Raw genomic sequence first — 108,488 nt, forward strand, 5'->3', positions numbered from 1 at the left:
CCAGGTCCGGCCGGGCCAGCGCGAGCTCCTGCGCGACGCGGGCGCCCATCGACGTTCCGATGACATAGGCGGGTCCGCCGAGCAGTTCGATCAGGATGTGGCGCCCCTGGCCGCCACAAAGGCACACCGCGGCCTTGAAAGGATGCATCCATGACTCCACCCCGTGACGATGCCGCCGGTAAGTCCGGACGCCGTGCCGAACTGCTCGCCATCGCAGCCGACCTGTTCGCCTCCCGAGGCGTGCGCGCGACCACAGTCCGTGACATCGCCGATGCGGCGGGCATCCTGTCCGGCAGCCTCTACCACCACTTCGATTCGAAGGAATCGATGGTCGACGAGATCCTCCGCGGGTTCCTCGACGACCTGTTCGGCCGCTACCGCAAGATCGTCGCCGCCGGACTCGACTCCCGCGCGACCCTCGAAGGACTCATCACGGCGTCCTACGAGTCGATCGACCGATCCCACTCGGCGGTCGCGATCTATCAGGACGAGGCCAAGCACCTCGTCGGCAACGAACGCTTCGCGTACATCGCCGAACTGAACACCGAATTCCGCGACCTCTGGGTCGGTGTCATCGAACGCGGCATCGAGGACGGCAGCTTCCGCCCCGAACTCGACGTCGAACTGGTCTTCCGGTTCCTGCGCGACACCGTGTGGGTCGCGGTGCGCTGGTACAGGCCCGGCGGGACCCTCACCGCCGACCGCGTGGCCCAGCAGTACCTCAGCATCGTCCTCGACGGCCTGTCGAGACCCGAATCCTCATAGGAGCAAACATGACCGAGGCATACATCGTCGACGCGGTGCGCACCCCGATCGGCAAGAAGAACGGCAGCCTCGCCGGAGTGCACCCCGCCGACCTGGGCGCCCACGTGATCAAGGCGGTCGTCGAACGCACCGGCATCGACCCCGCCGACGTCGACGACGTCGTGTTCGGCTGCGTCGACGCCATCGGCGGGCAGGCCGGCAACATCGCCCGCACTGCGTGGCTCGCCGCGGGCTACCCGCAGCACGTCCCCGGCGTCACCGTCGACCGCCAGTGCGGCTCGAGCCAGCAGGCGATCCACTTCGGTGCCCAGGCCATCCTGAGCAACACCGCGGACCTGATCATCGCCGGTGGCGTGCAGAACATGTCGCAGATCCCGATCTCGTCGGCGATGACCGCCGGTCAGCAGTACGGGTTCGACACCCCCTTCGGCGGGTCGAAGGGCTGGACCGAGCGCTACGGCAGCGACGAGGTGTCCCAGTTCAAGGGCGCCGAGATGATCGCCGAGAAGTGGGACCTCAGCCGCGAGGAACTCGAGAAGTGGGCGCTGCAGAGCCACGAACGCGCGAAGGCCGCGATCGCCGCCGGCCGCTTCGACAACGAGGTCGTGCCGCTCGGCGACGCGACCGTCGACGAGGGCCCGCGTGAGACCAGCCTCGAGAAGATGGCGGGCCTGCAGCCGCTCGTCGAGGGTGGCCGCCTCACCGCGGCGGTCGCGAGCCAGATCTCCGACGGCGCATCCGCACTACTGCTCGCGTCCGACGAGGCGGTGAAGAAGCACAACCTGAAGCCCCGCGCCCGCATCCATCACCTCAGCGCCCGCGGCGACGACCCGATCTTCATGCTCACCGCCCCGATCCCGGCGACGCAGTACGCCCTCGAGAAGGCCGGTCTGACGATCGACGACATCGACCTGGTCGAGATCAACGAGGCGTTCGCGCCCGTCGTGCTCGCGTGGATCAAGGAGATCGGCGCCGACCCGGCCAAGGTCAACGTCAACGGCGGCGCCATCGCCCTCGGCCACCCGCTCGGCGCGACCGGCACCAAGCTGATGGCGACGCTGCTCAACGAGCTCGAGCGCATCGGCGGCCGCTACGGCCTGCTCACCATCTGCGAGGGCGGCGGCACCGCCAACGTCACCATCATCGAGCGCCTCGAGGCCTGACGCGGAGCAGGTGTCCGTCCCGGCCGACAGGGGGGGCCGGGACGGACACCTGCCCGGTGTTACCGCAGTGTCGGGTCGGTGACGCGGTCGCTGCTGCCGGCGGTGCGGAACACGATGTCGGCGGCATCGGCCAGCGGATCGGCGGGCAGCACGTGGACGATGTTCTGGTAGATGACGCCGCCGTCGGGGCACCACACCAGAACGCGGCGGGGACCGGGCGCGACGTTGTGCGCGACCATCGTGCCGGACGGTTCCAGCGGCAGGCTCTGGGTGTTCCCGTCCGCATCGGGGTCGACCCGGCAGCTTTCCGGATGCACCGGCACCCCGTGCACGGTCACCTTGATCCGGGTGCGTCCCGGGACGACATCCGCCGTCGCCGCGGCACCCGCGACTCCCGGAGTGGTCAGGGCGATCGCCGCGGCGGACAGCACGGCCACGGCGGCGCTCACGCGTCGGACTCTCATTCGGCTCCCTTCCGAAAGTGGTCGGGTCGACCCTACGGGGGATGTGGGGCATACGCCCGTATTTTGCGCGGTGGTGTCGGGCGGCGGTACTACCCTCGGAGCCATGTGCCGGAACATCACCGAACTCCGCGGACTCGAACCTGCTGCCACGGCGGAGGAGATCGAAGCCGCCGCGCGCCAATACGTGCGTAAGGTCAGCGGCATCCACAAGCTGTCCGACGCGACCCGGGAACCGTTCGAACAGGCGGTCGCGGAGGTCGCCGCGACCACCACGCGACTGCTCGCGGCCCTGCCGGAGCGACGGCAACCCCCGGCGAGCGTCCCGCCGTTGCGGCGCCCCGAGGTGCAGGCGCGCATCGCGGCGCGCGGCTGACTCGCCGCTGGCCGGGTAGCGAGCTCAGCGGGCGCGCACCGACACCGTGGGACACAGGTCCCGCGGCATCAGGGTGAGCCGCTCGGCGACCCGCAGCCGATAACTCGGATCGAGGTCGAAATCGAAGCGCCGCAACAGGCTTCCCAGGACCAGGGTGGCCTCGTGCAGGGCGAACTGCCGCCCGATGCAGGCACGCTCGCCCGTGCCGAACGGCTTGTACACGTGCCCCGGCCGGGCTCGAACCCGTTCCGGCAGAAAACGATCCGGATCGAACGTCTCGGCATCGGGGCCCCACACCTCGGGATCGCGGTGCACCGCCGGGAGCAGCACGAGAACCCAGTCGCCCTTGCGCAGCCGGTACCGTCCGCCCAGCGTCGTGTCCTCGCGTGCCTCGCGGGCGTACCCGGGCGCGGTCGGCCACAGCCGCAGTGCCTCGTCGAGCACCCGCCGCACGTACCGCAGCTTCGCGACCTGTTCGAAGGCCGGAACGTCCTCGCCCCACACCGCGTCGACCTCGGCCCGCGCGCGGGCGAACACCTCGGGGTTGCGCATCAGGTAATACAGCGCGAACGACAGTGCACCGGAAGTGGTTTCGTGGCCGGCGACCAGGAAGGTGAGAACCTGGTTGCGGATGTTCTCGTCGTCGATCCGGTTCGGGTCGTTCTCCCGCGCCGCCCGCAGCATGAGTTCGAGCAGATCGTCGTGCCCGGTCTCGCCGGACGCCTGCCTCTCGCGGATCACCTCGTCGACGACCCGATGCAGATACGCGCGATCCAGGAGGTACTGCCGCTTCTGCCGAGGGAACAGGTGCCGCCCGACGACCGGCAACCTCCGTAGGGCGCTGCGCTGCGAGAACGCCAGACCACCGACCATCGCCTCGACGAACGGATGCGGACGGTCGCGCTCGAACGGGGCGAACGAATAGCTGAATCCGGTGCGGCCGATCGTCTCGAGGGTCAGTTTCGTCATGTCGGCGGCCACGTCCACGCGTCCGTCCTCGGCCGCGCGCCGATCCCAGTGCGCGAGCAGATCGGCGGTCACATCCAGCATCGTCGCGTGGTAGGAGCGCATGGCCGACTGCGTGAAGGCGGGGGCGAGCAGGTCGTGCGCGCGGCGCCAGTTTGGTTCGTCGTTGTATGCGGTGAACAGTCCGTCCCCGCCCAGGCTGCGCAGCGCTTCGACTCCGGGTGCCAGGTGTTTGGCGAAGCGGCGGTCGTCGGACAGTTCGGCGGTGAGTTCGCCGGAGCACACGAACACGAACCGCAGGTCGAACGGCCGACGTTCGAAGACCGGGCCGAGCCGGCGGTGCAACTCCATCGAATCCTGCACCGGCGTGCTCACGGACATTCCCAGCACGTCGCCGAGTACGGGCAGGCGCCACGGCGGGTGCGGGATCTCGGTGTCGAACACGTGTGATGTGGCCACGGCCATCTGTTCGTCCCCCGGACAGTTCGAACTCTTATTGAACCGACGTACAGTAGTCACGCTACGCCCGGATCCGGCGCTGTCAAGACGCTAGATTGGCGACGTGGCATCACCACGGCGACGACTGAGCCCCGACCAGCGGCGCACCGAGCTGCTGGACATCGGTGCCCGGTTGTTCTCGCAGCACGCCTACGAGGACGTGCGCATCGAGGAGGTCGCGGAGCTCGCCGGTGTCTCGCGAGGCCTGATGTACCACTACTTTCCGACCAAGCGCGACTTCATGGCGGCGGTCGTGCAACGCGAGTCCGACCGGTTGCTCGCCGTCACCGAACCCGATCCGGCGCTGTCGGTGCACGACCGGATCGCCGCGGGACTCGACGCCTATCTGGAATACATCGAGTCGCACGCGCAGGGTGTGCTGGCGGTCAACCGCGGTGCCGCCTCCGCCGATGCGAGCATCCGCGGCATCGTCGACGCGGAACTGGACGTGCAGCAGCGGCGCATCGTCGACGCGCTCGCGCCGTCCGACGGAGACCGCGAACTCGTCGAACTCGCGGTGCGCGGGTGGATCGCGTTCGTGCGTAGTGTGTGTGTCGACTGGCTGGACCGCCCTGGCGTCACCACCGTGCAAATGCGCGAACTGTGCCTCGCTGCGCTCGCCGGACTGCTCGGCGATCGGCTCGGTTGAGTCGTGACCCGGCTGCCGCCTCAGATCTCCGTGACTCCGTAGGTCTTGAGCTTGCGGTACAACGAGCTTCGCGCCATCCCGAGCATTTCTGCGGCGCGGACGCGGTTTCCGTCGCACTCGCGGAGCGCGGCGACGATCGCGTCCCGTTCGGCAGCCTCGAGCACACTGAGGGTGCGAGTACTCGTCGACCGGCAGTAGCCGGGGAGATCATCGGCCTGGATCTCACCGACCGGACGTTTCAGCACGGCGCTGTGAAGCGCTTCGCGCAGCTGAGTCATGTTCCGTGGCCACGAGTAGGCGCCCAGGACACGCATCGCCTCCGGACTCAGTCGGATCCGGCGCTCGGGGGCGATTTCGCGGAGCGTCCTGTCGACGAGGCGAGGGAAGTCGACGGATCGGAACCGGATCGCGGGGACGGTCACCGACTGGTCGAAGTTCGCCAGGACGTCTTTGCAGGGCAGGTCGGACTCGATGCCGGTGTCCGACAGTGTCGCGGCGACGATGAAGTTTCTCGTATCGAGATCCAGGGAATCGAAGAACTCGTTGAGAACGTCGACGCCGTAGGTGGTGAGCCGGTCGAGATTCCGGACGATCAGCAATGTCGAGGTGGTCGTGTCGACCGCAGTGAGCTCACCCTGCCGCGTCACGCTGTCCGCGTCGATCGCGATGCTCCGGCCGGACGGGTACATCCGATGGAACAGCTCCGCGAGGAGAGTGAACTTCCCTGTCCCGGGTTCGCCGAGGACGAGCAGGTTCTCCCGTCGTCCGAGTGACTCGATGATCGAGTCGCACGCCTGTTTCCATGCCGGACAGCGACTTTCGGTGATCGATGGTGGCGGGTTGTGAAGTCCGGATGCGATGGCGGTGGTTCGGGGGTCCGGTGCGTCGACCGCGGGAAGCGTCCGGTCGACCGCCGGAGTGCCGGCCTTGTCCGGGGTGTTGTCGTCGAGAAGCAGAACCATTCCCGCAACCTCGTCGCCGCACAGGATCCTGGTGGCGCGGATGTGGACGGTCCGGCCCGAAGGCAGCGAAATCGATTCCGCGCTGCGGTCGCGTCGGGTCATGAGGAAACGCGCGTGCTCGTGGATCGCGAGTTGTTCCTCCGGGGTGAACATGTTCTGTGAGCGCCGGTTCATGATCACGGTCTCGCCGATCGCCATGACCGCTTGACGCGGACGCGAATCGGCCTTGACGTACATTTCGAACAACGCCTGCTCCGCCTGGTTCCGGTCGAGGAGCAGATTGCGGCCTATGTCCATGGCTGCGGACTTGACCAGGGCGTGCAGGAGCGGGGACCAGCTCTCGGCGAGCATGCTGACGTCGAGGACGCCTTCGATCCTGCCGGAGATGGGATCCAGAATCGGCGCGCCGGTGCAGGCGAACTGCACCAGTGCGTCGTTGAAATGTTCGGGGCCCACAATGCTGATCGCAGAACCGGATTCGAAGACGGTGCCGATGCCGTTGGTTCCCACACCCTGTTCTGCGTAGCTGAACCCGGGCAGGAAATCGACCCGATCGAGCAGCCTGCCGACGAAATTGGAGCAGTCGCGGCGATCGACGATGCGGGCGTGGGCGTCGGTGAGCGCGATACCGACGGGGACATCCGCGATGTCGGCGGAGAGTCGCTCGAGGACCGGTCGTGCGCACCGTACCAGTCGCGAATCGAAGTCGATGTCGTCGTGATACTCCACGTGGAACGTTGCGTAATCGACGCCGGCGGACTGGCTGCGCTGCCACGAGGCGGCAACGACGTCGGGAACCCCGGCTGCTCCGGCGCTCCCGTATTCGAGGAAGTCCGCTCGCGCCGCGGCAATGCGCAGTCGCTCGCGCTCGTCGACCATGGATGCACCCTTCTTGCGATTCGATTTGTCCGAAAATGAGACCTGCGTCACATCATTATCGGTTCGTTTCCCGAGTCTGGCGACCTCCCGGCTGTCCGATCTTGGGACAGTCCGGCCTGCTGGGACAGCGGAAGCATTGTTCGTAGTCGTGATCCACATCACAGGAAAGGGTCGAACAATGGCTATCAGTACACCAACTGCCCACCGCACCCTGGACGCCCTGATCATCGGCGCGGGGGTGGCCGGCCTCTACCAACTGCACCTGTTGCGGGAACAGGGACTGAACGTCCGCGTGTTCGAGACCGCCGCCGACGTGGGGGGGACGTGGTACTGGAACCGTTACCCCGGTGCGCGCTTCGATTCGGAGGCCTACATCTACCAGTACCTGTTCTCGGAAGAGCTCTACAAGAACTGGAGTTGGAGCCAGCGGTTCCCCGCTCAGCCCGAGATCGAACGGTGGATGCACTACGTGGCCGATGCGCTCGACCTTCGCCGGGACATCTCGTTCTCCACGACCGTCACGAGCGCCGAATACGACGAGAAGTCGGGCCGGTGGACCGTGCGGACCGACAGCGGAGAGGTCGTGGACACGCAGTTCCTCATCACGTGCTGCGGCATGCTCTCGGCGCCGCTGCAGGACCTGTTCCCGGGACAGCAGGACTTCGCGGGGCAGATCTTCCACACCTCGCGCTGGCCGCGTGAGGGAGCCGAGATCGCGGGCAAGCGGGTCGGCGTCATCGGCACCGGTGCCACGGGTATCCAGGTCATCCAGACCATCGTCGACGAGGTCGCGGACCTGACCGTGTTCGTCCGCACGCCGCAGTATGTGCTCCCGATGAAGAACCCGTCGTACAACGCTGACGACGTGGCGGCGTACAAGGCCCGCTTCGAGGAACTCCGCAGCACGCTGCCGCACACCTTCACCGGTTTCGAATACGACTTCCGATACGTGTGGGACGAGCTGACGCCCGAGCAACGACGCGAGGTGCTCGAGGAGATCTACGAGAACGGATCGCTGCAGCTGTGGCTGGCGTCGTTCGCCGAGATGTTCTTCGACGAGGCCGTCAGCGACGAGATCTCCGAGTTCGTGCGGGAGAAGATGCGGGCGCGGCTGGTCGACCCGGAACTGTGCCGGCTCCTGATCCCCGAGGACTACGGGTTCGGCACCCACCGGGTGCCGCTCGAAACCGGCTACCTCGAGGTCTACCACCGACCCCACGTCACGGCGGTGGGCGTGCGCGAGAACCCGATCTCCCGCATCGTGCCCGAAGGGGTGCTGCTCGCCGACGGCACCCTGTACGAGCTTGACGTGATCATCCTGGCCACCGGTTTCGACGCGGGCACCGGCGCCTTGACCCGCATCGACATCCGCGGTGTCGGCGGACGGTCGCTGAAGGACGACTGGTCGCGGGACATCCGCACGACGATGGGGCTGATGGTGCACGGCTACCCGAACATGCTCACCACCGCTGTTCCCCTCGCACCGTCCGCGGCGCTGTGCAACATGACCACCTGCCTGCAGCAGCAGACCGAGTGGATCGACGAGTGCATCCGGTACATGCGGAAGAACGGCTACACCGTGATCGAGGCGACCGAGGAGGGGGAGGCCGCGTGGGTCGCCCACCATGACGAGACCGCCGCCGCGAACCTGATCTCGAAGACGAACTCCTGGTACACCGGCTCGAATGTCGAGGGCAAGCCGCGCCGGGTGCTGTCGTACACCGGCGGTGTCGGCACCTATCGGGAGAAGACGCTCGAGGCCGCCGCTGCCGGCTACAAGGGATTCGAACTGCGATGAGCACCGACACCGTGAAGGGACGACAGATCATGACCGAAGCACTTCGCGCATCCGTCGATGCGATCCTGAACAAGACTGTCACCGCCGAGGCGCCGGTGCCGGGAGTGGTCGCGATGGTGACCGACCGGGAAGGCAACGTCTACGAGGGCGCGGCGGGAAAGCGCCGAATCGACCAGGACGCGGCGATGACGACGGACGATGTCTTCGCGCTCTTCTCGACGACGAAGGCCTTCACCGCGACCGCGGCACTGCAGCTGGTGGAGCAGAACCGCCTCGACCTCGACGCGCCGGCGGGCAAGTACGTTCCGGAGCTGGGAAGCGTCCAGGTCATCGAGGGGTTCGACGACTCCGGCGAACCGGTGCTTCGAGAACCCCGTCGCGACATCACCACTCGCATGTTGCTCACCCACACCGCCGGATTCGGCTACGACTTCTTCAACGAGAAGTACCGGCGCCTGGCGGAGGAGAAGGGACAGCCGAGCGTCATCACCGCCACGAAGCAGGCACTGGACACTCCGCTGTTGTTCGACCCCGGGGATCGTTGGGAGTACGGCAGCAACCTCGACTGGTGCGGCCGGGTGATCGAGGCGATCACCGGGAACCGGCTCGGCGACGTGTTCTCTGCCGGGATCTTCGAGCCGCTCGGCATCGAGAGCATGACCTTCGAACTCGGCGACACGCGCCGTGCCGATCTGGCCGGGATGCACGCCCGCAATTCCGACGGATCGCTTTCCGTGATGGACTTCGAACTGCCGTCCCCGCCGGAAGTGCACATGGGTGGTCACGGCCTGTACGGCACTGTCGGTGACTACATGCGGTTCATCCGGATGTGGCTGAACGACGGAAAGGGTGAACACGGGCAGGTCCTGCGACCGGAGACGGTCGCGATGGCCGTGCAGAATCATCTCGGGGAACTTCCCGTGACACCGCTGCCCGGCGTCATCCCGTCGCTGTCGAACGACGCCGAGTTCTTCCCCGGGATCTCGAAATCGTGGTCGCTGCCGTTCATGATCAACAACGAGCAGGCTCCCACCGGGCGACCCGCCGGTGCACTGGGGTGGGCGGGGCTCGCCAACCTGTTCTACTGGATCGATCGACAGTCCGGATACGGGGGATTCTGGGCGACCCAGATCCTGCCGTTCGGTGATCCCACCTCGTTCGGTGGCTACCTCGAATTCGAATCGGCGCTGTACGCGTCGCTCGGCCGACGGTGAGCCGGGGGGACGCGCTCGGGCTCGGCCCGAGCGCGTCCCTGCGTGTGCCGGTCGGGGAACTACCGCACGATCGGGACGGTGGCGAAGCTCGGCGCGGACGGATCGAGCCGGATGTGCTGCGGCTTCAGACCGCTGTCGTGAAGCATCGGACCCAGTGGCAGCGACCGCGGCACGCTCGACGCGTACACGTCGATCCGGAGCCGGTGACCCGGTTGCAGGATCGCGTCGGTGAGCACCGTCGAGATGTCCAGCGGGGTGGGCACACCGGGCTCGAGGGTCTCCCGCGTGTCGAGCGTCAGGTACGGGACGGCGTGGGCGTAGTCGCCGGCGGGGGTGAAGGTGCTGCGGGAGTCGTCGATCGCGCGCAGCGACGCGACGAGCGAACCGGAGGTCAGGACGGTCGAACGGCCGTCGGGCGCCACGTCGTTCACGGTCACCGACCAGAAGCCGTCGGGGGCGTCGAGGACGGTGTTCAGGTGCACGTTGATCGCGCCGGAGATCTCGGTCGGTTCGGTGACCGGGGCGCCGGTGAACGTCAGACCCTCCGCCTCGTTGAAGCGGGCGTCCTTGGTGCAGTTCGAACCGAGCAGCACCGTGATTCCGGCGGTGCCGACGGCCGATTCGCGCGAGCAGAACCCGCGCAGACCCGGCGCGATCGTCAGATCCTGGGTGCCGGAGGGCGCCTCGGGCGTGAGGCTTCCGTCGAAGGCGGCGTGGCCCGCGGTGCCGCTCGGGGCGCCGGACAGATAGAACTTCTCGAATTCGGCACCGGCACGGGGGAACTGATCGGTGGTGGTCCATCCGCCGCCCTGCTGGAACAGGGTGACCGGCCCGTAGTTCTCGATGCCGTTGTCGATTCCCTTGAGCCAGTGGTCGAACCAGGCGCGCTGCAGGGTGCCGAGCTTCGGCGGGAAGCCCGGCCTGCCGAAGTCGGTACCGGCGACGACGTGGTAGCCGTCGCCCATCATCAGCTGCTTCTCGCCCGGCGCGACCGGGATGCGGTTGTAGATGTCCGGCTCGCTGTTGGCGAAGATGTCGTGCCAGCCCCCGTACACGAAACTGGGCACTTCGATCGACTCGAGATTCGCGGTGCGGTCCTGGTAGAACGGTCCTTCCTGTGCGACCTCGAGTGCGTTGGGGGAGACCCCTTCGACGGTGGGGGCTGTGACCGCCTCGACGAGTTCGGGAAGTTTGGTGGCGGGGTCGGCCATCCGGTCGCGCAGCCACTGCGCGTCGAAGTTGCCCTGCAGCAGCGCCTGCACGTCCGGGATCCACTTGAGCCCGTTGACGAGAGCGAGCCACATCGGCATGAATCCGATACCGAGTGCGCCGCCGGTGCCGACGATGTCGCGCAGCAGGTCGTTACCGGGTTCCACCGCGAAAATCGCGTCGAGCGCGTCCGGTTGCAGACCCGCACCCTGCAACTGGTTGATCGCCGAGTAGGACACGCCGCTGGTGCCGACGCGGCCGTTCGACCACGGCTGCTTCGACACCCAGTCGATGACCTCGACGGTGTCCTGCTGTTCGCGCGGGCCGAGGACCTGCCATTCACCCTGCGAGAATCCGGTGCCGCGGACGTCGACGATGACCTGCGTGTAGCCGTTCTGCACGAGGTCGCGGTTGAGTCCGAAGACCTGCACGAGTCCGCCGCCGGTCGTCTTCGCGAGCTCGGTGACCCCGTCGTACGGGGCCGCGAAGTTCAGCGTGTCGCCGAGTCCCTCGACCAGCGGTGCGAGGGTGGGGTCGTCGCCCACGACGGTCGCCAGGGTCGAGACCAGCTTGGTGTAGGGCGTGAGGTTGAGGACGACAGGGGTGGGCTCCGCGATCGGTGTCCCGTTCGCGTCCGCGGGGCGGAAGACGTTGGCGCGCAGGACGGTGCCGTCGCTCATCGTGATGGGGACGTCCCATTCGACGGCGGTGTTCGGGTACGCGTCGGGTGCGTCGACCGCGGCCTGCCAGGCGGCAGCGTCGGTCCCGCCGGACGGATCGGCGCCGGCAACCGGTGTCGCGGTGATCGCGGCGGCGGCTGTGGTGGCGGCGACGGCCACCGACGCGATCGCCCCGCGCAGGAATCGTCTCTTCACCCGGAACCCCCATGTCGACGGTGTGAAAACCCCGGAGCAACCTATCCCGATCGGTGGGGCGGGTCAACGATCTGCGCACGGGTGTCCGCTGTTGTTCAGCGGAATCCGCCGTCGGACCGGACGATGGTCCCGGTGGTGAAACTCGACGCGTCGCTCGCGAGAAACAATGCAGCGCCCACGATTTCGTGGGGTTCACCGATCCGCTTCAGGTGCACGGCCTCACCCGACTGGCGGATCTGTTCCGGGGTCCAGGCATTGGAGATGTCCGTGCGGTAGGGGCCGGGCATGAGGGTGTTGACGCGCACCTCGGGCGCGAGCAGGTCGGCGAAACCCTCGGTCATGGCGTTGAGACCGCGCTTGGCGGAGGCGTAGTGGATGAACGCGCCGGAAGGGTGCAGCGAGCCGCTGCTGCTCACGTTGATGATCGAGCCGCTGCCCTGCTCCTTCATTCGGGGACCGACGAGCTGGGTGAGCCGGAACGGCCCTTTGAGATTCAGTCCCAGCACGCTGTCCCACAGCGCCTCGGTGACGTCGGCGATGTTCCGGTAGACGGGGGACATACCGGCGTTGTTGACGAGGATGTCGATGCGTCCGAAGGTCGCGTAGGCGGCGTCGACGAGTCCTTCGATCTCGTCCCAGTGGCCCATGTGGCAGGCATAGGCGAGGGCGCGCCGGCCGGTGGTCTCCTCGATCTCGGCGACCACCTTCTCGCAGTTCTCGATCTTGCGGCTCGCGACGACGACGTCGGCGCCGGCCTGTGCGAACGCGAGCGCGATCTCCTTGCCCATGCCGCGGCTGCCGCCGGTTATCAGCGCGACCTTGCCGTCGAGACGGAATCGGTCGAACGGTGCGGGTATCGCGTCGGTCATCGAGCTGCCCTCTCGTCAGGAAATGGTGTTCTCGTTCTCAAGAACGTTATTCTTGACGTTAACGGACGACGGTGGCTCTGGGAAGTACCCCGCACGCCGAAGCGCCGCCCCGCGACGGAAATGCGGGACGGCGCTCGGGTTCTGTGAAGCTCCGGTGCTGCGAATACTCGCGTACTGCGCAATCAGCGCAGCGCAGCCAGTGCGTCGATGCGTTCGACGGCCTCGGCCACGATGCGGTCGATCAGTTCCCGGCAGCTCGGCAGGTCGTCGATCATGCCGACCACCTGACCGGACGCCAGCACCCCGGCTTCGGTGTTGCCCTCGACCAGTCCGGCCTTGAGCAGCATCGGGGTGTTCGCGGCCATGATGATCTGCTGCCACGTCCGGTCGCCGGACCGCTTCATGGCCAGCCCGTCCTTGACGAGCGTCGACCACTTCATGCCGGTCATCGACTTGAACTTCATCGCGTTCTTCGTCGCCGCGACGAGTCCCTTCGCATAGCTGGACTTCTCGAGCGCGTCGACCAGGTCCGTGTTGAGGACCCGATGCGGCATGCCGTCGACCTTCACGGACACCGTGGTGTCCTGCAGCCCGCGCGAAAGGTACTGCTGCTTCACCGAATCCGGCACCGCGGAGTCGCTGGTGAGCAGAAACCGGGTACCCATGGCCACGCCCGCCGCACCGTACGCCAGCGCCGCCGCGAGCCCGCGGCCGTCGAAGAATCCGCCCCCGGCGACCACCGGGATGTCGACGGCGTCGAGCACGGACGGCAGCAGCAGCGTCGTGGCGACACCACCGGTGTGGCCGCCACCCTCGCCGCCCTGGACGATCACCGCGTCGGCGCCCCACGACGCGACCTTCACCGCGTGCTTGGCGGCGCCGATCGACGGGATCACGACGATGCCGTGATCCTTGAGCTTGGCGATCAGATCCTTCTTCGGTGCCAGCGCGAACGAGGCGACCTTGACGTTTTCGCGGATGAGCAGGTCGATGCGCTGCGCGGCGTCCGACGCGTCGGCGCGGATGTTCACGCCGAAAGGCTTGTCCGTCAACGACTTCGTCTTCGCGACGGCGGCCTCGAGCTCGTCGTAGGTCATCGTCGCGGACGCCAGGATGCCGAGCCCGCCGGCATTGCAGGTGGCCGCGGTCAGGCGGGGGCCGGACACCCAGCCCATGCCGGTCTGCACGATCGGATGCTCGATCCCGACCAGCTTCGTCAGCGCCGTCTCGATATGGGGGGTGCTCATGCGGCGACCTCGCGGTCGCGCAGGTTCCTCGGATCCAGGACCTCACGGATGATCCGCAGTTCCTCGGCGGTGGGTTCGCGGGTGACCCCGGCGTCGGCCAGGTCCGCGACCTCGAAGGAGGTGTTGTCCGCGACCTCGTCGGCGGTGACGCCGGGGTGCAGGCTCAGCGCGCGGAAGGTGTGGCCGGGGCCGCCGAAGTCGAAGACGCCGAGGTTGGTGACGACGCGGTACACGTTCAGGTACTTGTATGCCGGGTTCTCCGGATCGACCTTGTCCCAGCCCACACCGGCGACGACGTCGACCTTGTCGCAGAACACGCGCTTGTTGTGCTTGCCGACCCAGTAGCTGGTGGCGTGGTTGATGGTGTTGCCCGGGGCGCCGCGGACGCCGAACATCTGGCGGGTCGGCTGCTGCAGCGGGCCGAACGCAGACAGGTTCTGGTTGCCGTAGCGGTCGATCTGGTTGGCGCCCATGACGACATGGCGCCGGCCGGAGGCGACGACGTCGAACACCTTGCGGAACGGCATCCAGCCCTCGATCGCACCCTTCGCGCCGACCGCGGGGGTGTCGGCGAGAATCAGTGCCTCACCGTCGGTGATGAGCAGGTCGGGCTCGGTGGTCAGACGCGCCAGGCGGGCACCGATCTGCGACATCGTCGACATCGGGCTGGCCATGATCTCGCCGGCGCCGGCGAAGATGTCGGCGCACGCGATCGCGCAGTACTCGGCCCGGGTGACGGTTTCGGTGGAGGTCATGCCTGCTCCCCAGTCTTTTCGGAATCCGCGTGGAATTTCTCGACGGCGGCCTGGTAGTCGTCCTCGGATCCGGACAGGAACCGGTCGACGAACGCCTGCCACGACGCGGGGGTCTTGGCGGCCTCGGCGTAGTGGCGCTGGAACTTCTCGTCGCGGCCGTAGGACTCGCCGGCGAGGGTGAAGTGGGCGCCGTTCGGGGCCTCGACGACACCGTCGACCATCATGCGGTTGAGGATCAGCTGCTGCAGCGGAACCTCTTTGACGAGCTGCTCGGTCTCGACGATCTTCTCCACGGAGACGAAGCGCTTCTCGGCGGCCAGGCAGTACAGGTCGTCGAAGTACGGGTCGACGCCCTGGTAACCCGCATTGCCGTGGGCGTCACCGATGTTCAGGTGCACGAAGGCCGCGTCCAGGTTCAGGGCGGGCATCGCGATCAGGGTCTCGTGCTTGCCGGAGGCGTCCGGGTACGGGGAGGTGACGGTCTGCAGTTCGTCGCCCCAGAAGTTCTGCACGTCCGAACCGAGGCCGGCGCGGATCGGCAGGAACGGCAGGCGCGCGGCGGCGGCTTCGAGACCGCACTTGACCATGCCCTCGTCCATCTCGCGGGCGACGATGGCGCCCTCGGTGCGGGCCTTGGAGAACCACGGATCGTAGAACGGGGCCGAATCGAGCGACACGAAACCGTAGTACGCCTTCTTGACCTTGCCGGCCGAGCACAACAGACCCAGGTCCGGACCGCCGTAGGTGACGACGGTCAGATCCTTCACGTCCGAGCGCAGGATCGCGCGCACGAACGCCATGGGCTTGCGTCGCGAACCCCAGCCGCCGAGTCCGATGGTCATGCCGCTGCGCAGCTGCCCGACGGCGTCGTCGAGAGTAATCCTCTTGTCACGCACTGTTTTTCTCTCCCTACTTGTTCGCGCGCGGCTTGCCGGTCGCGACGAATTCGTCGCGGTGCTCGTCGGCGACGCCGGCGAGGTTCAGCTCGAAGGTGAATCCCTGTTCGAGGCGGTAGGCGTTCTTCACGTCCACCGGGTCGATGCGGTTGATCGCTTCCTTCGCGCGGCGGATCACGCGGGTGTCCTTCGCGGCGATCAGGCCGGCGACCTCGCGGGCGGCGGCGTCGAGTTCGGCGCGCGGCACCACCTTGTAGACGGAGCCGAAGTGGTGCAGCTGCTGCGCGGTGACGTTCTGCGCCGTGTAGTACAGGGTGCGCATCAGGTGCTGCGGGACCAGGCGCGACAGGTGGGTGGCGGCGCCGAGCGCGCCGCGGTCGACCTCGGGAAGCCCGAAGACCGCGTCGTCGGACGCGACGATGACGTCTGCGTTGCCGACCAGGCCGATGCCGCCGCCCACGCAGAAGCCGTTGACGGCGACCACGACCGGGACCTCGCAGTCGTAGACGGCGGAGAACGCGGCGGCGCAGCCGTGGTTGGCGGCGATGAGCGCGTCGTACCCCTCGGTGGCCTGCATTTCCTTGATGTCCACGCCGGCGTTGAAGCCGCGACCCTCGGACCGCAGGATCACGACGTGGGTGTCCGGGTCCTTGCCGGCGGCGAGGACCGCGTCGGCCAGTTCGAACCACCCGGCGGACGGAATGGCGTTCACGGGCGGGTAGTCGACGGTGACCGTGGTGATTCCCGCGCCGTCGGAGGTGGAGGTGATGCCCATGGCATGTTCCTTACGTCGGTACCGAACCAAGCGATTGCTTGGTAAGCTAGCACACGCCCGCTCCGCGGCACAGGGTCCGCCATGTGGTGGTGGAGCCGGACTCAGTGCCCGGACGGGTCTTCCGTCCAGGGGTGACGCCGGACGATCTTGCCGGTTGTGTTGCGCGGCAGAAGATTCCGCGTGATATTCCAGCGGGTGGGCACCTTGAAGTACGCGAGCCGATCGGCGAGATAGGCGGTCAGTTCCTCCTTCGTCGCCTCCCTTCCGGGGGCGAGAACGACGACCGCGCACACCTCCTCGCCCCACTCGGGATGCGGATCGCCGATGACCAGGCATTCCCGCACGGCGGGGTGCGCGCCGAGTACCCGTTCGATCTCCGACGGGTAGATGTCCTCGCCGTTCTGCCGGATAAGATCGGCACGCCTGCCCAGCAGGCGCAGCCGGCCGTTCTCGACCACGCCCAGGTCGCCGGTCCGCAGCCACCGATCGGGGGTGATCGCCGCCGCGGTCGCGGCCTCGTCGCCCCAGTAGCCGAGCATCACGAACGGGCTGCGCACGCACACCTCGCCGACGCGACCGTCCGGCAGCCACCCGCCGTGCTCGTCCCGGATCTCCATGCTCACCGTGATCACCGGTGGACCCACCGTGCCCGGATACCGCTCGAGATCCTGCGCGCTGGCCACCGCGATCGACGTGCTGCACTCGGTCATGCTGTAGCTGTCGACGACCGCGTACCGGCCGAACGGCAGCCGCTCCCGCAGCCGCTGCTTGAACTCGGGGGACGTCGGTTCCGACGACAGGGTGAACCGGGTCAGCGAACCCAGGTCGTACCGGTCCAGGTCGGGGATCTCGAGCATCCGCGCGGCCATCGAGGGGACCGCGTTCCAATGCGTGATCTGCTCGTTCTCGATGATCTCGAGGACGCGGTGTACGTCGAACCATCCCTGGTTCATCACGACGGTGCTGCCGGTCGCGAGCCGCGGGACGATCGTGTTGTGCAGGCTGGTGATGTGGCACAGGGGAGAGGTCAGCAGGTACCGCGCCTCGTGCGGGGCGTCCCGGTCGTACATCTCCCCGCACCAAGTCGTGGAGATCGCATCGGCGAACCGGTGATAGTCCGTGACCGCCAACAGGTTCCGCTGTGAATGCAACGCGCCCTTCGGGTCGCCGCTCGTACCCGAGGTGTAGAGCAGGACGGCCGGATCGTCCTCGTCCACGCGCGGCGGCGGCGGTCGCATCCCGGCGAACTCGGCGATCAGCCGCGGGAGATCACCCTCGACGGTCAGCACGATCGTGCCGTGCGGGCTGCGCCCGGAGAGGGCCTCGGCGCGCGGCTCGTCCGCGAACACCACCCGCGGCGCGGAGTTGCGGATCCCGAAGTCGATCTCGGGTTGCGCCCACCACGCGTTCAATCCGACGGTGATCGCACCGAGCGCCTGCGTCGCCCAGAACGCGGTGACCCACTCGGGCCGGTTCGCCGACAGGATCGCGACGCGGTCGCCGACCCCGACGCCGTACCGCTGCTGCAGGGCCGCCGCGAGCGCGTACGCATCCCGCGCGTGCTCGGCGAACGAGATCCGCCGCGTCGCCGTCACGAGATACTCCCGGTCGCCCCAGGCCTGTGACCGCTCCAGCAGATCCGCGACGGCGGTGTCACGGTTGCGCATGACGGGCATCTCGGTGCCCAGCACGTCGCTCATCACGATCTCGAATGCGCCGCCGCGCCCCGTCAGACGCGAGACCAGCTGGTCGAGGAACTGCTCCGGATCGGGTGGCACGGTCATCGCGGGCCTCCCTTCTCGACCGAACGTCCGGCCGAAGACTCTCACGCCCGTCGCGCCGCCATCCGAACGTACCGGTGAGTGGGACCTGCACAGATGCCCGGGGTGGCCGCGCTCCTAACGTGCTTGCCCGGGCGTCCGCGTGCGGGCGCCGGCAACGATTCGGAGGTGGCAGTGCAGACGTTCGCCGAAGTCGTACGTGCCCGCAAGGGTGACGACAAGGTCGGAGTGCGGTTCGAGGACCGGCAGTGGACCTGGGACGAGGTGGTGCAGCAGAGCGCGGATCGTGCCGCCGCGCTCGTCGCGGCCGTGCCCGCCCCGGCCGGCCGGCAACGCCACATCGGGGTGTTGCTCGAGAACGTGCCGGACTTCGTGTTCTGGATCGGGGCCGGTGCCCTCGCCGGAGCCGTGGTCGTGGGGATCAACGCCAGCCGCAGCGGCCCGGAGCTCGCCGAGGACATCCGCCAGGCCGACGTGGATCTCCTCGTCACCGAATCACGCCTGGCGCACCTCGTCGACGGCACCGGCCACGGACTGCCCGCCGACCGCATCCTCGACATCGATACGCCCGCTTACACGCGGTTCCTCGAACCGCACCGCGGGTCCGCTCTGCCCGACACGGTGCCTGCGGCCGACGACATCGCGCTGCTGCTGTTCAGCTCCGGGTCCACCGGCCGCCCGAAGGCGGTGATCGTCACGCAGGGCCGGCTCGGGCGGCTCGTCGACGTGCTCGTCGAACGCACCCACATGCGCCGCGACTCGGTCGCGTACCTGTGCATGCCGCTGTTCCACGGGAACGCCGTCATGCTCAACCTCGGCACCGCGATGCGGGTCGGCGCGACCGTCGGCCTGATCCGCAAGTTCTCCGCGAGCCGCTTCTCGGAGGACATCCACCGGTTCGGCGCGACCTTCGTCAACTACGTCGGCCGCGCCCTGTCGTACGTGCTGAACCGGCCCGAGGACCCCCGCGACCGCACCGGAACCCTCGAGGTGGCGTTCGGCACCGAAGCATCCGAGGTCGACGTCGCACGGTTCTCCGAGCGGTTCGGCTGCACCGTCATCGAGGGCTACGGCTCGAGCGAGGGCGTCCTGCGCATCAACCGCACCCCCGACACTCCGCCCGGGTCGCTCGGGGTCGCCGCCGGTGGCACCGACGCCCGTATCCTCGACGAGAACACGGGGCTCGAATGCCCCCGGGCTCGGTTCGACGAGACGGGCCGGCTGCTGAACCCGGAGGCGATCGGGCAGATCGTCGCGATCGGTGCGGCGGCCTCGTTCGAGGGCTACTACAAGAACCCGGGTGCCGCCGCGGACCGGATCCGCGGCGACGACTTCTGGACCGGCGACCTCGGTTACCGCGACGCCGACGGCTACTTCTACTTCGCGGGACGGGCTTCGGACTGGCTGCGCGTGGACAGCGAGAACTTCGCCGCCGCGCCCGTCGAACGGATCCTGCAGCGCCTTCCCGGCGTGCTGTCGGCCCCGGTGTTCGCGGTGCCGGACCCGACGACCGGCGATCAGGTGATGTGTGCCGTCGAACTCGACGCCGGTGCCGTGTTCGACCCGGTCGCCTTCGGCCGTGAGCTGGCCGAACAACCGGACATGGGGGACAAGTGGTGGCCGCGGTTCGTGCGGGTCACCGACCGGATTCCGCTGACCGGCAGCAACAAGATCGACAAGGCGCCGTTGCGGGTGGTCGCGTGGTACACCGACGACCCCGTCTACGTGCGTGTCGGGCGCACCCCTGAATACGTTCTGCTCGACGAATCGACCCGCGCCGACATCGAACGCGACTTCGTCGCGAACGGTCGCGCGGCGCTGCTCCCGGCGCCGGTCGCCTGAGCCCGACCCCGGATCCCGGCGAGTGGGACCTGCGATTCCGCCGCTTCCGGACTCACCTACCGTGAGGATCGAAGGAGCACGGAAACCTCAGTAGCACTTTCGATCCCACCGACCATCACTGCCGAAAGGACGGCCAGCCGTGAGCTTGGAAACCACCGGTACTTCCGACATCCGCGAGATCGTCACCGGTACCGCTCCCACCCGCTTCGCCCGCGGTTGGCACTGCCTCGGTCTGGCGGAGAGCTTCCGGGACGGGAAGCCGCACTCCGTCGAGGCGTTCGGCACCAAACTCGTCGTGTGGGCCGACACCGCCGGGGAACTGCAGGTTCTCGACGGGTACTGCCGGCACATGGGCGGCGACCTCAGCCAGGGAACGATCAAGGGCGACGACATCGCCTGCCCGTTCCACGACTGGCGCTGGGGCGGCAAGGGCAAGTGCACCAACATCCCCTACGCCCGCCGGGTCCCGCCGCTCGCGAAGACCCGCGCGTGGCGCACCCTCGACCAGGACGGTCTGTTCTTCGTCTGGCACGACCCCGAGGGCAACCCGCCGCCGGCCGACGTCACGATCCCGCGCATCGAGGGTGCCACCAGCGACGAGTGGACCGACTGGGTCTGGTACACCACCGAGGTCGACACCAACTGCCGCGAGATCATCGACAACATCGTCGACATGGCGCACTTCTTCTACGTGCACTACTCGTTCCCGACGTTCTTCAAGAACATCTTCGAAGGTCACGTCGCGACCCAGGTCATGCACGGCAAGGCACGTGACGACATGCGCCCGAACACCGAGGGGCAGCCGAAGATGCTGGGCAGCCGCTCGGAGGCCTCGTACTTCGGACCGTCGTTCATGATCGACGACCTGAAGTACGAGTACGAGGGCTACGACATCGAGTCGGTTCTGCTCAACTGCCACTACCCGGTCTCGGCCGACAAGTTCGTGCTGATGTACGGCATGATCGTCAAGAAGTCGCCGCAGCTGCCCGACGATGTCGCCCTCGAAACCGCCAGGAAGTTCGGTGATTTCATCGCCCGCGGTTTCGAGCAGGACATCGAGATCTGGAAGAACAAGACCCGCATCGAGAACCCGCTGCTGTGCGAGGAGGACGGCCCGGTCTACCAGCTGCGCCGCTGGTACGAGCAGTTCTACGTCGACGTCGCGGACGTGACCCCGGAGATGACCGACCGGTTCGAGTTCGAGATGGACACCACGCGTCCGGTCGCGGCGTGGATGAAGGAAGTCGAAGCGAACGTCGCCGCCCGGGCGGCCCGCGCGGCGAAGGCGGACACGGATGCAGCCCCTGCGGTGCAGTGAGTGCCAGGCCCAGGTGCTCGTGCGGAAGAACAGCTGGGAGCACACCGAGGTCCAGTGGAACGCGCAGGCGCGCAGCCGCTGTCATGAGCTCGGCAATGCGGCGGGATCGGGTCGCCGGCCGGGTGCACCGGTCCTGACGTGTTCGGCGTTGGAAGCCGGTGTGGCCCGCGCCGCGACCGAGGGGCTGATCGACGTCCTCGACGACGCGCCTATTCCCGGCCCGATCCTCCAGTAGTTCGATCCGATTCGTGTCGGCTCGCGTAACAACGGAATCCGAAGGACAGTGATGAGCGAAACCCTGCAGATCGACAGTGCCCGTTACGGCAGGTGGGCGGTGATCGCCGGTGGCTCCGAGGGAGTCGGCGCTGCCTTTGCCGACGAACTCGGCCGCGCCGGGTTCGATCTGCTGCTGATCGCCCGCAAGCCGGGGCCGCTCGAGGACACCGCCGCCGCGGTGCGCGAGCACGGCGTCGAGGTGCGCACGCTCGCACTGGATCTGCTCGCCGACGACGCCGTCGAGCAGATCCGCACGGCCACCGCGGACCTCGAGGTGGGACTGTTCATCTTCAACGCCGGCGCCAACAGCTACGGCCACGAGTTCGTCACCGGCGACCTCGACGGTTTCCGCGGCGTCATCGATCTGAACGTGCACCGGCAGGTCGAGCTCGCGCACCTGTTCGGGGCGCGCATGAAGGACATGGGTCGCGGCGGGATCATGTTGCTCGGATCCCTTGCCGGGTACATGGGTTCGGAGCACCAGAGCATCTACGCGGCGTCGAAGGCCTTCAGCCGGGTGTTCGCGGAGAGCCTGTGGCTCGAGCTCGCGCCGTACGGCGTCGACGTTCTCGAACTGGTTCTCGGTGTCACCCGTACCCCCGCGATGGAACGTGCCGGGCTGAACTTCGACGTGCCGGGCATGCTCGTGTCCGAGCCGGAGGAGGTCGCCCGCGAAGGTCTCGAGCACCTCGCCGACGGCCCGGTGTGGGTTGCGGGCGGCAACTACAAGGCTGCGGTCAAGCGCAGCGGATTCCCGCGCGACGCACTGGTCCGCGGCGCGGCCGAGGCGATGCGCGCGCTGCTGAACCGCTGACCCCGCCCCCGTGCGCGTTTTCGGTAGTTCCCGCTACCGAAAACGCGCACGAGAAGTTTCGAGGAAGACGCCCACGACATACGTTGGGCGTCTTCCTTTTTTGGTTCCTGCTGAGTGAGACCGCGGAGGCGGCAGGCACATTCGGAGCGGGAAAGTGATGTGGGACACGGCTGTTGCCGTCGTTCCCTCCCCTCTCCCTTCACCCGCGTACCGCAATACGCGGTGCGCCGAAAAGTCTGGAACCGAATCTGTGACTTCCGATGCGACTCGAGTCGAACCTCTGATTCCCGACCCACCGGCCAAGGGGCGCTACGCCCGCCAACGTCCCGTCTGGGTGATCGTGGCGGTGCTGATCGCCGTCGAGATCATCAGCGCCTTCGAAACATCGATGATGTACGCCGCGATCCCCACGCTCATCAAGGATTTCGGCAGCGACGCCACCACGGTCGGCTGGGCCGTCACGGCGTTCCTCCTGGTGGCCGCGGCGTCCGCGGCCGCATGTGGCCGGCTGGGCGACATGTACGGCCGCGAACGCGTGCTGGTCGTCCTGCTCGCCCTCGCAGCCCTCGGCTCGCTCATCAGCGCCCTGGGCGACAGCCTCGGCAGCATCATCGTCGGCCGGACGATCCAGGGCGTGGCCGGCGCGATCCTGCCGCTGTGCATCGGCCTGGCACGTGAGCACCTTCCCCCCGCGCGTGTACCCGTCGCCGTCGCGCTGATCTCGGGCACCGCGGTGACCGCCGGTGCCGCCTCGCTGCTCGTCGCCGGGGTGCTCATCGACTACGCGAGCTGGCACATGATCTTCGTGGTCGCTGCGGCCTACTCGCTGTTCGCATTGTTCCTCGTGCTGTTCGTTCTGCCCTGGCGACCCCCGAAGGGAACGAAGGAGGCGATCGACTACATCGGCGCCGTCCTGTTCGCCGCATCCGTCGCCGCCGTCCTGCTGGGCATCAACAAGGTCGGCGCGTGGGGCTGGTCCGACCCGCGGTTCCTCGCGCTCGTCATCGGTGGCCTCGTAGGGCTCGCGTTGCTCGTGCGGTGGGAACTGAAGGTCCCGAACCCGCTCATCAGCGTGCGCCTGTTCGCCGATCGCAAGTTCTCCCTGACGATGCTCGCGACGCTCGCGATCGCGATGGGTCCGCTGGGCGTGGTGACCATGATCATCCCGATCGTGATGCAGTCCCCGACGACCGGGTCGTTCGGGCTGGGTCTGTCCGCGACGCACGCCGGGTGGCTGTCGTTCATCGGTTCGCTGTTCGGATTCGCGTGCACACCGATCAGCGGCCGGATCGCCGCGGCCGTGGGCGCGCGGATGTCGATGCTGCTCGGCAGCGCGCTGTTCGTCGTCGGTGTCGTCGTGATGCTGACCGCGCACAGTTCGGAACTCGCGATGACCGCGATGGTGGTCGTGGTGTCGGTCGCGACGGCGTTCGCATACACCGCGCTGCCCATCCTCGTCGTCGAGTCCGTGCCGGAACGCAACACCAGCGAGACGACCGGCACCCAGACCGTGCTGCGGATGGCGGGCCAGGGCGTCGGCACGTCGCTCGCGACGATGATCCTGACCGCGACGGTCACGTCGCAGGGTGCGATGACGATCACCGGCCTGAACCTCGTCGGTGCCATGATCGTGATCTGCACGGTCGTGGCCATCGCGCTCACGGTGATGATCCCGAAGCGTACCGCCGCCTGAGTCGAATCCCACTGTCCCGTGCGCGTTTTCGGTAGTTCCGACTACCGAAAACGCGCACGGGCGCGAGGGGTCAGGTCAGGGTGCGCGCGTGCACGCCCTGATCGAACTCGGGGAGAGGACCACCGGCACGCAGGGTCGTGGCGAGTTGCGGATCGGCGAGATGCAGGCGCCCGATCGCGGCGAGATCGAATTCTCCTGCGGCGAGCCGTCGTTCGAGTTCGGGAATGTTGTCGCGGGACGGTGCGGCCACGCCGAGGCGGGTCTCGCGCAACGTGGTCGCGATACCGACGCTGCCGACGGCCATCGACATCGCGCCGGTGAGTTTCTTCGCCCACCCCGCGAGCGACAGGTCGCTGCCCTCGAACGCGGCGACGTCGAAGCGGCGGATGCTCGCGTCGAACACATCCACTCCCGCGTCGGCGAGGGCGCCGAGGATCGTGCCCAGCTCGTCCGGGGTCTCCGCGATGCGCGCGGTGTAGTCCTGCTGCTTGTGCTGCGAGAACCGGAAGAAGATCGGGGCGTCCTCGCCGATCCCGGCGCGGATCGCCGCGACCACCGCGGCCGGGAACCGGGTACGTCGCTGCAGGTCGCCGCCCCACTCGTCGTCGCGACGGTTGGTGCTCGCCCACAGGAAGGCGTCGAGCAGGTAGCCGTGGCCGCCGTGGAGCGCGACCCCGTCGAACCCGACGTCCAGCGCGGCCCGCGCCGCGCGCGCGTAGGCGGAGATGACGTCGGTGATGTCGTCGTCGGTCATCGGCCGGCAGGGCCGCGAGGCCTGCGCGACGTACTCGTCCGAATAGGTCGTGACCCCGGGCTCGCCCCACACACCCGACGGGCGCATCGGCGTCAGAGCCGGGTCGACGTTGCTCGTCATCGCGCCCCACAGCGGCCCGACATGCCACAGCTGCGGGATGATCCGGCCGCCCTCGGCGTGGACGGCGTCGACGACGCGCCGCCACCCGTCGAGGGCGTCGTCGCCGTGCATCCGCGGGACCCGCGGGTTGTCGACGGCCGTCGGGTGGTCGATCGCGACGCCCTCGGTGACGATCAGGCCGGTTCCGCCGGCGGCGCGTCGCCGGTAGTACTCGGCGACGTCGGGCCCCGGCACGCCGCCGGGGGAGTGCGACCGGGTCATCGGCGACATCACGATCCGGTTGGGCAGCTCGAGCGAGCGCACCGTCAGGGGCCGGAAGAGTGGGGACAGGGTTCTCGTCATACGTTATCGGGAGCTTTCGTCGATTTCGGAAGGCGTTTTCGGAGAAGCGGATTCGAATTCGGCTCCGGCTTCGCCGGCGATCTCGCGCAGCGCCGCGAGCTGATCGCAGTAGTGGTCCGCGCCGGTGGCGGCGAAGGTCGCGCTCACGATCGTGGCGCCGATCGCGCGGCGTCGTTCGAGGGCCCGCAGGGTGGCGTCGCGGTCGCCGAGCGGATCGAGCGGGCGACCGGCGTCGAGGACGACGTCGAATCCCTCCGGCGGATCCACCTTGCGCAGCATCTCGGCGATCTGCTGCACGGTGAGACCGAACGGCAGCCAGCCGTCACCGAGCGTGACCGCCCGACGCAGCGACCGACCGGTGCGGCCGCCGATCCAGAACGGCACCCGCGGCTGCACCGCGTGCGGGCGTACCTCGACGTCCTCGTAGTCGTAGTAGGTGCCGTGGAACTCGGGATTCGGGGTCGACAGTCCGGCACGCAGCGCGCGGAGCGCTTCGTCGGCACGGGCGCCGCGGTCCTCGAAGGACGCCCCGAGCAGTGCGAATTCCTCCTCGAGGCTGCCGACGCCCAGGCCGAGGATCAGCCGGCCGCCGCTGACGGCGTCGAGGGTGCCGTACCGCTTGGCGATCTCGAGGGGATGGTGGTAGCCGAGCACGAGTACCCGGGTGTTGAGCCTGATCCGGCGGGTGCGTGCGGCGAGGTATCCGAAGGTCGCCAGCGGGTCCCAGTAGACGCCGCCGCGTTCGGCGGCGATCCGGGTGGGGACGGCGACGTGTTCGCTGCAGGTGAGGTGGTGGTAGCCGAGGCGATCGGCGGTCTCGGCGACGCGCGCGAGTTCGTCGATGCCGGCGTGGCGTTCCCATTCGGCGCGGGAGGCGGGGTGGTCGATGACCACGGGCGATGTGACACCTATGTACATGCGATCGAACCCCTCGTACGCGAACCCGGCGCGCGCCCGGGCGGCGGCCCGGGTGTGAAGCGCGTGATCGTCCTTCCCGACCGTTCTACCGGTCGGGGAACGGGTGGCCGGTGTGCTTCCTGTTCAGTGGGATGTTGTCAATCACGGGCCGATCGGCAATACTTGTTACGTCGGTCACAAGAATGAATTTCAGTCTCTTGGGGTCTCCCTCGGTCCGAGGGGTTGGAGGAGGTTACGTCGATGCCCGAATTCGATGCTGCTGCAGGGGAATACGAGACCACATCGGGGTCGGCCCGGGGATCGTCGGCGCCGCAGCGCGAACTGCCCGCCTCCATGGTCGAGCGCATGACGCTGATCCTCGACGCCTTCGACAACGCCTCCTCCCGGCTCACCCTCGAAGAGGTGGCCTGCCGCACCGGGCTGCCCCGCTCCACCGTCCACCGCATCCTCGACCAGATGGTCCGGCTCGAATGGGTCGACCACGCGTCGTTCGGCTACTGTCTCGGCCGCCGCGCCAAGTCGCTCGGCGCCGGGGACAACGGTCACGGCCGCATCCGCGAGGCGGCGGCCCCGGTGCTCCACGAACTGCACCTGCAGACCGGGATGGTCGCGCATCTCGCGGTCCTCGACCGCAACGAGATCGTCTACCTCGACAAGGTCGGCGGGCAGCTGGCCGCCACCCTGACCTCCCGCGTCGGCGGCCGCGTGTCCGCCCACGCGACCGCGTGCGGCAAGGCCATCCTCGCCGGCCTGCAGCCCGAGCACGTCGACGCGCTGTACAGCGCGGGCCTGCCGCGCCGCACCGACCGCACCATCTCCGACCTCGGGGTGCTGCACCGCGAACTGGGCCGGATCCGGCAGCGACACGGGCTGGCCTTCGAAACCGGTGAGGCGATGGCCGGGATGGCATGCGTCGGCGCGCCCGTCCGCAGCCCCCAGGGCCCGGTCGCGGGCATCTCGCTGTGCGGCCCGACGCGTCCGGGTCACCTCGACCGCATCGCACCCCTCGTCGCCGACGCCGCACGCGACGTCTCGCGCATGCTCTACCCCGAGCTGGGAACGCCGCGCCGCGCGCGCCGACTCGCCGACGATTCCGTGTCCTTCACGGTCCCCGACACGGCCGAGCAGTTCGTCGCCGGTGGAGCCGGAGCATGGGCGTAGCAGCGGGTCCCGTTCACCGGGAGCCTGCGCGCACGGTGCCGGTGTCGCTGGGAATGTACCGGTCATGACGACGGAACTGAGCTACGAGGAGACCGCGCGGTCCATCACGACGGACCGGGGTGTGCTCCGATACCACGAAGCCGGTGACGGACCGCCCCTGCTGTTGCTGCACGGCTCCGGTCCGGGCGTGACCGGGTGGCGCAACTACCGGGGTGTGCTCGCCGACCTTGCCGAGCACTTCCGTTGCCTCGTCCTCGAATTCCCCGGCTTCGGCGTCAGCGACCCGTGCGCGGGGCATCCCATGGTGATGGCACGTCACGCGGTGACCGACTTCCTCGACGCCCTCGGCCTCGACCGTGTCTCGATCATCGGAAACTCGATGGGCGGCATCGTCGGAACCCAGTTCGCCATCGCCGAACCCGACCGGGTGCACAAGCTCGTCACGATCGGCGGTGCCGGCCGGTCGGTGTTCGCGCCGGCGCCCGGTGAGGGCATCCGGCTGCTGATGGAATTCACCGACGACCCGACCCGCGAGAAGCTCGTCCGCTGGCTCCACTCGATGGTGTACGACCCCGCGATCATCACCGACGAATTGATCCAGGAGCGTTGGGAACTCGCCACCGAACCCAAGACCCTCGAGATCGCACGCCGGATGTACAGCACGGCCGCGTTCGAAGCCGGTGCCCGCGCCGCGCTCGCGTCCACCGAAACCCCCTACTGGGCGCAACTCGGCAAGATCACCGCCCCGACCCTCATCACGTGGGGACGCGACGATCGCGTCAGCCCCGTCGACATGGCGATGCTCCCGATGCGCGAGCTGCGCAACGGCGAACTGCACGTGTTCCCGAACTGCGGGCACTGGACGATGATCGAGGCCCGCGACGCGTGGCTCGCCACCGTCCTCGCCTTCCTCAACCGCAAGGACGCGTGAGCGGATACCGCTCACCCCACTCCGATCCCGCTCGGCGGGCGCGACTCCCACGGACGTCCGCCCCGATCACCCGGGCGCCATACAGAAAGCCGGAAGATCATGGGACAGGTTCTCGATTCGCTCATCCCGTTCGCCGACGAGATCCGCGCCGACGGCGCCGAAGGCGACAAGCTGATGCGTCTGACCGACCGCAGCGCCAAGCGCCTGCGCGACTCCGGAGTCATCCGGATGCTCCAGCCCGCCGAGTTCGGCGGCCTCGAAGCGCACCCGCGCGAATTCGCCGAGACGGCAATGGGTCTCGGTGCCATGGACGGGGCGACCGGCTGGGTCTCCGGCATCGTCGGCGTGCATCCCTGGGAGATGGCGTTCTTCGACCCCAAGGCCCAGCAGGAGGTGTGGGGCGAGGATCCCGACACGTGGATCGCCTCGCCGTACGCGCCGATGGGCGTCGCCACCCCCGTCGAGGGCGGGTACATCCTCAACGGCCGCTGGTCCTTCTCCTCCGGCACCGACCACTGCAACTGGGTCATGATCGGCGCCGCGCTCGGCGACAAGGACGGCAACCGGCTGAGCCCGCCGAAGTCCCTGCACGTGCTGGTGCCCCGCTCGGACTACAGCATCGACCACGACAGCTGGAACGTCGTGGGCCTGCGCGGTACCGGGTCGAAGGACCTCGTCATCGAGAACGCCTTCCTGCCCGAGTACCGGACGCTGTCCGCCGAACGCGTCATGGGTGGTGTCGCCTGGAAGGACGCCGGACGTGACGAGACCCTCTACCGGTTCCCGTTCTCGTGCATCTTCCCGCTCGGCATCACCTCGTCGCTCATCGGCATCGCCGAAGGCGCCCTCAACTGCTACATCGAAACGCAGAAGTCGCGGGTGACGGTGTCCGGCACCGCGATCAAGCAGGACCCGTACGTGCTGTCCGCGCTCGGTGACGCGGCCGCCGAGATCGCCGCGTCGCGTGCCGCCATCCTCGAGACCGTCGATCGCTTCTGGGACCTGACCGAGAAGGGCCAGGAGGTCACGTTCGAGATGCGGGCCATCGGCCGGCGCACCCAGACCGCCGCGGCCTGGCGTGCCGTGCGCGCCGTCGACGAGATCTTCGCGCGGGCCGGTGGCGGCGCGCTGCAGCTCACCAATCCGCTGCAGCGGTTCTGGCGTGACGCCCACGCAGGTCTGAGCCACGCCATCCACGTGCCCGGCTCGATCTTCCACGCGGCCACGCTCACCCAGCTGGGCGAGGAGCCGCAGGGCATGATGCGCTCGATGATCTGATCGCCGAATCCAACTGTCACGAAGGAACATCGAACAATGACGGACATCAGGGGCCTGGGATATCTCAGGATCCAGACCACAGACATCGCACGATGGCGTGAACTCGTCGTCGACGGACTCGGCATGGCGATCGGCTCCGGCCCGGAACCGGACGGGCTGTACCTACGGATCGACGAACGTCGCGCACGCCTGATCGTGCTGCCCGGCGAGACCGACAAGGCACTCGCCGTCGGCTGGGAGGTCCGCGACCAGTTCGCGCTCGAACGGGTGCGCGAGGCCGTGGAGAAGGCCGGTATCGCCGTCGAGGTGCTGTCGGAGCAGGAGTCGTTGTATCGCGACGCCGAGCAGGTCATCGCGTTCGACGATCCGGGCGGCACCCGCGTCGAGGTGTTCTTCGGCCCGGTGCTCGACCACAGCCCGGTCGTGACCCCGTTCGCCGGCCGATTCCACACCGGTGAGGAAGGACTCGGGCACGTCGTGCTGCCGTGCTTCCGGTTCGACCGGGTGTACGAGTTCTACACCGAGGTCCTCGGCTTCCTGCCGCGCGGTGCGATGCGCGTCGGCGGTCCGTCGGCACCGCCGCCGGCGCGGCGGGTGCGGTTCCTCGGTGTCAACCGGCGCCACCACAGCCTCGCGTTGTGCCCGGCACCGCCGAGCGAGCAGCCCGGCCTGGTGCACCTGATGCTCGAGGTCGAAACTCTCGACGCGGTCGGCCAGGCTCTGGATCGTGTTCGCGCGCTGGGCTTCCCGATCTCGTCGACGCTCGGTCGCCACACGAACGACAAGATGATCTCGTTCTACGTGCGGGCCCCCGGCGGCTGGGACATCGAGTTCGGCACCGAGGGCATGCTCGTCGACGAGACGTTCTACACCGCCGAGGAGATCACCGCAGACAGCTACTGGGGCCACGACTGGTCCGGTTCCGAACCGCTCGCCGCGTTCGCGCCGCCGAGCGCGCAATCGTAGGGAGTGGCGATGACCGATACGACCACACTCGTCGAGCAACTCGTCCGACGCGTCGAACTGCTCGAGGACACCCTCGCGATCCAGCAGCTCATCACGACCTACGGGCCGGCCGTGGACAGCGGCTCGGCCGAGGCGGTCGGCGCGCTGTGGACCGAGGACGGGGTGTACGAAGTCGATTCGGGTGCGTACCGGGGCCGTGACGCGATCATGGCGATGGTGCGTTCCGAGGCACATCAGGGCTACATCCACGGTGGCTGCGGCCATCTGCTCGATCCGTTGAACATCCGGATCGACGGGGACACCGCGGTCGTCACCTGCCATTCACAGCTGATTCTCAACACGGACAAGGGTTTCCGTGTGAAGCGCGTGACCGCGAACAGGTGGGAGCTGGTGCGTGCGGACGGCCGGTGGCAGGTGAAACTGCGCATCGCGCGCGTTCTCGACGGGCGCGCCGACGCTCGCGACCTCCTCGCCGCGGGCGTGGCCTGACCCGGATTCGCCGGCGGTCGCGGATCCCGAACGCGCCGCGGTAGAACAGCATCGGCCGGGCCGTCGAGGCGTCGGAACTCGACGGCCCGGCCGACCACCATGTCGTGATCCCCGCGACGCGCACGTGATCCGCGGCCGGTTCCCGCTCTGCGGACGCACGTGTTGCCGCGCGCCGGAACGACCGTCCAGGGCCCGCTCGGTGGGACAATCGGTCGCGATCGGAACGGAAAGGGGAGCGACAATGCCCAGGATCGGTGTGGCGCGGGACGGCGCCGAACCGTCTTCGGCGGACCAGCGGGAGCGGCACGTCCGCATTCTGGACGCGGCAGCGCACCTCGCGACCGAACACGACCTCGCGCACGTGCAGATGACCGAGGTCGCCAAGCGGGCCGGCGTGGCGATCGGAACGCTCTACCGATACTTCCCGTCGAAGACGCACCTGTTCGTGGGTGTGATGCTGCACCGACTCGAACGGTTCGCCGGGTACCGCCGGAACCCGGCGCCCGATCGTGGTCTTTCCGCGCAGGACGCGATCTGCGAGGCGCTGATCGAGATGACCCGCGAACTCGTCGCGCACCCGACGCTGGCGTTGGCGATGTTGCAGTCCAACAGCACCGCGGCCGCCGGTGCGGTACCCGACGCGGTCAAGATCGAGGAGCAGTTCCAGAGCATCGTGCTCGACGCCGCCGGCATCACCCATCCCACCGACGCGGACCGCGACGTGGTGCGGCTGCTGTCGATGCTCTGGTACGGCGTCATCATCGCTCACCTCAACGGCCGATCGAGCCTCGAGGAGGCCGAAAGCGACATCAGGCGCAGCTGCCGCCTGCTGTTGGTGAATCTCGCGGCATAGCCGCCCGTGTGCCCTTTTGGCGGTCCTGACCGCCGGAAGTACACACCGGCCTTAACAAACCAAGCGATTGCTTGGTAAGTTCCTGAGTGCGCCCCGCGGAATCTGGGGCACCAATCGGAGTGGAGGCACGGATGGATCTGGGACTCGACGGCGCAGTTGTGCTGATCACCGGAGGTGTACGCGGGGTCGGCGCCGGTATCACCCGGACGTTCCTGCGGGCCGGCGCGACGGTCGTGACGTGCGCGCGGAACCGGCCCGAGCGGGACATCGAAATCGACGGCCGCACCGCAGAATTCCTCGAATGCGACGTGCGTGACCCGGATCGGGTGCGTGAACTCGTCGACACCATCGTGGCCCGCCACGGCAGGCTCGACGTGCTGGTCAACAACGCCGGTGGCTCGCCCTTCGCGCTCGCCGCCGACGCCAGCCCCAAGTTCCACGCCAAGATCGTCGAACTCAACCTGCTCGCGCCGCTGATCGTCGCGCAGGCCGCGAACGCGGTGATGCAGCAGCAGGACAGCGGCGGCTCGATCGTGAACATCTCGAGCGTGAGCGCGCACCGCCCGACACCCGGCACCGCGGCCTACGGTGCCGCGAAGGCGGGCCTCGACAGCCTCTCGACGACACTGGGCGTCGAATGGGCACCGAAGGTGCGGGTCAACTCGGTCGTGGTCGGCATGGTCGACACCGAACAGTCGCACCTGTTCTACGGCGACGAGGAAGGTATCGCCGCCGTCGGCGCGACCGTCCCGGCGGGCCGGCTGGCCACCCCGGACGACATCGGCAACTGCGCCGCATTTCTCGCATCCCCGCTGGCGGCGTACGTCAGCGGATCCACCCTGACCGTCCACGGCGGCGGCGAACGCCCTGCCTATCTGGCAGCGGCCCGAACGAAGGAGGCAAAGTGAGTGGACTGCTGGACGGTCGCGTCGTCATCGTGACAGGCGCCGGGCGGGGGCTCGGCAGGGCGCACGCGCTGGCATTCGCCGCGGAAGGCGCCAAGGTCGTGGTCAACGACATCGGTGTCGGCAGCGACGGGTCGGTGACCGGGGAGACCCCCGGGGAACAGGTCGTCGCGGAGATCCGCGCGGCCGGTGGCGAAGCCGTGGTCAACGGCGACGACGTCGCCGACTGGGACGGCGCCGCGAACCTGATCAAGACCGCGCTCGACAACTTCGGCCGCCTCGACGTCCTCGTCAACAACGCCGGATTCCTCCGCGACCGCATGCTCGCGAACATGAGCGAAGAGGAGTGGGACGCGGTCATCCGCGTGCACCTCAAGGGTCATTTCGCGCCCATGCGGCACGCGATGACCTACTGGCGCAGCGAGTCCAAGGCCGGCAATCCCGTCGACGCCCGCATCATCAACACCAGCTCCGGTGCGGGGCTGATGGGCAGCATCGGCCAGGGCAACTACGCCGCCGCAAAGGCCGGCATCGCCGCCCTGACGATCCAGGCCGCCGCCGAGTTCGGCCGCTACGGTGTCACCGTCAACGCGATCGCGCCGTCCGCGCGGACCCGCATGACCGTCGGTGCCGGCGGGGCGATGGCCGAGATGATGGCCGCGCCCGAGGAAGGCTTCGACGCGATGGCGCCGGAGAACGTCTCCCCGCTGGTCGTGTGGCTCGGCAGCGCCGAATCCAAGGACGTCACCGGCCGCGTCTTCGAGGTCGAGGGCGGCAAGGTGTCCGTGGCCGACGGCTGGCGTCACGGCGAGGTCGTCGACAAGGGCGATCGCTGGGATCCGAAGGAACTCGGTCCGGTCGTCGAGAAGCTCGTCGCCGGGTCTCAACCGCCGACCCCGGTCTACGGCGCCTGAACGACTCGTGCGCGGTTTCGGTGGCGGTGGCTACCGAAACCGCGCACGAGCACGGGCTATGCGGGGGTACGGATGATCAGCGTCGAACCCGGGAAATACGCGGCCAGCTCGGTGCGGGCCTGCTTGAGGGTCGCGGTGCCGTAGCCCTGCTTGCGGAGCTCGGGGCGGACCCAGATGCGGACCTCCACCTCGTGCCCGGTCAGCTCACCGAACGCGAATCCGACCGGCTTGGGCTCGTCCCCGGTCAGATCCTCCGCCACGAGCCACATCGCCGTCTCGTCGTCGATGCGTTCGGCCGCCGCGGCGCGTTCGCTCGCGATCCTTTCGTCGCTGGAGTCGCCGAGCTGCTCGGCGCAACGCTCCTTGAACAGCTCCGTGTCCGCGGTGCTGTCGCCGATCGGCCGCATCCGGAAATGCGCGCCCGTCGCATAGGGCCGCTCGGCCGGGGTCCAGGTGAGCACCGCGTCCAGATCCTCGAGCTCTGCGCGGATCTTCTTGCGCTCGGCCTTCGTCAGCCGCCGGAACGGCAGATTGAGCACGGCCTCCGCACACTGCTCGTTCGTGTCGAGCAGCTGCGCGATCGTGGCGATCGCGTCGGACCGATCATCGCTCTCGACGATGGCATCGAGGACCTCGTGGCGCCGTTCGAGCGCGCGCAGCAGGGCCGCGGCGATCTCGCGACGATCGAGTACCTGATCATGATTGGTGGTTGTCACGGGTGACATCCCTTCTCGAGAGCGGGCAGAACTTCCTCCAGTATTGCCGGTTCGGGCCCAAGGGGAAGAGGCGAAGGTTCAATCACACACGACGACCGGGATCGTGCGCTCCGTCCACGACTGGTACTTGTCGAAATCCGGGTACATCGCAACGAGTCTCGGCCAGTACGCGGCACGCTCCTCCGGTGTCGCGACGCGGGCGCGCATCGTCCGCACCCGCGACCGGATCTGGATCGTCACCTCCGGGTTCGCCTGGATGTTGCGGTACCACAGGGGATGTTTGGGCTGCCCGCCCTGCGAGGCGACGAGCACGACGCGGTCGCCGTCCTCGAGGAACAGCAGCGGCAACGTGCGCGGCTGCCCGGTCTTGCGGCCCGTCGTGGTCAGCAGGCACACCGGCAGGCCCCACGGAAAGGCACTGCCCACCCGCCACTTTCCGCCGATCCTGCCTCCGGTGGCGCGATAGGCCTTCACGTTCGCCCGTGACATCCACTTGATGATCGAGACGGTCCACTTGGAGTCCAGGCCGGGCGGTGCGGCGGGTGTCGTGCTCACCTCAGATCCGCTCGATGATGGTGCCGGTCGCGAGGGCGCCGCCGGCGCACATCGTGACGAGCGCCGTCGACGCGTCGCGTCGCTCGAGCTCGTGCAGCGCGGTCGTGATCAGCCGCGAACCGGTCGAGCCGACCGGGTGGCCGAGCGCGATCGCACCGCCGTTGACGTTCACCTTGTCCATGTCCGGCCCGTGGACCTGCGCCCACGACAGCAGTACCGACGCGAACGCCTCGTTGACCTCGAACAGGTCCAGGTCGCCGATGCTCATCCCGGACTTCTCCAGGACCTTCGCGGTGGCCTGCACGGGACCGTCCAGGTGGAACTCGGGTTCGGCGCCGACGAGGGCCTGCGCGACGATGCGGGCACGCGGCTTCAGGCCGAGTGCCTTCGCCTTCGCCTCGTCCATGAGCAGCACCGCGGCGGCACCGTCGGAGATCTGCGACGACGTGCCGGCGGTGTGCACGCCACCCTCGACGACCGGCTTCAGCTTCGCGAGCGACTCGGCGGTCGTCTCGCGCAGCCCCTGGTCGCGGGTGACGGTCTGCTTCTCGCCGGTGAGGTTGCCTTCCTTGTCGACGACGGGCGCGACGACCTGCAGCACCTCGCGGTCGAAGCGGCCCTCCTCCCACGCCTGCTTGGCCAGTGCCTGCGAGCGGACACCGAGCGCGTCGACGTCCTCGCGGGTGATGCCGCGGCGACGCGCGATCCGCTCGGCGGCGCCGAACTGGTCCGGCATGTCGATGTTCCAGGACGCGGGACGCCGGGGGCCTGCATGCTCACCGACGTTGGCGCCCAACGGGACCTGCGACATGGCCTCGATACCGCAGGCGATGCCGACGTCGATGGCGCCGGTCGCGATGAGGCCGGCGATCATGTGGTTGGCCTGCTGCGCGGAACCGCACTGGCAGTCGACGGTGGTGGCGCCGGTCTGCCAGGGGAGTCCGGCGTGCAGCCACGCGGTGCGGGTGATGTTGTTGGACTGGGCCCCGGCCTGGGTGACGCAGCCGCCGATGACCTGCTCGACGAGCATCGGGTCGATGCCGGCGCGTTCGACGAGTCCGCTCTGCGCGGCCCCGAGGATCTCGGCGGCGTGCAGACCGGCGAGCCATCCGCCGCGCTTGCCGATCGGGGTGCGTGCCGCCTCGACGATGACTGGTGTGCCCACGGCGGGCTCCTTTCTGTCCTGTCTTCGCAAAATAGAACAGGTTCCCTAGGAGGACAAGGCGTGTCCGAGTGACCGGGAGCCACGGATTCCTTGGTCTCGCGGCTCGCCTGTGTTTGAATGGATCTAGAACGTGTTCCACATCACGGGTGTGTGATGTACCGGCCAGGGTAGGAGAGAGTTCAGTGGTGGCGCAGCCCAACATTCCCGAAGACATCGACTTCACCGACCCCGACCTCTACGAAGGGCGCATGCCGTTCGAAGAGTTCGCCGAGCTGCGTCGCACGGCGCCGGTCTGGTGGAACAAGAAGTCCCCCGACAAGGGTGGTTTCCACGACGAGGGCTTCTGGGTCGTTTCCCGGCACGAGGAGGTCCGCGAGGTCTCCCGGCGCAGCGACGTGTTCTCGAACTGGGAGAACACCGCGATCCCGCGCTTCAGCGACGACATGGAGCGCGCCAACATCGAACTGCAGCGCCACGTCCTGCTCAACAAGGACGCCCCGGAACACACCAAGCTCCGCAAGCTCGTCGCCCGCGGCTTCACCCCCCGCGCCATCAACGCGCTGCGTGAGGACCTCGAGCGCCGCGCCCGCACGATCGTCGAAGCCGCTGCCAAGGAAGGCAACGGCGACTTCGTCACCCAGATCGCGGCGGAGCTTCCGCTGCAGGCCATCGCCGACCTGATCGGTGTGCCGCAGGAGGACCGCACCAAGATCTTCGAGTGGTCGAACCAGATGACCGGCTACGACGATCCGGAGAACACCGCCGACCCGGCCATGGCGTCGATGGAAGTTCTCGGCTACGCCTACCAGATGGCTGCTGCCCGTAAGGAATGCCCGGCCGACGACATCGTCACCAAGCTCATCGAGGCCGACATCGACGGCGACGAACTCTCGCCCGAGGAGTTCGGATTCTTCTTCATCGTCCTCGCGGTCGCCGGAAACGAGACCACCCGCAACGCCACCACGCACGGCATGCTCGCGTTCCTCGAGCATCCCGAGCAGTGGGAGATCTTCAAGCGCGATCGCCCGAAGACCGCGGTCGACGAGATCATTCGCTGGGCCACGCCGGTCACCTCGTTCCAGCGCACCGCCCTCGAGGACACCGAACTCGGCGGCCAGAAGATCCGCAAGGGTGACCGTGTCGTGATGCTGTACGCGTCGGCGAACAACGACGAAGAGGTGTTCGAGAACCCGCGGGAGTTCAACATCCTGCGTGATCCCAACCCGCACTTGGCTTTCGGTGGCACCGGCGCGCACTTCTGCCTCGGCGCGAACCTGGCCCGCATGGAGATCGAGATCATCTTCAACGCGATCGCCGACCTCGTCCCGGACATCACCAAGGTCGCCGACCCGAAGCGTCTGCGTTCGGCGTGGCTCAACGGCATCAAGGAATTCCAGGTCGATTACAAGACCCAGGGTGGCTGCCCCGTCAAGCACTGACCCCCGCGGCTCCCGGTGATGGGTGCCTCTCCGTCGTCGAGCGGAGAGGCACCCATCATCCGTTCCGGGGGTCGTCGAGGAGATGCAGGTCCTCTGGAGTGTCGATATCCGCCGCGTCGGCGAGGGACGAGCAGTCGAGACGTCGCACGCGGTCGCGATTGCGTGCCAGGAACGACCGGGCGCCCTCGTCGCCGGTGGCCTGCGCGGCGGCGGCGACCGCGTCGACGCGGTCGAACACGACGGGATGGCCCGGGCGGTCGCCGAACACCGGCAGCGTCACCGTCCCGGGCTCGTGGGCCGACAGCACGGTGCGCACGAGTTCTGCGGTGATTCCGGGGAAGTCCACCACGGTCAACGCCACCGTCGAGTGCCCGGACGACGCATCGACGCCCGCCCGCAACGACGTCGACATCCCTTCCGCCCAAAGCGGATTGCGCACCACGATCACGTTCGGGTCGCACTGGGCGGCGACGTCCTCTCCGTAGGCACCGACGACCACGACGACCTCGTCGCAACCGCCCTGTCGCAGCGCATCGACGACGGTATGCAACAGGGGACGGCCCCGGTGGGGCAGAAGCGCTTTCGCGCGACCACCCAACCGCGAGCCGTCCCCTGCGGCGAGAACGATCCCGGCCACGGTCATGGGCCGAGGATACCGGCTACTCGACGGGACGGGCCGTCTTCATGGCCCGCTCGACCTCCCAGAACGCGCGCAGCGACGCGATCTTGCCGTCGCCGTCGGTCCGGTACACGAACACGCCCTCGGCGTCGATGACGGTGCCGGCCAGCGTGGTGCGGATCGTGCCGATGTTGACGCACTCGTCGCCGCACACCAGCACATCGTCGATGAGGAACTCGAGTTTCTCGGTGTTCGCGATCGTCATGTCGTAGAACGCGGAGATCGCGTCCCGGCCGCGGTGACCCTTGCCCTCCGGATCGAAACCGGACGGGCCGACCGGGTCCTCGACGCAGCCGTCCTCGGCGAACAGCGCCAGCCAATCGTCCTTGCGGCGGGCGCTGGCCGCGGCTTGCGACGCGCGCGCCGCGACCCGGGCGGGATGTTCCTCGCTCATACGGCGTCCCTTCCGTGAATGTATTTGTCGGCGAAGCGATGCAGCGACTCCTTCTTCGCCTCGAGCGGTGAGTCGAAACCGTGGCCGTCGAAGATCCACGGCACCACGATGATGTCGGTGACCCCGGCGTCGGCGAGTTCGGCGTAGCCGGAGGAACCGAACCGGTCGACGGACACCGCCTGGATCTCGAACGGTAGGTCGCTGCGGCCGTACTCGGCGCGCAGCACCCGCAGGCGGTCGATCACGGCGGTCAGCTCGTCGAACTTGATCATCGCCGAGGTCCACCCGTCGCCGACCCGTGCCGCGCGACGCAATGCCGCGTCGGTGTGCCCGCCGATGTAGAACGGCACGGGCTTGCTCGGTGCCGGGCTCATCTGCAACCGGTCGAAGTCGAAGAACTCACCGTGGTGCTCGACCATGCCGCCGCCGAGGATCAGTTTGATGACCTCGATCATCTCGTCGACGCGCTTGCCCCGCTTCGCGTAGGGCGCGCCGCACCACTCGAATTCCTCCGGTGCCCAACCGATTCCGACGCCGAATCCGAAGCGGTTGCCGGTGAGGTTCGCAACCGACCCGACCTGCCGGGCCAGGAGCACCGGGTTCCGGGAACCCAGCTTGAGCACCTGGGTGTAGAACTCGATCGTCGAGGTCACCGCCCCCATCGCGGCGGCGGCGATCAACGGATCGACCCACGGGGTGTCCGGGGTCCACATCCGCGAACCGTCCGGCGTGTACGGATAGTCGACCGTCTGCTTCTCCATGAAGAACAGCGAATCCGGCAGCGCGATCGACGAGAATCCGCACTCCTCGGCGGTTCTCGCGAGTCCCAGGAGCTGGTCCAGCGGCGTCATCGCGACACCGACGGTGAACTTGACCATGACCCGTCCCTTCTAGTGCGTCGGACGTTCGGAGGAGACGACCCACATCGAGAAGTACTGGGAGCCACCACCGTACGCGTGGCCGAGGGCCTTGCGCGCACCGTCGACCTGATGCTCGCCGGCCTTGCCCATCACCTGGATCGCGGCCTCCGCGAACCGGATCATGCCGGACGCGCCGATCGGATTCGACGAGAGCACGCCGCCCGACATGTTCAGCGGGATGCGACCGCCGATCGCGGTCTCGCCGGCCTCGGTGAGCTTCCAGCCGGAGCCCTCCTCGGCGAACCCGAGGTTCTCGAGCCACATCGGCTCGAACCACGAGAACGGCACATAGATTTCGCCGCAGTCGATCTCGGTGATCGGGTCGGTGATGCCCGCGTCCTTCCACAGCGCGGCCGCAGCGACGCGGCCCGCCTCCGGATTCACCTGGTCGCGGCCGGAGTAGGTGGTGGGTTCGGTGCGCATCGCCGTCGCATGGATCCACGCGACCTTGTGCCCGGCGGATTCGCGGGCCGCGGCCGTGTCGGCGTCTCCGATCACGATGGCGCACGCGCCGTCGGAGGACGGGCACGTCTCGTCGTAGCGGATCGGGTCCCACAGCATCTGGGACGCCTGCACCGATTCGAGGGTGATGTCGGGCTGCTTGAGGTGCGCGTAGGGGTTCTTGGCGCCGTTGAGGCGGTCCTTGACCGCGACCATCGCGCCGATGTGCTCGGGGGCGCCGGAACGGCGAATGTACGAACGCACGTGCGGCGCGAAGTAGCCGCCGGCCCCCGCGCCGACGGGCATCGTGAACGGCACGGGCGTCGACAGCGCCCACATCGCGTTCGACTCGGACTGCTTCTCCCAGGCGACGGCCAGTACGCGGCGGTGCACGCCGGACTGCACGAGGCTCGCGGCGACGTTCGCGGTGGAACCACCCACGGAACCGGCGGTGTGCACGCGCAGCATGGGCTTGCCGGTCGCGCCGATCGCGTCGACCATCGCGAGTTCGGGCATCATCGAACCCTCGAACAGGTCCGGTGCCTTGCCGATGACGACGGCGTCGATGTCGTCCCAGCCGACCTGCGCGTCGAGCATCGCGCGGTCGATGGCCTCACGGACCAGGCCGGCCATGGAGACGTCGTGCCGTTTGGCGACGTAGTGGGTCTGTCCCGTACCGAGGACTGCTGCCGGTTGTTTGGCCATGTCAGTTGCGTCCCTCCAGAACGGCTACCAGATTCTGTTGCAGTACAGGCCCACTCGTCGCGTGTGCGAGTGCGCGGCCGGCGCGGCCGTCGATGATCGCCTGCGCGGCGTACCCGATGCGTTCGAGTCCGCCGGAGAACATCGGGTTGCCGGTCAGCGGGCCACCCGACGGGTTGATCACGGTGGAATCGCCCAGGCCGATGGCTTCGCGCAGGATCAGTTCCTGATGGGTGAAGGGCGCGTGCAGTTCCGCGATGTCGAAGGCGGTGTCACCGCCGGTCGCCGCCTGCGCCGCGGCCTGCGCGGACGGTGCGACGGTGAGGTCGCGCGCGCCGAGATTCGGTGAGTCGATGCGGTGTTCGATACCGGTGATCCAGGCCGGGTTCTCGCAGAGTTCGCGGGCGCGGTCGCCGGACGCGAGGACGATCGCGGCGGCACCGTCGGTGACGGGCGCGCAGTCGTGCTTGCGCAGCGGGTCGGCGACGAACGGCTGCGCGAGCAGGTCGTCGACGTCGAAATCGCCGCTGATCTGCGACTTCGGGTTGTCCTTGGCGGCGGCACGGCTGCGCACCGCGATCTCCGCCATCTCGCGTTCGGTCCACTTGCCGGACTCGAGGCCGAAGCGCGCCTGCAGACCGGCGAGGGCGAGCGAGTCGACGCCGAGCGGCGCGACCAGATACGGATCGAGCTGCATGGTCAGGGTGCGGCGCAGGTTGCCCGCGGAGGACTTGCCGAAGCCGTACACGAGCGCCGTGTCGACCTCGCCGGTGATCAGCTTGACCCACGCCTCGTACAGGGCCCAGGCCGCGTCCATCTCGACGTGCGATTCGTTGATCGGCGGCACGGCACCGATCGCGTCGACCGCGGAGATGAAGGAGAACGCTCGTCCGGCAAGGTAATCCGACGAGCCGGAGCACCAGAAACCGATGTCGCTCTTGGTGATTCCGAGGCGCTCGTACAGTTCGTGGAAGCACGGGACGAGCATTTCGACGCCGTTGGTGGTGCCGGTGGTCTCACGCACGTGGGGTGCGTGGGTGAAGCCGACGACTGCGATGTCTGTCATTGATCCCGATGCTCCCTAGAGGTGGTGTTTGAACGTGTCGTAGTCCGCATCGGGTTCGCCCGTGGGACGGAAGTATTCGACGTTGCGCAGGGTGTGCCCCCACTCCTCGCGCGGTCGCCACTTGGCCTGGACGCGCATGCCCATGCGTACATCGGCGGCGTCGCACTCGAGGATCAGATGCAGGAACGGGATGTCCGCGCCGTCGAGCAGCACGTAGGCCGCGACGTAGGGCGGCTTGATCTGCTGCCCCAGGAACGGGACGTTGACGATGCAGAACGTGGTGACCGTGCCCTTGTCGGACAGCTCCACCTGCTCCTTGGTCGGGATGCCGTCGGTCGGGCTCGAGCCGCGGGGCGGAATGTAGACGGGGTCGCCCGGGCCGGTGCGCCCGCCGATGAACTTGCCTTCGGCGAGACCGCGCAGGTAGTAGGACTCCTCGGCGGAGGCGGTGTGCTTGTAGTGCAGGTCGATCGGGGTGACGATCATCGAGACCGGATCGCCCTCACCGGCGGCCGGCGTCTCGGTGGCCTCACCGGGTTCGAACGCCGCGATGTCGTCGATGTGCCCGACGCGCTCGTCGGCCCAGCGGACCCGCACCCGCATGCCGGTCTCGATGTCCTCGGGGGATTCGACGTCCACCGCGTGCAGGATCGAGGAATCGGCGCCGTCGAGCCGGATGAACGCCCACGCGAACGGGCGGTCGAACGGCTGGCCCGGAAGCGGCAGCTCGTTCCACGTCCAGCTGACGACCGTTCCGGCCTGCCCGACCTCGACGAAATCCAGCAGCGGTTCGTGGGTGACCGGGTCGTACTCCGGCGGCGGAACGAGCACCCGGCCGTCGGATGCGCGTGCCCCCACGATCCGTCCGTCGCGCAGACCGGTGACGAAGGCTCCCACGGTCGGTCCGGTGGATCGGGTGTAGTCGAACTTCAGATTCAGTGGTGCGCTCAGCGGTGGCTCGACAACCGCGCTCTTTCCCAGGCTCACAACTTCGAGTAGAACAGGTTCTAGGATTTGAGGCAAGGGTAGCGTCCGACCAGGCCGGTTCCGCACCGGCGACCATCGCGAAAGGTGCCACATGAAACTGGGATTGCAGCTCGGATACTGGGGCGCGCAGCCTCCGGCGAACGCACCGGAACTCGTTGCCGCCGCCGAAGCCGCGGGCTACGACGCCGTCTTCACCGCGGAGTCCTGGGGTTCGGACGCGTACACCCCCCTGGCCTGGTGGGGCGCCGAGACCGAACGCCTCCGCCTGGGCACCTCCGTCGTCCAGTTGTCGGCCCGCACGCCGACCGCCACCGCGATGGCGTCACTGACCCTCGACCACCTCAGCGGCGGCCGGCACATCCTCGGACTCGGCGTGTCCGGCCCGCAGGTCGTCGAGGGCTGGTACGGGCAACCGTTCGCCAAGCCGCTCGCCCGCACCCGCGAATACGTCGAGATCGTCCGGAAGGTCCTGGAACGCAAGGAACCGGTCACCAGCGACGGGCCGCACTACCCGATGCCCTACACCGGTGACGGCGCGAGCGGACTCGGCAAGCCGCTCAAGTCCATCACCCATCCGCTCCGCGCCGACATCCCGATCTGGCTCGGCGCCGAAGGACCGAAGAACGTGGCGCTCACCGCGGAGATCGCCGACGGCTGGCTCGCCATCTACTACTCGCCGCGCCTCGCGCCCATGTACAACAAGTGGCTCGACGAGGGCTTCGCCCGTCCCGGCGCCCGGCGCACCCGCGAGGACTTCGAGATCGCCGCGACCTGCCAGGTCGTCGTCACCGACGACAAGGCCGCGACCCTCGCCGCGCAGAAACCGATCATGGCCCTGTACATCGGCGGAATGGGCGCCCCCGAACTGAACTTCCACGCCCAGGTCTACCGGCGCATGGGCTACGACGCGGTCGTCGAGGAGGTGACCACGTTGTTCCGGTCCGGTCGCAAAGACGAAGCGGCCGCGGTCATTCCGGACGAAATGGTGGCCGAGACGATGATCGTGGGCGACCGGGACGAGGTTCGCGACGGAGTGCGTCGGTGGGAGGACGCGGGGGTGACGATGCTGCTCGTCGCCTGCCGAAACGCCGACCACGTGAGGTCGCTGGCGGACGTCGTGCTGGGCTGACGTCGGGGCGCTCCTGTCCGCCCGCTTGTCCGAGCGAACGTACCGTTCCGCCTCCGGCGGTCCGAGCGAGTGTATCCCTCGTCTCCTTCAATCGACTGGGTGTACCATTCGCTCTGCCGAAGGGGGCGGGGGCCACCCCGAATCGGGGTCGTTGTCCACAGGCGCGCGGTCTATCCACAGATACCGCGGCATCGGCGTCTCGACGTCTCGCGGCCGCCCGGCGGCATCGCATGATCGGCGCATGAGACGAGGAGAATGGGCAGAGGACCCCGAGACGTTGCTCAGGATCGCGAACCACGAAATCATCGCGGATTCGACGTTACGGAGTGTCGGGGTTTCGGGTTCGGCAATCCACGACAGGTGTAGGCCGGGCGGTCCGTGGGAGCGTGTTCTTCCCGGGATCATCCACTTGAAGAACGGGCGGCTGACGGATCACCAACGATCCGTCGCGGCACTGATGTACAGCGGGGAAACGGCCGTCCTGACCGGGCATGCGGCTCTGCGCGAGTACGGATTCGACACCGCCGGATACGAAGCGCACATCCTGCTTCCGGCGGAACAACGCATCCAATCGAAGGGCTTCGTGCTGGTGGAACGTACGCGCCGCATGCCGGATCACGTGGGTCGCCGAGGACTTCGCTGTGCGCCGCTCGTTCGTGCCGTCCTCGATGCGGCTCGCCGCTGCACGACGCTGGACGCGACTCGAGCGCTGATCGCTCAGGTCGTGCAGCGGGGAGCAGTGACGGTGCCCCAGTTGTCGGAGGAACTCGAGGCAGGCAGCGGTCGAGGTTCGGCCTTCCCTCGAAAGGTGCTGCGGGAGGTCGCGGCAAACGTACATTCGGTCCCGGAAGTGCACGCACGGAAGCTCTGGCTGCGCAGTGGGCTACCGGAGATGGTGTTCAACCGGGACGTCGTCGATGCTCACGGCAGGTTCGTCGCGCGTCCCGACGGCTGGATCGACGAGGTCGCGATGGCGTGGGAGATCGACTCGCTCGCATGGCATCTCTCGCCGGCCGACTACAAGAGGACGCTGGAGCGGCGGACGAGAATGCAGGGTCTGGGCATCATCGTTCTGGCGACCGCCCCCAGTGCACTTCGGGACAGCCCGGATCGGGTTCTGGCCGAACTGGTCCGGCACTTCGAGCTGGCGCGGTCGCGTCCACGCCCGAACGTTCGAGTCGTGATTCCCGACGAGGAATCGGGGATCACGGCCCGCCACGCCCTCCCACGCACGTGAGCGAGTGGTACACCCAGTCGATTGAAGGAGACGAGGGATACATTCGCTCGGAAACGGGTGAGCGGGGGAGGGGGAGGCGGGGGAGGCGGGGGAGGGGAGGGAACCGTCAGGCGCCGGTGAACTTCGGCGCCCGCTTCTCGGCGAAGGCGCGGGGGCCTTCCTTCGCGTCCGCGCTCTTGAACACCGCGGCGCCGAGTTCGGCGTCGATTCGGAACGCCTCCTCTTCGTGCATGCCCTCGGTGTCGCGGATCGTCTTGAGGATCGCCTGGACGGCGAGGGGGCCGTTGGCCGCGATGGTGTCGGCGATCTCGAGGGCCTTGTCGAGCGCTTGACCGTCCGGGACGACGTGACCGATCAGTCCGATCTCCTTCGCCTCGGCTGCCTTCAGGTGGCGGCCGGTGAGGAGGATGTCCGCGGCGATCGTGTAGGGGATCTGCCGGACCAGCCGGACCGCGGAACCACCGAGCGGGAACAGTCCCCACTTCGCCTCGGACACACCGAATTTGGCGCTCTCGCCGGCGACGCGGATGTCGGTGCCCTGCAGGATCTCGGTGCCGCCGGCGATCGCGGGGCCCTCGACGGCGGCGATGAGCGGTTTGGTGAGGCGACGGCCCTTGAGCAGGGCGGGCAGCTTCGACAGGTCCCAGCCGCCGCCGGCGAACTTGTCGCCCGGTGCCGACTTGTTCATGTCCTTGAGATCGGCGCCCGCGCAGAACGCGCCGCCCGCGCCGGTGAGGATCGCGACCCGGATCTCGGGATCGTTGTCGACGCGGTCCCACGCCTCGGTCATGATCGCCATCATTTCGCCCGACAGGGCGTTGCGGGCCTCGGGTCGGTTCATCGTCACGATGAGCACATGGCCGCGCTGCTCGACGAGGCAGTGCGGCGCACGATCCGAAATGTCCGAAGTTTCGGGTGTGCCGGAGGGCGCGGTAGTGGACACTGACAACTCCTGAGGTGTTGTGAACTGGATCTCATTCAGGTCTTGTCAGAAACGGTAACACGTTCTACTTTGATGGCGTGGCCCTAAACATCGCAGACCTCGTAGAGCACGCAATCGACCTCGTCCCCGACCGCATCGCGCTCTCGGCGGACGGTCGCGAGATCAGCTACGCGCAACTGGAGGAACGAGCCAACCGGCTCGGCCACTACCTGCTCGAACACGGCGTCCAGCCGGGCGACAAGGTGGGCATCTACTCGCGCAACACCATCGAGGCCATCGAGGCCATGGTCGCGGTGTTCAAGATCCGCGCAGTGATGGTCAACGTCAACTACCGGTACGTCGAGAACGAGTTGCAGTACATCTTCGACAACTCGGACATGGTGGCCCTGGTGTACGAGCGCCGCTACGCCGACAAGGTCGCCAACGTGCTGCCGTCCGTCCCGCAGCTGAAGACCCTGATCGTGGTCGAGGACGGCACCGATCTCGACCACTCTGCCACCGGCGCAGTCGAATACGAGACCGCGCTCGCCCAGGGTTCGGCCGAGCGCGACTTCGGTGAGCGCAGCCCCGACGACCTGTACATGCTCTACACCGGCGGCACCACCGGCGCCCCGAAGGGCGTCATGTGGCGGCACGAGGACGTGTGGCGCGTGCTCGGCGGCGGCATCAACTTCGCCACCGGCGAATACGTCCAGGACGAGTGGGATCTCGCGAAGCAGGGCGCCGAGACCGCCCCCCTCGTTCGTCTGCCGATCCCGCCGATGATCCACGGTGGCGCGCAGTGGGCCACACTGCAGGCGCTCTTCGGCGGCGGCAAGGTCGTTCTGCTCGCCGAATTCAGCGGCCACGGCGTGTGGCGGACCATCGACGAGCACAAGGTCAATCTCATCTTCATCACGGGCGACGCGATGGCGCAGCCGATGCTCGATGCCTTCGCCGAAGGAAACCCGGAAACCGGGCAGCCCTACGACGTTTCCACCCTGTTCTTCATCGGATCGAGCGCGGCGCTGTTCTCCCCGGCGCTCAAGGACAAGTTCCTCGACCTGCTGCCGAACCGGGTGATCTCCGATTCCATCGGCTCGTCTGAAACCGGCTTCGGCGGAATCGGATTCGTCACGAAGGGGCAGTCGCACGTCGGCGCACCCACGGTGAAGATCGACGCATCCACCGCGGTGCTCGACGAGGACGGCAACCCGGTCGAGCCGGGCTCGGGCAAGATCGGCCTGATCGCCCGTAGCGGTCACATCCCGATCGGCTACTACAAGGACGAGGCCAAGACGAAGGCCACCTTCCGTGAGATCAACGGCGTCCGTTACTCGATCCCCGGCGACTACGCACAGGTCGAGGCGGACGGCAGCGTCACGATGCTCGGCCGCGGCTCGGTCTCCATCAACAGCGGCGGCGAGAAGATCTACCCCGAGGAGGTCGAGGCCGCGCTCAAGTCCCACCCCGACGTGTTCGACGCCCTCGTGGTCGGCGTTCCCGACGAGCGGTGGGGGCAGCGCGTCGCCGCGGTCGTCGCGACCCGCGACGGCGAGCGTCCGTCCGCCAACTCGCTCGCCGACGCGTGCCGCACCCTGATCGCCGGGTACAAGGTGCCGCGCAGCGTCTGGTTCGTCGACGAGATCAAGCGGTCCCCGGCCGGCAAGCCCGACTACCGCTGGGCGCACGAACAGACCGAATCCCGTCCCGCGGACGACGATTACACCAACGGCTCCGCCGCCAAGGCCGGATAGAAGGGACGGCGGATGCAGACCGACCTCAGCAGGAAGTTCGGAATCGACTACCCGATCTTCGGGTTCACCCCGTCCGAGCACGTGGCAGCGGCCATCAGCCGGGCCGGTGGACTCGGTGTCCTGGGATGCGTGCGATTCAACGATCCGGACGAGCTCGACGCGACGCTCACCTGGATGGACGAGAACACCGACGGCAAGCCGTACGGCGTGGACATCGTGATGCCGGCGAAGGTGCCCACCGAGGGCACCGCCGTCGACCTCGACAAGCTCATCCCCGCGGAGCACCGCGCGTTCGTCGACCGCACCCTCACCGAACTGGGAGTCCCGCCGCTCGGGGACGACGCCGAACACGCCACGGGTGTGCTGGGCTGGCTGCACTCGGTGGCGCGTTCGCACGTGGACGTCGCGCTCGCGCATCGTCCGGCGCTGATCGCCAACGCACTCGGTTCCCCGCCGAAGGACGTCATCGACCTCGCGCACGAACACGGCGTGCCGGTGGCCGCGCTCGCCGGTGCCGTCGACCACGCGAGGCGGCACGTCGAGAACGGTGTCGACATCGTCATCGCGCAGGGTTACGAGGCGGGCGGTCACACCGGTGAGATCGCCTCGATGGTGCTGTGGCCGGAAATCGTCGATGCGATCGGTGATTCCGCATCGGTGCTGGCCGCCGGCGGCATCGGCTCCGGCCGTCAGGTCGCGGCGGCACTGGCGCTGGGCGCGTCCGGGGTGTGGATGGGCTCGTACTGGCTGACCACCTCCGAGTACAAGCTCGGCGGAGCGGACAAGGGCCCCACCGCGGTTCAGCGGGCACTGCTCGCCGCGACCTCCGCGGACACCGTTCGCTCGCGGATCTACTCGGGCAAGCCCGCCCGGCTGCTCAAGACCAAGTGGACCGATGCGTGGGCGAAGCCGGATGCACCGGCACCGCTGCCGATGCCGCTGCAGAACATCCTCGTCAGCGAGGCGCACCAGCGGATCTCGGCGGGCAGCGACCCCGAGGTCGTCGCGATGCCCGCGGGACAGATCGTCGGACGCATGAACGAGATCCGGCCGGTGGCCGAGATCATGGCCGAGTTGGTGGCGGAATACGACAAGACCGTCGACCGCCTCGACGCGGCCCGCTAGACCCGGGGGAGGGTGCAGTGCCCGGGACGGTGAATCCGTCCCGGGCACTGATAATTTCCGATGCCGGCGATCAGGTTCGGGGGAGCACTTCGACGACGCCGTGCGCCCCCTTCTCGGCGTCGGTCATCGCGTGCGTGACGAACGGATAGCGACCCGGCTCCGGGAACTCCAGTTCGACGAATCCACCTTGCGCCGGGAACAATCCGAGGGTCTGGGCTCCGCCGGTGCCGGGCCGGAGCCGATACTCGCCCTCGGCCCACACCGTGTCGAACTGCCCACCGACCACGTGGAACGACGTGCCGCGGTCGGGACCGGCGGGCAGCACCCAGATGCGGACGCGTTCGCCGGTGCGGGCCTGCAGCGGAGCGTGATCGTACTGATTCGCATACCCGTTGAACACCACCAGATCCGGTGTTCCGGCAGCGACCTTCGCGGCGTCCACCTCGCCGCCCGGTGCACCGAGATACAACTCGGATTGCACGAGAACGAATTCGCGATCCACCGCAGGCAGATCCGGCGGATCGATGATCACCGCACCGAACATGCCGTTGGCGATGTGCACCGACATCGGCATCGACGAGCAGTGGTACAGCCACATTCCGGCGCGGGTCGCGGTGAACCGGTACGTCAGCGACTCGCCCGGCGCGATCGTGCGCATCGGACCGTCCGGGGCGAGCGCACCGGCGTGGAAGTCGATCGAATGCCCGATCGTCCCGTCGTTGACGAGCGTGATCTCGAAGACGTCACCGATCCGGCCGCGCAGAGTCGGACCGGGTGCGGTGCCGCCGAACGTCCACAGCTTCTGCGTGATTCCCGGAGCCACCTCGCGCTCCACCTCCGAGACCGCCAGCGTCATCCGGTGATCGGGCCGGGCCGCCGGAGCGGTCGCGTCGTGCGGGACGAAGCCGGGTCCGGGGTCGATCGTGAGGCTGCGCGAGACGTCCACGGTGTCCGCGGTCGCGGCCTCGTGTCCGTCGTGCGACACCGGTGCGGCGCCGTCGGCGCGGACCTGCAACGTCATCCCCATCTGACGGTGGCCGGCGACCGAGCACCAGCCGTCGACGGTGCCGCCGATCACCCCGGCATCGAGGACGGCGGACTCCCCGGGAGCGATCCGGCCCGTGCGTTTGCCGTTGGCGAGCACCAGATCGTGCCGATCCTCACCGGAATTGACGAACTCGATCACCAGACGGTCACCCGCCGGGACGTCGAGCACGGCCGGCACGAACCGCATGCCCTCGACGCGCACCTGGACCTCGGTGGTGTGCCCGGTCTCCGCGACCGCCACCGTGTCGATACTCGAAATACCCACGGCCGCCGGGTCGGCCGCGACACCACCGACCGCGGCGAACACCACCACCGCGACCCCTGCGGCCGCGATGCCGAGACGCCGCGCCGCGGGCACCGGTTCGCGCACCCCGGGTGCGGACGGCACGCCCCGCATACGACGGGCCGCCAGCACCGCGCGCACGACCAGCGGCAGGAACGACGCGAACGCCACCAGCACCAGCATCGAGCACACCACGCGGACGAGACTCGGTACCGGCAGCACACACAGCACCAGGCCCACGTTCGCGACCGACAACCGCCAGGGGGCACCGCGTTCGAGTTCGGCCATCGCGGCCTGCACCGCGGCCCGGCCCCCGATGACCACGGGAATCAGGTAGGTGAGGGCGCCGAGCAGCACCTGCGCGACGAACCCCGCGAGCAGCGCCGCGGTCACCGCACCCGCGACCTCGGTGGCCTCGAACGGGGTCGCCGCGGTCGCCAGGCCTATCGCCAGGTACAGCAGGACACCGAACAGCCACAGCACACCGGCCAGCACCGACAGCGTCGCGAAGTCGCCGGGATGCTTGCGCCGGATCTCGTCGAGGTGCGGCTCCAGCACGTAGCCCGCGGCGACCAGATAGCCCAGGACACCGGCGGCCGTGACGACGGGCAGCCCCGCGACCGCACCGGCGACCCCGACGGCGAGCGCGGCCAGCAGCACCGGCAGACCGCGACGCGCGGCGTCCTCGACGCGCTGCGCCATGCGGGTGCGCAGCATCGTCGGCCACAGGGTGACCAGGGTGCCGAGCACGGTGAGGCCCACCCAGCCCAGGACGTTGATACCCGCGTGCGCGAGGACCAGCCGTTCGTGTACTTCGCCGGGCAGTCGCGAATCGGCCATCGCCACACCGATTCCCACGCCGACCGGCAGCATCGCGGCGGCGGCGACGTAGTAGCGCACGGTGTGCCCGAACCGGGACGGCAACGCCGACCGCAGGCGGCGCAGCAGCGTCGTGCCGTGCCACAGCGCCACGATCGCCACGACGCATCCGCCGACCAGCACGGCCGGCCACCATCCGGAGATCATCCCGGCGACCACGGCGACCGCACCGGCATTGAACACCAGCAGGCGCGCGGTCTCGGCCCGCCGGGACCCGGTCGGCCGCCGCAGCAGCGCGTCGGTGAAATGACCGCTCCAGATCAGGATCGCGTTGCTCACCGCACCGAGCGCGAGCACGTGCACGAGCAGCCAGCCGGACTGCGGAATCCAGCGGTGCCCGACGGACACGACGACCAGCGCCGCGAGCCACGCGACGACGACCGATCCGGCACGTAGATGCCAGCTCCCGCGCTCGTTCATGCCGGAACCTCCTGACGTGCGGGCCGCAGCGCGGAGCCGGCGGCGACCACGACGAACGCGAGGATCGCGACGATGCCGAGCGCACCGCCGACCGTGACCGCCCACTCGACGCCGCGCACGTCACCGACCGCGACGCGCAGCAGCAACGACAGGTGCAGCAGTGCCACCGGTCCGTACATGAGCGGGGTGTACGGCAGCGGGCGCCGCACCACCGCCGGAAGGATCACCGGGGCGTGCGCCATGATCATCGAGATCACGAACCCGAGCATCACCGAGTGCACGACGGCGTCGTAGCCGGGACCGGAGGGGACGGCGCCGACGAGAAGCCAGGTCAGCGCCGGGACCGCCAGCCAGGCGTATCCGGCGAGCAGGCACACGGCCATGTACCGGGCCAGGCCGGTGGCGCGGACGGTGCGGCGCGCGACGTCGAAGCGCACCAGCCAGGCGACGAGGGCGAGCAGCGCGGCGCCGAGCAGTGGATAGCCCGCCGCCGGCCACAGCAGTGTGCCGACGGTGCCCGCCACGATCGCGCCCGCGATCGCGACCAGCAGGGGTTCGGCGGGGGTCCCCAGCGTCGCGACCCGGGCCAGTTCCAGGCGCTCTCCGGCGATGGTGAGGATCAGGAACGTGCACAGCCACGGGAGCAGTTCGGGGACCGGGACGTGCGCGAGCCACAGCAGTGCGGCTCCGGCCGCGAGGACACCGCCCCCGGCCTGGACGAGGACCGCGGGGTCCGCGGCTCGCCGCCACAGCGGCACGTAGATCGCGACGAGCGCTACGGTCCCTGCGAGCAGCAGCAATCCCGAAATTGTCTGGGGTGCAGGGGACATCATCACGATTCCGCCGGCACCGAGCAGCAGCGGAGCGAGATATCCGGCGCGGCGGCCCAGCGCGACCGCGCGTTCGAGCGCGACGACCGTCCCGACGAACCCCAGCACCAGCAGAATTCCGTGGATCTCGGGCAGGCGTGCGGTGTCGACCGGGGCGGGAAGGCCGAGCAGCAACAGTGCGGCGTCGAGGCCGACGAGCAGTGCCAGCCCGCCCGGAACCAGCAGCAGCGCGCGGCGCGGAACGGGATTCATCGCGACGTCCCTTCGTCGGCCGCCCGCTCGTCGGCCGCTGCGGGACCCGGGAACGCCGGATCGGGTAGGAACAGCCGGCATGCCCCGGGCTCGGCGAACGGGAGCAGGTCCAATCCCGGTCCGGTCGCGGCACGCAACTCCTCGAGCACGCCTTCGACGATGCCCAGGTGGACCTGGCACACCACGCTGGGGTAGCGGCGCGCGGCGTCGAGCAGGGGGCACTGCCGCAGTGCGATGCCGCCTGCGTGGCCTGCGTCGTGCGGGTCGAACCCGAGCCGGGCGAGCAGATCGAGCACCGCTCGGTGCGGATCGGCCGCGTCGCAACCGGATTCGCGCGCGAGCTCGTGACCCCAGTCGCGTCCGGCGGCGCGGGCGTCGGCTTCCGGATCGAGGCTGGTGCGCGCGATGTGTCCGGCGAGGGCGGTGGCGAGTCCCGCGTACTCGCGGCTCGCACTCGTCGGGTCGGCGGCCGGGGTCGGCCGGTACAGCTTGGCGGGCCGGCCGCGTCCGTGGGCGGGTTCGGTGGTGGTTTCCACGAGAGCGTCCGCGACGAGCGCGTCGAGGTGTTCGCGCACCGTGTTGGGGTGCAGACCGAGGCGTTCGGCGATGTCGTTGATCCGGGTGGGGCCGTGGGCGCGGACGTCGTCGAGGACGGTGATCCGCTGCGGCGACAGCGCCGGGAGCGACGCCGTCGCGGGCGTCGGTCGGGGGCCGAGAAGGAGATCACTATTTTCCACGGAAATAACTGTAGTAAATTGACGGGTGATCGGCCACCTGCACAAGGAGAGTGGAAATGACCACCGACAACGTCGTCGTCGCGGCCACTGCGGAGGATGCGCACGCCGTCGACGCCATCAGGAACCATCACGCCGAGATCGCCGGGAGAATCGCGTATCTGACCGATGCGCTGCTCGACGCGGCCGAAAAGAACACAGGCTTCGAGGTCGCGCGGCGCGCCGTCGTCGACTACCTCACCGGCACCCTGTTGCCGCACGCGATCGCCGAGGAGCAGGCTCTCTACCCGGCCGCGGCCCGCCGCGTCGACGCGAAGCTGCTCGTCGAGTCCATGATCGCCGTGCACCGGCGTATCGCGGCGCTCGTCGACAGCATCGAACGCGAGGCGTCCCCGACACGCGCCGCGGCCGCCGCGTATGCGCTGCGCACCATGTTCGATGCGCACCTCGTCGACGAGAACGATCGGATCCTGCCGGTGGTCGCCGCGGACCCGGACGTCTCGCTCGCCGGTGCCGTCGAGGGCATGCACGACCTGCTCGGCGCCCACGACGACCAGGCGTCCGAACAGGGGTGCGGGGGTCACACCTGCACGTGCGGGGAGAAGGACGAACCCGATCCGGTGCTCGACGTGCGCGAGATTCCGCACGCGATCCGGCACGCGACGGTGTTCGGTGCGTTCGACGCGGTCCCCGCCGGCGGCGCACTCGTCCTGGTCGCCCCGCACGACCCGCTTCCGCTGCTGCATCAGCTCGCCGAGCGAACCGGCGGCCGATTGGCTGTCGACTACGAGGAACGCGGACCCGAGGCGTGGCGGTTGCGGCTCACCCGCGCGTGACCGTCACCGGGCGGTGAGGACGGCGAGCAGTTCCTGGATCTCGTCGATGGTCGGGGTGGCGAGGCTGTCCCGGCCGTAGACGAATCCGATGCCCGCGTACACGAGTGTTCCGGCGCGCACGCGGGCGGCGCGCTCGTCGAAACCGAGTTCACGGAAGGCATTTTCGACCACGGCCATGATCCGCTGATCGAGTGCGCGCACGGACTCGGCGACCTTCGGGTCGGTGCGGGCCCACTCCCGCACCGCCACCTCCGCCGCCCAGGCCCGATCGTCGACGAGCATCGTGCCCATCCGCGCCAATCGCTCACGGACGGGCAGCTCTTCGAGGCTGGTCAGCCCTCGGGCGGCGTCGTTCTCCTGCGAGGCGTAGCGGGTGGCGATCGCCTTCATCAGTTGATCGATGTCGTCGAAGTGCCAGTAGAAGCTGCCCTTGGTGACGCCGAGTTCCTTGCAGAGCCGGGAGATCTTCACCGCCGCACGGCCTTCGGTGACGAGAAGCCGCAGTCCGGCCTCGGTCCAATCCTCGAGCGAGAGCCGTTTCCGTCGCTCTGCCGGACGTCCGGTCTCCGACGGCTGGCGCATCACGTCAACCACTCCTTCGTCTGTCTTCGACCGCGTCGAGCCTACACGCCGCCGTGCTCGACCGCGTCGAGGGCGAGAGCGCGTGCGAGAGGATCGCGCGGCAACGCGAAGTGTCCGGCGCAGTTGCCGGGGTCGCGTTCCTGCAGCGTGACGACGGTCGTGCCCGGCATCGACGCACCGGTGGCGGGGACGACGAACCCGTCGCACGTCGAGACGATGTCCGTGTACCGGACACCGTCGGTGACCGGCCCGCGAGCGTAAAGGTCGCGCAACAGGTCGGATCCGTGAATCACCTCGCGGCAGCCCGCACAGACCGGATCGATCACCGGCTTCTCGAGGCTCAGCACCAGGTCGTATGTCCCGATTCGGCGGCTGACTTCCTCGGCGGCGGCGAGTCCACCGATCTCGGTGCCGTCCCAGATCGGGCCGAGCGTCGTCAGCGACCGTACCGACCGCGATCCGTGATCCTGCAGATAACGCTGGACGACGAGACCGCCGACGCCGTGGGCGACGACGTCCACGGTGCCGGCGCCTGCGAGGGCGGCGGCGAGGTCGCGCGCACCGGCATCCACTCCGCGCAGTCCCGCGAACGGCACGGGAACGTGGGCGGGTTCGGGTGCGCCCCAGGTGATCGCCAGGATGCACCGGCCGGCGGTCCCGAGATCGGCGGCCAGTTCGTCCCAGGCACCGGCATCGGATGCGATGTCGTGGACCAGTACGACCGGCGGCGTTGTCGGCTCGGCACACGGGTCTGCTGCCGGGGTCGCGGTGGCCGCGGCGGGGGCGCACAGGCCGGCCGCCGCGGCCAGGATCCATGCCCGGGCGAAAAGTCGTCGCACAGTTCTCCTTCGAGCGTCACCGGGGGAGCGGCGCGACCTCATCGTGCCTGGTCGCAGCGATCTTGACTGAACCATACCCTATGGTACTGTGTGGCTCGGATCACGACCGGCCGCCTTTCCCATTCGTCCGCGCAGGGCTCGTCATGGAAGCATCTCGATGCGAAAACTCAGTCGCAGAACACTTCTCACGGGAATCGCCGTGGGGGCAGGAGTCGGGGCGACCGGACTTCTCACCGGTCGTGCGACCGCCGACGGCCCCGACATCGGCCGGCCCCTGCTGTTCCGTTCCCCGACCCTCGCACCGTTCGTCGACGAACTGCCGGTGCTCGAGCAGGTCAGCGGATCGACGATCGAGATCGACGCCGTCAGCTCCACCCACAGCTTCCACCGCGACCTCCCGCCCGGCGCGACCCTCGCCTACGGCGACGGCTATCTCGGTCCGGTCATCACCGCGCACCGCGGCCAGCCCACCGAGGTCCGGTACCGAAACCGGTTGAGTGCCCATCCTTTCGCTCCCGACTTCGACACCACGCTGCACGGGCTGAGCGAACGCGACCGCGTCGAGATCCCGACCTCGCTGCACCTGCACGGCGGGGTCACCCCGCCCGCGTCCGACGGTCACCCGGAGCTGGTCTCGAGACCCGGTCAGGGCATGACCTACCGCTTCCCGAACCGGCAGGAAGCCGGGATGCTGTGGTACCACGACCACGCGATGGCGGTCACCCGGCTCAACGTCTATGCCGGGCTCGCCGGCATCTACCAGCTGCGCGACGAGTTCGACACGGGCGAGCCCGGAAACCCGCTCGGCCTGCCCTCCGGCGAGTTCGACCTGCCGCTGGTGCTGCAGGAGAAGATCGTCGACAGCGACGGTTCGCAGTCCATCCGTTCCACCCCGATCGTGCCGCAGGGTCGTTGGGAGGGCGGCGCCGTCGGAGACGTCGGCGTCGTCAACGGCACGATCTGGCCCGAGGCTCGCGTCGCGCGGGGTCTCTACCGGCTGCGCCTGCTCAACGCCGCCTCGTTCAGTGTGTGGGACCTGAGTTTCTCCAACGGCATGGTGTTCTGGGTCATCGGCATGGAAGGCGGACTGCTCGACGCACCCGCCGCGACCACCCGGATCCGGCTCTCGCCGGGCGAACGTGTCGACCTGCTCGTCGATTTCGGGTTGGTCGAAGCCGGTTCCACCGTCGAACTCCGCAACACCGAGGACGCCGCACCCCAGGCCGCGCAGATCGGTGCCGTGCGGATGCCGGTGTTCATGCGGTTCCGCGCGGAGGCAGTGCGCGGATTCACCGGTCCGGTTCCCACGACCCTCCGTGGGGGAGCGGGGCAGCCCCACCCTGTGGGCCCGATCCCGCAACCGCAGGTCGTGCGGAACGTGTCGTTGAGCCAGCCTTCGGACGTGCGCCTGCCTCCGTCGATCATGTCGCTCAACAACCTTCGCTTCCACAGCGACGACATCGAGATGCCACGGCAGGGCACCGTCGAGCAGTGGAACATCGTCAACGCCACCCCGGATCCGCATCCGGTGCACCTGCACCTGGTGACCTTCCGGGTCCTGGGGCGGCAGGCGATCAACACCCTTGCGATGTGCGCGCGTCAGCCGCAGCCGCCGCTCGGGATCAAGTGGACCCCGGACCCGGATCCGTTCGTCGTCGAACCGCTGCGCGGACCGCAACCGTGGGAGACCGGATTCAAGGACACGGTCATCTGCGACCCGAACTCGGTGACGCGCATCGTGGTTCGGTTCCCGACCGCCGAGGAACTCGGATTCGACCCCGATGCCACCTTCACCACCGACCTGGTCCGGACCATCGGCAACGGCGATCACGGCCACACCGATCCGGCTGCACACCGGGAGCATTCCGGCGCACACACACTGCAGGGCTACGTGTGGCACTGCCACATCCTCGACCACGAAGACCACGACATGATGCTGAAATACCGGACGGTGACATGACTTCCAGGACCGAGATCCGCGACCACTTCCAGCGCATCCCGTACGAACCGGCGAACGACGGCCGGGTCGAGATGCATTCGGGGCTGAGCCGCCACTATCCGACTCTGCACGCCAATCTGGTGGCGGAAGAAGGATATTCGACCGACGTGGGGGTGATCATGTGTCATCCCGCATCGAACTTCCTCAGCCATTTCCTGCTGAAGGCGATTGCCGAGCAGGGCATCCCCGCGATGGGCCTCAACACCCGCTACGCGTCGAACGAACCGGCGCTCATCATGGAGCGTGCCGCCTTCGACCTCGGCACCGGGGTGCGCTGGATGGCCGACGAACTCGGCTTCGAGAAGGTCGTGCTGCTCGGGTTCAGCGGCGGCGGCTCGCTCGCCTCCTTCTACCAGTCGCAGGCCGAGAACCCGACCGTCACCGAGACTCCCGCGGGTGATCCGGCGCCCTTCGCGTCGGCCGGATTGCGGCCCGCCGACGCGCTGATGCTGGTCGGGGCCCATCCCGGCCGGGCGCGGGTGCTGCGGCACTGGATCGACGGTGCCGTCGTCGACGAGGCCGATCCGTACCTCACCGACCCGGACCTCGACCTGTACGCGCGGACCGCGCCGCTCGACCCCGAGTGGGTGCAGCAGTACCGGGACGCGCAGTTGGCCCGCATGCGCCGCATCGACGCCTGGGCGCTCGACCAGCTCGACGACCTGAACCGCACCGGCGCCTCCGACCGCGGCTTCGTCGTGCACCGCACCGTCGCCGACCCGCGCTTCGTCGACCTGACGATCGACCCCAGCGACCGCGAGCTCGGCAGCATGTACGGTGATCCGAAGGCCGCGAACACCGCCGCCGGCGGGCTCGCCCGGTTCGTGACCGTCCGCAGCTGGCTGAGCACGTGGAGTCCCGACCGCACCAACGCCGACGCGCTCACCGACCTGCGGTCGGTGCACGCCCCGACGATGGTCATGAGCCTGCTCGGCGACCAGGCCGCGTTCGCCGAGGACTCGCGGCTCATGCACGCCGCGCTGCCCCGCGACGCCGAACTGATCGAGATGCGCGGCCTCAACCACTATCTGGTGGACCAGCCCGGCGGGCTGAACGACGTCGTCACCCGCCTCGCCGGCTGGATCCGCCGCACCGTCCTCGACGATCGGAACCAGGAGGTCCCGGCATGACCGGCACCATCGCGCGTGAGACACCCGACGAGATCGACCGCTGCCCGTCCGCGTTCCCGTACTGGGAATCCGTTGCGACCGAACGTGTCCAGCGGGTGCGGCGACTCGTGTTGAAACTCACCGGTTTCGACATCCTGCCGACCGACGAACAGGCCCGCGCCCTGTGCAACGACCTCTACAGCGGTGACCCCACCGCGGAACGATTCGTCGAGGAGGTCTACCACGGGGAGACCGGGCCGAAGCGGACGCGGGAGATGCTCGAGATCGCCCTCGTCGACGGCATCGACGCGGTGCCCGACGCACCCGAGTCGATGCGCGCGCTGTTCGAGGAGTTCGAAACCGTGCCCGACTGGGTGCAACCGGAACTCGTCGAGCAGGGCGCGGCGATCTGGCGACGCTGGGGCACCATGCTGTTCAGCTTCGCCGGCGCCGAAACCCTCGAGATCTACACCGAGGCCGCGGTCGCGACACCGCTGTCGCTGGCCGGCGGCTACGCCGGGGACAACGCGCTGCGCCGATTCCTCGAAACCTGCCGCTTCTGGATGGACGTGTCCGAACCCGGCGCGCTGCTGACCCCCGGATCGAAGGGCCGCGCCACCGCACTGAAGGTGCGCGTGATGCACGTGTCCGTCCGCTCCCGGGTGGCGAACCATCCCGAGTGGGACCAGTCCAAGTGGGGTCTGCCCATCAGCCAGACCTACATGATGCTCACCCTCATCGCCGGCAGCGTCACCCCGGGCCTGGCGCTGTGGGTGCTCGGATACCAGACCACTCCGAAGGAGATCCGCGCGCTAATCCACTTCCAGAAGTACATGGGGTACCTGCTCGGGGTGCGATTGCGCTGGTACCCGGAAACCATCGGCGACAGCCTGCGGGCCCTCGCGACCACCGTGGTGTCCCGCTCACATGACTCCGGCAAGCACGGCAAGGAACTGATCGAGTCGTACCCGCAGGCGTTCGCCCCGCGTGACGGACACCGCGGCCTGACCCGCCTGCGCGAGGCCTACAACTTCCGCATCAACTCCGTGTACTCGGCGATCTACATGGCGCCCGGTACCCGCCGCAAGTACTCGATGCCGAAGGTGCTGCCGTGGTTGATCATTCCGATCGCCCGGTTCCCGCTCATCACCGCGATGGAACTGGCCCGCCGCTTCGTCCCCGGCGTCGCCGAGGTGCACGAGAAGATCATGGTCGCCCACCGCGAGAACTGGTACCGGGCGCAGATGCAGGGACGCGAAGCACAATTCGACGCCAGCGGCGCACTGCGACGCTGACACCGCCCAGCGGCGCACTGCGACGCTGACACCGCCACTACTGGGGACACCGCCACCACTGGGAAGGGACACTGTGGCTGCACTACAGATCGTCGAGGCCTGGAACGGACCGGGCCGACGCGACGGCGAGATCACGACCGTCGCACCGAGCGACAACGGAGCCCATCCGTCGACCGACAAGCACGCCTTCGAACACTGGTACTTCGACGCACACCTCGACGACGGCCGCATCGTCGTCGCGATGCTGCAGACCCGGGAACTCGTGCACCGCAAGCCGGGTGTGGAGATCCACGTCTACAGCCCGGACGGCAAGCGCCGCGAGGTGGTCCGGCAGTTCACCGACGAGGATCTCGCGGTGTCCACCGAGAAGTGCGACGTGCGGGTCGGAACGAACTTCGCCCGCCTGACCGGCGAGGAGAACGGCCTGCCCGTCTACCGGGTGAAGGTCGCCGAGGGTGATCTCGGGTTCGATCTCACGTTCACCGCCGAGGTACCGCCGTGGATGCCCGGTCGCGGGCAGACCAGCTACAACGACCGCGAGTTCTTCGCCTGGGTCGTCGGCGCGCCCCGCGCGAAGGTCGCCGGCACGGTGACCGTCGACGGCGAGACCACCACCGTCGCCGGCCGCGGCTACCACGACCACAACTGGGGCGTGGGCGACATGAAGCGGATCATCGACAAGTGGTACTGGGGCCGGTTGTACACCGACGACTTCACCCTGGTCTACGCGATGGTGCACACGCAGAAGAAGTACGGCAATCACTGGTCGCAGCCGGTGATGGTCGCGCGCGGTAGCGAGGTGATCGTCAGCAACGGCGAGGTCGAGATGACCGAGGGGCCCACCGTGTTCGACCCCGTCGCCGATCGCACCTACCCGACGTGGCTGCGGATCCGCATCCCGGATGTGCTCGACGTCAGGCTGGACGTCCGCGAGATCGTGCACGCGCACAACCTGCTCGAGGACATTCCGCTCGCGGCGAGCCCGCTGATCAAGTCGATCGTCAACCGGCTCATCGGCCGGCCCGGGTACTTCCGGTTCCGTTCCGACTTCTCCCTGTCGGTGTCCGTCGACGGCCTGACCCAGGAGCGGCACGGCTCGACGCTGCACGAAATGGTTGCCCTGACGTGACGGCCGGTTCGGTGGACCTCGACTACCTCCACGGGTTCGGCAACGAACACCACAGCGAGGCGATCGAGGGGGCGCTGCCGTGGGGCCAGAACTCGCCGCAGCGCGCCCCGTACGGGCTCTACGCCGAACAGCATTCCGCGACGGCGTTCACCGAACCACGCGGAATCAACAGGCGCACCTGGACGTACCGGATCATGCCGTCGGCCGCGCACCCCGCGTTCCGGCGCATCGACGACGGGAACTGGGCGTCGGCGCCCCTGACCGGGGGACTGGTGACCCCGAACCGGCTGCGGTGGGACCCGCAGCCGGTACCCGGCGCCGGTCGCGACTTCGTCGACGGCATCACCACCTACGCGGTCAACGGGGACGTCCTCTCCCGCACCGGGATCGCCGTGCACCTGTACGCGATCACCGAGTCGATGACGGACCGGTACTTCGTGAACGCCGACGGCGAGATGCTGTTCGTGCCGCAGGACGGGGAACTGCTGCTGTGCACCGAATTCGGACGCCTGGCGGTCGCGCCCGGTGAGATCGCCGTCGTCGGACGTGCCGTGCGGTTCCGGGTCGAGCTGCTCGACGCGGCCGCCACCGGATACGTGTGCGAAAACTACGGTGCCGCATTCGAACTGCCCGAACTCGGACCGATCGGCGCGAACGGCCTCGCGCACGCCCGCGACTTCCTGTACCCGACGGCGTGGTACGAGGACCGTGTCGGCACCTTCGAACTCGTGCAGAAGTTCGGCGGGCACCTGTGGGCCACCGACCTCGGCCACTCGCCGCTCGACGTCGTCGCGTGGCACGGCACGCACGGCGCGTACAAGTACGACATCTCCCGGTTCAACGTCATGACCACCGGCGGCTGGGACCACCCGGACCCGTCGATCTTCACCGTGCTGACCTCGGCCACCCCGATCCCGGGGCAGGCGAACGTGGATTTCGCGGTGTTCCCCGAACGCTGGGTCGTCGGCGAACACACCTTCCGCCCGCCGCACTTCCACCGCAACGTCATGGCGGAGTTCATGGGACTCGTTCGTGGCAGGCACGATTCGAAGGCCGAAGGGTTCGTTCCAGGCGGCGCGTCGCTGCACAACCAGTGGGGCGCGCACGGACCGGACCTGGAGACGTTCGAACTCGCGAGTGCCGCGGAACTCACCCCCGTCAAGCTCGAGAACACCATGTCGTTCATGTTCGAGACCCGGCTGCCGCTGGCCGTCACCGACACCGCCCTCGCGGCGGCACACCGTCAACCCGACTACGACTCGTCGTGGTCCGGACTCGCTCGTCGCTTCGCTCCGCCCTCACCCTAGGAGTCACAGATGACCGAAACCACCACTGCCCCCACCCCGCATCCCGTCGTGGTGCCGGAACCGCTGCTGCGCATCGGCGGCCGCGCCGTCCCGGCGCGCTCCGGCGCGACCTTCACCTCCGTCAACCCGGCGAACGAGGAACCGGTCGCGCAGATCGCCGCCGGTCGCGCCGAGGACATCGACGCCGCCGTCGACGCCGCCCGGGCCACCTTCGAGGACGGCGCGTGGTCGCAGATGCCCGGCGCCGAGCGCGGCCGGATCCTCTCGCGCGCAGCCGATCTCATCGAACAGCACGCACCCGAGCTGTCCGCCCTCGAAACCGCCGAGATGGGCAAGCTGTACGCCGACACCGTTGCCGGCGACATCCCCGCCGCGGCGGCCTCGTTCCGGCACTACGCCGGGTGGGCCGACAAGATCGCCGGTGAAGCGATCCTGCTGCCCGACGTGGGACCGCAGCACCGCTTCGGCTACACCCTGCGCCAGCCGCTCGGCGTGGTCGGCGCGATCACTCCGTGGAACAACCCGACGGTCGTCGCCGCGTGGAAGGTCGCCCCCGCGTTGGCCGCCGGGTGCTCGGTCGTCGTCAAGCCCGCCGAGGACGCGTCGCTGTCCACCCTGAAGCTCGCCGACCTGCTCGCCGAGGCGGGCGTGCCGGACGGCGCGTTCAACGTCGTGCCGGGGCTCGGGCCGGAGGCGGGCGCCGCGCTCGCCGCGCACGAGGGCATCGACAAGATCACCTTCACCGGCAGCCCCGCCGTCGGCAAGACCATCACCTCGCTCGCGGGTGAGAAGTTCCGCAAGGTCACCCTCGAGCTCGGCGGCAAGGCGCCGCAGCTGATCTTCCCGGACGCCGACCTCGAGGCGTCGCTGCCGTGGATCGCGATGGGCAACTTTTACCACCAGGGCCAGGTGTGCGCGGCCGGCACCCGCGTCATCGTGCACGAATCCATCGCCGACCAGGTCGTCGAGGGACTCGTCGAGTTCGCCCGCGGAGCCGTCGTCGGCGACCCCTTCGACGCGGCGACGACGCAGGGCACCATCGTCAACCGCAAGCAGCTCGATCGGATCCTCGGCTACATCGAGAAGGGCCGCGCCGAGGGAGCCGAGCTGCTGACCGGCGGCGGGCGGGTCGGCGACCGCGGCTTCTTCGTCGAGCCCACCGTCTTCCGCGGGCACAACGAGCTGACGATCGCCCGCGAGGAGATCTTCGGCCCGGTCGCGACCGTCATCACGTTCAAGACCACCGAGGAGGCCGTGCGGCTGGCGAACACCACCAAGTACGGGCTCAACGCGTTCATCTTCAGCCAGAACCTGTCGACCGTGCACAGCGTGATCCCGCAGCTTCGGGTCGGTACCGTGTGGGTCAACGGCTGGGGTGTTCCCGACCCGAGCCTGCCCTGGGGCGGACGTGAGGCCAGCGGTATCGGGCGTGAACTCGGCCGCAGCGGTCTCGAGGCGTTCACCGAGGAGAAGACGGTCCACCTCGGGTACTGACCCGCGAGACGAACGGAATACGGCAGTGACACAGCATGACTCGGCGCAGCAGAACTCGGCGACGCAGGATTCGGTGACGCAGGGGGGCGCGCTCGACGGGATCAGGGTGCTCGAACTGGGCACCCTGATCGCGGGGCCGTTCGCCGGGCGGCTGCTCGGCGACATGGGCGCCGACGTCATCAAGATCGAGGACCCGAAGCGTCCCGACCCGCTGCGCACCTGGGGCCAGGGCGAGAAGGACGGGCACCGCTTCTTCTGGACGGTGCACGCCCGCAACAAGCGGTGCGTGACCCTCGATCTGCGGTCGCCCGAGGGCCAGGAGCTGTTCCGGCGACTGGTCGCCGAGTCGGATGTCATCGTCGAGAACTTCCGTCCCGGCACCCTCGAGAAGTGGGGTCTCGGCTACGACGTGCTGTCCGGGATCAATCCCGGCATCGTGCTGGCCCGCGTCTCCGGCTACGGGCAGACCGGCCCCAAGGCGGGACAGGCGGGATACGCCTCGGTCGCCGAGGCGGAATCCGGGCTGCGGCACCTCAACGGCTACCCGGGTCAGGCCCCGCCGCGGCTGGCGCTGTCCCTCGGGGATTCCCTGGCCGGCATGTTCGCCGTCCAGGGCATCCTCGCGGCGCTCGTCTCCCGCGCACGCACCGGCCGCGGGCAGGTCGTCGACGTCGCGCTCACCGAATCCTGCCTGGCCATCCAGGAATCGGTGATTCCCGACTACGACACCGCCGGTGTGGTGCGCGGACCGTCGGGAACCCGCCTCGAGGGCATCGCCCCGTCCAACCTGTACCGCACCGGCGACGACATGTGGATCGTCATCGCCGCCAACCAGGACACCGTGTTCCGGCGGCTGTGTGCCGCGATGGACCGCCCGGAACTGGCCGACGACGTGCGCTTCGCCGATCACCTCGCGCGCGGCGTGCACCAGGACGAACTCGACGACCTGATCGGCGCGTGGGCGGCGCAGTGGAAGCTCGACGACCTGCTCGAACATCTCGCGGACAGCGGGGTGGTGGCCGGACCGGTCAACACGGTCGCGGAGGTAGTCGCCGACGAACAGTTCCGCGCGCGCGGCATGCTCGTCGAACACCACGACGAACGCACCGGCTCCGAGGTCCTCGGTCCCGGTGTCGTCCCGGTGCTCGCCGGAACCCCCGGCGGCGTGCGTCGTGCCGGGGCACCGATCGCCGGTTACGACAACGCCGCGGTGTGGGGCGACCTGCTCGGCCTCACCGAAGAGCGGCAGGCGGAGTTGAAGGCCGCCGGCACCATCTGACCGCCTCGCCTCCCCGTCACCCGGGGAGCGAGTGGACGAAGGGCCTCCCTATTTCGACGCGTCGCAACTAGAGTAGAACACGTTCCAATATGCGACTCGCGTCCTCGAAGGAGTGCCGAATGCACACCCCGCTCTGCGACGAACTCGGAATCGAGTTCCCCATCTTCGCGTTCACCCACTGCCGCGACGTCGTCGTGGCCGTCTCCAAGGCCGGTGGCTTCGGCGTCCTCGGCGCCGTCGGGTTCACGCCCGAGCAGCTCGAAGTGGAGCTGAACTGGATCGACGAGCACATCGGCGACCACCCGTACGGCGTCGACATCGTCATCCCGAACAAGTACGAGGGCATGGACTCGAACCTGTCCGCCGAAGAACTCACGAAGATGCTGCAGTCGATGGTGCCGCAGGAAACCCTCGATTTCGGACGCAAGATCCTTCTCGACCACGGCGTGCCGCTGTCCGAGGACGGTGACGATAACGCGTTGCAGCTCCTCGGCTGGACCGAGGCCACCGCGACCCCTCAGGTCGAGGTCGCGCTGCAGCATCCGAAGGTCACTCTCATCGCCAACGCGCTGGGCACCCCGCCGGCGGACATGATCGCCCACATCCACGACTCCGGCCGCAAGGTCGCCGCGCTGTGCGGCTCGCCGGCGCAGGCCCGCAAGCACGCCGACGCCGGCGTGGACATCATCATCGCGCAGGGCGGCGAGGGTGGCGGCCACTGCGGTGAGGTCGGGTCGATCGTGCTGTGGCCGCAGGTTGTCAAGGAGGTCGCGCCGATCCCGGTGCTGGCCGCCGGCGGCATCGGCAGCGGCCAGCAGATCGCCGCCGCGCTCGCGCTGGGCGCGCAGGGCGCGTGGTCCGGTTCGCAGTGGCTGATGGTCGAGGAAGCGGAGAACACCCCCGTCCAGCAGGCCGCCTACGCGAAGGCCACCAGCCGCGACACCGTGCGCAGCCGCTCGTTCACCGGCAAGCCGTGCCGCATGCTGCGCAACGACTGGACCGAGGCATGGGAGAAGGAAGGCAACCCGAAGCCGCTCGGAATGCCGTTGCAGTACATGGTGTCCGGTATGGCGGTGGCCGCCACCCACAAGTACCCGGATGAGACCGTCGACGTCGCGTTCAACCCCGTCGGCCAGGTCGTCGGCCAGCTCACCAAGGTCGAGAAGTCCTCCGCGGTCATCGAACGCTGGGTGCAGGAGTACCTCGAGGCGACCGGCACGCTCGAAAAGTTCAACGAGGCCGCGACCGCCTGATCTCCGCCCGGTGCGGCGCTTTCCGCGCCGCACCGGCGGCTACCCGGTCGGCAGCAGCAGATCCTCCAGCGTCCGCGGCGCGCCGCCCGCGAGATCTCCCTGCACGTACCGTTTTCCGTCCGAGCCCGTGTACACCCCGGTGATCGGATCGTAGGTTCCCGCGAACGCCCCGGCGACACCCTGCTCCGCGGCCTGCTCCCGGCAGGTCTGCACCGTCGCGCCGCGCAGGCCCGGGAATTCGAGGCACGGTAGGTTCCGGGCGCCGCGCACCGCGACCGGATCGTCCGACGGCAGCTTGCAGTACAGGTCGGGCGGCGTCTCCGGCACATCGAGTTCGGTGGGGGAGCGGCGCTGTTCGGGCGGCAGGAACCCCTCGATGCACGGCGGCGGGTCGTTGTACGAGTTGACGAAGAACGTGTTCTGCGACGGATTGTCGACGTTCGGCAGGGCCGCGGACTGGGTGGACGCCATGATGGACGGGAACAGCACAAGGATCTGTTCGACGCCCGGGTTGTAGACGGCGGCAACCTGTTCCACCGACACGAGGTTGGCGAGCAGCAGCGGCAGCGTCGGCTCGATGCGCTGGAACCCCGCGCTGACCTCGTCGGCGGCGGGAGCGGCCCGGTCGACGAGCGCCCGCACGGCCGGATCCGCATCGCGCAACGTGCCGGTGGTGCCGGCCAATGCCGACGCCCACTGCCCGATCGCGGACGACGAGTCGATCTGGGTCTGCAGCAGCGGACCGGCGCCGTCGATGAGCGCGCCGGTCTCGTCGGCGTTGTCGGCGCCCTCCCCGGCGACCGCGGTCGCCGAATCCACCAGTGTCCGCAGGTCGTCGCCGGAGGCGCCGATCGCGGTGTGCGCCTCGTCGAGCAGGACGGCCAACCGGTCCGCCCCGACCGCCTGCAGGGTGTCGTCGAGCCGGTCGATGGCCCGGTCGATCGGCTCGGGCAGGGTCACGCGGTCGCGGGGCAGGACGTCGCCGTCCGCCAGATACGGAGTGTTCGCGTCGTCCGGCACGAGATCGACATAGCGCTCACCGATCGCCGACATGCTGCGGATCTCGGCGGCGGTCGACGCCGGGACGGGCACCGACGAGTCGAGCGACAGGGTGGCTTCGGCGCCGTCGTCGGTCATCCGGACCTCGGTGACCCGGCCGATCGTCACGCCCCGATAGGTGACGTTCGCGGTCGGATACAGACCGCCCCCGTCGGCGAGGTCCAGGCGCACCACGTAGCGGCCGATCCCGAGCTGCGCGGGCACCTGCACGAACCACACGCCGACGGCGACGATCGCGGCGATACCGATCGCGAGGAACACGATCAGCCGGTTGCGGACGGACGGCATCATCGGGGAACCCCCAGCAGTCGGGCGAGCAGGCCCATCGGGTCCGTGTCGGACACATCGGGCGGGATCGCAGCGGCCGGACCGGTGAGCGCGTTCTCGAACGGGGTGCCCAGCAGCAGCGCGTTCTCGAGCGTCGGCAACGTCAGGTCCAGGATCACCGTGCCGTTCGCGTAGTCGCCGCGCACGGCATTGCGGTAGGTGTCGATCGGGAACGGGAAGGTGAGCAGGTAGCGGAGCGATTCGGTGAGCGAATCCCCGGCCGCGGTGAGCGAGGCCATCACCGGCTCGAGATCGCGCAGATTCGCCACCACGTCGTCCCCGGATGCGTCGACGAGGTCGCCGGCGATCCGCCCCAGATCGCCGAGCGACGTCAAGGCCTGCGTCAGATCGTCGCGGCGAGAAGACAATTCGTCCAGTGCCGGGGCGAGCGCATCGGTGGCGTCGGCGAGCACCTGGTTCTGCGCGGACACCTCGACCGCGAGCGCGTCGAGGGATTCCATCGCCCCCACGATCTGCGCCTTCTGATCGTCGAGACCGGTGAGCGCGACGTCGAGCTGCCCGAGCAGGGCGCGCACCGACTCCTCGCGCCCGGTCAGGGCGAGATTCAGCTCGCGGGAGATCTCCTGGGCCTGGGCCAGGCCACCGCCGCTGAGCACCAGCGACAACGCCGACAGGGTCTGCTCGGTGGTGGGGAACAGCCCGGCGCGTTCGAGCGGGATGACGTCACCGTCCTCCAGTGTGCCGGTGGGCGGTTCGGTGATCGGCGGGGCGAGCTCGAGATGCGCCGACCCGAGCAGGCTCGTCTGCCCGATCTTCGCGGTCGCGTTCGCGGGCAGTGCGGTGCCGCCGTCGAGCACCACCGTCACCACGGCGTGACCGCCGTCGAGCCGGATGTCGTCCACCCGGCCGACCGTGACATCCGCGACCCGGACTCTCGAATTCCGTTCCAGGGTCGTGACGTTCGGCATCTCGATATCGACACTGTAGGCGCCGTCCCCGTGGCCGCGGGTACCCGGCAACGTCAGGGAGTTGACCCCGCGCCACTCGCACGCGCTCGTCGCCAGGACGAGCGGGACCAGCAGCAGGGCCGCGCGTGCGGTTCTCATCGCCCTCCCGGAAGAAGCAGGTCCTCGAGATCGGAGCCGGAGGACACCGGGGCCAGGCCCGGTTCGGTGTACACGAGCTGGTCGGGCAGCGCGCCGACACCCCGGGTCGGATTGATCATGATCGGTGGATAGTCGACGGCGAGCAGATGCAGGATCGGACCGAGTTGCTGCACACACAGTTCCGACCCGGTGTGCGCGTCGACGTCCTCCGCGGCCGCGAGCGCCGAGCAGATGAACTGCACCGGGTTGGCGAAGTTGGTCAGTGCCAGCGCCGAGACGACCGTGTTGTGGGCGGGCTGGTAGATGCCCTGCAGATTGGACAGCGCGGTCGGCGCGACGTGCAGCACCTGCGCGATTCCGTCCCGCTGGGCCGCGAGCGTCTCGGCGAGTTCGGCGGTCCGGTCGACGGTGCCGCCGATCCGCTCGCGGTTGTCGCGCACGAACCGTTCGACCTCACCGAGAGCGGAGCCGAGCGAGCCCAGCGCGCTGCCCATGTCGTCGCGGTTCGCGTCGAGGATCTGCGTCACCGAGGCCATCCGGTTGTTGAACGCGACGATCTGCCCGCGACTGTCCGACAGTGCGTCGACGAAGACCTGCAGGTTGCGGACGACCGCGAACAGGTCGCCGCGACCGTCGGAGACGGTGCGCAACGCCGCCGACAACTCCTCGGCGGTCGCGCGCAGGTCCAGGCCCTGTCCCTCGACGTTGCTCGCGGCGACGTCGAGGACCTCGCCGAGCGGTCCCTGCGGGTCGTCCGGGGCGGGACCGAGTTCGGTGGTCAGTTCGGCGAGCTGCCGGGTCACCTCGTCCCATTCGACGGGCACGGCGGTGCGCTCGATCGGGATGGTCGAACCCGGATCGAGTTGTGGTCCTCCGGTGTAGGCGGGTGCGAGCTGCACGAACCGGGCCGACACGAGGGTGGGCGCGACGACCGCGGCCCTCACGTCGGCGGGCACCGGCCGGTCCGCGTCGATCTCGAACGTGACGCGTACCCGGTCGCCGTCCGGCTCGAGGCGCGTGACGCGGCCGACGTCGACGCCCATCACGCGCACGTCGTCGCCGGGGTACAGGCCACGGGCGGAGGCGAATTCGGCGGTGAACTCGTGCGTGGAGCGCCACGGCACGATTCCGAAGGACACGACGGCGATCACGCCGAGCACCAGGAACGGGATCAGCCAGGGCAGCAGCGGCCGGATGCGGGTCACGGGGTACCTCCGCCGGCGCCGGCGCGTTCGAGCGCGTCGGTCAGGGCCGGTTCGATCAGCTCGGGCGGCAGCAGGTTCTGGATGTAGGAGTTGAAGAACGGGCCCGAGGCGACGGCCTCACCGAGTTCGGTGGCGTACGGGCCGAGCCGCGCGATGGCGAGCGCGATGTTCTCGCGGTTGCGGGTCAGCACGTCGAGCACGGCGTCGACCTGCTCGAGGGTCGGGGCGAGCTGGGTTTCGTTGTCGGCCACGAGGTTCGTCAGCTCGATCGACAGCGCGTTCACGTTGCCGAACAGGGTGTCCAGCGAGCGTTGCCGGGTGTCGAGCTCACGCAGGATCAGCTCGGCGTCGACGATCAGCCCGTCGACCTGCCGGCTGCGTTCGGCCAGCACCGCGGTGATCCGTTCGGCGTTGCCGAGGAGCGCACGCAGCGACTCGTCGCGGGAGGCGACCGTGGTGGACAACCGCTGCACCCCGTCCAGGGCCGCCCCGATGTCGTCCGGGGTCCGGGGCAGCGTGTCCGAGAGCACCCGCATCGATTCGGCGACCTGCTCGGTGTCGATGTCCGCGGCGGTGGTCGCGAGGTCGCCGAGCGCCTCGGTGAGCTCGTAGGGCGCGGTGGTGCGGTCGAGGTCGAAGGTCGTGCCCTCGGCCTCCTCGCCGGGGCCGGCGGGCCGGACCCGCAGCATCCGGGCGCCGAGCGCGGTGGCGGTCGCGATCTCCACGGTGGTGTCGGTGCCCAGCACGACCCGGTCGTCGACGGTGAAGCTCACCCGCACGGCGTCGCCGTCGATCTCGACAGCGGAGACCCGCCCGGCATCCTTTCCCGAAACCTGCACGGCGTCACCGGTGTTCAGCCCGCCTGCGTCGACGAACCGGGCGTGGTAGGTGCGGCCGGTGTCGACGAACGGCAACGACCCGAAGTTCAGGGCAGCGAGCACGAGCACGACGAGCGCGACCGTTCCGATCACCCCGATGCGGACCTCGTTCATCTCACGGAATCGACGGGTCATGCCGGTGCGCACCTGCCCGTCGTCTGCCCGAACAGCGGTGAGGTGACGGTGTTGCCGCTGGGGTCGCTGAGCTTGATCTGCAGGCCGCACAGGTAGTAGTTGAAGAACCCGCCGTACGCGCCGAGCCGGGTGAGTGCGGCGTAGGCGTCGGGCAGGCGCGTCGCGAGGCTCTCGATGGTGTCGCTGCGCGAGTTGAGTTGCGCGGCAAGATGTCCGGCTTCGACGATGTCGCCGGCCAGGGGTTCGCGCGACACGGTGAGCAGTTGCGCTAGCGAGGAGGCCGACGCATCGATGTACGCGACGGATTCGGCGACGAGCGCGCCGTCCTGCGCGAGCCGATCCGCGAGCTGCTGTGCGCGGTCGAGGGAGACGTCGAACTCGTCGCGGTGCTCGGCCATGGTCGCGAGCACCGAATTCAGGTTCGCGACGACGTCGCCGACGAGACGGTCGCGGTCGGCGAGGGTGGAGGTGAGCGACGCGGTGCGCTGCAGGATCGACTCGACCGTCACGCCCTGACCCTGCAGGACCGAGATGAGATCGGCGGAGAGCTGGTTGACCTGTTGCGGATCGAGTGCGCGGAACAGCGGCTTGAAACTGCCGATCAGCACGTCCAGATCGAGGGCGGGGGAGGTGCGGTCGACGTCGATCACCCCACCGGCGCCGAGCGGGGTCGTATCGCCGGGACCGTCGGCCAGTTCCAGGTATCGGTCGCCCACGAGGTTGAGGTACCGGACGGTCGCGTGGGTCGCGCGCGTCGGGGTGTAGACGTCCTCGACGTCGAGCGTCACCGCGATCCGGTTGCCGTCGGCGAACTCGACGGACGTGACGCGGCCGACCTCCACGCCGGCCACGCGCACGAATTGTCCTGTGCGCAGTCCGGATACGTCCTCGAACACCGCGTGGTAGCGCGTGTAGTCCTGGAATCGCATCTGCCCGAACACGACGAACAGCGCGCCGAGGATCGTGAGCATCACCAGCGCGTAGGCCGCTGCGGCGGTCGCGGTGCGGGTCACCGGGCGGGCTCCTGCAGGAGTTCGAGGATCGAGCCGGGCACGAACACCGGGCTCGTGTTGCCCGCCTCGAACGGGTTCGCGCCGGTGTTCGCCACCACGTACGGGGCCGGCGACTCGGCGGCGGTGACGACGGGCAGGGCGCCGCACCGCGGTCCGCCGGTCGCCGCGACCACCGGCAGGTTGCGCGGGTACTCGTACGGGTCGGAGCCGAGCAACAGCGACGAGTTGAGCATCATCGAACTGCCGTTGCCGCCGGAGGCCGGTTCGGCGAGCAACCGGGCCTGGTCGGCGCCTTGGAAGAAGCAGGTCAGCACGGGCGAATACTCCTCGAGCACGGATGCGGTGGGCCGCAACAGATCGAGCACGCCGACGATCGCCGGTCCGTTCGGTTCGAGCACGCCGACCCCGGTGTCGGTCAGGCCGATCACCGACAGCAGCATCGCGTCGAGATCCTCGGCCCGGTCGACGACGGAGCGGGCGGTGACGGTGAGATTGCCGAGCGAGTCGAGCAGGGCCGGTGCGGCCTCGGTGTAGGTGCCGGCGACGGACCGTGTCGCCGCGAGATCCTCTCCGAGGACATCCGTGCGCGGATTCACCTGGGCGAGAATCGTGCCGGTGTCGTCGAGTGCGGTGCCGAGATCGTCCCCGCGGCCGCGCAGGGCGGTGGCGGCGGCACCGAGCGTCTGGTTCAGCTCGGCCGGGTCGACGGCGTGCAGCACCGACGTCAGGGATTCGAACACCGAGTTCGTCTCGACCGTGACGTTCGCGGCACGCAGGACCGACCCCTCGCGCAGGTGTTCGCCGGTCGGGTGGGCGGGGTCGGTGAGGGAGGCGAACTTCGCGCCGAACACGGTGGTCGCGCGAATGTCGGCGCCGACGTCGGCCGGGATACGGGCGGCGTCGCCGGGGAACAGGCTCAGTTCGACGACCGCGCCCGTCGGCGACGGGTGGACCGCGGCCACCGTGCCCACCTGGACGCCGTGCCGCTTGACCAGTGCGCCGCGGTCCAGGACGAGCCCTGCCCGGTCGGTCTCCACGGTCACGGTGACACCGGAAGCGAAACCGCCCCGGTAGGACTGGTGGACGAGCGCGAGGATTCCCGCGGCGACCAGGAGGGTCGCGGCGACGGCGATGCGGGGCAGGTGGGTGCGCATCGCGCTCACCCCGCCAGATGCAGCTGGCGGCTGCTGCCGTAGAGGGCCAGCGAGATCAACAGGGTCACCGTCACCACCGCGATCAGGGACAACCGCACCGCGCGGCCGGTCGCGACGCCGACACCGGACGGACCGCCGTGCGCGGTGTAGCCGTAGTAGCTGTGCACGAGCATGACGATCACGGCCATCACGATCGCCTGACCGAAGGACCACAGCACGTCCGCCGGACGCAGGAACGTCGCGAAATAGTGGTCGTAGACGCCGGGGGACTGGCCGAGAATCGTGACGGTCGCGATGCGGCTGGACAGGAACGCCGCGAGCACCGACAGCGAGTACAGCGGGAGGATGGCGATGAGCCCGGCCAGGATTCGCGTGCCGACGAGATAGGGAACGGACCGGATCGCCATCACTTCGAGCGCGTCGATCTCCTCGCTGATGCGCATGGCGCCGAGCTGGGCGGTGGTGCCGGCACCGATGGTCGCGGCGAGACCGACACCGGCGACGACGGGCGCGACGACCCGCACGTTGACGTACGCCGACAGGAATCCGGTGAGCGCCTCGACGCCGATGTTCCCGAGCGAGGTGAAGCCCTGCACGGCGACCGTGGCACCGGCGAACAGGGTGAGGAAACCCATGATCGCGACGCTGCCGCCGATCATCGCGAGAAGTCCTGTGCCCAGACCGATCTCGGTGACCACCCGGAACGTCTCGGTGCGGTAGTGCCGCGCGGCCTTCGCGGTGGACAGCAACGCGCCGACGCAGAACACGATCTGCTCGCCGACGGTGTCGATCGCTCGGACGACACCGCGCCCGGCCCGGCTCGCGGTGTGCGCGGCCCGGCCGTGACGGAGGCTGACCAGGCTCATCGGTCGGTCACCGCGATTCCGATCGAGGTGAGCAGCATGTTCGCCAGGAACAGGGCAACGAATGCGAACACGACGGTTTCGTTGACGGCCTCGCCGACGCTCTTGGGGCCGCCGGAGACCGACAGGCCCCGGTGGCACGCGATCAGCCCGGCGAGCAGCCCGAACACGGAGGCCTTGATCTCGGAGAGCAGCAGCTCGCCGGGACCGACGAGGAGCGTGACCCCGGCGGCGTACGCGCCCGGGTCGACGTTCTGGAGCAGGACGGAGAAGAAGAACCCACCGATCAGGCCGATCGCGCAGACCGCGCCGTTGAGGGTCGCGGCCACCGCGGTCGACGCGAGAGCACGCGGCACGACGAGACGGGACACCGGATCGATGCCGAGCACTTCGAGCGCGGCGATCTCCTCGCGGATCGTGCGTGAACCGAGGTCGGCGGCGATCGCGGTGGCGCCCGCGCCCGCGACCACCAGCACCGTGACGAGCGGACCGATCTGGGTGACCGCGCCGAGCCCCGCTCCGGCGCCGGACATGTCGCTCGCGCCGATCTCCACCAGCAGGGAGTTGAGGGTGAAGACCACGAGCACGGTGAACGGGATCGACATGAGGATCGTCGGGACCAGCGAGACGCGCGCGACGAACCAGAACTGGTTCGTGAATTCCCGCCACTGGAACGGTGCCCGGAACAGTCCGGTCAGTGCGTCGAGCGACAGGGAGTAGAAGCTACCCAGGGCATGGGCGGCATCGCGCGGTGTCGATCCCATTCGCTCCTCCGCTTCCCCCGGAACACGCAGCGGCGTGCACATCGCCAGAACATACCTGAGGGTATGTAAGGCGGGCAAGGGTTTGCGGAAGTCGGTGTACCTACCCGGCGGCGGCCGTGTCCGATTCGAGTGCTTCTGCCAGTTCCTCTGTCAGGAGCCTGAATTCGTTCTCGCCGCGCTCGCGTACCCACACCGGATCGGCACAGTGCCAGCGTTCGGCGCTCAGCGACCGGGTGAGCACCTTGAACGTCGCGGTGCGCGGGAAGTCGGTGCAGACGCGGATCAGCGTCGGCACCTGTTTGGGACCCAGATCGGGCTGGGAGTCGAGGAACTGCGCGAACGCGATCGGGTCGAATGCGGTGTCCGCGGACGGGATCACCGCGGCCATCACCCGGTCGCCCACGTAGCGGTCGGGCACCGCGTAGACGGCGACCTGTGCGAACCCTTTGTAGCGCAGCAGTACTCGCTCGATGGGGGCTGCGCCGATGTTCTCGCCGTCCACCCGCAGCCAGCCCGAGCTGCGGCCCGCGAAGTACACGAACCCGTCGGCGTCGCGGAACCCGAGGTCGCCGCTGTAGTAGCGACCGTCCCGGACCCGTTCGGCGTCGGCCTCGGGATTCTTGTAGTACCCGGCGAACTGACCGGCACCGCGGACGTTGACCAGTTCGCCGGTGGCCTCGTCGGCGTTGACGATCCGGCCGCGGGAGTCGAACTCGGCCGGAGGGCAAGGCTTCCCGGTCTCCGGGTGCAGGATGTGGATGTCCTCGGGCAGTCGGCCGAGCGCCCCGGCCGGAGCGCCCGGGGTCGCGGGAATCGACACCCCGCCCTCGGTGGAGCCGAAGCCGTCGACGACGACGGCGTCGAACCGGCGTCGGAACTCGGCGATCGCGGGCGCGGTGCCCTCGTTGCCGTACATGATGCGCAGTGGGTTGTCGGAATCGTGTGGCGTCTCGGGCGTTGCCACGATGTAGGAGAGCGGCTTGCCCACGTAGTTGGCGTAGGTGACACCGAACTTCCGCAGGTCGGGCAGGAACCCGGACGCGGAGAAACGCCGGCGCAGGGCCACCGCGCACCCGCCGGCCAGCGCGACGGCCCAGCCCGCCATGATGGCGTTCGAGTGGAACAGCGGCATCGACAGGTACACCACGTCCTCGGCGCCGAGTCCGAACCGCTGCGCGAGCATCCGGCCCGGTGCCGCGACCTTCGCGTGCGTGCACCGCACGGCCTTCGGGTCGCCGCTCGTGCCGGACGTGAAGATCAGCATGAACAGGTCGTCGGGTGTGACCTCGGCGACCTCGTGGACCGAATCTCGGTGTGGTTCCAGGAGTTCGGCCCAGTCCGGTGAATCGACGTCGATCACCCGGACGTCGCCGAGATCGAGGCCGTCGAGCAGGCCGGCGTGTGCGCGTTCGGTGAACACCACCTGGCAGTCGGCCAGCGCGATGTCGCGGGCGAGGGCATCGCCGCGACGGGTCGTGTTCAGGCCGACCACGACGGACCCGGAGAACGCGGCAGCGCCGAGCAGCAGCGAGAACTCCGGGACGTTGTCCATGAGGATCCCGAAGTGCCGCGGCCGGTCCGGATCGAGCAGGGCGCGCAGCAGCGCGGCCCTGTCGTGGCTGCGCTGCACGTGCTCGCGCCACGACAGGGACGCGTCCTCGAAACGCAGCCCCCGGTCGTCGATCTCGGACATCGCGGTGAGCAGGGCGGTCACCGTGGGTGTTTCCGTCATGGGTGCATCCTCGGGGCAGGCCGGCGCCGGCGTACAGGCGACATCTCGGCGAGCGGGACCGGTCAGGCCGGCGTCGAGGCGAGTTCGGCGCCGAGCGAACGCAGTTGGGTCGTCGCCGAACCGAGCAGGAACTCGTGGTGCTTTGCCGCGAGGAAGTAGCGGTGGACCGGATGATCCTCGTCGAGTCCGACGCCGCCGTGCACGTGCACCGTCGTGTGGGCGACGCGATGCCCGGCGTCGGCGGCCCAGAACGCCGCGGTGCGCAGCTCTCCGGTGTCCGGAAGCCCTGCGGCGATCCGGAATGCGGCCTGCCACAGGGTCAGGCGCACGGCCTTGACGTCGATGTAGCCGTCCGCGAGACGCTGGGCGACGGCCTGGAAGCTGCCGATCGGACGGTCGAACTGGATCCGCTCGCGGGCATATTCGGCGGTGAGCTCGAGCGCGCGTTCGAGGACGCCGAACTGGTAGGCGGCGGATCCGAGCAGCGTGCGGTCGCGCAGCCACGCCGCGACCGCGGCGCCGTCCGTGCCGAGCACCCGGTCGGCGCCGACGCGCGTCCCGGCGAACTCGACGATGCCGGCGCTGCCGAAATCGGTGGTGGACTGGCGGGTCACGGTGACCCCGGGGGCGTCGGCGTCGACGAGGAGCACCACCACGCCGGACTCCGAGGCGGCGGGGACCAGGAACAGATCGGCGATCGGCGCCGCATCGACGACGATCTTGGTGCCGTTCAGGATCCAGCCGTCGGCGTCGGCGACGGCCCGGGTGGTGGGCGTGGTCGGATCCTCGTTCAGTTCCTCGGTGAGCGCGGCCGCGAGGACCTTCTCACCGGTCGCCGCCGGTTCACCCCACGCGGCGCGCTGCGCGTCGGTGCCGAATTCGGCGATGGCGGTCGCGGACGCGACGACGGAGGTCGGATACGGCACGGCCGCGACGCCGCGGCCGAGTTCGGCGCAGATGCTGATCTGCTCGAGCGGGCCGAATCCGTCGCCGCCGATGGACTCGGGGACCGCGGCACCGAGAATCCCGGACGACGCGAGCGCGTCCCACAGGGCGTGGTCGATCCGGTCCTCGGCGGCGTCGAGCTCGCGGAGATGCTCGTTGGTGACGACCTCGGTGACGATGTTGCGGGTGAGCCCGGCGAGATCCTGCTGGGCCTCGGTGAGCGTGAAGTCCACTGCGGTGGTCCTCTCGTGGTGTGGCGGCTCGGCGGTCAGCGCTTGGCGGGTGGCTGGCCGAGGGCGGTCATGGCGATGATGTCGCGCTGCACCTCGTTGGTGCCGCCGCCGAACGTCAGGATGAGCGAGCTGCGGTGCATGCGTTCGATGCGTCCGCGCAGGAGCACGCCGGGGGTGTTCTGCCGCAGGGTCGCCGCGGGACCCAGGATCTCCATGAGCAGCCGGTAGGCCTCGGTCGCGAACTCCGTGCCGAAGACCTTGTTCGCGGATGCGGGTGCCGGACCCAGGGGTGCGGTGCTGGACGCGATCTCCCAGTTCATGAGTTTGAGGTATTCGGCCTTCGCGTGTACCCGGGCGAGGTTGATCTGCACCCATTCCTGGTCGATGACGCGCCGGCCGTCGGGCAGCGTGGTGTTCTGCGCCCACGCCCGGACCTCCTGCAGCGCGGTGAGGATCGGTCCGGCCGAGGTGAGCGCCACGCGTTCGTGGTTGAGCTGGTTGGTGACCAGCGCCCAGCCGCCGTTCTCCTCACCGACGAGGGCCGACGCCGGGACCCGCACGTCCTGGTAGTAGGTGGCGCTGGTGTCCGGTCCGGCCATGGTGTGCACCGGGGTGTACGAGAACCCCTCCGCCGAGGTGGGCACGATGAGGACGCTGATCCCCTTGTGCTTCTTGGCATTCGGATCGGTGCGGCACGCGAGCCACACGTAGTCGGCGTAGGCGATGAGGCTGGTCCACATCTTCTGCCCGTTGATGACCCATTCGTCGCCGTCGCGCACGGCGGTGGTGCGCAGCGACGCGAGGTCGGTGCCGGCGCCGGGCTCGGAATAGCCGATCGAGAAGTGCAGTTCACCCGCGGAGATCTTCGGCAGGAAGAACGCCTTCTGCTCGGGGGTGCCGTAGTGCATGATCGTCGGCGCCACCGAGTTGATGGTGAGGAACGGGACCGGAGCGCCCGCGACCGCGGCCTCGTCGGTGAAGATCAACTGGTCCATGGCGGAACGGTTCTGGCCGCCGTACTCCTCGGGCCAGCCGAGGGTGAGCCAGCCGTCCTTGCCCATCTGCTGCACCACTTCGCGGTACACGTTTCCGGCGCCGTACTCACCGGTCGTCGCCGAGAGCGCTTCACGACGCTCCGGCGTCATCAGCTCGGCGAAGTACGCGCGCAACTCCTCGCGCAGCTTCTGCTGCTGCGGGGTATAGGTGATGTCCAACGAACCGCTCCAATCGTCGCCACGGGGACGGGTCCGGCAATGTTTCCGAATCATTGCACAGAACTGGAACGCGTTCTAGCCTTACCGGACAGGCTCCGTTCGGGGGTGCCGCCGACGGTGTCCGACAGGCTCGGTGCGAATGGGAAGCGAGGGTTCGGGATGGATATCAAGGTCGACTTCGACCGCTGCGAGGCGAACGGCGTGTGTGTGGGAATCGCACCGGATCTGTTCGATCTGAACGACGACGACGAACTGACCGTCGTGCACCCGGTGCCGGAGGGTCGCGAGGCGGACGCGCGCGAGGCGATCGCCCAGTGCCCGCGCGCGGCGCTCACGGAGATCTGACGCTCTGCTCTTGCCAGGAATGGGAACGCGTTCTACATTCCGACGGTCCCCGGTTTCATTCGCCGGAGCGTCGGGCCCCGAGTGCGCCTGACATGGCGGCCGGAGGGCCGGTAACGAAGAGGTGGGCCGTCAGGGTCCGCCGCGGTCGCGAGGAGTGCGGTTCATGAGTGTTGACGGCAGCGCCGGTCCCGAGAACGTCACCGACCCCCGTGGGGCAGACCTGACCGGCAAGGTCGCCGTGGTGACCGGCGCCGGCGCGGGACTGGGTCGTGCCGAGGCGGTGGCACTGGCGCAGGCCGGTGCGACGGTGATCGTCAACGACCTCGCGGAGACCGACGAGGTCCAGGACACGCTCGAGCAGATCCGCGCGATCGGCGGCGACGTCGCGTTCGTGCCGGGCAGCGTCGCCGAACGCGCCACCGCCGATGCACTCGTCTCCACCGCGCAGGACCGGTTCGGCAGCCTCGACATCGTCGTCAACAACGCGGGCATCGTGCGGGACCGCATGCTGCCCAACATGTCCGACGAGGAATGGGACGCCGTGATCGCGGTGCATCTGCGCGGACACTTCCTGCTGTGCCGGAACGCGGCCGCCTACTGGCGTGCCAAGTCGAAGGAAGCCGGCGCGCCCGTCTACGCCCGCATCGTCAACACCGCATCCGAGGCGGGCCTGCTCGGTCCCGAGGGGCAGGCCAACTACGGTGCCGCCAAGGCCGGCATCATCTCGCTCACCCTGTCCGCGGCCCGGGGGCTGTCCCGGTACGGCGTGCGTGCCAACGCGATCTGCCCGCGCGGCCGGACCGCCATGACCGAGTCGGTCTTCGGCGCGGCGCCGAACGCCGAGATCGATCCGTTGTCGCCCGAGCACGTCGGAACGCTCGTGTCGTACCTGGCCTCGCCGGCCGCGGACCGGGTCAACGGCCAGGTCTTCGTCGTCTACGGGCCGATGGTCGCATTGATGGCGGCCCCCGTCGTGGAGCAGCGTTTCGACGCCGACGTCCGATGGACCCCGGAAGCGCTCGCCCAGGAACTCGGGAGCTACTTCGAGGACCGCGACCCGGCCCGCATGTTCTCGGCTGCCGAACTTCTGAAGCTGTGAGGCTGGTGTGCCTTTTCGGCGCCTGGGGGCGCCGGAAAGGCACACCGGCCCGTTGCTGCTACTCCAGGTGACAGGCACCGTCGTTCTCGGTTAATATTCCGCAGTCCGCCGTCGGCCGGGATAGGGTCGAGGTTCGACGATTTCCGTGCCGAGAACTCGGCTCCAGCACATCGGTTTCTCTTTGAAACTTGTTCCAGTTTCGGATCCTCCACCGCGGGCGTCCCGGAGTGTGATCGCATCGGTTCCCGGTTCCGCGCCGCTGCCGACCGGAGTTGCGAAGCTCCACGTAAAGCCACTTATCCGACCGGGGTTCCACTCCCGGCTTCCCGAGATTCAGCAACGGTGTACGGCGTCCTCCGGGTCTCCGGTGCGCACCTTTGACAGTGTGAACACGTTCTAGTTAGTATGACGCGGGTCACAGTGCGGCCCGCGTCGGTCCGTGGCCGATCCAACCAACGAACGGAGGGGAGACGTTGGTAGACCTCCTCGAGGTCCCGTTGCGCGCCGTCGGCGGTCTCTTCGCCATGACCGGGGAAACCGCCCGCGCTGCATTCTCCCGGCCGTTCCAACGGCGCGAATTCATCGACCAGGCATGGTTCGTCGCACGGGTGTCGCTTCTGCCGACCGTCCTTGTGGCAGTGCCGTTCACGGTCCTGGTCAGCTTCACCCTCAACATCCTGCTGCGGGAGATCGGTGCCGCCGACCTCAGCGGTGCGGGTGCCGCGCTCGGTGCCGTCACCCAGGTCGGGCCGATGGTCACCGTCCTCATCGTCGCCGGCGCCGGCGCGACCGCGATCTGCGCGGACCTCGCCGCCCGGACGATCCGCGAGGAGATCGACGCGATGCGGGTGCTCGGCATCAACCCGATCCATCGCCTCGTCGTGCCGCGCGTGCTCGCCTCCACGGTGGTCGCGTTGCTGCTCAACGGCCTCGTGTGCTCGATCGGCATCCTCGGCGGTTTCGCGTTCTCGGTGTTCCTGCAGGACGTGAACCCCGGAGCCTTCGTCAACGGCATCACGCTGCTCACCGGCTTCGGCGAGCTGATGATCTCCCAGGTCAAGGCGGGTCTGTTCGGCATGATCGCCGGACTCGTCGCGTCCTATCTCGGACTCAACGTCAAGGGCGGTGCCAAGAGCGTCGGCGACGCCGTCAACCAGACGGTCGTGTTCGCCTTCATGGCACTGTTCGTCGTCAATCTCCTCGTCACGGCCGTCGGCATCAAGCTGACGGCCGGATGAGCGGCTCGGTGGTGGTGTAGATGGCAGTGATTACCGGGCGCTTCCCCCGCGTGCGCCGACGTGTCCGCGCCGCGTCGAACTCGATCGACGGCATCGGCGAACAGGCACTGTTCTTCGGCCGCGCACTCGGCTCCGCGCCGCGCGCGCTGATGCACTATCCGAAGGAGACGGTCCGGCTCGTCGCCGAGATCAGCATGGGCACCGGCGCGCTCGCCGTCATCGGCGGCACGGTCGTGATCGTCGGCTTCCTGACCCTGTTCACCGGCGGCATCATCGCCGTGCAGGGCTTCAGCTCCCTCGGCAACATCGGTGTCGAGGCGCTCACCGGCTTCTTCGCGGCGTTCATCAACGTGCGCATCGCCGCCCCGACCATCGCGGGCATCGGCCTCGCCGCGACCATCGGGGCCGGGTCCACCGCCCAGCTCGGCGCGATGCGGGTTTCCGAGGAGATCGACGCGCTCGAGGTGATGGCGATCCCGTCCGTCCCGTACCTGGTGAGCACGCGGGTGATGGCCGGGATGATCGCGATCGTCCCGCTGTACTCGCTCGCGGTGATCGCCTCGTTCATCGCCAGTCGTTTCGCGACGGTCGTGCTCTACGGCCAGTCCGCCGGCGTGTACGACCACTACTTCCAGACCTTCCTCATCCCCACCGACATCCTGTGGTCGTTCGTGCAAGCCATCGTCATGGCCATCGCGGTGATGCTCATCCACACCTACTACGGCTTCAACGCAAGCGGCGGGCCGGTCGGGGTCGGTGTCGCCGTCGGCAACGCCGTGCGCGCGTCCCTCATCGCCGTCGTCACCGTCACCCTCCTCATCTCGCTCGCGGTCTACGGGATGTCCGGCAACTTCAACCTGTCGGGATAGGCGGCATTCATGGACAGCCCATCGTGGAAGAAGAAACTCGCCGCCCTGGGGATGGTCGGCGGGCTCGCCGTGCTCGTCGTCGCGGCGCTGACGCAGTTCGTCGGCGGCTTCACCGCCACCGTCCCGGTGACCGTGACCTCCGCCCGTTCCGGCCTGGTGATGGAACCCGACGCCAAGGTCAAGTTGCGCGGCGTCGAGGTCGGCCGGGTCTCGTCGATCGAGCACACCCCGGACGGTGCCGTGCTGCAGCTGGCGATGGATCCCGGGCAGCTGCACCTGATCCCGTCGAACGCCCAGGTGACCATCGAGTCGACCACCGTGTTCGGTGCGAAGTTCGTCAACCTCGTCGTCCCGGACGATCCGTCACCGGTGCCGCTGCAGGAAGGCGCGGTCATCGCCGCCGAGAACGTCACCGTCGAGTTCAACACCGTCTTCGAGCACCTCAACGACGTGCTCGCGCAGGTGCAGCCGGAGAAGCTCAACGCCACGCTCGGTGCGATCTCGGAAGGCCTGCGCGGTCGCGGTGACGATCTCGGTGCCGCGCTCGCGGAGGTCGACGACTACCTCGTGACGATGAATCCGTCTCTGCCGCAACTGCAGTACGATCTCCAGGCCGCCGCGGACGTGACCGGTGTCTACGCCGACACCGCGCCGGACCTGATGGCCACCGTCGGCAACGCCACCGACGTCGGCAACACCGTCGTCGACGAACAGTCCAACCTCGACCTGTTGCTGATGAACGTCATCGGTCTCGCGACCACCGGCCGGGATGTCCTCGGCGAGAACGAGGCCCAGCTGACCACGTCGCTGGACCTGCTGACCCACACGACCACCCTCCTCGGGGAGTACTCGCCCGAGCTGACGTGCTTCATCGTCGGACTCAACGACGCGCGGATCGCGTTCGAGCCGATGGCCGGCACCGGCAAGTACGCGTCGCTGATGCTGAGCACCAGCTTCATGGGCGGCGCCACCATCTACAACCAGGAACAGGACCTCCCCGTCGTCGGGGCGAGCGGTGGCCCCAACTGCTACGGCCTGCCGAACTTCGACCCCGTTCGCGACGGACATGCACAGTTCGCGGTCGCGAACACCGGTGAAGTGCCCTACAAGCCCTCCACCGAGGCGTGGGTCCGAACCCCGACGATCTTCCGGTACCTGTACGGCGACGACCTTGCGGCAGGGCAGTGACCATGAGACCGACCACCATCAAGTTCACGGCCTTCGCCGTCGCGATGATCCTGATCTTCGCGGGCCTCGCCGTGGTGTTCAGCCAGGCCCGGTTCTCCGGCAGCGAGGGATACCGCGCGACGTTCACCGACGTGTCCGGGCTGAAGCCCGGCGACAAGGTGCGCATCGCGGGTGTTCCCGTGGGGTCGGTCGGCAGGGTCGACATCGGTGACGGCAACATCGCCGAGGTCGACTTCGACGTCGACTCGAAATACACGCTGCTGCAGAGCACCCGCGCGACCGTCCGCTACGAGAACCTCGTCGGCGACCGCTACCTCGAGTTGCTGGAAGGTGCCGGCAGCAGCGGCGAGAAGCTGCAGCCGGGTGAGACCATCCCGCTCGACCGGACCGCGCCGGCGCTCGATCTGGATCTGCTGCTCGGCGGATTCAAGCCGTTGCTGAAGGGGCTGGATCCGCAGCAGGTCAACGACCTGTCCGGCGCGTTGCTGCAGATCTTCCAGGGACAGGGCGGCACGCTGGTGTCGCTGCTCGGCAACACCAACTCGTTCACCAACTCGCTCGCCGACCGGGACCAGCTCATCGGCGACGTCATCGACAACCTCAACACCGTGCTGGGCACGATCGACGAACGCGACGAGCAGTTCGGCGACACCATCGACCGGCTGCACACTCTCGTCGACGGCCTCGCCGAGGACCGCGACCCCATCGGGGCCGCGCTCCCGCAGTTGTCCGCGGGCACCGCGGATCTCGCGTCGCTGCTGCAGGAAACGCGGCCCGACCTGCAGTCGGTGATCGCCGAGACCAACCGCACGATGACGCAGCTCGAGCTCGGTGAGGACGACATCAATCGCACCCTCGAACGGTTGCCGACGGACTACAAGAAGCTCATCCGTGTCGGTGTGTACGGAAACTTCTTCCAGTTCTTCCTGTGCGCCAACACGTTCAAGTTCTCCGGACCGGACGGGACGACGATCCGTTACACGTCGGCGGAGCAGACGACCGGAAGGTGTGCAAAGGTCGAATGAGCCCTACTCGTGAACGCAATCCAGTCCAGGTCGGTGTCATCGGCCTCGGTGTGTGTGCCGCGATCGTGCTCGCGGGCCTGCAGTACGACCAGCTCCCGTTCATCTCGGGAGGCCTGAACTACTCGGCGCACTTCACCGACGCGGGTGGGCTCGTGCCGGGCGACGACGTCAGCCTCGCCGGTGTCGACGTCGGCACCGTCACCGGCGTCGAACTCGACGGACAGCAGGTTCTCGTGACCTTCACGGTCCGCGACGGCATCGCCCTCGGCGAGGCCACCGGTGCCGACATCAAGACCAACACCGTGCTCGGCCGCAAGTCCCTGGCGGTGCGGCCGGCCGGCGACGGCGTCCTGCGGCCCGGCACGACGATCCCCGTCGAGCGCACCAACGCGCCGTACTCGCTGCCCGATGCGCTCGGGGACCTCACCACGAGCGTGTCCGAACTCGACACCGAGGGCATCAACGAATCGCTCGACGCCCTGTCGACTGCACTGCAGGACACCCCGCCCGAGATCAGCGGAGCTCTCGAGGGCATGCGGCGGCTCTCCGAATCCATCAACGCGCGCGACGAATCGCTGCAGGAACTTCTCGGCCGCGCCGAGAACGTCACCGGCATCCTCGCCGAACGCAGCGACCGCATCAACGAACTGATCCTCGACGCCAACGATCTGTTCGGTGAACTGAGCCTGCGCCGCGACGCCATCACCGAACTCATCGCGAACGTCTCGGCGGTGTCGCGGCAGCTGACCGGTCTCGTGCAGGACAACCAGGCACAGATGGCGCCGACCCTCGAGACGCTGAACGCGGTCACCGCGAATCTGCAGGCGAACAAGGACAACATCGCCGAAGCACTCGACGGACTCGGCCCCTACATCAGTTCCCTCGGCGAATCCGTCGCCAGCGGACCGTTCTTCAACGCGTACGTCTCGAACATCCTGCCCGCACCGTGGTGGAAGGCGGTCGTCGACGGGTTCGTCGCGCCCGAACTCCTGCAGGAGGACCTGGAGGACGTGATTCCGGACAACCCGCCGTCGATCAAGAAGGATGGCGAATGAGCGACACGACCATCGACAACCGGAAGAAGCCGGGCCGGCCGAAGTGGCTGCTGCCCGCGGTCGCCGCCGCGGTCGCCGCGGCCCTGATCGCCGGCGTCGCCGCGCTCGTGCTGCCGGGCTGGGGCAAGCGCACGATCCACGCCGAATTCGTGTCCACCACAGGACTGTACGAAGGCGACGACGTGCGGGTCCTCGGCGTGCCGGTCGGGCGCATCACCTCCATCGAACCGGGCGCCGACATGTCCCGCGTCACGATGCAGGTCGACGACTCGGTCGACGTCCCCGCCGACGCCCAGGCCGTGATCATCGCGCAGAGCCTCGTCTCGGCACGGTTCATTCAGCTCACCCCCGTGTACTCCGGTGGGGAGACGATCGCCGACGACGCCACGATTCCGTTGTCGCGCACGGCCTCTCCCGTCGAGTGGGACGAGATCAAGACCGAACTCATGCGGTTGACCGAGGCCCTCGGACCGGAGGATCTCGACCCGCAGGGATCGCTCGGCCGGTTCATCGACACCGCCGCCGAGAACCTCGAGGGCAACGGCGCCACCGTGCGCGAGGCGCTGCGGGAACTGTCCGAGACGATGCGGACCCTCTCCGACGGCCGCACCGACCTGTTCTCCACCGTCCGCAACCTGCAGGCATTCGTCTCCGTGCTGTCGAAGAGCGACGAGCAGATCGTGCAGTTCGGTGGCCGCCTCGCGTCCGTGTCCGACGTGCTCGCCGCGAGCTCCGACCAGCTCGGAACCTCGCTCACCGACCTGAACATCGCGGTCGGCGACGTGCAGCGGTTCGTCCAGGACAACCGTGACGGACTCACCGAATCCGTCGAGCGTCTCGCCGACGCCACCGAGGTCCTCGCCCGCAAGCGGCCCGAGATCGAACGGGTCCTGCATTCCGGTCCGACGGCGCTGTCGAACTTCTACAACATCTACAAGCCGGCTCAGGGTTCGCTCACCGGTGCCCTCTCGATCAGCAACGGCCGCAACCCCATCGAATGGATGTGCGGCTCGGTGGGTGCGGCGGCCAACGCGACCTCGGATCGCAGCGAGGAACTGTGCCGGCAGCAACTCGGACCCGTGCTCGCATCGCTGTCGAGCAACTACCTGCCGTACCTGATCAACCCGATCGCCGGCGTGCAGGCGTTCCCGGACCAGCTCTACTACACCGAACCGTGGCTCGAAGAGGCCACGGCCGGACGTGGAATCGCCCCCGAGGAAGCGCCCGCACCGGGCCCGGTCGACGGGCTGCTGTCCGGACTGCCGAGCATCGAGGTGCCCGGCGACCTGGGCTCACTGCTGCAGCCGGGAGGAGGCCGATGACCACGCGCACCGGGCGGCTCACAGCCGTCACCACCTTGGCCATCGCCGCGATGACACTGTCGGCCTGCGAATGGAACGGGCTCAACTCGGTCCCGATGCCGGGCACCGCCGGGCGCGGGGACGGCGCGTACCAGGTGCAGATCGAGATGCCGAACGTCACGACGCTGTCCCAGAACTCGCCGGTGCGTGTCGACGACGTCACCGTCGGGAGCATCGCGAACATCGAGGTCGTGGACTGGCACGCGCTGGTGACGGTGGCCCTCGACGGGGACGTCGAACTGCCCGCGAACGCCACCGCCCGCATCGGGCAGACCAGCCTGCTCGGATCGCAGCACCTGGAACTGGCCGAGCCGACCGACGAACCGCCGCAGGGCCGGCTCGAGGACGGCGACGTCATCCCGCTCGAACGCGCCGGTGCCTACCCGACGACCGAGCAGACGCTGTCGTCGCTGTCGGTGGTGCTCAACGGCGGCGGGCTCGCCCAGATCAACGACATCACCACCGAACTGAACGCCGCGCTCGTCGGACGCGAGGATTCGCTGCGCGACCTGATGCCGCGGCTCGACGAACTCGTCGGCACCCTCGACCGGCAGCGCACCGACATCATCTCCGCGATGGAGGGCATGGACCGGCTGGCGTCGACGGTCAACGACCAGACCGACACCCTCGAACGCGCCCTCGACGAACTGCCCGCGGCGCTCGAGGTGCTCTCCGATCAGCGGGGCAATCTGACCGCGGCGCTGACCTCGCTCGGTGAGTTGAGTTCCGTCGCAAGCAGGCTCGTCGAGAACGCCGGTCAGGATCTGGACACGAACCTGCAGGCACTGACCCCGACCCTGCGGGCACTCGCGGATTCGGGCAACTCGCTCACCCAGGTGCTCGGTGTGCTGCTCACCTACCCGTTCCCGCAGGCCGGTATCAACAACATCATCCGAGGCGACTACGCGAACCTCGCCATGACCATCGACCTGACCCTGGATCGTCTCGACCTGAACTTCCTGACCGGAACCCCGCTCGCCGGCCGGCTCGCCGGTCCCGAAGGCATCCTGGGGCAGGACGCCGGACTTGCGGGACAGGCCACCGACCCGTTCCTGGCCCCGCTGCAGCCGCCGGCTCCGCGGACCGGGCCCGGCCCGGCGACCGTGACCGTCCCGGGGCTCGGCGAGTTCACGATCCCCGAACTGCCGCAGCTGGGGGTGCCCGCGCCATGATGCTCTCGAGGTTCGTCCGCATCCAGTTGGTGATCTTCGCGATCCTCACGGTGATCGGACTGGTCGTCATGTCGGCGCAGTACGTCCGGCTGCCGCAGCTTCTCGGGGTCGGCCGCTACACGGTCACCGCGGAGCTGCCGTCGACCGGTGGCCTGTACCGGCATTCGAACGTCACCTATCGGGGAACGAATGTCGGTGTGGTCGATACTGTTTCGCTGACACCTACCGGGGTCGAGGCCGAGATGTCGATCGACAGCGACTACAAGATTCCGGCGGACGTCGACGTCGCGGTGCGCAGCGTGTCGGCGGTCGGCGAGCAGTACATCGACCTGGTGCCGCACGAGAATGCTTCGGACGAAGCGCATCTCGCGGACGGTGACGTGATCCCCGTCGATCGGGCGACCGTGCCGCAGGAGGTCGGGGCACTGCTCGACCAGGCGGATGTGCTGCTCGCGAGCATCAGCGACACGCGCCTGCAGACCGTCGTGGACGAGGCGTTCGATGCGTTCAACGGATCCGGGCCCGATCTGCAGCGACTGATCGACTCGACCCGCCTGTTCGTGCAGGAGGCCAACGCCAACAGCGCTCCCACGAGTCAGCTGCTCGACGAGCTCGGCCCGCTGCTCGACACCCAGGTCGTCAGCAGCGACGCGATCCGTTCCTGGACACGGGACATGGTGACCTTCACCGACCGGCTCCGCGTCAGCGACCCGGATCTGCGGGCGCTGATGGACAAGGGGCCCGGCGCGGCCGCGGAAGCCGAGCAACTGCTGCAGGACCTGAAACCCACCCTGCCGCTGCTGCTCGCGAACCTCGTCAGTGTCGGTGAGGTCGGCGTCGTCTACAACGCCGGCATCGAACAGATCCTGGTGCTGTACCCGCCGATGACCACGGCACTGATCACCGCGGCCGGCAGCGGACCGGCCGAGGACGGTGCGGTCGTCGACTTCCATCTCCAGTTGCACGATCCGCCGCCGTGCCTGGCCGGTTTCCTTCCGCCGGACCAGTGGCGCAGTCCCGCCGACGAGTCCCTGATCGACTCGCCCGGTGACCTGTTCTGCAAACTGCCGCAATCGGATCCGAACACTGTGCGCGGTGCCCGCAACGTTCCCTGCATGGAGTTCCCGGGCCGTCGTGCACCGACGCCGGAAATGTGCCGGACCGGTTACCAGCCCGAGTACACCGACAACCCGTGGATCGGCCCGCCGACGCCGGTGGCATCCGCGAACGACGTCCCTCAGCCCGCGTCGTACTCCGAAGGTTCGGACGCCGCCGCGCCCGCGGGTGTGACCGCGCGCCGGATCGATCCGGCGACCGGCACGTACATTGGTCCGGACGGCACGGTCTACCGCCACACGGGCACGGGGGCAGACACGAGTTTGGAGGCGTACATGAAGGCACAGCAGGGCTGATGACGGACGAGAACACGACATCGGAGAACCCGACCTCCGGGGGCACGTCGGCGGGTCGGGCGTGGACCCGGCCCGTCTCGATCGGCGCGGCGGTCCTGATCGTCGCGCTGATCGCGGCCGGGGTCTGGCTGCTGATCGACCGGCAGTCGAGCAACGAGCGTGACGAACGACGCCAGGCGTACCTGCAGGCCGCGCGGCAGACGGTGCTGAACCTGACCACGATTCACAGCGACACTGCCGACGCCGACGTCCAGCGACTGCTCGACGGGGCCACCGGTGATTTCAAGGCCGAATTCGAAGGCCGCGAAGGCCCGTTCGTGGAGGTCGTGCAGAAGGCCGGGGTCGACACCAACGGGGAAGTGATCGAGGCGGGCATCCAGACCGAGGACGGCGCGTGCACGTCGTCGCTGGTTGCCTCGCGCATGATGGTGTCCAACGCCGGCCAGCCCGAACCCTCGCCGCGTGACTTCCGGTTGCGGGTCACGATCTGCGACGAGGGCGGACGGCTGTTGGCATCGAAGGTGGAGTTCGTACCGTGAGCGACGAGAACCGGACCGAGAAGAACGACGGCAGCGACGAGGCAGTCGTCCTCGAGAAGAGCAGGGAGACCGCCTCCGGCAGTGATACGGCGGAGGCGACCTCCGGCGGCGAGTCCGTGTCTCCCACCGGGAAGAAAGGTGTTCCGCGGGCGCTGGCCGGGGCACTCGTGGCCGTCGCGGTCGTGCTGGCCGCGGTCGTCGGCTGGCTGGCCTACGGCAAGCTCCAGGACAACGCCGCCGAGGTGGCACGCACCGACGCGGTGAAGGCCGCCGAGGAGCAGGCCGTCGCCGTGCTCGCATACAGCTACGACAAGGTCGACGAGCAGGTCGCGGCCGCCGCGGAGGGGCTGACCGGCGACTTCCGCGAGGAATACCTGAACCTGATGAACAACGTGATCGTCCCGGGCGCCAAGGAGAAGTCGATCAGCGTTCAGGCCGTCGTGCAGTCGTCGTCGATCGTCTCGGCCGAGGCCGACCACGCCGTGGCGATGTTGTTCGTCAACACGATCAGTACCAACTCGGAGTTCCCGGAGGCGGTCAGCAGCGCCAGCCGGGTCCGGGTCGAGCTGGAGAACGAGGACGGTCGCTGGCTGGTGAGCCGGCTGGGGCCGATCTGATCGAGGCGCGTGCGGCCGAACCGCCGGAGGTGGGCGGCCGGGTCACACCGGTTCGCCGGCCTCCGCGGGGGCGATCAGCGCCGGACCTGCCGCGCCGCCGTGCGCGAGCGCGTCGAGGAACGCGCGGGCCCAGCGGTCCACGTCGTGCGTGAGGACCTGCCGTCGCAGTGCCCGCATGTGCCGCCGTCCGTCCTCGCGGGACTGTGACAGCGCGGCCTCCATCTGGTCCTTCACGTTCTCCAGATCGTGCGGGTTGCACAGGAAGGCCTGACGCAATTCTGCTGCGGCACCGGTGAATTCGCTCAGAACCAGGGCGCCGCCGAGGTCGCTGCGGCAGGCCACGTACTCCTTCGCGACCAGGTTCATCCCGTCGCGCAGGGGAGTCACGAGCATCACGTCGGCGGCGACGAAGAACGCGATGAGCTCGTCGCGGGGGACCGGGCGGTGGATGTAGTGCACCACCGGCCGGCCGACCTCGGCGTACTCGCCGTTGATGCGGCTGACCATCTTCTCGATCTCGCCGCGCATGTGGATGTAGGACTCGACCCGTTCCCGGCTCGGGGTCGCGAGCTGCACCATCACCGTCTCGGACGGGTCGACGCGACCCTCGGCGATCAGTTCGTGCAGCGCGTCGAGCCGGACGTCGATGCCCTTGGTGTAGTCGAGCCGGTCGACGCCGAGCATGATGCGCTTCGGATTGCCGAGTTCCTTGCGGATCTGCTTGGCGCGGTCGCGGATCGACTTGCGGCGGGACTGTTCGTCGAGTTCACCGGACGCGATGGAGATCGGGAACGCCCCGACCCGGACGGTGCGGAACCCGACCTGGACGACACCGAGCTTCGACCGGACACCGACGTTGCCGCGGGAGGTCTGGTGCCCGGCCAGTCGCCGGGCGAGGTACAGGAAGTTCTGGGCTCCGCCGGGCAGGTGGAAGCCGATCAGATCGGCGCCGAGCAGCCCGTCGACGATCTCGGTGCGCCACGGCATCTGCATGAACAGTTCGACCGGCGGGAACGGAATGTGGAGGAAGAAGCCGATCGTCAGATCCGGGCGCAGCATCCGCAGCATCTTCGGAACGAGCTGGAGCTGGTAGTCCTGGATCCAGACGGTCGCACCCTGCGCGGCGGCCTTCGCCGCCGCTTCCGCGAACCGGCGATTGACCTCGACGTAGGCGTTCCACCATTCGCGGTGGTATTCGGGACGGACGATGACGTCGTGGTACAGCGGCCACAACGTGGCGTTCGAGAATCCCTCGTAGTAGTCGGCGATCTCCTGGGCGCTGAGGGGAACCGGGTGCATCACCAGGTCGTCGTCGACGATCGGATCCAGGTCGGCATCGGCGACACCGGCCCAGCCGACCCACGCACCGCGGTGGGTGCGCAGGATCGGCTCGAGCGCGGTGACGAGGCCGCCGGGACTGCGCTTCCATCGGGTCGTGCCGTCCGGAAGGCGTTCGAGGTCGACGGGCAGCCGGTTGGCGACCACAACGAAGTCGGATTCGGTGAGGGTCGGCGAATCGGCTGCGGGCACGGGGCGTCCTCTTCTCTGGCTGGGTGGCTGTCGGAGCGGACGGTCAGGCGGACTTGTCGGTCGGTCCGATGCCGAGCATCGACAGCAGCATGCGGCACTCGTCGGCGTCCTCGGCGTAGGCCGCGACGACGCGCTGCGCCTGGCCGGCAGTCTGTTCGGCTACGGGCTCGAGGTCTTCGTCGGCGATGTCGTTGTCGGTGGTCACGTCGGCGGCCATGGTGTTTCCTCCCGGGAGTGCTGCTCGGCTCGAGCAGGCCATTCGTAGTTCGACTCTAGGAGAACCGGACATGCCCACGCCAGCCGCGACCGCGGCACCGCGTGCCGGGCGAGGTCTGTATCGATAAGGGGGGCCGACGCCGCGCTGCCCCTCGGCTGTGCGCTCACCGCGTTCCTGCGGGGCCGTCGGATGGGCCGTGCCGCACGGTACGGTGGACGCGGCCCGTGCGCTCGTTCCGGCGAGGCCGCCACGCAGCGACGTTTTCGAGGAAGGTCTTCATGCCCATCGCGACGATCAACGGCATCCCGCTGAACTACCAGGTCAAAGGGACCGGCGACCTCGTTGTACTCATCATGGGGACGGGGAGCCCCGGCCGCGTGTGGGACCTGCATCAGGTGCCGGCGCTGGTCAAGGCGGGCTACCGCGTGGCCACGTTCGACAATCGCGGGATCGCTCCGTCGGGGGAGAGCCTCAGCGGAATGACGATCGACGATCTCGTCGCCGACACCGCGGGCCTGATCGAACTGCTCGGCGGACCCGCCTATGTCATCGGAACGTCGATGGGCGCCCGCGTCGCGCAGGAGCTCGCGCTGGCCCGGCCGGACCTGGTGCGCAAGGGGGTCTTCCTGGCCGGTCACGCTCGGATGGATCAGTTCCAGCTCACGCTGACGGAGGGGGAACGCCAGCTGTACGACAACGGCGTCGAACTGCCGCCGAAGTACCGGGCCGCGGTCACCGCGGTGATGAACCTGTCCCCGGCGTCGCTCGTGGACGCGAACGCCGCACGCGACTGGCTCGACGTGTTCGAGTTCACCGGCGGCAAGATCTCGGCGGGTGTGCGGGCGCAGCTTTCGATGGACCGCGAGTTCGATCGACGCGCCGCCTACCGTGCGATCACGGTGCCGTGCCTCGCGGTCGGATTCGCCGACGACCGGATGATTCCGGCGTACCTGTCGAAGGAGGTCGCCGACGCGATCCCGAACGCCGTCTACGAGGAGATTCCCGACGCCGGTCACTACGGGTACCTCGAGCAGCCCGAGGCAGTGAACAAGGTGGTTCTGGACTTCCTGGCCGGCTGAGGCCACACCTTCGCGACCGACGAGCGCGGTGGGATCGAACGTGATCCCGCCGCGCTCAACTTGTTTCGGGACTTTCGTGCCGGGGATCCGGCTGCAGATCGGAGGTCACCACGAGCGGGGCAACTATTGGTAGGCTCACCGAACAAAGGATAGCCTGAGCTATCTTTTTCCGAGTCGATCGAAACCGCCTGCGGCTGTGGCCCCCGAGCACGAAAGATGAGTGATGACCGATCGATACAGCGCGCCCTCCGAGGTTTCGGAGGTGCCGGACTTCCCGCCGGACAACGTCTTCGACATCGTCGGTATCGGATTCGGGCCCGCCAACCTGGCGTTGAGCATTGCGATCGAAGAGCGCAACGCCGCCGAGCCGGATTCGCCGGTCCGGGCGCGATTCTTCGAGAAGCAGCCGTCGTTCTCCTGGCACCCGGGGATGCTCCTCGAGGGCGCCACGATGCAGATCGCCTTCCCCAAGGACCTGGTCACCTTCCGGAATCCGACCAGTAGCTACAGCTTCTTCTCCTACCTCCACTCGCGCGGCCGGCTCGTCGACTTCGTCAATCACCAGACCTTCTTCCCCACCCGCCACGAGTTCCAGGACTACCTGCAGTGGGCGGCCGGACGAGTCGATGCCGACGTCCGCTACGGCACCGAGGTCACCGGCGTCGACGCCGTGCGCGACGGCACCGGCAAGGTGGAACTGTTCGCGGTCCGTACCGCCGAAGGTGAGATCGTCTACGCCCGCAACGTGGTGGTGGGCATCGGCCTGCGGGCCCGGATTCCCGAGTGGGCCAACGAATCCGCGCGCTGCTTCCACAACCACCAGTTCCTCTTCCACCTCGCCGAGATGCCGGCACCGGTGCACCAGCGGTTCGTCGTCGTCGGTGCCGGGCAGTCCGCCGCCGAGGTCGTGCAGTACCTCCACCGCAACTACCCCGACGCCGAGGTGCACAACGTCTTCAACCGCTTCGGATACAGCCCCGCCGACGACAGCCCCTACGCGAACCGCATCTTCGATCCGAGCACCGTCGACGAACTCCACAGCGCTCCCCACGAGGAACGCGCTCGCCTGCTCGAGTTGCACCGCGGCACCAACTACTCGGTCGTCGATCCCGACCTGATCGCCGAGATCTACGCGACCGAATACCGCGAGCGAGTCTCGGGCAAGCGGCGGCTGTTCATGCGCCGGGCCTCGGAGATCACCGGTGTCGAGGAGACGGCGACCGGGATCGAGGTGCAGGTGCGCAGCGGTCTCGACGGCCTGACCCACACGCTCATGTGCGACGCCGTCGTCCTCGCCACCGGATTCACCCCGGCGCCGCTGGCCCCGCTGCTCGGCGATCTCGCGCCGGCCGAGACGCCGCTGCGCGAGGTCGACCGCGACTACCGGCTGCCCACGCCCGACGACATCGACGGCGGAATCTATCTGCAGGGCGGCACCGAGAAGACCCACGGCATCACCGCGTCGCTGCTGTCGAACACGGCGATCCGGGCAGGTGAGATCCTCGGTGCAGTGCTGGAACGGCGCAGGGCGAACCTGGCAGGCGGCCATGGGGAGCTGTCGCTCCTTGGTAGGATTCCCGACCAGCACACCTACGCAACAAGTGAGGCGAGATGAGCACGAATCCATTTGATGACGAAGACGGCCGCTTTTACGTCCTCGTGAACGACGAGGAGCAGTACTCGCTGTGGCCGACCTTCGCTGAGGTCCCCCAGGGGTGGCGGGTCGTGTTCGGCGAGGAATCGCGCGCTGCATGCGTCGAGTACGTCGAGCAGAACTGGACCGACATGCGTCCGAAGAGCCTGCGCGACGCCATGGAGGCCGACGAAAAGGCTCGTCAGGCCAACTCCTGACCATCAGCCTTTCCGGAAGTCACGCCGCAAGCGACCGAAGCGCGGCGTGACTTTCGTCGTTTCCGGGCTCGCGTAGCTCCGCGTCCGCCGCGACCTGGTCCGGCGCAGCGACGGCCGGCGCAGTGCACCCGATCGGCGCATGCTGCGCGGGTAGCGCGCGGTCCGGGCCATCCACTCGCCGAGTGTGACGCCCGCCGCGAGCCCGCAGCCGATCCCGAACGCGGCGAACAGGGCGGTCAACCCGACGAGCAGTTCCGACTGCAAGATCGCGTACAGACCGCGGTACAGCGCCAGGCCGGGCAGCAGCGGGGTGATCCCGGCGACCGCGACGACGAGCGGCGGAGTGTAGGCACGGCGGGCCATCAGGCCACCGGCGAAGCCGACCACCGTCGCCGCGGTCGCCGACGCGATGATCGGGCCGACGCTCAGCTCCAGGGCCAGCTGGTACACCAGGGCACCGGCCGCGCCGCCCAGGGCCGCTGCCGTCAGTGCGCGGCGCTCGGCGTAACAGGCCAGGGCGAAGAACAGCGACGCGGCGGCACCGGCCGCGAACTGCGTCGGCAACTGGGTCAGACCCGTCTGCGCGACGTAGGAGATGACCGGTAGCTCCGCACCCAGCAGGACGGCGACCCGCAGTGTCGTCGCCACACCCGCGATGATTCCGCCGGTCATCATGACCAGCTCGAAGAAGCGGGCCGATGCCGTGATGGGCGCGCCCGTGATCGCGTCCTGCACCGAACCGACCAGCGACAGGCCCGACAACAGCACCGTCACCCCGGCCGCGATGATCAGTCCCGGCGACACCGTGACCCCCAGCGGTTCCCGGAACGCGTACAGCGTGATCGCCGGGGCGGTCGCGATGATGCCGCCGACCAGGTGCTGGAAGAAGAACGGCAGGCCCAGTCCGTTGAGGAACCGGTTGACCCGGTCGATCACCAGCGTCGATACGAACGCGACGGCCGCGACGAGCAGGCCACCGCCGAGCAGTATCCCGATCGACGCCGCCATCGCGGACCAGGCGAAGGTCGCGACCCAGCGGTTGTAGGGGTGCGGAGCCGACGTGATCGCGAGCAGTTCCTCGCGGGCCTGGGCGGGGGAGATCGCGTCCCGTCTGATGCGGCGGGTCAGCCGGTCCACCGCCGCGAGCCGGGTGAAGTCCATCGACCGGTAGTGCACGATCCGCATCGTGCTCGCCGGCGGCATCGTCGGGCCCCGGTGCGCCGACAGCACGATCGAGTTGTAGGTCACGTCCACGTCGCAGCGCGCCAGCCCGTAGGTCGCCGCGACGAACTGCACCTGATCCGAGGTGTCGATCGCGCCGGTGCCGGAGGCGAGGAGCACTTCGCCGACCCGCACCGCGACGTCGAGGGCTTCGGCGACCGTCGCGTCGTCGGTCAGATCGATCGGCTGCAGCGGCGCCGGAGCCTCGGTGACCGCGTCGACGGTTGCCCGTCGATCCAGGACGAGTTTTCCGAGCATTGCGCTCAGCACGTTCACCATCGCGTGCCCCCGGAGATGGGAACCAGGATCGTCGCCGGGGAAACCATGCACCCCACCGTAACCAAACCGGCCGGTGGCGCGAGGGGGCTGTGATGCCTATATGATGATCGCGCTTCACTGCCTCCTTAGCTCAGTGGTAGAGCACTCGCCTTGTAAGCGAAAGGTCGTCGGTTCAATCCCGACAGGGGGCTCCACGATCGGCCAAAGGGCCGATCCGCGCATCAAAGCGACATCCGCACAAGTCCTGGACGTGTGCGGATGTCTGTTCGTTCTGCGGCTGACGACGCGCGTCAGCCGGGCGGGAGTTCACCCTTTCCGGAAGCGCCACCGGAAGCGCCACCGCTGCGCAGCCAGCGGCCCGGCAGCTTGCCCGCGAGGTCGCCGAGAGGTCCCACCGCACCGCGCAGCAGTTCCACCGTTTCCTGCAGCAGGTCGATGCTCAGGTGCATCTGCTGGATGCCCGGCGTCAGCTGCGCGAGGGTCTCGGACAGCGACACGATCTGGTCGAGCGGGCCGCCCTCGGCGAGCAGTCGTTCGAGCGCGCCGCGTTCGGACAGCAGGACGTCGAGGACACCGCCCTCCGCGAGCGCGCGTTCCACGACACCGCCCGGCTTGATCGCGGTGTCGACGATGCCGCCGGGCGCGGTCAGCCGTTCGACGGCGCCGTCGCGGGCGAGCAGTCGCTCGAGCGGGCCGTCGGGTGCGGTGAGCCGATCGAGCAGACCGCCCTCGGAGAGCAGCCGGTCGAGGGCACCGTCGTCGGCCAGGACCCGATCCAGCGGGCCGCCGGGCGCGGTGATCCGGTCGAGGGCTCCTCCCGGCACGAGCAGTCTCTCGAGGATTCCGTCTGGGGCGGTGAGCCGGTCGACGGCGCCGCCGGGCGCGAGCAGCCGGTCGAGCGGACCACCCGGTCGCAACGCATGCCCGAGCGGGCGATTGTCGGACGCGAGCTCGGACACCTGCTGCAACAGTCCCAGGGTTCCGCGGGTATCGGTGAGGCCGACCGCGCCGAGCGTCTCGTAGGTGGCCGGGGAGACGGCCACGCGGACCGTGCCGATGACGGACTCCGCGATCCCGAGCGCGGTGTCCGCCGCGGTCAGGCCGACCCGGAGCGGGAATGCGAGCGCGGACGCCAGATTCATGCGTTCACTGTAACCACCGGACACACGAGAAAACGGTCTAGTGGAGCGCCTTCAATCCGATGACGCACCCGACGATTCCGAGGATGAGGAGGATTTTGGCCACCGAGACGGCCTCGCCGCCGGTGACCATCGCGAATCCGACGGTCAGCGCCGCGCCGATCCCGACCCAGACCGCGTACGACGTGCCGACCGGCAGCGAACGCATCGCGTATGCGAGGCCGGCCATGCTGGCCACCAGGGCGACGACGAAGAGGACGGACGGTCCGAGGCGGGTGAATCCGGCCGAACGGCTGAGCGCCGTGGCCCACACCGCTTCGAGGACACCGGAGAAGACGAGAACGATCCATGCCATGACGAGCTCCGCTGCACCGTCTTGTCGCTGGCCGGGTACGGTGCGCTCGTCCGGGTGTCGATCGACGGTCTGTAGTCTAGCGAACTTTTTCGCGGCGGCCCGAGGTCAGGACGCCCGCAGCGCCGTCGCGGACACTCGCAGCTCGGTGCAGCCGCAGCCACCCGACAGTTCCGAGCAGTCGATGATCAGGCTGTGGCGGACCGACGCGAGGTCGGTGCAGTCGGGGTCGGTGCATTCGATCTCGACAATCGCATGCACCACGAGGGTTCCGTGGCAGTGGTCCAGGTCGGCGAGGCAGGCGGAGCACGACATGCCCTCATTGTTAACACCGGGGTCCGACAGCTGTGTGAGGCGCGCCCGTCACCGCCCGCCCGAGTCCGCAATGCCCGAGTCTGCACTCCCAGCGTTCTCACAGGAAGCAGTCAGCGACCGGACAGCCGCACCCGAGACAATGGGTTACGTGACCGTTCCCGAAGCGCGAATCCTGATCGTCGACGACGAGCCGAACATCGTCGAACTGCTCGCAGTGAGCCTGAAGTTCCAGGGGTTCGAGGTCGCGACCGCGTCGAACGGCACGGAGGGCCTCGACCGGGCCCGCTCCTTCCGTCCGGACGCGGTGATCCTCGACGTGATGATGCCCGGCATGGACGGGTTCGGGATGTTGCGTCGTCTGCGCGCCGACGGCATCGACGCCCCCGTGCTGTTCCTCACCGCGAAGGACTCCGTCGAGGACAAGGTGTCGGGCCTGACGCTCGGTGCGGACGACTACGTCACCAAGCCGTTCAGCCTCGAGGAGGTCATCGCGCGCGTGCGCACGATCCTGCGCCGCGCCGGGAAGGTGTCCGAGGAGGACCGGTCGTCGCGCATCACCTTCGCCGACATCGAACTCGACGACGAGACCCACGAGGTGTGGAAGGCCGGACAGCCGGTGTCGCTCTCGCCCACCGAGTTCACCCTGCTGCGGTACTTCATGATCAACGCGGGCACGGTGCTCAGCAAACCGCGCATCCTCGACCACGTGTGGAACTACGACTTCGGTGGCGAGGTGGGGGTCGTCGAGTCGTACGTGTCCTACCTGCGGCGCAAGATCGACACCGGCGACCGGCCGCTCATCCACACGCTGCGTGGCGTCGGATACGTGATGCGCGAGCCGAAGTAGATGCGTCGCCTGCCCGCCCTGCCGCTGCGATTCACCCTCGTCGCCGCGCTGCTCGTGCTGTCGGGGCTCGGGCTGCTCGCGTCCGGGATCGCGGTGACCTCGTCCCTGCAGGGGTCGCTGCTGAGCCGGATCGACCGCGACCTGCACGACGCCGCGCACGGCTGGGCCAGGCCGCTCGGCACCCGTCCGGATCCGCCGCCTCCGGCGGTGGGTCCGGACCGGCCGCCGAGCCTGTTCTACGTGCAGGTCCTGAACCCGGACGGCACGGCGCGGGTCACGATCAACGATCGGTCGGCGGCCCCGGCACTGCCGGGCGCGCCCACGCCGGAACCGGTGACCGTCGGGTCCGTCGGCGGCTCCGGCCCCCGGTGGCGGGTGCTGACCACCTCCAACCCCGACGGCGGCACCACCACCGTCGCGATGAGCCTGGAGGAGATCGGGGAGACGGTCGGGCGACTCGTCGTCCTGCAGCTCGGAATCGGCACCGCGGTGCTGGTCGTGCTGGGCGTCGCCGGCTACTTCGTGGTCCGGCGCAGCCTGCGCCCGCTCCGGGAGGTGGAACGCACCGCGGTCGCGATTGCGGGCGGTGACCTGCACGAACGTGTGCCGGAGCGGGATCCGCGCACCGAGGTGGGGCAATTGTCCGTGGCTCTGAACTCGATGCTCGCGCAGATCCAGTCGGCGTTCGCGGCGACCGCCGCGTCCGAGGAGTCGGCGCGCCGCTCGGAGGAGAAGATGCGCCGGTTCGTCGCCGACGCGGGGCACGAGCTGCGCACCCCGCTGACCACGATCCGCGGGTTCTCCGAGCTGTACCGGCAGGGGGCCAGCCGCGACACGGATCTGCTGATGACCCGGATCGAGAACGAATCGCGCCGCATGGGAGTCCTCGTCGAGGACCTGCTCATGCTGGCCCGTCTCGACGCGCAGCGGCCCCTCGAGCAGAAGCCCGTGGACCTGCTGGCCCTCGCCGCCGACGCCGTGCACGGTGCCCGCGCCGTCGCGTCGGACCGCACGATCGGGCTCGAGGTCATCGACGGACCGGGCACCCCCGAAGTGCTCGGCGACGTGGTGCGACTGCGGCAGGTCGTCGACAATCTCGTCACCAACGCGCTCACGCACACCCCGGCCGATGCGTCGGTGACCGTGCGGGTCGGCACCGTCGGTGAGGACGCCGTGCTCGAAGTCGCGGACACCGGACCGGGACTGGCCGAAGAGGATCGGGAGCGGGTGTTCGAACGCTTCTACCGGACCGACACCTCGCGGACCCGCGCGTCCGGCGGCAGCGGCCTGGGTCTGTCCATCGTCGCGGCACTGGTCGCCGCGCACGGCGGCACCGTCGACGTCGACAGCGAGGTCGGCAGGGGCGCGACGTTCCGCGTGCTGCTGCCGCGGCGGCAGGTGGACTGACTTCTCGGTAAGTTACCCGCTTCGGTGTCTGCGGAACAGGCCGCGCGACGCTGGAGGCAAACCGAGTATGGGCATCACCGACACGGCACGCAGTGCGGCAGGCGCTGCGTTCGGCGCGGCCCGCAACACCTGGTCGTTGTTCGCGGGCGACGGGATCGCGCCGCCGCACCGCACCCCGTCGGTGGTCGTCGGCGACGGCCCGCACCGCACCCTGCGCCGATTCGGCCCGGAGGATGCCGGGGCCCCGGTCCTGCTCGTCACCCCGCTCGCTGCGCCGTCGAGCTGCTACGACCTGATGCCCGACCAGAGCGTGGTGCAGTACCTCGTCGAGCTCGGCCGCAGCGTCTACGTCCTCGACTACGGGCCGATGAACGTCGACGACCGCGACCTCGGATTCGAGGTGTGGATCGACGACATCGTGCCCGAAGCGATCCACCGGGTCTCCGAGCTGAGCGGCAACCGCGAGGTCGACCTCGTCGCATGGAGCCTCGGCGGGACGCTCTGCCTGCTCACCGCCGCCGCGCACCCGGAGCTCCCGATCCGGTCGATCGCCGCGTTCGGCACGCCGATCGACTACGCGCGGATCCCGCTGCTCGCGGTCGCGCGGCTCGCAGGACGATACGTCGGTGATCCCGTCCTGGCCGGGGTGTCACGCGTCCTCGGCGGTGTCCCGGCACCACTCGTGCAGATCGGCTACCGCGCGACCGCTCTCGAGCGGGAACTGTTGCGGCCGTGGTTCATCGCCCTGAACATCGCCGACGCCGACCGACTGGTCCGCATGGAATCGATCGACCGGTTCCAGGCCGGCATGTTCGGTTATCCGGGACGGTTGTTCCACGAGATGGGCATGCGCCTGACCGTCGCCAACGACCTCGCCTCCGGGAAGGCGCGGTTCGGGGAGCGCACGATCGACCTCGCCGCAGTCACCGTTCCGGTGCTCGCGCTGGCCGGAACCGAGGACGTCCTGGCGCCGGTTCCGGCCGTCGAAGCGATCACCGGTGTCCTGCCGAACGCGGCGGTCCGGTTCGCGACCGCGCCCGGCAGTCACCTCGGTCTGCTCACCGGGCCCACCGCGCGCACCACGTCGTGGGTGCACCTGGCGCAGTTCCTGGCCGACCCGCACGGTACGCCGCAGGTCCCGGCGAGCGACCTCGCACCCGAGGCCCGGGACGCTCAGTCCGGGACGTTGGCGCCGTAGCCCAGTTCCCGCAGCGCCGCGCGGATCTTGTCGCGGGCCTCGTCGAGGGCCTCCGGCGACGGGTCGCGCTCGGCCTTCGAGATGTCGAAGTCGCCCAGGTCGTAGGCGGGGAACACGTGCAGGTGCAGGTGCGGAACCTCGAGTCCGGCGATGAGCAGGCCCGCGCGCGGGGAGTCGTACGCTGCGCACACGGCACGGCCGATGATGCGGGCGACGCCGTTGACCTCGGCCCAGAGTTCGTCGTCGACGTTCTGCCAGTGGTCCACCTCCTCGCGGGGGACCACGAGCACGTGGCCCGGGTTGATCGGGTTGATGGTGAGGAACGCGACGACGTCGTCGTCCTGCCACACGAAGCGACCCGGCAGGTCGCCGGCGATGATCATGCTGAATACGGAAGCCATGTCGGGGAGGATAGGCGCCGAGGTATCCGCTGAGCAGACGGACACCCGCCAACGGATAAACCGTCGGCGGATGACTTTCGGCGAGCGGATCCGACGGTCCGCCCGGCTGAAACCGTGGCACCGGGCAGTCCCGTAGTCTGTCCTGCGTGCGCGTACTCGTTATCGGCTCCGGTGCCCGTGAACATGCTCTCGTCCTGGCTCTGTCCCGCGACCCGGGGGTGACCGCGGTCCTCGCCGCACCCGGCAACGCCGGAATCGCTCAGATCGCCGAACAGTTCCCGGTCGACGCCGCCTCCGCCGAGCAGGTCGTCGCGCTCGCGAAGGAACAGAACGTCGACCTCGTCGTGATCGGCCCCGAGGTCCCGCTGGTGCTCGGTGTCGCCGACGCGGTGCGTGCCGCGGGCATCGCATGCTTCGGCCCGTCCGCCGCCGCCGCCCGCATCGAGGGATCGAAGGCGTTCGCCAAGGACGTCATGAACACCGCGGGGGTGCGGACCGCGCACAGCGAGGTCGTCGATTCGCCCGGCGTGCTCGACGAGGCGCTGGATCGCTTCGGTCCGACCTGGGTCGTCAAGGACGACGGACTCGCCGCCGGCAAGGGCGTGGTCGTCACCGCCGATCGCGCCGTCGCGCGCGATCACGCCGCCGAGATCCTCGAGAACGGGCACCCGGTCCTGCTCGAATCGTTCCTCGACGGCCCCGAGGTCTCGCTGTTCTGCCTGGTCGACGGCGAAACCGTCGTTCCGCTGCTGCCGGCCCAGGACCACAAGCGCGTCGGTGACGGGGACACCGGACCCAACACCGGCGGCATGGGCGCGTACACGCCGCTGCCGTGGCTGCCCGCCGAGACCGTCGACGTCATCGTCGAGGAGGTCGTCCGGCCGGTCGCCGCGGAACTCGTGAACCGTGGCTGCGGCTTCTCCGGGCTGCTGTACGCCGGTCTGGCGATCGGCAAGGACGGCCCCGCGGTCGTCGAATTCAACTGCCGCTTCGGCGACCCCGAGACGCAGGCCGTTCTCGCGCTGCTCGAGTCCCCGCTCGGTGAGGCGCTCGCCGCCACCGCCAACGGCACCCTCGCGGAGCTGCCGCCGCTGCGCTGGCGCGACGGTGCTGCCGTGACGGTCGTGCTGGCCGCCGAGTACTACCCGGCCAGCCCCCGCACCGGCGACGTCATCACCGGCGCCGGCGCCGACGCCGAGGGCGTGCTGCACGCCGGCACCAAGCGCAACGAGTCCGGCGCGATCGTCTCGGCCGGTGGCCGGGTGCTCAGCGTGGTCGGTGTGGGTGCCGATCTCAGCGCGGCCCGCGACCAGGCGTACGCGACACTCGCCGGAATCAAGCTGCCCGGTGGGCATTTCCGCACCGACATCGGGCTCGCCGCCGTCGAGGGCCGCATCACCGTCTGACCTGCTGTCCGGGGGCGGGCGGTAACCGATCGTCCGCCACCGGAAGGTGAGGGACTACCGTCGGATCCGTGCGTAACGAATCCCGACGATCGAACATCGAAACCTTCCACGTCATGGATGTGTGGAAGGCCGCGGCCGAACGTCAGCGCACCCACGGCGACGTGCTGTCGCTGGCGGCCGGGCAGCCGTCGACGCCGGCGCCCGCGCCGGTGCTGCGCGCGACCCACCGTGCGATCGACGACGAACTGCTCGGCTACACCGAGACCTTCGGGATCCTGCCGCTGCGCGAGGCGATCGCCGCCTACCACCGCGACCGCTACGGCATCGACGTCGACGCCGACGACGTCGTGGTCACCACCGGATCGTCGGGTGCGTTCACGCTGTTGTTCCTCGCCGCGTTCGACCCCGGTGACACCGTCGTCGTCGCGCGGCCCGGATATCCGGCGTACCGCAACACGCTCGCGGCGCTCGGCTGCAACGTGGTCGAGCTGGACTGCGGTCCGGACACCCGCTACCAGCCGACCGTCGCGATGCTCGAGGCGCTCGACACCCCACCGGCGGGTCTGATCGTCGCGAGCCCCGCCAACCCGACCGGCACCATGATCGAGCCGGAGGAACTGGCCGCGCTCGCCCGCTGGTGCGACGACCACGGTGCCCTGCTGATCTCCGACGAGATCTATCACGGCATCGAGTTCGCCACCCCGGGCACACCGGCCACGTCGACCGCCTGGGCGACGTCCCGCGAATCGGTGGTCGTCGGATCGGTGTCGAAGTACTTCTCGATGACCGGCTGGCGGCTCGGCTGGATTCTGGTGCCGCAGTCGCTGCAGCGCGCGCTGCAACGGCTCGCCTCGAACATGACGGTGTGCCCTCCGGCGATCTCCCAGTACGCGGCGACCGAGGCATTCGGTGCCGAGGCCCGCGCCGAGCTGGACGGGCACGTCGAGCGCTACGCCCGGAACCGGGATCTGCTGCTGGCGGGACTGCCCGCGATGGGGATCACGAAGCTCGCGCCCGCCGACGGCGCGTTCTACGTGTACGCGGACATCGCGCACCTGCTGCGACCCGGTGAGACGTCCACTGCGTGGTGCTCGCGGCTGCTGCACGACACCGGGGTCGCGCTCGCTCCGGGCATCGACTTCGACACCGTCCGCGGCGACGAGACGGTGCGCCTGTCGTTTGCCGGTGCGACCGCCGACATCGAGCAGGCGCTGGACCGCTTGCACGCCTGGCTGCAGCCCTCCTGACGGCACCCCGTGCCCGGGCAGCACACCTAGGGCGATGTCGTGCTTCCGGCCGTTCTCCCCTGGTGGAGCGGCCGAGACTGTCACGATGACAGTGTGACGACAGCTGCCACACCGAAAGGCGAGCGGCGCCGCCAGGCGCTCGTCGAATCGGCAGCCGAGCTCATCCTCGAGGGCGGTATCGACGCCGTCCGTCACCGCGCTGTCGCGAACCGGGCGGGCCTGCCGCTCGCCTCCACGACCTACTACTTCGAATCCCTCGACGAGCTGGTGGTGTGCGCGTTCCAGCACAACTCGTGCCGGGAGTTGGAGGAGATGCGGGCCCGTGTCGAGGAGGTGACCCCGTGCCGCCGCAGTCTCGAGTCGACCGCCGAACTGATCATCGACCTGCTGGTGGGGCCCCGCGGTGTCGGTGAGCTCGAGCGTGAGCAGCTGATCTCCCGGTACGAGCGGTGCGTTGCGACCGCGCGTCACACCGAGCTGCGCGACGTCCAGCTGCACGCTCGGCGGATCGTCGACGAATTGCTCACCGACCTGCTGGAACGCTGCGGCCGCACCGTCGATCCGACGCAGATCCGCAGGCTCGTGGCGGCTGTCGACGGAGCCGTCCTGGGAGCTCTCGGCGAGCTCGACCCCGATCCGCGCGGATTGGCCCGCGGGCTCCTGCTCGACGTCGTCGGGAGCGTCGCGCCGCCTGCCGACACCGATCCGGTGAGTCCCGACCCGTAAACTGTGCGGTTGTGAGCCTGATCCCGAACGTCCTTGCCACCCGTTATGCCAGCCCCGAGCTTCGGGAACTGTGGTCACCGCAGCACAAGATCGTGCTCGAACGGCAGCTGTGGCTGGCGGTGCTGCGGGCACAGGCCGAGCTGGGTATCGACGTTCCGGCCGAGGCTCTGGCCGACTACGAGCGGGTCCTCGAGAACGTGGACCTCGACTCGATCGCCGCTCGCGAGCGCGTCACCCGGCACGACGTGAAGGCTCGCATCGAGGAGTTCAACGCGCTCGCCGGGCACGAGCACGTGCACAAGGGCATGACCAGCCGCGATCTCACCGAGAACGTCGAGCAGCTGCAGGTGCTGCGGTCGCTCGAGCACGTGCACGCGCACGGTGTCGCGATCGCGGCGCGGCTCGCCGAGCGGGCCGCCGAGTACTCCACCGTGGTCATGGCCGGCCGCTCCCACAACGTCGCGGCGCAGGCCACGACCCTCGGCAAGCGGTTCGCGTCGGCCGCCGACGAGTTGCTCATCGCGCTGACGCGGCTGCAGGAGCTCATCGACCGCTACCCGCTGCGCGGCATCAAGGGCCCGATGGGCACCGCCCAGGACATGCTCGACCTGCTCGACGGGGACGCGGGCAAGCTCGAGCAGCTCGAACGGAAGGTCGCCGAGCACCTCGGTTTCTCGCACGTCTTCACCAGCGTCGGCCAGGTGTACCCGCGGTCGCTGGACCACGACGTGCTCTCCGCGCTCGTTCAGGTCGGCGCCGGTCCGTCGTCGCTGGCCCACACGATCCGGCTGATGGCCGGGCACGAGCTGGTCACCGAGGGCTTCCAGCCCGGCCAGGTCGGGTCCTCGGCCATGCCGCACAAGATGAACACGCGTTCGTGCGAGCGCGTCAACGGTCTGCAGGTGGTACTGCGCGGCTACGCGTCGATGGCCGCCGAGCTGGCCGGCGCCCAATGGAACGAGGGCGACGTATTCTGCTCGGTGGTGCGCCGCGTTGCGCTGCCCGACGCGTTCTTCGCCGTCGACGGCCAGACGGAGACGTTCCTGACGGTGCTCGCCGAGTTCGGTGCGTACCCGGCGGTGATCGAGAAGGAACTCAACCGGTACCTGCCGTTCCTCGCCACCACGAAGGTGCTGATGGCGGCGGTGCGTGCCGGGGTCGGGCGGGAAACCGCCCACGAGGTGATCAAGGAACACGCGGTGGCGGTGGCGCTCGCGATGCGCGAGGAGGGGCGCGAACCGGATCTGCTGGATCGCCTCGCCGCCGACGAGCGGCTGCCGCTCGACCGCACGGCGCTCGAGGCCGCGCTCGCCGACCGCTCTGCGTTCGTGGGGGCGGCCGAAGCGCAGGTCGCGTCCGTGGTCGAGAGTGTGAACGACCTCGTCGCGAGGTATCCGGAGGCAGCGAAGTACACGCCGGCTCCGATTCTCTGAGCGCGACGCGCCGAAACGCCCGGGGGGGGGACGTTAGATCGGGTAACAGATAAGACAGGGGAGAGAAATTGTCCGACAAACACGAGAACTCCGGGCGTGTTCGAGACGCGGTGCGCACGCGCGCTGCGCTGCTCGACGCCGCTCAGGAGATCTTCCTCAGGGACGGCTACGCCGCTGCCGCCACCGAGGAGATCGTGGTGCAAGCAGGGGTGACCCGCGGTGCGCTGTACCACCACTTCGCGAACAAGCGCGAGCTGTTCCGGGGTGTTATCGAGCGCATCCAGCTCGAGGCCGAGGAGACCCTGGGGAAGCAGGATCCCGAGACGTCCGAGTGGGAGAGTTTCAGCCGCGCGATCCTGGCGACGTTGGATACGGTGTACGCTCCCGCGACCCGCAGGTTGCTGCTCATCGAGGCACCGGCGGTGCTCGGGTGGACGGAGGTCCGCGAAACCCACCGCCACACGTCGATCCGCCGGATCGAGCATTCGCTGAGGGCGATCGCTCGCGAGAACGGGGATCTGTCGGAACCCTCGCCCGTGATGGCACACCTGTTGCTCGCCGCGATCGAGGAAGCGATGCTCTACCTCGCACACAGCGACGACCCCGTGCGTGACCGCCCGGAGGTCGAAGCGCAGCTGATGCGCCTGCTCGACGTCGTCCGTCCGGTGCCGGTGCGGGGCATCGCGTGAGCGTCTACGTAAATCTGATACTTCCTGCCACTGGCGTGGCAGGCGGTGAAGATCCACGTTCCTCACGGCTACCCACCACACCATCGTGCGATGTTGCGGGCTCGACCGTGTCCCACACCGACGCTTCGG

At 68.8% G+C, this 108,488-nt stretch carries 101 protein-coding genes, 1 tRNA gene, 1 pseudogene and 1 riboswitch; of the genes and pseudogenes, 57 read left to right on the top strand and 46 right to left on the bottom strand.

Translation table 11 applies throughout. The features are described 5' to 3' along the window. A pseudogene (locus tag ACWDUD_RS14670) lies at window positions 1-94 on the bottom strand (alpha/beta fold hydrolase); the annotation flags it as partial. 56 nt (window positions 95-150) lie between these two features. Between ACWDUD_RS14670 and ACWDUD_RS14675 the strand changes: the two are divergent. Together ACWDUD_RS14675 and ACWDUD_RS14680 are read left to right on the top strand one after the other, a co-directional pair. Next, window positions 151-765 carry a TetR/AcrR family transcriptional regulator gene (locus ACWDUD_RS14675; RefSeq protein ID WP_248674965.1) on the top strand — a complete coding sequence of 205 codons (615 nt, stop codon included), beginning with the start codon at window positions 151-153 and terminating at the stop codon, window positions 763-765. Window positions 766-773: 8 nt separating this feature from the next. Beyond that, window positions 774-1,928, top strand: coding sequence for an acetyl-CoA C-acetyltransferase (locus ACWDUD_RS14680; RefSeq protein ID WP_248674966.1), 1,155 nt, complete (start codon window positions 774-776; stop codon window positions 1,926-1,928). A gap of 59 nt (window positions 1,929-1,987) precedes the next feature. Here ACWDUD_RS14680 and ACWDUD_RS14685 read toward each other — a convergent pair whose 3' ends face one another. Further along, on the bottom strand, window positions 1,988-2,377 hold the full coding sequence (locus ACWDUD_RS14685) for a hypothetical protein (protein WP_450109770.1): 390 nt from the start codon (window positions 2,375-2,377) through the stop codon (window positions 1,988-1,990). A gap of 118 nt (window positions 2,378-2,495) precedes the next feature. Between ACWDUD_RS14685 and ACWDUD_RS14690 the strand changes: the two genes are divergently transcribed. Next, window positions 2,496-2,765 carry a DUF2277 domain-containing protein gene (locus ACWDUD_RS14690; RefSeq protein ID WP_420749138.1) on the top strand — a complete coding sequence of 90 codons (270 nt, stop codon included), beginning with the start codon at window positions 2,496-2,498 and terminating at the stop codon, window positions 2,763-2,765. A 24-nt stretch (window positions 2,766-2,789) separates the two neighbouring features. On the opposite strand, the gene ACWDUD_RS14695 is transcribed toward ACWDUD_RS14690, so the two are convergent. Continuing rightward, window positions 2,790-4,196, bottom strand: coding sequence for a cytochrome P450 (locus ACWDUD_RS14695; protein ID WP_450109771.1), 1,407 nt, complete (start codon window positions 4,194-4,196; stop codon window positions 2,790-2,792). Window positions 4,197-4,293: 97 nt separating this feature from the next. On the opposite strand from ACWDUD_RS14695, the gene ACWDUD_RS14700 reads away from it, so the two are divergent. After that, entirely contained in the window at window positions 4,294-4,878 is a 585-nt protein-coding gene (locus ACWDUD_RS14700) for a TetR/AcrR family transcriptional regulator (protein WP_450109772.1), read from the top strand. Between the two features lie 20 nt (window positions 4,879-4,898). Here the strand turns inward: ACWDUD_RS14700 and ACWDUD_RS14705 are convergent, their stop codons facing one another. Further along, a complete protein-coding gene (locus ACWDUD_RS14705) occupies window positions 4,899-6,719 on the bottom strand; it encodes a sigma-54-dependent Fis family transcriptional regulator (protein WP_450109773.1) in 1,821 nt (606 codons plus the stop codon). A 178-nt stretch (window positions 6,720-6,897) separates the two neighbouring features. On the opposite strand from ACWDUD_RS14705, the gene ACWDUD_RS14710 reads away from it, so the two are divergent. Further along, the gene (locus ACWDUD_RS14710; protein WP_450109774.1) at window positions 6,898-8,517 is read left to right on the top strand and encodes a flavin-containing monooxygenase; all 1,620 of its coding nucleotides are present in this window, start codon (window positions 6,898-6,900) and stop codon (window positions 8,515-8,517) included. A gap of 29 nt (window positions 8,518-8,546) precedes the next feature. Continuing rightward, the gene (locus ACWDUD_RS14715) at window positions 8,547-9,731 is read left to right on the top strand and encodes a serine hydrolase domain-containing protein (protein WP_450109827.1); all 1,185 of its coding nucleotides are present in this window, start codon (window positions 8,547-8,549) and stop codon (window positions 9,729-9,731) included. A 59-nt stretch (window positions 9,732-9,790) separates the two neighbouring features. On the opposite strand, the gene ACWDUD_RS14720 is transcribed toward ACWDUD_RS14715, so the two are convergent. From ACWDUD_RS14720 to ACWDUD_RS14750, 7 genes are all read right to left on the bottom strand, one after another. Beyond that, window positions 9,791-11,815, bottom strand: a complete 2,025-nt coding sequence (locus tag ACWDUD_RS14720) for a CocE/NonD family hydrolase (RefSeq protein WP_450109775.1) — start codon at window positions 11,813-11,815, stop codon at window positions 9,791-9,793. 95 nt (window positions 11,816-11,910) lie between these two features. After that, window positions 11,911-12,684: an SDR family NAD(P)-dependent oxidoreductase gene (locus ACWDUD_RS14725; RefSeq protein ID WP_450109776.1), complete on the bottom strand. Its 774-nt coding sequence runs from the start codon at window positions 12,682-12,684 to the stop codon at window positions 11,911-11,913. 182 nt (window positions 12,685-12,866) lie between these two features. After that, entirely contained in the window at window positions 12,867-13,931 is a 1,065-nt protein-coding gene (locus ACWDUD_RS14730; RefSeq protein WP_197251741.1) for an NAD(P)H-dependent flavin oxidoreductase, read from the bottom strand. After that, window positions 13,928-14,686 (bottom strand): cholesterol ring-cleaving hydrolase subunit IpdB, encoded by a 759-nt coding sequence (ipdB, locus tag ACWDUD_RS14735; protein ID WP_197251742.1) that lies wholly within the window; start codon window positions 14,684-14,686, stop codon window positions 13,928-13,930. The genes ACWDUD_RS14730 and ipdB overlap by 4 nt, the downstream gene beginning before the upstream one ends. Continuing rightward, the gene (gene ipdA, locus ACWDUD_RS14740) at window positions 14,683-15,582 is read right to left on the bottom strand and encodes a cholesterol ring-cleaving hydrolase subunit IpdA (RefSeq protein ID WP_450109777.1); all 900 of its coding nucleotides are present in this window, start codon (window positions 15,580-15,582) and stop codon (window positions 14,683-14,685) included. The genes ipdB and ipdA overlap by 4 nt, the downstream gene beginning before the upstream one ends. Before the next feature lie 13 nt (window positions 15,583-15,595). Next, window positions 15,596-16,357 (bottom strand): (7aS)-7a-methyl-1,5-dioxo-2,3,5,6,7,7a-hexahydro-1H-indene-carboxyl-CoA hydrolase, encoded by a 762-nt coding sequence (echA20, locus tag ACWDUD_RS14745; RefSeq protein ID WP_197251744.1) that lies wholly within the window; start codon window positions 16,355-16,357, stop codon window positions 15,596-15,598. Window positions 16,358-16,458: 101 nt separating this feature from the next. Continuing rightward, complete coding sequence (locus tag ACWDUD_RS14750) at window positions 16,459-18,141, bottom strand: class I adenylate-forming enzyme family protein (RefSeq protein WP_450109778.1); 1,683 nt, start codon at window positions 18,139-18,141, stop codon at window positions 16,459-16,461. Window positions 18,142-18,312: 171 nt separating this feature from the next. Here ACWDUD_RS14750 and ACWDUD_RS14755 point away from each other — a divergent pair, with 171 nt between their 5' ends. The 5 genes from ACWDUD_RS14755 to ACWDUD_RS14775 all read left to right on the top strand — a co-directional run bounded on the left by ACWDUD_RS14755 (window position 18,313) and on the right by ACWDUD_RS14775 (window position 24,081). Beyond that, window positions 18,313-19,980, top strand: a complete 1,668-nt coding sequence (locus tag ACWDUD_RS14755; protein WP_307846155.1) for an AMP-binding protein — start codon at window positions 18,313-18,315, stop codon at window positions 19,978-19,980. A gap of 139 nt (window positions 19,981-20,119) precedes the next feature. Further along, window positions 20,120-21,298 (top strand): Rieske 2Fe-2S domain-containing protein, encoded by a 1,179-nt coding sequence (locus ACWDUD_RS14760; protein ID WP_248674980.1) that lies wholly within the window; start codon window positions 20,120-20,122, stop codon window positions 21,296-21,298. Beyond that, a complete protein-coding gene (locus ACWDUD_RS14765) occupies window positions 21,276-21,533 on the top strand; it encodes a hypothetical protein (RefSeq protein WP_197251747.1) in 258 nt (85 codons plus the stop codon). Before ACWDUD_RS14760 ends, ACWDUD_RS14765 begins: the two co-directional genes overlap by 23 nt. Before the next feature lie 51 nt (window positions 21,534-21,584). Next, the gene (locus ACWDUD_RS14770) at window positions 21,585-22,388 is read left to right on the top strand and encodes an SDR family NAD(P)-dependent oxidoreductase (protein WP_197251748.1); all 804 of its coding nucleotides are present in this window, start codon (window positions 21,585-21,587) and stop codon (window positions 22,386-22,388) included. 334 nt (window positions 22,389-22,722) lie between these two features. Beyond that, on the top strand, window positions 22,723-24,081 hold the full coding sequence (locus tag ACWDUD_RS14775; protein ID WP_450109828.1) for an MFS transporter: 1,359 nt from the start codon (window positions 22,723-22,725) through the stop codon (window positions 24,079-24,081). A 70-nt stretch (window positions 24,082-24,151) separates the two neighbouring features. On the opposite strand, the gene ACWDUD_RS14780 is transcribed toward ACWDUD_RS14775, so the two are convergent. Next, on the bottom strand, window positions 24,152-25,297 hold the full coding sequence (locus tag ACWDUD_RS14780) for an NADH:flavin oxidoreductase (RefSeq protein WP_248674982.1): 1,146 nt from the start codon (window positions 25,295-25,297) through the stop codon (window positions 24,152-24,154). Window positions 25,298-25,300: 3 nt separating this feature from the next. Then, a complete protein-coding gene (locus ACWDUD_RS14785) occupies window positions 25,301-26,215 on the bottom strand; it encodes an LLM class F420-dependent oxidoreductase (protein WP_450109779.1) in 915 nt (304 codons plus the stop codon). Window positions 26,216-26,548: 333 nt separating this feature from the next. Between ACWDUD_RS14785 and ACWDUD_RS14790 the strand changes: the two genes are divergently transcribed. From ACWDUD_RS14790 to ACWDUD_RS14825, 8 genes are all read left to right on the top strand, one after another. Beyond that, on the top strand, window positions 26,549-27,376 hold the full coding sequence (locus ACWDUD_RS14790) for an IclR family transcriptional regulator (RefSeq protein WP_231610384.1): 828 nt from the start codon (window positions 26,549-26,551) through the stop codon (window positions 27,374-27,376). Window positions 27,377-27,440: 64 nt separating this feature from the next. Then, on the top strand, window positions 27,441-28,307 hold the full coding sequence (locus tag ACWDUD_RS14795) for an alpha/beta fold hydrolase (protein ID WP_197251755.1): 867 nt from the start codon (window positions 27,441-27,443) through the stop codon (window positions 28,305-28,307). A 99-nt stretch (window positions 28,308-28,406) separates the two neighbouring features. Beyond that, a complete protein-coding gene (locus ACWDUD_RS14800; RefSeq protein ID WP_197251756.1) occupies window positions 28,407-29,585 on the top strand; it encodes an acyl-CoA dehydrogenase family protein in 1,179 nt (392 codons plus the stop codon). A 36-nt stretch (window positions 29,586-29,621) separates the two neighbouring features. Beyond that, a complete protein-coding gene (locus tag ACWDUD_RS14805; RefSeq protein WP_450109780.1) occupies window positions 29,622-30,551 on the top strand; it encodes a VOC family protein in 930 nt (309 codons plus the stop codon). Between the two features lie 9 nt (window positions 30,552-30,560). Beyond that, a complete protein-coding gene (locus tag ACWDUD_RS14810) occupies window positions 30,561-31,040 on the top strand; it encodes a nuclear transport factor 2 family protein (protein WP_197251757.1) in 480 nt (159 codons plus the stop codon). Window positions 31,041-31,281: 241 nt separating this feature from the next. Then, window positions 31,282-31,893, top strand: a complete 612-nt coding sequence (locus tag ACWDUD_RS14815) for a TetR family transcriptional regulator (RefSeq protein ID WP_450109781.1) — start codon at window positions 31,282-31,284, stop codon at window positions 31,891-31,893. Between the two features lie 131 nt (window positions 31,894-32,024). Next, complete coding sequence (locus ACWDUD_RS14820) at window positions 32,025-32,801, top strand: SDR family oxidoreductase (RefSeq protein ID WP_197251758.1); 777 nt, start codon at window positions 32,025-32,027, stop codon at window positions 32,799-32,801. Further along, the gene (locus ACWDUD_RS14825; protein WP_450109782.1) at window positions 32,798-33,712 is read left to right on the top strand and encodes an SDR family oxidoreductase; all 915 of its coding nucleotides are present in this window, start codon (window positions 32,798-32,800) and stop codon (window positions 33,710-33,712) included. The genes ACWDUD_RS14820 and ACWDUD_RS14825 overlap by 4 nt, the downstream gene beginning before the upstream one ends. A gap of 56 nt (window positions 33,713-33,768) precedes the next feature. On the opposite strand, the gene ACWDUD_RS14830 is transcribed toward ACWDUD_RS14825, so the two are convergent. From ACWDUD_RS14830 to ACWDUD_RS14840, 3 genes are all read right to left on the bottom strand, one after another. Further along, window positions 33,769-34,428, bottom strand: a complete 660-nt coding sequence (locus tag ACWDUD_RS14830; protein ID WP_197251760.1) for a GNAT family N-acetyltransferase — start codon at window positions 34,426-34,428, stop codon at window positions 33,769-33,771. A 78-nt stretch (window positions 34,429-34,506) separates the two neighbouring features. Next, complete coding sequence (locus ACWDUD_RS14835) at window positions 34,507-34,917, bottom strand: nitroreductase family deazaflavin-dependent oxidoreductase (RefSeq protein WP_450109829.1); 411 nt, start codon at window positions 34,915-34,917, stop codon at window positions 34,507-34,509. 67 nt (window positions 34,918-34,984) lie between these two features. Then, complete coding sequence (locus ACWDUD_RS14840) at window positions 34,985-36,148, bottom strand: steroid 3-ketoacyl-CoA thiolase (protein WP_450109783.1); 1,164 nt, start codon at window positions 36,146-36,148, stop codon at window positions 34,985-34,987. 185 nt (window positions 36,149-36,333) lie between these two features. Here ACWDUD_RS14840 and ACWDUD_RS14845 point away from each other — a divergent pair, with 185 nt between their 5' ends. Further along, complete coding sequence (locus tag ACWDUD_RS14845; protein WP_450109784.1) at window positions 36,334-37,587, top strand: cytochrome P450; 1,254 nt, start codon at window positions 36,334-36,336, stop codon at window positions 37,585-37,587. 55 nt (window positions 37,588-37,642) lie between these two features. On the opposite strand, the gene ACWDUD_RS14850 is transcribed toward ACWDUD_RS14845, so the two are convergent. Genes ACWDUD_RS14850 through ACWDUD_RS14875 form a run of 6 tightly spaced genes read right to left on the bottom strand, consistent with a single transcriptional unit; the run spans window position 37,643 to window position 42,776 of the window. Further along, window positions 37,643-38,230, bottom strand: coding sequence for a nucleotidyltransferase family protein (locus ACWDUD_RS14850; RefSeq protein ID WP_450109785.1), 588 nt, complete (start codon window positions 38,228-38,230; stop codon window positions 37,643-37,645). A 16-nt stretch (window positions 38,231-38,246) separates the two neighbouring features. Then, window positions 38,247-38,660: a nuclear transport factor 2 family protein gene (locus ACWDUD_RS14855; protein WP_450109786.1), complete on the bottom strand. Its 414-nt coding sequence runs from the start codon at window positions 38,658-38,660 to the stop codon at window positions 38,247-38,249. Continuing rightward, window positions 38,657-39,538 carry a TIGR03619 family F420-dependent LLM class oxidoreductase gene (locus tag ACWDUD_RS14860; RefSeq protein ID WP_450109787.1) on the bottom strand — a complete coding sequence of 294 codons (882 nt, stop codon included), beginning with the start codon at window positions 39,536-39,538 and terminating at the stop codon, window positions 38,657-38,659. Before ACWDUD_RS14860 ends, ACWDUD_RS14855 begins: the two co-directional genes overlap by 4 nt. 12 nt (window positions 39,539-39,550) lie before the next feature. Continuing rightward, on the bottom strand, window positions 39,551-40,726 hold the full coding sequence (locus tag ACWDUD_RS14865; RefSeq protein ID WP_450109788.1) for a thiolase domain-containing protein: 1,176 nt from the start codon (window positions 40,724-40,726) through the stop codon (window positions 39,551-39,553). Between the two features lies 1 nt (window position 40,727). Beyond that, window positions 40,728-41,789, bottom strand: a complete 1,062-nt coding sequence (locus tag ACWDUD_RS14870) for a thiolase domain-containing protein (protein WP_450109789.1) — start codon at window positions 41,787-41,789, stop codon at window positions 40,728-40,730. 15 nt (window positions 41,790-41,804) lie between these two features. Next, window positions 41,805-42,776 (bottom strand): Zn-ribbon domain-containing OB-fold protein, encoded by a 972-nt coding sequence (locus tag ACWDUD_RS14875; protein ID WP_450109790.1) that lies wholly within the window; start codon window positions 42,774-42,776, stop codon window positions 41,805-41,807. A 91-nt stretch (window positions 42,777-42,867) separates the two neighbouring features. Between ACWDUD_RS14875 and ACWDUD_RS14880 the strand changes: the two genes are divergently transcribed. Together ACWDUD_RS14880 and ACWDUD_RS14885 are read left to right on the top strand one after the other, a co-directional pair. After that, window positions 42,868-43,905 (top strand): LLM class F420-dependent oxidoreductase, encoded by a 1,038-nt coding sequence (locus tag ACWDUD_RS14880; protein ID WP_248674991.1) that lies wholly within the window; start codon window positions 42,868-42,870, stop codon window positions 43,903-43,905. A 241-nt stretch (window positions 43,906-44,146) separates the two neighbouring features. Beyond that, a complete protein-coding gene (locus ACWDUD_RS14885) occupies window positions 44,147-45,142 on the top strand; it encodes a hypothetical protein (RefSeq protein WP_450109791.1) in 996 nt (331 codons plus the stop codon). Window positions 45,143-45,248: 106 nt separating this feature from the next. Here ACWDUD_RS14885 and ACWDUD_RS14890 read toward each other — a convergent pair whose 3' ends face one another. Beyond that, window positions 45,249-46,085: a crotonase/enoyl-CoA hydratase family protein gene (locus tag ACWDUD_RS14890; protein ID WP_197251255.1), complete on the bottom strand. Its 837-nt coding sequence runs from the start codon at window positions 46,083-46,085 to the stop codon at window positions 45,249-45,251. 77 nt (window positions 46,086-46,162) lie between these two features. Here ACWDUD_RS14890 and ACWDUD_RS14895 point away from each other — a divergent pair, with 77 nt between their 5' ends. Together ACWDUD_RS14895 and ACWDUD_RS14900 are read left to right on the top strand one after the other, a co-directional pair. After that, on the top strand, window positions 46,163-47,821 hold the full coding sequence (locus ACWDUD_RS14895) for an acyl-CoA synthetase (protein WP_450109792.1): 1,659 nt from the start codon (window positions 46,163-46,165) through the stop codon (window positions 47,819-47,821). A 12-nt stretch (window positions 47,822-47,833) separates the two neighbouring features. Beyond that, the gene (locus ACWDUD_RS14900; protein ID WP_248675296.1) at window positions 47,834-48,946 is read left to right on the top strand and encodes an NAD(P)H-dependent flavin oxidoreductase; all 1,113 of its coding nucleotides are present in this window, start codon (window positions 47,834-47,836) and stop codon (window positions 48,944-48,946) included. A gap of 70 nt (window positions 48,947-49,016) precedes the next feature. Here ACWDUD_RS14900 and ACWDUD_RS14905 read toward each other — a convergent pair whose 3' ends face one another. Genes ACWDUD_RS14905 through ACWDUD_RS14915 form a run of 3 tightly spaced genes read right to left on the bottom strand, consistent with a single transcriptional unit; the run spans window position 49,017 to window position 53,394 of the window. Next, entirely contained in the window at window positions 49,017-51,575 is a 2,559-nt protein-coding gene (locus tag ACWDUD_RS14905; RefSeq protein ID WP_450109793.1) for a multicopper oxidase domain-containing protein, read from the bottom strand. Further along, window positions 51,572-52,657, bottom strand: a complete 1,086-nt coding sequence (locus tag ACWDUD_RS14910) for a hypothetical protein (RefSeq protein ID WP_450109794.1) — start codon at window positions 52,655-52,657, stop codon at window positions 51,572-51,574. The genes ACWDUD_RS14905 and ACWDUD_RS14910 overlap by 4 nt, the downstream gene beginning before the upstream one ends. Beyond that, window positions 52,654-53,394, bottom strand: coding sequence for a helix-turn-helix transcriptional regulator (locus tag ACWDUD_RS14915; RefSeq protein ID WP_197251259.1), 741 nt, complete (start codon window positions 53,392-53,394; stop codon window positions 52,654-52,656). Before ACWDUD_RS14915 ends, ACWDUD_RS14910 begins: the two co-directional genes overlap by 4 nt. A 56-nt stretch (window positions 53,395-53,450) precedes the next feature. Between ACWDUD_RS14915 and ACWDUD_RS14920 the strand changes: the two genes are divergently transcribed. After that, entirely contained in the window at window positions 53,451-54,227 is a 777-nt protein-coding gene (locus ACWDUD_RS14920) for a DUF2249 domain-containing protein (RefSeq protein WP_197251260.1), read from the top strand. 3 nt (window positions 54,228-54,230) lie between these two features. Here ACWDUD_RS14920 and ACWDUD_RS14925 read toward each other — a convergent pair whose 3' ends face one another. Then, window positions 54,231-54,809 carry a TetR/AcrR family transcriptional regulator gene (locus ACWDUD_RS14925; RefSeq protein ID WP_197251298.1) on the bottom strand — a complete coding sequence of 193 codons (579 nt, stop codon included), beginning with the start codon at window positions 54,807-54,809 and terminating at the stop codon, window positions 54,231-54,233. Window positions 54,810-54,850: 41 nt separating this feature from the next. After that, window positions 54,851-55,648: an esterase/lipase family protein gene (locus ACWDUD_RS14930; protein WP_450109795.1), complete on the bottom strand. Its 798-nt coding sequence runs from the start codon at window positions 55,646-55,648 to the stop codon at window positions 54,851-54,853. A gap of 157 nt (window positions 55,649-55,805) precedes the next feature. Between ACWDUD_RS14930 and ACWDUD_RS14935 the strand changes: the two genes are divergently transcribed. The 8 genes from ACWDUD_RS14935 to ACWDUD_RS14970 all read left to right on the top strand — a co-directional run bounded on the left by ACWDUD_RS14935 (window position 55,806) and on the right by ACWDUD_RS14970 (window position 66,513). Continuing rightward, window positions 55,806-57,608: a multicopper oxidase family protein gene (locus ACWDUD_RS14935; RefSeq protein WP_450109796.1), complete on the top strand. Its 1,803-nt coding sequence runs from the start codon at window positions 55,806-55,808 to the stop codon at window positions 57,606-57,608. After that, window positions 57,605-58,777: an alpha/beta fold hydrolase gene (locus ACWDUD_RS14940; protein WP_450109797.1), complete on the top strand. Its 1,173-nt coding sequence runs from the start codon at window positions 57,605-57,607 to the stop codon at window positions 58,775-58,777. Before ACWDUD_RS14935 ends, ACWDUD_RS14940 begins: the two co-directional genes overlap by 4 nt. After that, a complete protein-coding gene (locus ACWDUD_RS14945; RefSeq protein ID WP_450109798.1) occupies window positions 58,774-60,051 on the top strand; it encodes an oxygenase MpaB family protein in 1,278 nt (425 codons plus the stop codon). Before ACWDUD_RS14940 ends, ACWDUD_RS14945 begins: the two co-directional genes overlap by 4 nt. Window positions 60,052-60,124: 73 nt before the next feature. Further along, window positions 60,125-61,180 carry a lipocalin-like domain-containing protein gene (locus ACWDUD_RS14950; protein WP_450109799.1) on the top strand — a complete coding sequence of 352 codons (1,056 nt, stop codon included), beginning with the start codon at window positions 60,125-60,127 and terminating at the stop codon, window positions 61,178-61,180. After that, complete coding sequence (hmgA, locus tag ACWDUD_RS14955; RefSeq protein ID WP_450109800.1) at window positions 61,177-62,487, top strand: homogentisate 1,2-dioxygenase; 1,311 nt, start codon at window positions 61,177-61,179, stop codon at window positions 62,485-62,487. The genes ACWDUD_RS14950 and hmgA overlap by 4 nt, the downstream gene beginning before the upstream one ends. A 9-nt stretch (window positions 62,488-62,496) precedes the next feature. Then, window positions 62,497-63,981, top strand: coding sequence for an aldehyde dehydrogenase family protein (locus ACWDUD_RS14960; protein WP_248675285.1), 1,485 nt, complete (start codon window positions 62,497-62,499; stop codon window positions 63,979-63,981). A 73-nt stretch (window positions 63,982-64,054) separates the two neighbouring features. Continuing rightward, window positions 64,055-65,260: a CaiB/BaiF CoA transferase family protein gene (locus ACWDUD_RS14965; RefSeq protein WP_450109830.1), complete on the top strand. Its 1,206-nt coding sequence runs from the start codon at window positions 64,055-64,057 to the stop codon at window positions 65,258-65,260. Between the two features lie 119 nt (window positions 65,261-65,379). After that, window positions 65,380-66,513 (top strand): nitronate monooxygenase, encoded by a 1,134-nt coding sequence (locus ACWDUD_RS14970; protein WP_197251266.1) that lies wholly within the window; start codon window positions 65,380-65,382, stop codon window positions 66,511-66,513. 39 nt (window positions 66,514-66,552) lie between these two features. Here ACWDUD_RS14970 and ACWDUD_RS14975 read toward each other — a convergent pair whose 3' ends face one another. The 11 genes from ACWDUD_RS14975 to ACWDUD_RS15025 all read right to left on the bottom strand — a co-directional run bounded on the left by ACWDUD_RS14975 (window position 66,553) and on the right by ACWDUD_RS15025 (window position 79,102). Then, window positions 66,553-67,863, bottom strand: a complete 1,311-nt coding sequence (locus tag ACWDUD_RS14975; RefSeq protein WP_450109801.1) for an MCE family protein — start codon at window positions 67,861-67,863, stop codon at window positions 66,553-66,555. Next, window positions 67,860-68,966, bottom strand: coding sequence for an MCE family protein (locus ACWDUD_RS14980; protein WP_450109802.1), 1,107 nt, complete (start codon window positions 68,964-68,966; stop codon window positions 67,860-67,862). The genes ACWDUD_RS14975 and ACWDUD_RS14980 overlap by 4 nt, the downstream gene beginning before the upstream one ends. Next, complete coding sequence (locus ACWDUD_RS14985; RefSeq protein ID WP_450109803.1) at window positions 68,963-70,171, bottom strand: MCE family protein; 1,209 nt, start codon at window positions 70,169-70,171, stop codon at window positions 68,963-68,965. The genes ACWDUD_RS14980 and ACWDUD_RS14985 overlap by 4 nt, the downstream gene beginning before the upstream one ends. After that, entirely contained in the window at window positions 70,168-71,184 is a 1,017-nt protein-coding gene (locus ACWDUD_RS14990; protein ID WP_450109804.1) for an MCE family protein, read from the bottom strand. Before ACWDUD_RS14990 ends, ACWDUD_RS14985 begins: the two co-directional genes overlap by 4 nt. Beyond that, window positions 71,181-72,197: an MCE family protein gene (locus ACWDUD_RS14995; RefSeq protein WP_450109805.1), complete on the bottom strand. Its 1,017-nt coding sequence runs from the start codon at window positions 72,195-72,197 to the stop codon at window positions 71,181-71,183. The genes ACWDUD_RS14990 and ACWDUD_RS14995 overlap by 4 nt, the downstream gene beginning before the upstream one ends. Next, window positions 72,194-73,351 carry an MCE family protein gene (locus ACWDUD_RS15000; RefSeq protein WP_450109806.1) on the bottom strand — a complete coding sequence of 386 codons (1,158 nt, stop codon included), beginning with the start codon at window positions 73,349-73,351 and terminating at the stop codon, window positions 72,194-72,196. The genes ACWDUD_RS14995 and ACWDUD_RS15000 overlap by 4 nt, the downstream gene beginning before the upstream one ends. Window positions 73,352-73,356: 5 nt before the next feature. Continuing rightward, a complete protein-coding gene (locus ACWDUD_RS15005; RefSeq protein WP_450109807.1) occupies window positions 73,357-74,217 on the bottom strand; it encodes an MlaE family ABC transporter permease in 861 nt (286 codons plus the stop codon). Then, the gene (locus ACWDUD_RS15010; RefSeq protein ID WP_450109808.1) at window positions 74,214-74,978 is read right to left on the bottom strand and encodes an MlaE family ABC transporter permease; all 765 of its coding nucleotides are present in this window, start codon (window positions 74,976-74,978) and stop codon (window positions 74,214-74,216) included. Before ACWDUD_RS15010 ends, ACWDUD_RS15005 begins: the two co-directional genes overlap by 4 nt. Window positions 74,979-75,078: 100 nt before the next feature. After that, window positions 75,079-76,710 carry a long-chain-fatty-acid--CoA ligase gene (locus ACWDUD_RS15015; protein ID WP_450109809.1) on the bottom strand — a complete coding sequence of 544 codons (1,632 nt, stop codon included), beginning with the start codon at window positions 76,708-76,710 and terminating at the stop codon, window positions 75,079-75,081. A gap of 62 nt (window positions 76,711-76,772) precedes the next feature. Then, the gene (locus ACWDUD_RS15020; protein WP_450109810.1) at window positions 76,773-77,888 is read right to left on the bottom strand and encodes an acyl-CoA dehydrogenase family protein; all 1,116 of its coding nucleotides are present in this window, start codon (window positions 77,886-77,888) and stop codon (window positions 76,773-76,775) included. Between the two features lie 35 nt (window positions 77,889-77,923). Next, a complete protein-coding gene (locus ACWDUD_RS15025; protein ID WP_450109811.1) occupies window positions 77,924-79,102 on the bottom strand; it encodes an acyl-CoA dehydrogenase family protein in 1,179 nt (392 codons plus the stop codon). Between the two features lie 159 nt (window positions 79,103-79,261). Here ACWDUD_RS15025 and ACWDUD_RS15030 point away from each other — a divergent pair, with 159 nt between their 5' ends. From ACWDUD_RS15030 to ACWDUD_RS15085, 12 genes are all read left to right on the top strand, one after another. Further along, window positions 79,262-79,447 carry a ferredoxin gene (locus tag ACWDUD_RS15030; protein ID WP_197251276.1) on the top strand — a complete coding sequence of 62 codons (186 nt, stop codon included), beginning with the start codon at window positions 79,262-79,264 and terminating at the stop codon, window positions 79,445-79,447. 163 nt (window positions 79,448-79,610) lie between these two features. Further along, a complete protein-coding gene (locus tag ACWDUD_RS15035) occupies window positions 79,611-80,546 on the top strand; it encodes a 3-oxoacyl-ACP reductase (protein ID WP_450109812.1) in 936 nt (311 codons plus the stop codon). 473 nt (window positions 80,547-81,019) lie between these two features. After that, complete coding sequence (locus ACWDUD_RS15040) at window positions 81,020-81,784, top strand: MlaE family ABC transporter permease (RefSeq protein WP_068155309.1); 765 nt, start codon at window positions 81,020-81,022, stop codon at window positions 81,782-81,784. Between the two features lie 20 nt (window positions 81,785-81,804). Continuing rightward, window positions 81,805-82,653: an MlaE family ABC transporter permease gene (locus tag ACWDUD_RS15045; protein ID WP_197251278.1), complete on the top strand. Its 849-nt coding sequence runs from the start codon at window positions 81,805-81,807 to the stop codon at window positions 82,651-82,653. A 9-nt stretch (window positions 82,654-82,662) separates the two neighbouring features. Then, window positions 82,663-83,841, top strand: a complete 1,179-nt coding sequence (locus ACWDUD_RS15050) for an MCE family protein (protein WP_450109813.1) — start codon at window positions 82,663-82,665, stop codon at window positions 83,839-83,841. A 2-nt stretch (window positions 83,842-83,843) separates the two neighbouring features. Further along, entirely contained in the window at window positions 83,844-84,866 is a 1,023-nt protein-coding gene (locus ACWDUD_RS15055) for an MCE family protein (RefSeq protein ID WP_450109814.1), read from the top strand. Then, window positions 84,863-85,921, top strand: coding sequence for an MCE family protein (locus ACWDUD_RS15060; RefSeq protein WP_450109815.1), 1,059 nt, complete (start codon window positions 84,863-84,865; stop codon window positions 85,919-85,921). The genes ACWDUD_RS15055 and ACWDUD_RS15060 overlap by 4 nt, the downstream gene beginning before the upstream one ends. Further along, window positions 85,918-87,243 carry an MCE family protein gene (locus ACWDUD_RS15065; protein WP_450109816.1) on the top strand — a complete coding sequence of 442 codons (1,326 nt, stop codon included), beginning with the start codon at window positions 85,918-85,920 and terminating at the stop codon, window positions 87,241-87,243. Before ACWDUD_RS15060 ends, ACWDUD_RS15065 begins: the two co-directional genes overlap by 4 nt. After that, window positions 87,240-88,454, top strand: coding sequence for an MCE family protein (locus tag ACWDUD_RS15070; RefSeq protein ID WP_450109817.1), 1,215 nt, complete (start codon window positions 87,240-87,242; stop codon window positions 88,452-88,454). The genes ACWDUD_RS15065 and ACWDUD_RS15070 overlap by 4 nt, the downstream gene beginning before the upstream one ends. Next, window positions 88,451-89,866 (top strand): MCE family protein, encoded by a 1,416-nt coding sequence (locus ACWDUD_RS15075; RefSeq protein ID WP_197251283.1) that lies wholly within the window; start codon window positions 88,451-88,453, stop codon window positions 89,864-89,866. The genes ACWDUD_RS15070 and ACWDUD_RS15075 overlap by 4 nt, the downstream gene beginning before the upstream one ends. Beyond that, window positions 89,866-90,405 carry a hypothetical protein gene (locus ACWDUD_RS15080; RefSeq protein ID WP_197251284.1) on the top strand — a complete coding sequence of 180 codons (540 nt, stop codon included), beginning with the start codon at window positions 89,866-89,868 and terminating at the stop codon, window positions 90,403-90,405. Before ACWDUD_RS15075 ends, ACWDUD_RS15080 begins: the two co-directional genes overlap by 1 nt. Further along, window positions 90,402-91,022, top strand: coding sequence for a twin-arginine translocation pathway signal (locus ACWDUD_RS15085; RefSeq protein WP_450109818.1), 621 nt, complete (start codon window positions 90,402-90,404; stop codon window positions 91,020-91,022). Before ACWDUD_RS15080 ends, ACWDUD_RS15085 begins: the two co-directional genes overlap by 4 nt. Before the next feature lie 42 nt (window positions 91,023-91,064). On the opposite strand, the gene ACWDUD_RS15090 is transcribed toward ACWDUD_RS15085, so the two are convergent. Both ACWDUD_RS15090 and ACWDUD_RS15095 read right to left on the bottom strand, forming a co-directional pair. Then, on the bottom strand, window positions 91,065-92,552 hold the full coding sequence (locus ACWDUD_RS15090) for an alpha,alpha-trehalose-phosphate synthase (UDP-forming) (protein WP_248675272.1): 1,488 nt from the start codon (window positions 92,550-92,552) through the stop codon (window positions 91,065-91,067). Between the two features lie 43 nt (window positions 92,553-92,595). Then, complete coding sequence (locus tag ACWDUD_RS15095; protein ID WP_450109819.1) at window positions 92,596-92,769, bottom strand: hypothetical protein; 174 nt, start codon at window positions 92,767-92,769, stop codon at window positions 92,596-92,598. A 278-nt stretch (window positions 92,770-93,047) separates the two neighbouring features. On the opposite strand from ACWDUD_RS15095, the gene ACWDUD_RS15100 reads away from it, so the two are divergent. The 3 genes from ACWDUD_RS15100 (at window position 93,048) to ACWDUD_RS15110 (ending at window position 95,699) form a co-directional block, all read left to right on the top strand. Beyond that, entirely contained in the window at window positions 93,048-93,848 is an 801-nt protein-coding gene (locus ACWDUD_RS15100) for an alpha/beta fold hydrolase (RefSeq protein WP_450109820.1), read from the top strand. Window positions 93,849-94,071: 223 nt separating this feature from the next. Continuing rightward, window positions 94,072-95,463: a lysine N(6)-hydroxylase/L-ornithine N(5)-oxygenase family protein gene (locus ACWDUD_RS15105; RefSeq protein WP_450109821.1), complete on the top strand. Its 1,392-nt coding sequence runs from the start codon at window positions 94,072-94,074 to the stop codon at window positions 95,461-95,463. Then, entirely contained in the window at window positions 95,460-95,699 is a 240-nt protein-coding gene (locus ACWDUD_RS15110) for an MbtH family protein (protein WP_197251288.1), read from the top strand. The genes ACWDUD_RS15105 and ACWDUD_RS15110 overlap by 4 nt, the downstream gene beginning before the upstream one ends. A gap of 3 nt (window positions 95,700-95,702) precedes the next feature. On the opposite strand, the gene ACWDUD_RS15115 is transcribed toward ACWDUD_RS15110, so the two are convergent. Then, complete coding sequence (locus tag ACWDUD_RS15115; protein ID WP_450109822.1) at window positions 95,703-97,199, bottom strand: threonine/serine ThrE exporter family protein; 1,497 nt, start codon at window positions 97,197-97,199, stop codon at window positions 95,703-95,705. A 119-nt stretch (window positions 97,200-97,318) separates the two neighbouring features. On the opposite strand from ACWDUD_RS15115, the gene ACWDUD_RS15120 reads away from it, so the two are divergent. Beyond that, a tRNA-Thr gene (locus ACWDUD_RS15120) sits at window positions 97,319-97,393 on the top strand. Window positions 97,394-97,489: 96 nt separating this feature from the next. Here the strand turns inward: ACWDUD_RS15120 and ACWDUD_RS15125 are convergent. The 3 genes from ACWDUD_RS15125 to ACWDUD_RS15135 all read right to left on the bottom strand — a co-directional run bounded on the left by ACWDUD_RS15125 (window position 97,490) and on the right by ACWDUD_RS15135 (window position 99,005). Then, window positions 97,490-98,341, bottom strand: coding sequence for an ABC transporter (locus ACWDUD_RS15125; protein ID WP_450109823.1), 852 nt, complete (start codon window positions 98,339-98,341; stop codon window positions 97,490-97,492). A 37-nt stretch (window positions 98,342-98,378) separates the two neighbouring features. Beyond that, complete coding sequence (locus ACWDUD_RS15130) at window positions 98,379-98,693, bottom strand: DMT family transporter (RefSeq protein WP_450109824.1); 315 nt, start codon at window positions 98,691-98,693, stop codon at window positions 98,379-98,381. A gap of 10 nt (window positions 98,694-98,703) precedes the next feature. Continuing rightward, window positions 98,704-98,764: riboswitch (guanidine-III (ykkC-III) riboswitch) on the bottom strand. Between the two features lie 34 nt (window positions 98,765-98,798). Further along, window positions 98,799-99,005, bottom strand: a complete 207-nt coding sequence (locus ACWDUD_RS15135; RefSeq protein ID WP_197251291.1) for a hypothetical protein — start codon at window positions 99,003-99,005, stop codon at window positions 98,799-98,801. 139 nt (window positions 99,006-99,144) lie between these two features. On the opposite strand from ACWDUD_RS15135, the gene ACWDUD_RS15140 reads away from it, so the two are divergent. The 3 genes from ACWDUD_RS15140 (at window position 99,145) to ACWDUD_RS15150 (ending at window position 102,457) form a co-directional block, all read left to right on the top strand. Further along, complete coding sequence (locus ACWDUD_RS15140; RefSeq protein WP_197251292.1) at window positions 99,145-99,852, top strand: response regulator transcription factor; 708 nt, start codon at window positions 99,145-99,147, stop codon at window positions 99,850-99,852. Continuing rightward, window positions 99,853-101,259, top strand: a complete 1,407-nt coding sequence (locus ACWDUD_RS15145) for a sensor histidine kinase (RefSeq protein ID WP_450109825.1) — start codon at window positions 99,853-99,855, stop codon at window positions 101,257-101,259. Window positions 101,260-101,326: 67 nt separating this feature from the next. After that, entirely contained in the window at window positions 101,327-102,457 is a 1,131-nt protein-coding gene (locus ACWDUD_RS15150) for an alpha/beta hydrolase (RefSeq protein ID WP_450109826.1), read from the top strand. On the opposite strand, the gene ACWDUD_RS15155 is transcribed toward ACWDUD_RS15150, so the two are convergent. Continuing rightward, a complete protein-coding gene (locus ACWDUD_RS15155) occupies window positions 102,433-102,858 on the bottom strand; it encodes an HIT family protein (protein ID WP_197251294.1) in 426 nt (141 codons plus the stop codon). The genes ACWDUD_RS15150 and ACWDUD_RS15155 overlap by 25 nt on opposite strands. A 146-nt stretch (window positions 102,859-103,004) precedes the next feature. Here ACWDUD_RS15155 and purD point away from each other — a divergent pair, with 146 nt between their 5' ends. The 5 genes from purD (at window position 103,005) to ACWDUD_RS15180 (ending at window position 108,359) form a co-directional block, all read left to right on the top strand. Next, the gene (gene purD, locus ACWDUD_RS15160) at window positions 103,005-104,264 is read left to right on the top strand and encodes a phosphoribosylamine--glycine ligase (protein ID WP_197251295.1); all 1,260 of its coding nucleotides are present in this window, start codon (window positions 103,005-103,007) and stop codon (window positions 104,262-104,264) included. A 68-nt stretch (window positions 104,265-104,332) separates the two neighbouring features. Beyond that, window positions 104,333-105,511 carry a pyridoxal phosphate-dependent aminotransferase gene (locus ACWDUD_RS15165; protein ID WP_248675268.1) on the top strand — a complete coding sequence of 393 codons (1,179 nt, stop codon included), beginning with the start codon at window positions 104,333-104,335 and terminating at the stop codon, window positions 105,509-105,511. 93 nt (window positions 105,512-105,604) lie between these two features. Further along, window positions 105,605-106,237, top strand: a complete 633-nt coding sequence (locus ACWDUD_RS15170; protein ID WP_197251296.1) for a TetR/AcrR family transcriptional regulator — start codon at window positions 105,605-105,607, stop codon at window positions 106,235-106,237. Between the two features lie 11 nt (window positions 106,238-106,248). Further along, window positions 106,249-107,670 carry an adenylosuccinate lyase gene (gene purB / locus ACWDUD_RS15175; protein ID WP_197251297.1) on the top strand — a complete coding sequence of 474 codons (1,422 nt, stop codon included), beginning with the start codon at window positions 106,249-106,251 and terminating at the stop codon, window positions 107,668-107,670. Between the two features lie 68 nt (window positions 107,671-107,738). After that, on the top strand, window positions 107,739-108,359 hold the full coding sequence (locus ACWDUD_RS15180; protein WP_231610186.1) for a TetR/AcrR family transcriptional regulator: 621 nt from the start codon (window positions 107,739-107,741) through the stop codon (window positions 108,357-108,359). The last annotated feature ends 129 nt before the right edge of the window (window positions 108,360-108,488 follow it).

It is taken from the genome of Rhodococcus sp. NPDC003382 (assembly GCF_053589135.1).

Coding starts and splice junctions, on each gene's coding strand:
- ACWDUD_RS14675 (WP_248674965.1), top strand. CDS start 151: ATGACTCCACCCCGTGACGATGCCGCCGGTAAGTCCGGACGCCGTGCC.
- ACWDUD_RS14680 (WP_248674966.1), top strand. CDS start 774: ATGACCGAGGCATACATCGTCGACGCGGTGCGCACCCCGATCGGCAAG.
- ACWDUD_RS14690 (WP_420749138.1), top strand. CDS start 2,496: ATGTGCCGGAACATCACCGAACTCCGCGGACTCGAACCTGCTGCCACG.
- ACWDUD_RS14695 (WP_450109771.1), bottom strand. CDS start 4,196: ATGGCCGTGGCCACATCACACGTGTTCGACACCGAGATCCCGCACCCG.
- ACWDUD_RS14705 (WP_450109773.1), bottom strand. CDS start 6,719: ATGGTCGACGAGCGCGAGCGACTGCGCATTGCCGCGGCGCGAGCGGAC.
- ACWDUD_RS14710 (WP_450109774.1), top strand. CDS start 6,898: ATGGCTATCAGTACACCAACTGCCCACCGCACCCTGGACGCCCTGATC.
- ACWDUD_RS14715 (WP_450109827.1), top strand. CDS start 8,547: ATGACCGAAGCACTTCGCGCATCCGTCGATGCGATCCTGAACAAGACT.
- ACWDUD_RS14725 (WP_450109776.1), bottom strand. CDS start 12,684: ATGACCGACGCGATACCCGCACCGTTCGACCGATTCCGTCTCGACGGC.
- ACWDUD_RS14730 (WP_197251741.1), bottom strand. CDS start 13,931: ATGAGCACCCCCCATATCGAGACGGCGCTGACGAAGCTGGTCGGGATC.
- ipdB (WP_197251742.1), bottom strand. CDS start 14,686: ATGACCTCCACCGAAACCGTCACCCGGGCCGAGTACTGCGCGATCGCG.
- echA20 (WP_197251744.1), bottom strand. CDS start 16,357: ATGGGCATCACCTCCACCTCCGACGGCGCGGGAATCACCACGGTCACC.
- ACWDUD_RS14750 (WP_450109778.1), bottom strand. CDS start 18,141: ATGACCGTGCCACCCGATCCGGAGCAGTTCCTCGACCAGCTGGTCTCG.
- ACWDUD_RS14765 (WP_197251747.1), top strand. CDS start 21,276: ATGCAGCCCCTGCGGTGCAGTGAGTGCCAGGCCCAGGTGCTCGTGCGG.
- ACWDUD_RS14770 (WP_197251748.1), top strand. CDS start 21,585: ATGAGCGAAACCCTGCAGATCGACAGTGCCCGTTACGGCAGGTGGGCG.
- ACWDUD_RS14780 (WP_248674982.1), bottom strand. CDS start 25,297: ATGACGAGAACCCTGTCCCCACTCTTCCGGCCCCTGACGGTGCGCTCG.
- ACWDUD_RS14785 (WP_450109779.1), bottom strand. CDS start 26,215: ATGTACATAGGTGTCACATCGCCCGTGGTCATCGACCACCCCGCCTCC.
- ACWDUD_RS14790 (WP_231610384.1), top strand. CDS start 26,549: ATGGTCGAGCGCATGACGCTGATCCTCGACGCCTTCGACAACGCCTCC.
- ACWDUD_RS14795 (WP_197251755.1), top strand. CDS start 27,441: ATGACGACGGAACTGAGCTACGAGGAGACCGCGCGGTCCATCACGACG.
- ACWDUD_RS14800 (WP_197251756.1), top strand. CDS start 28,407: ATGGGACAGGTTCTCGATTCGCTCATCCCGTTCGCCGACGAGATCCGC.
- ACWDUD_RS14805 (WP_450109780.1), top strand. CDS start 29,622: ATGACGGACATCAGGGGCCTGGGATATCTCAGGATCCAGACCACAGAC.
- ACWDUD_RS14810 (WP_197251757.1), top strand. CDS start 30,561: ATGACCGATACGACCACACTCGTCGAGCAACTCGTCCGACGCGTCGAA.
- ACWDUD_RS14815 (WP_450109781.1), top strand. CDS start 31,282: ATGCCCAGGATCGGTGTGGCGCGGGACGGCGCCGAACCGTCTTCGGCG.
- ACWDUD_RS14820 (WP_197251758.1), top strand. CDS start 32,025: ATGGATCTGGGACTCGACGGCGCAGTTGTGCTGATCACCGGAGGTGTA.
- ACWDUD_RS14835 (WP_450109829.1), bottom strand. CDS start 34,917: ATGTCACGGGCGAACGTGAAGGCCTATCGCGCCACCGGAGGCAGGATC.
- ACWDUD_RS14850 (WP_450109785.1), bottom strand. CDS start 38,230: ATGACCGTGGCCGGGATCGTTCTCGCCGCAGGGGACGGCTCGCGGTTG.
- ACWDUD_RS14855 (WP_450109786.1), bottom strand. CDS start 38,660: ATGAGCGAGGAACATCCCGCCCGGGTCGCGGCGCGCGCGTCGCAAGCC.
- ACWDUD_RS14860 (WP_450109787.1), bottom strand. CDS start 39,538: ATGGTCAAGTTCACCGTCGGTGTCGCGATGACGCCGCTGGACCAGCTC.
- ACWDUD_RS14865 (WP_450109788.1), bottom strand. CDS start 40,726: ATGGCCAAACAACCGGCAGCAGTCCTCGGTACGGGACAGACCCACTAC.
- ACWDUD_RS14870 (WP_450109789.1), bottom strand. CDS start 41,789: ATGACAGACATCGCAGTCGTCGGCTTCACCCACGCACCCCACGTGCGT.
- ACWDUD_RS14880 (WP_248674991.1), top strand. CDS start 42,868: ATGAAACTGGGATTGCAGCTCGGATACTGGGGCGCGCAGCCTCCGGCG.
- ACWDUD_RS14885 (WP_450109791.1), top strand. CDS start 44,147: ATGAGACGAGGAGAATGGGCAGAGGACCCCGAGACGTTGCTCAGGATC.
- ACWDUD_RS14900 (WP_248675296.1), top strand. CDS start 47,834: ATGCAGACCGACCTCAGCAGGAAGTTCGGAATCGACTACCCGATCTTC.
- ACWDUD_RS14905 (WP_450109793.1), bottom strand. CDS start 51,575: ATGAACGAGCGCGGGAGCTGGCATCTACGTGCCGGATCGGTCGTCGTC.
- ACWDUD_RS14910 (WP_450109794.1), bottom strand. CDS start 52,657: ATGAATCCCGTTCCGCGCCGCGCGCTGCTGCTGGTTCCGGGCGGGCTG.
- ACWDUD_RS14920 (WP_197251260.1), top strand. CDS start 53,451: ATGACCACCGACAACGTCGTCGTCGCGGCCACTGCGGAGGATGCGCAC.
- ACWDUD_RS14925 (WP_197251298.1), bottom strand. CDS start 54,809: ATGCGCCAGCCGTCGGAGACCGGACGTCCGGCAGAGCGACGGAAACGG.
- ACWDUD_RS14935 (WP_450109796.1), top strand. CDS start 55,806: ATGCGAAAACTCAGTCGCAGAACACTTCTCACGGGAATCGCCGTGGGG.
- ACWDUD_RS14940 (WP_450109797.1), top strand. CDS start 57,605: ATGACTTCCAGGACCGAGATCCGCGACCACTTCCAGCGCATCCCGTAC.
- ACWDUD_RS14945 (WP_450109798.1), top strand. CDS start 58,774: ATGACCGGCACCATCGCGCGTGAGACACCCGACGAGATCGACCGCTGC.
- ACWDUD_RS14960 (WP_248675285.1), top strand. CDS start 62,497: ATGACCGAAACCACCACTGCCCCCACCCCGCATCCCGTCGTGGTGCCG.
- ACWDUD_RS14970 (WP_197251266.1), top strand. CDS start 65,380: ATGCACACCCCGCTCTGCGACGAACTCGGAATCGAGTTCCCCATCTTC.
- ACWDUD_RS14975 (WP_450109801.1), bottom strand. CDS start 67,863: ATGATGCCGTCCGTCCGCAACCGGCTGATCGTGTTCCTCGCGATCGGT.
- ACWDUD_RS14980 (WP_450109802.1), bottom strand. CDS start 68,966: ATGAGAACCGCACGCGCGGCCCTGCTGCTGGTCCCGCTCGTCCTGGCG.
- ACWDUD_RS14990 (WP_450109804.1), bottom strand. CDS start 71,184: ATGACCCGTCGATTCCGTGAGATGAACGAGGTCCGCATCGGGGTGATC.
- ACWDUD_RS15000 (WP_450109806.1), bottom strand. CDS start 73,351: ATGCGCACCCACCTGCCCCGCATCGCCGTCGCCGCGACCCTCCTGGTC.
- ACWDUD_RS15005 (WP_450109807.1), bottom strand. CDS start 74,217: ATGAGCCTGGTCAGCCTCCGTCACGGCCGGGCCGCGCACACCGCGAGC.
- ACWDUD_RS15010 (WP_450109808.1), bottom strand. CDS start 74,978: ATGGGATCGACACCGCGCGATGCCGCCCATGCCCTGGGTAGCTTCTAC.
- ACWDUD_RS15015 (WP_450109809.1), bottom strand. CDS start 76,710: ATGACGGAAACACCCACGGTGACCGCCCTGCTCACCGCGATGTCCGAG.
- ACWDUD_RS15030 (WP_197251276.1), top strand. CDS start 79,262: ATGGATATCAAGGTCGACTTCGACCGCTGCGAGGCGAACGGCGTGTGT.
- ACWDUD_RS15035 (WP_450109812.1), top strand. CDS start 79,611: ATGAGTGTTGACGGCAGCGCCGGTCCCGAGAACGTCACCGACCCCCGT.
- ACWDUD_RS15045 (WP_197251278.1), top strand. CDS start 81,805: ATGGCAGTGATTACCGGGCGCTTCCCCCGCGTGCGCCGACGTGTCCGC.
- ACWDUD_RS15050 (WP_450109813.1), top strand. CDS start 82,663: ATGGACAGCCCATCGTGGAAGAAGAAACTCGCCGCCCTGGGGATGGTC.
- ACWDUD_RS15055 (WP_450109814.1), top strand. CDS start 83,844: ATGAGACCGACCACCATCAAGTTCACGGCCTTCGCCGTCGCGATGATC.
- ACWDUD_RS15060 (WP_450109815.1), top strand. CDS start 84,863: ATGAGCCCTACTCGTGAACGCAATCCAGTCCAGGTCGGTGTCATCGGC.
- ACWDUD_RS15065 (WP_450109816.1), top strand. CDS start 85,918: ATGAGCGACACGACCATCGACAACCGGAAGAAGCCGGGCCGGCCGAAG.
- ACWDUD_RS15070 (WP_450109817.1), top strand. CDS start 87,240: ATGACCACGCGCACCGGGCGGCTCACAGCCGTCACCACCTTGGCCATC.
- ACWDUD_RS15075 (WP_197251283.1), top strand. CDS start 88,451: ATGATGCTCTCGAGGTTCGTCCGCATCCAGTTGGTGATCTTCGCGATC.
- ACWDUD_RS15080 (WP_197251284.1), top strand. CDS start 89,866: ATGACGGACGAGAACACGACATCGGAGAACCCGACCTCCGGGGGCACG.
- ACWDUD_RS15095 (WP_450109819.1), bottom strand. CDS start 92,769: ATGGCCGCCGACGTGACCACCGACAACGACATCGCCGACGAAGACCTC.
- ACWDUD_RS15100 (WP_450109820.1), top strand. CDS start 93,048: ATGCCCATCGCGACGATCAACGGCATCCCGCTGAACTACCAGGTCAAA.
- ACWDUD_RS15105 (WP_450109821.1), top strand. CDS start 94,072: ATGACCGATCGATACAGCGCGCCCTCCGAGGTTTCGGAGGTGCCGGAC.
- ACWDUD_RS15110 (WP_197251288.1), top strand. CDS start 95,460: ATGAGCACGAATCCATTTGATGACGAAGACGGCCGCTTTTACGTCCTC.
- ACWDUD_RS15115 (WP_450109822.1), bottom strand. CDS start 97,199: ATGGTGAACGTGCTGAGCGCAATGCTCGGAAAACTCGTCCTGGATCGA.
- ACWDUD_RS15125 (WP_450109823.1), bottom strand. CDS start 98,341: ATGAATCTGGCGTCCGCGCTCGCATTCCCGCTCCGGGTCGGCCTGACC.
- ACWDUD_RS15130 (WP_450109824.1), bottom strand. CDS start 98,693: ATGGCATGGATCGTTCTCGTCTTCTCCGGTGTCCTCGAAGCGGTGTGG.
- ACWDUD_RS15135 (WP_197251291.1), bottom strand. CDS start 99,005: ATGTCGTGCTCCGCCTGCCTCGCCGACCTGGACCACTGCCACGGAACC.
- ACWDUD_RS15140 (WP_197251292.1), top strand. CDS start 99,145: ATGGGTTACGTGACCGTTCCCGAAGCGCGAATCCTGATCGTCGACGAC.
- ACWDUD_RS15145 (WP_450109825.1), top strand. CDS start 99,853: ATGCGTCGCCTGCCCGCCCTGCCGCTGCGATTCACCCTCGTCGCCGCG.
- ACWDUD_RS15150 (WP_450109826.1), top strand. CDS start 101,327: ATGGGCATCACCGACACGGCACGCAGTGCGGCAGGCGCTGCGTTCGGC.
- ACWDUD_RS15155 (WP_197251294.1), bottom strand. CDS start 102,858: ATGGCTTCCGTATTCAGCATGATCATCGCCGGCGACCTGCCGGGTCGC.